Raw genomic sequence first — 110939 nt, forward strand, 5'->3', positions numbered from 1 at the left:
CCGCTGCGTCGTTGACGGGCAGACCGTCGAGCGCCGCGAAATGCGGGTGCGCCCCGTAGAGCGCCTTGCGCAGGCCGGACAGGGAGTCGAAGGGCAGCGTCTTGCCGAGATGGCCCGAAAGCGCACGCAGGATCGCCCAGTCCTCGCGGGCATCGCCCGGCGGGAAGGTAGCGCGATCCGCCATCTGCACGCGGCCTTCGGTGTTCACATAGGTGCCGGACTTCTCGGTATAGGCCGCACCCGGCAGGATGACGTCGGCGCGATGAGCGCCCTTGTCGCCATGCGTGCCCTGGTAGACGACGAAAGCGCCTTCCGGCACCTCGATCTCGTCGGCACCGAGCAGGAAGAGCACGTCGAGCGCACCCGGCTGGACCATGGCGGCGGCATCCAGACCGCCCGATCCATGAGCGTTTTCTTGCGGCACGAAGCCGAGATCGAGCGCACCGGCGCGGGCGGCGGCGGTGTGGATCACGCCGAAGCCGTTCCAGCCTTCGGCAATCGCGCCCAGCGACTGCGCCGCCTTGGCGGCGAGCGAGAGCACGGCCTCGCCGTCGGCGCGGGCAAGAGCCCCCTGCCCGATCAGCACCATCGGCTTGCCGCCGGCGGATGCGGCGGACTTGACGATATCGGCCAGCGTCTCCGGGCCGGCGCCGAGATAGTCGTAGGAATAGGTCAGGTCGGCCTTCTCGCCGATGACGCCGATCTTGAAGTCACCGCGCAGCCAGCGCTTGCGGATGCGGGCATTCAGGATCGGGGCCTCGCGGCGCGGGTTCGAGCCGATGATCAGCAGCGAGGTCGCGTCCTCGATGCCGGCGATGCCGGCGTTGAGGAGGTAGGAGGCGCGGCCGAACTTCGGATGCAGCTTCGTGCCGTCCTGGCGCGCGTCGAGATTGGCTGATCCGAGCGAGGCGATCAGCGCCTTCAGCGCGAACATCTCCTCGACCGCGGCCAGATCGCCAGCGATGGCGCCGATCTTCTCAGGCGCGGCAGCCTTCACCTTGGCGGCGATGGCGGCGAAGGCCTCGTTCCAGCTCGCCGGGCGCAGCCGGCCGTTCTCGCGGATATAAGGCCGGTCGAGGCGCTGGGTCTTGAGACCGTCGGCGACGTGCCGGGTCTTGTCGGAAATCCACTCCTCATTCACCGCCTCGTTGAGGCGGGGCAGGATGCGCATGACTTCCTTGCCGCGCGAGTCGACGCGGATGGCCGAGCCCACCGCGTCCATCACGTCGATGCTCTCGGTCTTGGAGAGCTCCCAGGGGCGGGCCTTGTTCTGGTAGGGCTTCGAGGTCAACGCGCCGACGGGGCAGAGATCGACGATATTGCTCTGCAGCTCCGAGCTCATCGCGTGCTCGAGATAGGTCGTGATCTCCATGTCCTCGCCGCGGCCGATGGCGCCGAGGTCGGAGGCACCGGCGACCTCGGTGGTGAAGCGGACGCAGCGCGTGCACTGGATGCAGCGCGTCATCGTCGTCTTGACCAGCGGCCCGATATACTTGTCCTCGACGGCGCGCTTGTTCTCGGCATAGCGCGACGTGTCCGCGCCATAAGCCATCGCCTGGTCCTGCAGGTCGCATTCGCCACCCTGGTCGCAGATCGGGCAGTCGAGCGGATGGTTGATGAGCAGGAACTCCATCACCCCTTCGCGCGCCTTCTTGACCATCGGCGACTTGGTCGAGACGACCGGCGGCTCGCCGTTCGGGCCAGGGCGCAGGTCGCGCACGCCGATGGCGCAGGAGGCCTGCGGCTTCGGCGGGCCACCCTTCACCTCGACGAGGCACATGCGGCAGTTGCCGGCGATCGAGAGCCGCTCGTGGAAGCAGAAGCGCGGCACCTCGACGCCCGCCGCCTCGCAGGCCTGGAGGACCGTGTATTCGGCGGGTACGTCGACCTCGATGCCGTCGATGAGGAGTTTCGTCATGGTCTCACTCCGCCGCCATCAGACGCACAGGCTCGCTGTGCGGGTTGGCGGCATAGTCGTCGATGCGCTGCTCGATCTCGTGCCGGAAATGCGCGATCAGGCCCTGGATCGGCCAGGCCGCGGCGTCGCCGAGCGCGCAGATGGTGTGGCCCTCGATCTGCTTGGTGACGTCGAGCAGCATGTCGATCTCGCGCTTCTGGGCGCGGCCTTCGGCCATGCGCTCCATGACGCGCCACATCCACCCCGTGCCCTCGCGGCAGGGCGTGCACTGGCCGCAGCTCTCATGCTTGTAGAAATGGCTGATGCGGGCAATGGCGCGGACGATGTCGGTCGACTTGTCCATGACGATCACCGCCGCCGTGCCGAGGCCGGAGCGCAGCTTCGAGAGCGAGTCGAAATCCATCGGCGTGTCGATGATCTGCTCGGCCGGAACCATGCGCACCGAGGAGCCGCCGGGGATGACCGCCTTCAGATTGTCCCAGCCGCCGCGAATGCCACCGCAATGCTTGTCGATCAGCTCGCGGAAGGGGATGCCCATCGCCTCTTCGACGTTGCAGGGCTTGTTCACATGGCCCGAGACGCAGAAGAGCTTGGTGCCGACATTGTTCGGGGTGCCGATCGAGGAGAACCAGCTCGCGCCGCGGCGCAGGATGGTCGGCGCGACCGCGATCGACTCGACGTTGTTCACCGTCGTCGGGCAGCCGTAGAGGCCCATATTGGCGGGGAATGGCGGCTTCAGCCGCGGCATGCCCTTCTTGCCCTCAAGGCTCTCCAGCAGCGCCGTCTCTTCGCCGCAGATATAGGCGCCGGCGCCGTGATGCACATAGAGGTCAAAGGGATAGCCGTGGACGTTGTCCTTGCCGATGAGCTTGGCCTCATAGGCCTCGTCGACAGCGCGCTGCAGCGCTTCGCGCTCACGGACATATTCGCCGCGGATGTAGATATAGGCCGCATGCGCGCCCATGGCGAAGGAGGCGATCAGGCAGCCCTCGACCAGCGTATGCGGGTCGTTGCGCATGATCTCGCGGTCCTTGCAGGTGCCGGGCTCCGACTCGTCGGCGTTGACGACGAGGTAATGCGGACGCCCGTCGCTCTGCTTGGGCATGAACGACCATTTCAGCCCGGTCGGGAAGCCGGCACCGCCGCGCCCGCGCAGGCCGGACTTCTTCATCTCGTCGATGATCCAGTCCCGGCCCTGCTCCAGCAGGAACTTGGTGCCATCCCAGGCGCCACGCTGGATCGCACCCTTCAGGGTACGGTCATGCAGGCCGTAGAGATTGGTGAAGATGCGGTCGCGATCTGCGAGCATGATCTGATCCTCACTCCGCCGGCTTGTCGCCGCTCTTGGCGGTCTTGGCACGCGAGCGGGTCGTCTTCGGCTTGCCGTCGGCGGACGGCGTGTCCTGGGCGGCGCTGCTCGGCTGGGCGGGCTCCGAAGGCTTTGGGCGGCCAGCGGCGGCGGTCTCGCTTGCAGGCTTGCTGGCGACGGCGGCCGGCGTGGCTTCGGCCTTCTTGGCGTCGGCTTCGGCAGTCTTCTTCGCTTCCGCCTCGGCTGCAGCCTTGGCGGCTGCGGCTTCGGCCGTGGCTTTGCGCTGCTCGGCGATGCGCTTCTGCCAGTCGCCGGCGCCGATCATCGAGCCGTCATAGAGGGCCTTGTCGGTCAGGGTCTGCGGACCGCCTTCGGGCTCGGAGCCGGTGCGGCCGTTCTGCGGGCCGGGCTGGGTCGGCCGGCCGTTGCGCAGGTCGTCGAGAAGCTGGCGGAAATTGGCCGGCGTCAGATCCTCGTAGTAATCGACGTTGATCTGCGCCATCGGCGCATTGCAGCAGGCGCCGAGACACTCGACTTCCAGCCACGACAACTTGCCGTCGGCGGTGACGGTCGATTGCGGGCCGATGACGTCTTCGCAGACCTTCTTCAGCGCTTCCGCGCCGCGCAGCGCGCAGGGCGTCGTGCCGCAGAGCTGGACGAAATACTCGCCCACCGGCTGCAGGTTGAACATGGTGTAGAAGGTCGCGACCTCCAGCACGCGCATCGGCGCCATGCCGAGGCGCCGGGCGACGGTCTCGATCACGGCGCGCGAGACCCAGCCCTCCTGCTCCTGCGCCTTCCACAGCAGCGGGATGACGGCCGAGGCCTGGCGGCCCGCCGGGTACTTGGCGATCTGCTGGTCGATCCAGTTCTCGTTCGCCGGGGTGAAGGCGAAGGAGGCCGGTTGGACAGGATCAGGTGCGAGACGACGGACGGACATTCGGCTTTCTCAACCCTGGCAATAGCTTCGATAGTGGGCGGCAGCGCGCGGCAGAGCCGGCGCACAACGCCCATAATTCGGATCCTGGCCGCCGCAACTGCAGCTGAAGACCGGATCCGTACAACGGCGGACATAAATCCAAGAGCACCAGCTCACATAGCCTGGCTGATCCTTGGCAACATAGCGAAACCCGGCCTTCTCGAGCTGCTGATAGGTCGGACGGCCCTGCGCCGACGCGCCGCAAGCGGCGATCGCGCACCCGACCAGACCGATCAAGACAGCGGCCAATCTCACCGATCGACCTCCCCAAACACGATGTCCAGCGAACCGAGAATCGCGGAGACGTCGGCGAGCATGTGCTTGCGGCACATGAAATCCATGGCCTGGAGATGGGCGAAGCCCGGGGCCTTGATCTTGCAGCGATAGGGCTTGTTGGTGCCGTCCGAGACCAGATAGACGCCGAACTCGCCCTTCGGCGCCTCGACGGCGGCATAGACCTCGCCGGCCGGCACCTTGTAGCCCTCGGTGTAGAGCTTGAAGTGGTGGATCAGCGCTTCCATCGAGCGCTTCATCTCGCCACGCTTGGGCGGCACCATCTTGCCGTCGAGCGAGGAGACCGGGCCGCCGCCATCGGCCGCCAGCAGCTTGTCGCAGCACTGCTTCATGATGCGCACCGACTGGCGCATCTCTTCCATGCGGATGTGGTAGCGGTCGAAGCAGTCACCGTTCTTGCCGACGGGGACGTCGAATTCCATCTCCTCGTAGCATTCGTAGGGCTGCGACTTGCGCAGGTCCCAGGGCGCGCCGGAGCCGCGCACCATCACTCCCGAGAAGCCCCATTTCCAGCAGGTCTCGAGGTCGACCACGCCGATATCGACGTTGCGCTGCTTGAAGATGCGGTTGTCGCTGAGCAGCCCTTCGAGGTCGTCGCAGACCTTGAGGAACGGATCGCACCACTCGGCGATGTCGTGGATCAGCGAGACCGGCAAGTCCTGATGCACGCCGCCGGGGCGGACATAGGCCGCATGCATGCGCGCGCCGCAGGCCCGCTCGTAGAAGATCATCAGCTTCTCGCGCTCCTCGAAGCCCCAGAGCGGGGGCGTGAGGGCGCCCACGTCCATCGCCTGCGTGGTGACGTTGAGCAGATGCGAGAGGATGCGGCCGATCTCGGAATAGAGCACGCGGATGAGCTGGCCGCGGCGCGGCACGGTCACGCCGACGAGACGCTCGACCGCCAGCGCAAAGGCATGCTCCTGGTTCATCGGCGCGACATAGTCGAGCCGGTCGAAATAGGGCACGGCCTGGAGATAGGTCTTGGCCTCGATCAGCTTTTCCGTGCCGCGGTGCAGCAGGCCGATATGCGGATCGACGCGCTCGACGACCTCGCCGTCAAGCTCCAGCACGAGGCGCAGCACGCCGTGCGCCGCCGGATGCTGCGGGCCGAAATTGATCGAGAAGTTACGGATGTTGTGCTCGGTCATTGCCGGCCTTCCTGCTGCGCCTGGAAGCGCGCCATCACTTCTGCGCCCGTCAGCCGCGGGCGCTCGCCGGCGAAGTCGTAGAGCGCCGGCTTCTCATCGATGAAGATCTCTTCGAGGAACTTGAACGAGCTGGTGTCGTCAAAGCTCTGGAAAGCCACGGCAACATGGTCCCCGCCCTCGCGCAGCCGCCAGAACAGGCTCGAACCGCAATTGCGACAGAACTGGCGCATGCCCCAGTCGGAGGAGACATAGCTGCCGAGCTGGCTCCCGTCCTCGATCGTGACCTCGCCGCAGGGCACGGCCATGAAGACCCCGCCGCTCCAGCGCCGGCACATGCCGCAATGGCAGACGTCCATCTCGTGCTTCGTCGGCACGGCGCTGAACCGCACCGCGCCGCACAGGCAGCCGCCGGACAGTTTTTGCGCCGCAGCCGCCATCACGCCCCCTTCGCCTTCTCGTCACCCGGCAGCACGTAGTCCGTGCCTTCCCACGGCGAGAGGAAATCGAAGTTGCGGAATTCCTGGTTGAGCTTCACCGGCTCGTAGACGACGCGCTTCTGTTCGTCGTCGTAGCGGACCTCGACGAAGCCGGTCAGCGGGAAGTCCTTGCGCAGCGGGTAACCCTCGAAGCCGTAGTCGGTGAGGATGCGGCGCAGGTCCGGATGGCCGGAGAAGAGGATGCCGTAGAAGTCGTAGGCCTCGCGCTCGAACCAGTTCGCCGCGGGGAAGACATCGATCACGGAGGGAACCGGCGTCGCCTCGTCGGTCTGGACCTTCACGCGGATACGCCGGTTATGGTGCGGCGCCAGCATATGATAGACGACGTCGAAGCGCTTCTCGCGGCCCGGATAGTCCGCGCCGGCGATATCGGTGAAATTGACGAAGCGGAAGCGCGGATCGCTGTAGAGCACCCGCAGCACCTCGACGATCGAAGCCGCCTCGGCATGAACTGTCAGCTCATCGAAGGCGACGACCGCGTCCGTCACCGCGCCGGGCAGCGCGGCCTTGATCTCTTCGCCGAGTTTTACGAGCGCTTCGCTCATCGTCTCACCCTATCGCCTGCAGCATCGACCGACGGAGCGCTCAGCGCTCGATCGTGCCGGTGCGGCGGATCTTCTTCTGCAGCAGCAGCACGCCGTAAAGCAGCGCCTCGGCCGTCGGCGGGCAGCCCGGGACATAGATGTCGATCGGGACGATGCGGTCGCAGCCGCGCACCACCGAGTAGCTGTAGTGGTAGTAGCCGCCGCCATTGGCGCAGGAACCCATCGAGATGACGTAGCGCGGCTCCGGCATCTGGTCGTAGACCTTGCGCAGCGCCGGGGCCATCTTGTTGGTCAGGGTGCCCGCCACGATCATCACGTCCGATTGGCGCGGTGAGGCGCGCGGCGCGAAGCCGAAGCGCTCGACGTCGTAGCGCGGCATCGAGAGCTGCATCATCTCGACGGCGCAGCAGGCCAGGCCGAACGTCATCCACATCAGCGAGCCCGTGCGGGCCCAGTTGATCAGATCGTCGGTGGCGGTGACGAGAAAGCCCTTGTCGGCGAGCTCGTTGTTGATCTCGACGAAGAACGGATCACGCGTGCCGACCGGCTTCCCGTCCGGGCCGAGAAGCCCCCGCGGTGCCTGCGCGACGAGCGGGTCGCCGCGATCGATCGCTGTGATTGCCATAACCTAACCCTCGTGAACCTTTGCCTGCCAGATAGGAAGCGGAACTCCGCCCCGCGATCCGACAGTCAGTCCCACTCCAGCGCGCCCTTGCGCCACTCGTAGACGAACCCCACGGTCAGCACGCCGAGGAAGATCATCATCGACCAGAAGCCATACCAGCCGAGACTGCCGAAGGCGACGGCCCAGGGGAACAGGAACGCGACTTCGAGATCGAAGATGATGAAGAGAATCGCGACCAGATAGAACCGGACATCGAACTTCATGCGGGCGTCGTCGAAGGCGTTGAAGCCGCATTCGTAGGCCGAGAGCTTTTCCGCATCCGGCTTCGAATAGGCGATCGCGAAGGGGGCGATCAGCAGGGCCAGGCCGATGACTGCCGAGACACCGATGAACAGCACCAGCGGCAGGTAGTCGCTCAGGATCGATGACACCGGAAGAGCTTGCATGGTCGAACTCACTTCAGACGGCCGCGGGGCGGCTCGCTGTCCCAGTCGCTTAGACCCTCGATTAGAATGAAGCAAGACTCCGCCGCGCCGCACAATCGCGCGAGCGGGTTGAATGCAGCGCAGGATGGGGCAGAATTCGTCTGCGTCCGCACACCCTCTCCGCCGTTCTGGGCGGAATTCCGTCGGAAACGCGTATTTTCAGCTGCAGGGACGGGCAGAAATCCGTTCACCGTGCCGAATCGTTCCCGGCCGGCAAGCCTGCCACGCCCGAAAGGCCTTCGATGTCTAAGCCGTTTCAGCCCGCCTTCGCGCCGAATCCGGCAATGGTTCCCGCGGCGCGATGAAGCCCGCCTGCCTGCGCGCCGCGGTCGTCCCGGCGCTTGCCCTTCTGCTTTCCACAACATCGGCCATGGCCCAGGAGGGCGAGCGCGTCCGCGCGCCCTTGCCGCCGCAGCGGCCGTTCGATCTCGATCTGGAGGGCACGCCGAAACTGCCGGACATCATCGTGCCGCGGGCCGCTTCCACGACAGCGCCGTCACCCCGCAGCGCCGCTCAGGACACGCCTCCTGCAGCGCCGGGGCCCGAAACACCTGAGAGCACTCCCGCCTCCGTAACCCCGCCCGCCGAAAGTACTCCGCCCGCCCCCGGCGAGCCGGACGACGATGAAGGCGTGGAATGGCCGAAGCTGACGCCGGGCCAGAAGGCCGGCGCCGAGCCCGACTTCGACCCGAACGAGAAGCCCGAGCGGCCGGGAATCTCGACCGATCCCGGCACCTCGATCACCTGCCTGCCCGACCAACTGAAGCAGACCCTCGGCAAGATCGTGGATCGCTATGGCGCGGTGAAGGTGACTTCGACCTGGCGGCCGCCCTGGCGCGCGCGGCGCGGCTCCTATCACAAGGGCTGCCAGGCCATGGACTTCCGCGTCCCGGGCGTGCGCCCGCGCGTCGTCCTCGAATGGGTGCGCAGCCTGCCGGAGGTCGGCGGGCACCATGTCTACTGGAACGGGCTGATCCACATCGACACGGGACCGCGCCGACCCTGGTAGGGAGCGGCGCTCCCGCCATCTTCCCTGTTTGAGCGGCCGCGAACGCGGCCGCTCATTCCTTTCAACCGGGATCAGGGCCCTTCGGCTGCCTCCGAATGGCCCGGCGCATCCAGCCGCAGCGTGACCCGCTTGACCGAAACATCATCGGGGTCGAGCGCAATCTCGAAACCGAGGCTGTGACAGAGAGCGAGCATCGGCCCGTTCTCCGCCAGCACCTGGCTATGCACGCGGCGGATGCCCTCGGCCCTGGCCCAGTCGATCATCAGCATCATCAATGCGCGGCCAAGGCCCATGCCTTTCAGGTCCGAACGCAGCAGGATCGCGTATTCGGCCTCGACATGTCCGGGGTCGGCATGGAGCCGGACCGCTCCGGCAGCGTCGCCGCTGCCGTCCTCTGTGGCGATGAAAGCCATCTCACGCGCGTAGTCGAGCTGGGTCAGGCGCGCGAGGAAGCTGTGGCTGAAGGATTTGAGCGGCGCGAAGAAGCGCAGCCTCAAATCCTCCGGCGTCACCCTGTTCAGCATCGCGCCGATCAGGAGTTCGTCTTCCGGCTTGATCGGGCGGACCGAAAAGCTCCGCTCGCCCAGCTCCAGCCGCCTCGTCCACGCAGCCGGATAGGGGCGGATCGCCGGGCGCCGGCGGCGCGTGGGGTCGGGTTCCAGCGCGATGCGGGCATCGACCGTGACGGCGCCGTTCGCATCGGCCAGGATCGGATTGAGATCGAGTTCGCGGATCTGCGGCAGCTCGGACGCCATCTTCCCCAATGCGACCAGCACCATGGCGATCGCGCGCCGGTCGGCCGCCGGGACATCGCGATAGGCCGCCAGGATACGCGAGACGCGGGTTCGCGAGATCAGGCTCTCGGCCGAAGCGAGATCGAGCGGTGGCAGCGCGACATGCGTATCGGCGATGAGCTCCGCCGCGGTTCCACCCCGGCCGAAAACGATCACGGGACCGAAGCAGGGATCAGTGGCGAATCCGGCGATCAGCTCCCGTGCCTTGGCGCGGTGCGCCATCGGCTGCACCATGAAGCCGGTCAAGCGTGCCTGCGGCCGCTGCCGGCGAAGGCGCTCCGCCATCTGCTCCGCGGCCGCGCGCACCGCGCCTTCGTTGCCAAGGTCGAGTTCGACGCCGCCGACATCCGATTTATGCGGAACGTCGGGGGAGACGATCTTGAGCGCGACAGTTCGTCCTGCCTCGAACTGCGCCCTGGCTGCCGCAACCGCCGCCTCGGCATCGGGGGCGATGACGAGATCGAGCGTCGGGATCCGGAACAAGGCGAGCAAACGCGTCACCTCATCCGGCTCGAGCCAGCTGCGTCCTTCTCCGAGCGCCCGCTCGATGATTGTCTCGGCGGCGGCGACGTCGGGCGGGTCGTCGTCATCGACCGATGGCGGCGTTGCCATCAGCTCCTTGATCAGCCCGGCATGACGGGTGAGGTGCTGGAACCCTACGACCGCCTCTTGCTCCGTAGCGAAAGAGGGAATCCCGGCGGCGGCGAAGATCGCCGCTGCGCTCTCTCCCGCTCCGATCCAGGCAGCGAGCACGGGCTTGGCCCGCGCGTCCCGGCGGGCACGAACGACCGCCCGGGCGCAATCCAGCGGATCAGCTGGCGCGACCGGCGCGTTGAGCGCCAGCACCGCGTCGACCGTTTCCTCCGCCAGCAAGCGCGAGACCGCTTCATAATAGTCCTGCGGGCTACGGACGATCTCAGGCTCCCGGCGCGGCGGCTGGGAGCCTGCCGCCTGCCGCAACCTGCCAGCGGCCAGCGCGGCGAGCCCCTCCCCGTTGCTGACGATGGCAAGCCGGCCGGCATCGGCCGACCGGGCCCGGCCGAGCGTCTCCGCGGCGGCGAAGAGTTCGTCGAGATCGTTCACGCGCAGCAGCCCGGCGCGATGAAAGGCTGCGTCATGCGCGGCATCGCTGGTCACGATCAGCCCGGCGTGGGTCAAGGCCGAGGAGGTGCCATCGGGGCGCGGTGGCTTCAGAACCAGCACGGGCTTGATCCGCGCGGCAGCGCGTGCCGAGGACAGGAAACGCGCGGCATCCGTGACCTCGTCGATAGCCAGCAGAATGGTGCGTGTGTGCGGATCGGCGGCAAAATGATCGAGGCAATCGGCGATATCGACATCCGCCCCCTCGCCTACGACCACGGCTCCTGACAGGCCGATCTCGCGACGCCCCGCCCAGGACAGGATGCCGGCGGCCACCGAGTTGGACTGCGCGGCCAGCGCCAGCGTGCCGGCGGAAAGATGCGTAGGCACTGCGGTCGCATTGAGGCCTAGGCGGGGAGCCGCGATCCCGAGGGACGACGGCCCGACCAATCTCACCCCCGCGGCACGGGCGGCCGCGCACAGCCGGTCGCGATCGGCGGCGTCCCCGTCCGGCACCAGCAGACCGGCGCAGCCGCGCTCCCCTGCCGCGGCCAGCGCCCGTTCCGCAGCCGCGCTGGAGGCGATGACGAGATCGGAAGGCGGCATGGACGGCAGGTCGTCCTCCCCGGAGAGCACGACCAGCTTGCCCCGATAAGCGCCCGCCTGGATTTGCCTTGCCAGCTCATCCGGTTCGGCAGCGCCGGCAATCACGGTGATTGTGGCAGGCTCGAGCAGGCGCTTGATCAGGGCGAGCGTCATCGGTCGGCCATGTCCGTTTGCAGCGGTGCGATCAGAAACGATCCTGGCCGCTCCGGCCAGGTGTCATCGACAGCTTTCACATACGATCGCGCACATCCCGTGACGAGCCTCTCGAACGAGCTGGCACGTCACAGTTCTCCCATGTCCGCGACCAAGACGCGACGGCCTTCCGTTCCCATCATCCGAGAAATGCATCGACCTCGGCGCCGAATTGCTCGGCCTGCTCGATATTCGAGATATGGGCGGCGTCCAGCAGGCACTTGCGGGCGCCCGGTATCGCCACTCGGATAGCCTCGCCATCGGCGGGTGTCGTGGCCGGGTCCTTCGATCCGACGATCACGAGAACCGGATTCCGGATCGACTTGATCGACTCCCGCTGGTCCATGTCGCGGATCGCCATACACGACCCTTGATAGCCGATGACAGGCGTCCGCAGAATCATGGCCCGCATCCGCGCCATGGTCTCGGGTGCCGCAGCGCGGAAGGATTCCGGGAACCAGCGCGCGATCGTCGCCTCGACGAGCGCTTCCATGCCGCCACTTTCGGCTGCCGCGACGCGGCCGTTCCAGAGATCGGCCGGCCCCATATAGGCGGCGGTATTGGCCAGGACCGCCCGCTCGATTCGGTCCGGCGCATGGGTCAGCAGCCACATGCCGACCATGCCACCCATCGAGAGCCCGCAAAAATGTGCGCGTGCGACGCCGAGTGCATCGAGCACGTCGAGCGCGTCCCGCCCCAGTTGCTGCATCGTGTAGGGAGCCGGCGAAACGATGCTGCGGCCATGGCCGCGCTGATCGTAGCGGATCACGCGGAAGCGCTTCGACCAGAGCGGAATCTGGTCGTCCCACATCGACATGTCCGAGCTGAGCGAATTCGAGAGCAACAGCGCAGGCGCCGTATCGCTGCCGTCGATGCGCACTTCGAATTCCTCATGGCCGATCTTGATCCGCATCGCCGTCGCTCCGTCCGTTTCGGTCTCTTTGTGTGCTGGGGATATCATTGTGCGCAACAACAGAAAAAAGAAACATGCATGCTTGTCTGTTTGTTTCACGCCGACTAAGGTCCCCGGATGCCGCCATCAGCCGAGAAGCAGCGCCGGACTCAGGAGGAACGCTCGACGGAAACGCGGGCGCGGCTCGTCGAGGCGACGCTCGACCTCCTGGTCGAACGCGGCTACGCGCTTGCGACGACAGCGGATATTGCGACCCGCGCAGGCGTCACCCGTGGCGCGCTGAACCACCATTTTTCCGGCAAGGACGATCTGATCGTCCAGTCCGTGAGCCATCTGCTCCGGAGCTGGATCGACGAGATCCGCGAGGTCGCCGAACTCGTCAAAGCCGGAAGCCTGTCCCTCTCCGAATTCGTCGATCGGATGTGGGAATTGTTCTCCGGCAAGCTGTTCCTGGTCACGCTCGAGCATGTGACGGCCGCGCGCCACAATCCCTACCTGCGCGAACAGCTGGTTTCGGTGACGCGCGAATTCCATGCGGCGCTCGACGGCACCTGGCAGGATTTCTTCGACGGAACCGGCCTGCAGAAGCCTGAGGTCGAGGCCGCCTTCAACGCCACGCTCTGCCTGATGCGCGGCATGAGCCTGCAGACCATCCTGCGCGACGACCCCGCCTATTACGCGCGCCTTCTCGGCTTCTGGAAGACGGTCCTGGCCGAGCACTCACAGAGCAGCCGCGCAAGCGAAGGCGCCATTTCCGTTCTGACATAGCAAGGCAGACTCCAGTGACACAGGCGATCATCTTCGAGAATGCAAGGCTGCTCGACGGGTCCAGCCCGGAAGGCGAGCATGACCGCTTCGTGCGCATCGAAGGCGGGCTGATCCGCGAGGTCTCGGACCGTCCCATCGCCGACGGCGGCGCGCGGCGCATCGATCTCAAGGGCCGGACCCTGATGCCCGGCCTGATCGACTGCCATGTCCATGTGATCGCCAATTCCGCGAATTTCGGCCAGAACGCGCTCCTCCCGGATGCGCTCGTCGCCTTGCAGGCCGTGAAGCTGATGGGCGAGATGCTGCATCGCGGCTTCACCACGGTCCGTGACGTTGGCGGCGCGACCTATGCCCTCGTGGAGGCGCAGGAGCAGGGCCTCTATGTCGGCCCGCGCCTCGTCATCTGCGGCAAGGCCCTGTCGCAGACCGGCGGACACGCCGATTTCCGCGGCCGCTACGACAACCGCAAGCCCGACTACCAGACCCATCAGCTCGGCTCGCTCGGCCGCATCTGCGACGGCATCGACGCCTGCCGCGCGGCCGCGCGCGACGAGATCCGCCAGGGCGCGCAGTTCGTGAAGATCATGGCCAATGGCGGCATCGCCTCGCCGACCGATCCGATCGCCTTCCTCGGCTTCAGCGATGCCGAGATCGCCGCGATCGTCGAGGAAGCCCACAACGCGCAGACCTATGTCGCCGCGCATCTCTATACCGACGAGGGCATCGCGCGCGCCGTGAAGCTCGGCGTCCGTTCGATCGAGCACGCCAACCTCGTCCAGGCCGCGACCGCGCGCCTCATGCATGAGCGCGGCGCCATCGCTTGCCCGACGCTCGTCACCTATGAGGCGCTGAACAACGAAGGCGCCTCCTACGGCCTGCCCCCCTCCTCCGTCGCCAAGATCGACGACGTTCGCCTGCGTGGCCTGGAATCGCTCGAGATCATGCGCGAGGCCGGCGTGACGATGGCCTACGGCACGGACCTGCTCGGCGCCATGCATCGCCACCAGTCGGAGGAGTTCGTCATCCGCGGACGCGTGCTGCCCGCCATCGAGGTCATCCGCTCGGCAACCGTCAATGCGGCCGAGCTGATCGGCATGACCGGCAAGATCGGCACCATCAAGCCCGACGCCTATGCCGACTTCATCGTGGTCGACGGCGATCCGCTGGTCGACCTCTCGCTCCTGACGGGACAGGGGCGCAACATGCCGGTCATCATGAAGAACGGCGACTTCATCAAGAACGAACTGAACTAACCAAAAAGGGAACAGGCCATGACCACCAACCGTCGTCAGTTCATCGGCACGCTGGGTGCCGCTTCGGCGCTGATCGCAGCGCCTTCCGTCCTGCGCGCACAGTCGCAGGGCGTCTTCCGCATCGGCGCGCTCTGCCCGGTCACCGGCGCCGGCGCGCCTTACGGCTCCGGCATGCAGAAGATGATCATCGCCGCGGCCGAGATCGTCAACGCCGCTGGCGGCGCGGCCGGCCGCAAGATCGAGGTCGTCGCGGAGGACACGCAGACCAGCCCGCAGGCCGGCGTGCTCGCCGCGAAGAAGCTGATCGACGTCAACAAGATTCAGGCGCTGTTGGGGACATGGTCGTCCGGCGTCTCGCTGGCGGTGCTGCCGCTGACCAACGACGCCAACATCATCATGATGAATACCTCCGGCGCGCCGGCCCTGTCCGTGCCTCCCGCCAACGCCAAGGGCCTGGCCTATCGCTTCCAGGCCACCAATGATCGTTTCGGCAGGGCCTTCGCCGAGATCTGCGTGAAGGAGGGCTTCAAGCGCCCGGCCACCATGGCCTTCAACAACGCCTCCGGCATCGGCAATACCGAGGGCTTCCGCAAGGCCTGGGAGGCGAAGGGCAACAAGGTCGTCGAGAACGTCGTCTACGAGCCGAACCAGGCCTCGTACCGTTCCGAGCTGCAGAAGGTGCTGGCCGCCAATCCCGACGTGATCGTGACCGGCTCCTACCTCTCCGATACCACGATCATCATGCGCGAATGGTTCCAGACCGGGCAGCCGGTCAAGTGGATCATCCCCGGCTGGGCCGCCAACCCCGATCTGGTGAAGGCGACCGGCCCCGAGGTCGTCGAGGGCGTGATCTCCGTCGACTCGGTCTCCAACGAGACGGCGCCGTCCTTCAAGGCCTATGAAGAAGCCTATCAGAAGGCGACCGGCCAGTCCGGCCAGTCGAACATCTTCAGCGCCATGACCTGGGACATGGTCCATGCGCTCGCCCTGGCGATCGAGGCGGCCGGCTCCACCGAGACGGCGGCGATCAATGCCAAGATCCGCGAGGTCTGCAACCCCGACGGCACGAAGGTCTACGGCTACGCCGAGGGCAAGGAAGCGCTGAAGAAGGGCAAGATCAACTACGAGGGCGCCTCCTCCGTGCTGGATTTCGACCAGTACGGCGATGTCTCCCCGTCCTTCGGCGTCTTCTTCATCGAAGGCGGCAAGCTCAACCGGCGCTACGTCGTCAACATCTGACGCATCGCCCCTGCAGGCCATCGCCTGCAGGGGCCGCAGGCTCCGGCAGCGGCGATGCCCGACCAGGTTGCTCCATGTTCTATGCTCAGCTTTTCATAAACGGGTTATTCCAGGGCCTCGTCATCGGCCTGGCGGCGCTCTCGATCACCCTCGTCTTCGGGATCGCACGCTTTCCCAACGCTGCGACCGGTGACTCCATGACGCTCGGCGCCTATGCGGCGCTGGCGGCCCACAAGGCCAGCGGCTCCTTCATCGTGGCCGGGCTCGGTGCGGCCGGCGCGACCGGAATCGTCCTGCTCCTCGCCTATTGGAGCGTGTTCCGGAAGCTCGCCAACCGCTCGGTCGTCGCGCTCCTCGTCGCCTCGATCGGCGTCGCCTTCGTGCTGCGGGCGGCGCTGGGCGTCGCCTTCGGCCATGGCCAACAGGTCTTTCAGGTGCCGCTCTCGCGCCCCTACGTCTTCGGCGGGCTGCGCATCCTGCCGCTCGACCTGCAGATGGCGCTGGTAGCGCTCGTCACCCTGATCGCCGTCTTCGGCCTGCTCTACCTCACCGCGATCGGGCGGCAGATGCGTGCCGTCGCCGATAATCGCGACCTCGCCCGCGTCTCCGGCATCCGGCCGGGCCGCGTCATGATCGCGCTCTGGCTGCTTGCCGGCGCCGTCGCCGGCATTGCCGGGATGATGCTCGGCATGAAGACGATCGTGACCCCCGAATTCGGCTGGGAAATGCTGCTGCCTGCCTTCACCGCGGCGATCCTCGGCGGCATCGGCTCGCCGGTCGGCGCAGTCGTCGCCGGGCTCATCCTCGGCGCGATGCAGGAGGTTTCGACCCCCTTCGTCGGCTTCACCTACAAGATCGCCATCGCCTTCCTGATCATGCTCGCCGTCCTGCTGGTCAGGCCGCGCGGATTGTTCGGTCGCGTCGAAGGAGTGCGCTGATGGAAGCCTATCTCGTCGCGATCGGCATCATCGCGCTGATCTATGTCCTGCTCAGCCTCGGGCTGACGCTGCAATACGGGCTCACCGGCCTGATCAATTTCGGCCATGTCGGCTTCTTCGCGATCGGCGCCTATGCCAGCGCACTGCTCGTCATGAACGGCGCGCCGTTCATCGTCGGCTTCGCGGGCGCGGCCCTGTTCGCGGGGGTGGCGGCCTGGCCGATCGGCCTGGTCTCGCTGCGCCTGCGCGACGACTACTTCGCCGTCGTCACGCTGGGCTTCTCGGAGGTCGTGCGCATCGTCCTGACCAGCGAGCGCTGGCTGACCAATGGCGTGCAGGGTATTCCCGGCATTCCGCGGCTCTATTCCGGCCTCGGCGGCGCTGCCGGGCAGCTCGCCACCTTCGCCACCATCCTGGCCGTCACCGTGGTCGCCGCCTGGATGATCCGCCGCATCGCGCGCTCGCCCTTCGGCCGCATCATCGAGGCGATCCGCGACAACGAGGAAGCGGTGCAGGCGCTGGGCAAGGACCCGCCGCGCTTCAAGATCCAGGTGCTCGTGGTCGGCGCGGCGCTCGCCGGCATCGCCGGTGCCTTCTACGCCCACTACATCACCTACATCGTGCCCGAGCAGTACATCCCGCTCGTCACCTTCTATGTCTGGATGGCGATCATCATGGGCGGCGTCGGTCGCGTATCCGGCGCGGTGATCGGCTCGGTTATCCTGATGGCCTTCCTCGAAGGCTCGCGCTTCATCCGCGACATCGTGCCGGGCATCTCCGAGGTCGACATGGCTTCGGTCCGGATCGGCCTCGTCGGCTTGCTGCTGATCCTGTTCATCATCTATCGGCCGCAGGGGCTCATGGGGGATTACACCAAGCGATGAGCCTCGAAATCCGCGACATCACCAAGTCCTTCGGCGGCTTTCAGGCCCTCGACGGCGTGCGCCTCACCATCGAGACCGATGCCCTGTTCGGGATCATCGGCCCGAACGGCGCGGGCAAGTCGACACTGTTCTCGGTCATCTCCGGCTTCGTCCCGGCCGACGCCGGCGAGATCCTGCTGAACGGTGAGCCGATCGACGCCCTCTCCCCGCCGCAGCGCGCCCGCGCCGGCATGGTCAGGACCTTCCAGGTTCCGCGCGAGTTCTCGCATCTGACGGTGCGCGAGAACCTGATGGCCTCCGCCCCCGATCAGACCGGCGAGAGCCTGCTCGGCCTGTTCTTTCGCCCCGGCCAGGTCCGCAAGGAAGAAGCGGCGATCGCCGAGACCGTCGAGCGCACCATTGCCTTCCTCAAGCTCGGCAAGGTCGCCGACGTGCCCTCGGGCAAGCTCTCCGGCGGCCAGAAGAAGCTGCTCGAACTCGGCCGCGCCCTGATGGTCGAGCCGAAGCTCATCCTCCTCGACGAGCCCTTCGCCGGCGTCAATCCGGTGCTGATCGGCGAGATCATGGAGCGGATCGAGGAGCTGAATGCGCGTGGCATCGGCTTTGTCATCATCGAGCACGATCTGCAGGCGCTGACCCGGCTCGTGCCGCGGCTCGCCGTCATGGATCGCGGCAAGGTTCTGGCCGAGGGCGCGCCCGCCGCTGTCCTCGAGGATCCCGTCGTGCGCGAAGCCTATCTCGGAGGCGTGTCGTGACGCTGCTGGAAATCAAGGACGTCCGCGGCGGCTACGGCGAGGTCGACATCCTCAACGGCATCTCGCTGTCGCTGCAGAAGGGCGAGATCCTAACGGTCGCCGGCACCAACGGCGCCGGCAAGTCGACGCTGGCGAAGGCCATCGTCGGCCTGCTGCCGCGCGTCTCCGGCGGCATCCGGTTCGAGGGGCGCGACCTGCTGCCGCTCGCGACCGAGGATCGTATCGCGGCCGGCATCGGCTATGTCCCGCAGGTCGCCAACGTCTTCGGCTCGATGAGCATTCTGGAGAACCTGCAGGTCGTCGTCGGCGTACGCGATCAGGCACAGCGCATCCGCGAGCTCTTCGAAGCGTTCCCGCTGCTCGGCGAACGCAAGCGTGCGCGCGCCGGCTCGCTCTCCGGCGGCGAACGCCAGCAGCTCGCCTTCGCCCGCGCCCTGATGACGCGCCCGCGCCTGATGATCCTCGACGAGCCGACGGCGGCCCTTGCCCCCGCCAAGGTGGCCGAGGCCTTCGCTCTGATCAAACGCCTGCCCGAGCTCGGCGTCTCGGTTCTGGTCGTCGAGCAGCGCGCGCGCCAGTCGCTCGCGATCTCCGACAATGGCTGCATCCTCGACGGCGGCAAGGTCGCGCTCGCTGGCCCCGCCCAAAGCCTGCTCGACGATCCGAAGGCAGCAGAGCTTTATCTCGGCCAGCACTGACGAAGCGGCCGCTGTCCAAACGGCAGCGGCCTGCAAGCCCGGGTCATCCCTGGAGGCGCAAAACGCTAGGTGCCGCAGAAGGTTGCCAGCACGCGCTCATGCACGGCCGGCGGCTGAGCGTAGTCTTCACGGCCCGGTTGCTCATCATAGGGTTTCGCCAAAACGGCGAGCAATTCCACGAACGGGGCCAGATCGTCCCGTTCCACGGCTGCCTGGATCACCGCCTCGACCCGGTGGTTCCGCGGAATGAACAGCGGATTGACGCTTCGCATCGCGCGCTGCCGCTCTTCCGCGGAGGGGCTCTCCTGCTGCAGCCGCTGCTGCCAACGGCCGTACCAATCGTCGAACTCTCCGGGATTGCCGAAGAGCTCGCGGCAGCTCTGCCCGTTGCCCCCGGCATCATCGCTGAGCCGCCGGAAGGTCAGCGTGAAATCCGCCTGTCCGCGCTGCATCGTGTCCAGCAGTCCCTTGATGAGCGGGACGTCATCGGGCTCTTCGGTCGCGAGGCCAAGCTTGCGGCGGAAGCCGGCGATCAGCGCGGCCTGGAACAGTTCATTGAAGCGGTTGACCGCGTCCTGCGCGATCGCGACGGCCTTTTCCTGGTCATCCGCCAGCAGCGGCAGGAGCGCCTCCGCGAGCCGCGTCAGGTTCCACAGCGCGATCGGCGGCTGGTTGCCATAGGCGTAGCGTCCGTGCTCGTCGATCGAGCTGAAGACGGTCGCCGGATCGTAGCTGTCCATGAAGGCGCAGGGGCCGTAATCGATGGTCTCGCCCGCGATCGACATGTTGTCGGTGTTCATCACGCCATGGATGAAGCCGATCAGCATCCAACGCGCAACGAGATCGGCCTGCGCGGCGACGACGGCTTCCAGCAGGGCAAGATACGGCGCTTCGCTCTCCGCCGCCGGCGGGTAGTGCCGCGCGATGACGTGGTCGGCGAGGAGGCGCAGCGCCTCGACATCGCGCCGCGCTGCGAAGAACTGGAACGTCCCGATCCGGATATGGCTGGCGGCAATGCGGGTCAGGATGGCGCCGGGCAGCAGCGTCTCGCGCCGAACCGTCTCGCCAGTCAGCACCGCCGCGAGCGCCCGTGTCGTCGGCACGCCGAGCGCGGCCATGGCTTCGCTGACGATGTATTCGCGCAGCACCGGCCCCAGCGCCGCCCGCCCGTCGCCGCGCCGCGAGAACGGCGTCGGGCCGGCTCCCTTGAGCTGGATGTCGCGGCGCTGGCCGTCACGGTCCACCACTTCGCCAAGGAGGATGGCCCGGCCGTCACCGAGCTGCGGGCTGAAGCCGCCGAACTGATGCCCGGCATAGGCCGTCGCGATCGGGGTCGTGCCCTCGACGAGGCTGTTGCCGGCGAGCAGGGCCAAACCGTCCTGCCCTTTCAGCCAGCCCGGATCGAGGCCAAGCTGCCGCGCCAGCGCCTCGTTCAGCTTGATCAGCCGGGGTGCCGCGACAGCAGTCGGGTTCACCGCGGCATAGAACCGCTCCGGCAGGCGCGCATAGGAGTTGTCGAACGGAATCGCGATCATCATCCGTAGATATGCGCGCCAGCCGGCATGGCAACGTCAACCCTCACGCAGCCACCGGGACGAGGCCCCGCTCGCGCGGCTCGCGCACCGACACGATTGCCACGGCAGCGATGAGGCAGAGCACGCCGGCAATGAAGAAGGCCGGCAGGTAGCTCGCATAGACCGTGCGGCTGAAACCCGCCCCCCAGGCGGCGGTAGCGGCGCCGAGCTGATGGCCGGCGAAGATCCAGCCGAAGACGAGGTTGGCGCGTTCGCCGAAGCGGTCGGCCGCGAGCTTCACCGTCGGCGGCACCGTCGCCACCCAGTCGAGCCCGTAGAACACCGCGAAGATCGAGAGCTCGTAGAAGCTGAAGCTGGTGAAGGGCAGATAGATCAGCGAAAGCCCGCGCAGGCCATAGTACCAGAACAGCAGCTTGCGGCTGTCGAAGCGGTCGGACAGCCAGCCCGAGCCGACCGTGCCGGCGAAGTCGAAGACACCGATGATCGCAAGCATGCCGGCTGCGGCCACCGGCGCCATGCCGAAATCGCCGCAGAGCGAGACGAAATGGGTCTGCACCAGGCCGTTCGTGCTGGCGCCGCAGACGAAGAAGGTGCCGAACAGCGCCCAGAAGATGCCGGAGCGCGAGGCGTCCTTGAGTGCGACAAGCGGCGAGGCCAGCATCGCGCCCAGCGTCGCGGGTGCTGCTGGCGGCGCTGCCGTCGGAGCTGTCGCGCCATAGGGCGCCAGCCCGATATCGGAGGGCCGGTCGCGCATCAGGATCAGCACCGCGACAGCGGCGAGCAGCAGCATGACGAGCACGACGGCGAGCGCGCTGCGCCAACCCACCGTCTCCGTCAGCGAGGCGAGCAGGGGCAGGAAGACGAGTTGGCCCGTCGCCGTGCTGGCCGTGAGCAAGCCGATCACAAGACCGCGCCGTGCCGCGAACCAGCGCGTCGCGACTGTCGCGCCCAGCACCATGGCCGTCAGCCCTGTGCCGAAGCCGACCACGACGCCCAGGAACAGCATCAGCTGCCACAGCGTCGTCATGACGAAGGAGCCGAGCACACCTGCGGCGATCAGCGTCAAGGCGACGGCCGCGACGCGCCGGACGCCGAAGCGGTTCATGAAGGCAGCGGCGAACGGCCCGATCAGCCCGAACAGCACCAGGCGGATCGCGAAGGCGGACGAGATCTCCGATGTCGACCAGCCGAACTCCTGATGCAGCGGGCCGATCAGGACGCCGGGCGCACCGACGGCGCCGGCCGTCACCAGCATGGTCAGGAAGGTGACCGCCGCGACCACCCAGCCATAATGGATGCCGCGGCGGGCGAAGAAGCGGGGTAATGCCGAGTTCTCGGCGGAGACGGCTATCTGCGACATGAGAGCATCCAATTTATGGGTATATACCCGCTTAAGATTAAACGATCAGAGAAGATCGCTCAGCTCGTTGAGAGCCTTGAGACGCTCGGCGCCAAGACGCCCGGTGATATCCTGCTGGCACGTCTCCCAGAGCGGAGATGCCTCCTCCAGAATCGCCTCCCCCTGCGCGCTCAGCGACACGACCAGCTCCCGCTGATCTTCGCCGCGCCCCAGTTGTACGAGGCCCATCTTCTCGACCACGCGGATATTGCGCCCCATGGTCGATCGATCGAGTTCCAGAAGCCGGCCCAGTTCCGTCAGGCTGACTGGCTGATGCCTCCGGACGTTCCTGAGGATCGCGAACTGGGCGATGTTGATCCCCACCGGCGCCAAAGCGGCGTCGTAGAGTCCCGCAATCTTGCGGGTCACGGTCTTGAGGCGTGTGCAGTAACAGGCGATGGACATCGTTGCGGGTATATGCCCGCTTCGCTGCAAAATCAAGCGCGATTCGACGACCGCGCCGCGGCGTATCCAGCGCAGCCGGCCCGCATGGCACCGACCGCAAAAAGGAGATCATTCATCTCTAAAATCGGAAAACAACGATAAGGACATTCCCCATACCGCCCGACTAGATTGCCGACCGAAGAAGGAAATTCTTCGCTTACGCCGCTGCAGGGCGGCAATATATCGGACCGGCCGGATGTCTCTCGATCATGTTCTCGGTGTCGACCATGTCGTCGTCGCCGTTCGCGACCTCGCTCTCTCGGCCAAGGCCTGGGAAGGGCTCGGCTTCACCGTCTCGCCGCGCGGGCTACATTCGCCGCATATGGGCTCGGCCAATCACACGATCATGCTGCAGGAGGATTATCTCGAACTGCTCGGGATCGTCTCCGACACCGACCAGAACAAGCCCACGCGCGATTTCCTGGCGAAGCACGAAGGTGTCGAGCGCATAGCCTTCACCACCGACGACGCCGCGGCCGGAGCAGCCGAGATCACGGCGCGCGGCTTTCCGGCGATCGGACCAGTGCATTTTGGCCGGCCGGTGCCGCTTCCCGGCGGTGGCGAGGCCGATGCCAAGTTCAACGTCTTCCGCTGGCCGCTCGACGAGCAGCCCGGCGGCATCCGCATCTTCGCCTGCCAGCACCTGACGCGCGAGAACGTCTGGATCCCGGTTCTCCAGCAGCACGCCAACGGCGCCGTCGCGCTGCGTCGCATCGAGATCCTGTCGGCCGATCCGCAGGCCGCCGCGGCACATCTCTCGCGGCTGATCGACGAGCCTGCCCGGCAGGAGGGCGCTGCGTGGCGCGTCGCCTCCGGGCGCTCGCGCGCCGACATCCTGTTCTATACCGCCGAGACTTTCGCCGAGCGCTATCCCGGCGCCGTGCGGGAAGGCGCGGCGCCGAAGGGCGTCGCTGCGCTGGTGCTGGCGACGCGCGATCTCGACGCCGCCGCCAAGGCCTCCGGAGCGATCCGCCACGGCGACGCCGCCAGCGTCCCCGCCGCTCGCGCCTCCGGTTCCGTGCTCAGCTTCGTGCCTGCCTGACCGGCACGGCTCCTGCATTCCGTCTTTCAGCCTCCGAGCTCAGATCGTCGAGGATCCCCATGGACTTCACCCGCCGTTCCATCCTGATGACCTCCGCCGCCATCGCGGCCAACGTCGTCAACCCGTTCAAGGCCTTCGCGCAGGAGACGCCGCGTAAGGGCGGCGTCTTCGGCGTTCACTACGGCGCCGAGCAGCGCCAGCTCAACCCGAGCCTGCAGGCCTCGACCGGCGTCTACATCATCGGCGGCAAGATCCAGGAGCCGCTGGTCGATCTCGATGCCAACGGCAACCCGGTCGGCGTCCTCGCCGAGAGCTGGGAGGCGACCCCGGACGGCAAGACCATCACCTTCAAGCTGCGCAAGGGCGTGACCTGGCATGACGGCCAGCCATTCACCTCGGCGGACGTCCAGTTCACCGCGATGGAGATGTGGAAGAAGATCCTGAACTACGGCACCACGCTGCAGCTCTTCCTCACCGCCGTCGACACGCCCGATCCGCACACCGCGATCTTCCGCTACGAGCGGCCGATGCCGCTGAACCTGCTGCTGCGTGCCCTGCCCGATCTCGGCTACGTCTCGCCGCGCCATCTCTACGAGGGCAAGGGCGACATCCGGAACAACCCGGTGAACCTCGCGCCCATCGGCACCGGCCCGTTCAAGTTCGTCTCCTACGAGCGCGGACAGCATGTGATCGCCGACCGCAACCCGAACTACTGGCGCGAGAACGCGCCCTATCTCGACCGCATCATCTGGCGCGTGATCACCGACCGTTCGGCCGCCGCCGCCCAGCTCGAAGCCGGCCAGTTGCACTACAGCCCGTTCTCGGGACTGACGATCTCGGACATGGCCCGCCTGTCGCAGGACAAGCGCTTCATCGTCTCCACCAAGGGCAATGAGGGCAACGCCCGTACCAACACGATCGAGTTCAACTTCCGCCGCAAGGAACTCGCCGATATCCGCGTGCGCCGCGCCATCGCGCACGCACTGGATATCCCGTTCTTCATCGAGAACTTCCTCGGCGACTTCGCCAAGCGCGGCACCGGGCCGATCCCCTCGGTCTCGACCGGCTTCTACCCGGCCGACAACGGCCCGCAATATCCGTTCGACAAGGCGCTGGCGGTCAAGCTGCTCGACGAGGCCGGCTACAAGCCCGGCCCTGGCGGCACGCGCTTCTCGCTCCGGCTGACACCCGCCCCCTGGGGCGAGGACATCTCACTGTTCTCCACCTTCATCCAGCAGTCGCTGGCGCAGGTCGGCATCAAGGTCGACATCGTGCGCGTCGACGGCGGCGGCTTCCTGAAGAGCGTCTACAACGACTGGGATTTCGACCTCGCCACCGGCTGGCACCAGTACCGCAACGATCCGGCCGTCTCGACCACGGTCTGGTATCGCTCCGGCCAGCCAAAGGGCGCGCCCTGGACCAACCAGTGGGACTGGAAGGACGAGGCCGTCGACAAGATCATCGACGACGCGGCGACCGAGGTCGATCCGGCCAGGCGCAAGGCGCTCTATGGCGAGTTCGTGCGCAAGGTGAACACCGAGCTGCCGATCTGGACGCCGATCGAACAGATCTTCGTCACCACGATCAGCGCCAAGGCCCGCAATCACTCGAACACCCCGCGCTGGGGTTCGTCGAGCTGGCACGACCTTTGGTTGGCCGAGTAAGAACTGGAGAGCGGGCCGGCCTCTCGCGCGGCCCGCGACAACACGGCGCGTAGACCATGCGTATTCTCACCCTTGCGGGGCGGCGGCTCGCCGCCTCGATCCCGACGCTGTTGCTGATCCTGATCGGCATCTTCCTGCTGCTGCAGTTCGCACCCGGCGACACTGTCGACGCCATGATGGCGCAGATGGGTGGCGGCGACGCCAAGCTCGCGCAGGAACTGCGCCGCTTCTATGGGCTCGACCTCTCCACCGCCGAGCGGCTCGGCCAGTATCTCTGGCGGCTGGTCCGCTTCGATCTCGGCCATTCCGCCATCTACGGCAAGCCGGTCGCCAGCGTCATCGCCGAGCGCCTTCCCGCGACGCTGCTGCTGATGGTCTCCGCGCTTTCCTTCGCCTTCTTCGCCGGCATCGTATTCGGCGTCCTCGCCGCGCGCGACGTCAATCGCTGGCGGGATACGCTCATCTCGACGCTCGGCCTGATCTTCTACGCCACGCCCTCTTTCTGGTTCGGGCTGATGGCGATCGTGGTGTTCTCCGTGCATCTGCAATGGCTGCCGGCCGGCGATTTCGAGGATATCGGCGCTGGCCTCACGGGTTTCGCCCGCACGCTCGACATCGCGCGCCACCTCGTCCTGCCGACGCTGACGCTCGGGCTGATCTATCTCGCCATCTATCTGCGGCTGATGCGCGGCGCGATGCTGGAGGTCCTCAACCTCGATTTCGTCCGCACCGCCCGCTCGAAGGGCCTCGACGAGACGCGGGTCATCACCCGCCATGTCCTGCGCAACGCGCTGCTGCCGATGGTGACGCTGATCGGCCTGCAGGCCGGCACGATGCTCGGCGGCTCGGTCGTCGTCGAGAGCGTCTTCTCGCTGCCCGGCCTCGGCCGCCTCGCCTATGAATCGGTAATTCAGCGCGATCTCAACACGCTGCTCGGCATCGTCTTCGTCTCGGCGCTGCTGGTGATCGTCGTGAACTTCATCGTTGACCTCCTCTACGCGCGGCTCGATCCGCGCATCGCGCCGGAGGGCTGAGCAATGGACGCCCTCAAGCGCTATTTCCGCAGCCCGCCGGCGGTGATCGGCCTCGTCCTTCTGCTCCTCGTCATCGCGATGGCAGCGAGCGCCGGCTGGCTCTTCCCGCGCGATCCGCTGGCGCTCGCCGGCCGGCCGCTGCAATGGCCGCTCGCCAATCCGCGCTTCCTGCTCGGCACCGACAATTCCGGCCGCGACATCGCCGCCCAGATCTTCTACGGCGCGCGCATCTCGCTGCTGATCGGCATCGTCGCCACGGTCATCGCGGTCGCGATCGGCATCGTCATCGGCGCGCTGGCCGGCTTCTATGGCGGCAAGGTCGACACCGTGCTGATGCGCATCACCGAGGCCTTCCAGACCCTGCCGAACTTCCTGCTGCTTCTGGTGCTCGTCGTCGTCTTCGGCTCGACGCTGCCGACGGTCATGGTCGCGATCGGCATCGTCTCCTGGCCGGCACCGGCCCGCCTCACCCGCGCCGAGTTCCTCTCGCTGCGTAACCGCGAATTCGTGCAGGCCGGGCGCACCATCGGCCTCTCCGATCTCAAGCTGATCTTCGGCGAAATCCTGCCCAACGCGCTGCCGCCGGTCATCGTCTACGCCAGCGTCGTCATGGCGGTCGCTATCCTGCTCGAAAGCTCGCTCGCCTTCCTCAAGCTCTCCGACCCCAACGTCGCCTCATGGGGCAATCTGATCGGGCTCGGCCGCGACGTGCTGCGCGTGCAGTGGTACGTCTCGGCCATCCCCGGCTTCGCGATCGTGCTCACCGTGCTCGGCGTCTCGCTGGTCGGCCAGGGACTGAACGACGCCCTCAACCCGAGGCTCAAGGGACGATGAGCGCGATCCTTACCCTCGACAGACTGACTGTCGGCCTGCCGGAGGGAGCCGACCGGCCCCACGCAATGAAAGACGTCTCGCTGGAGCTGAAGGCGGGCGAGATCGTCTGCGTCGTCGGCGAATCCGGCTCCGGCAAGTCGATGACCGCCAATGCGATCATGCGGCTCCTGCCCACCGGCGTCGCGATCGAGCGCGGCCGGATCCTTTTCGAAGGCCGCGACATCGCCGCGCTGAGCGAGGCCGAGATGCGAAAAATTCGCGGCGCCGGCATCGCCATGATCTTCCAGGAGCCGATGACGGCGCTGAACCCGCTGCGCTCGATCGGCGACCAGATCGGCGAGATGCTCAGCATCCATACCGCTCTCGACAGGCGCGCGATCGCGGCCCGTGTTCAGGACCTCCTGACGGAAGTCCAGATCCCGGAGCCCGAGCGCGCCGCCAAAGCCTATCCGCACGAACTCTCGGGCGGCCAGCGCCAGCGCGCCATGATCGCAATGGCGCTCGCGCTCGACCCGAAGGTACTGATCGCGGACGAGCCGACGACGGCGCTCGACGTCACCACCCAGGCACAGATCCTCAAGCTCATCCGCGAGCTGCAGGCGCGCAAGGGCACCGCCGTGCTCTTCATCACCCACGACTTCGGTGTCGTCGCCGAGATCGCGGACCGCGTCGTGGTGATGCAGCACGGGCTCGTCGTCGAGCAGGGCGAACCCAAGACCGTCCTGAGCCGTCCCAGCCACCCCTATACCCGCCAGCTCATCGCGGCCGTGCCGGCCCTGAAGCCGCCGCCGCCACGTCCGCTTTCGGACGAGCCGATCCTGACGATCGAGAACGTCTCGAAGACCTATCGCACCGGCGGCTTCCTCGGCCGTGGCCAGCGCGTCACCCATGCGGTGAAGAACGTGACGCTCGCCCTGCCGAAGGGCGCGACGCTCGGCATCGTCGGCGAGTCCGGTTCGGGCAAGTCGACGCTGGCGCGCTGCATCATCCGGCTGATCGACCCCGATGCCGGCGCGATCCGCCTGAAGGGCGAGGATCTGACCAAGCTCTCGCGCTCGGAGATGCGCGCGCGCAGCCGACACATCCAGATGGTGTTCCAGGACCCCTTCGCCTCGCTCAATCCCCGCCGCAAGGTCGGTGACCTGGTCGCGCAGGGCCTCGTCGTCAACGGCATGCCGCGCCGGCAGGCTTTGGAGCGCGCCCGCGAGCTCTTCGGCCTCGTCGGGCTCGATCCCGCAGCAGCGGACCGCTATCCGCACGAGTTCTCCGGCGGCCAGCGCCAGCGTATCGGCCTGGCGCGGGCTCTTGCGCTCGAACCCGACGTCCTCGTCGCCGACGAGCCGGTCTCGGCTCTCGACGTCTCCGTACAGGCGCAGGTGCTCAAGCTCCTCGCCGATCTGCGCGAGCGGCTGGGGCTCTCCATCGTCTTCATCACCCATGACCTGCGCGTCGCGTCGCAGGTCTGCGATCTCGTAGCGGTGATGAAGAACGGCGAGGTCGTGGAGGCCGGCACGGTGGCCGAGGTGTTCGGCCAGCGCAAACACCCCTACACGCAGGCGCTGCTCGCCTCGATCCCCGGCCAGGGCTTCGGCACGGCCGAGGCCCTCCGCAAAACGGCGGAGGTTCCATGATGAAGCGCATCGCGACGCCGGTGCCGATCGCCGGCGGCCTTGCTCGGCATGAAGCGCAGGTGAAGCGCGACCTCGCCTTGCTTGGCTTCCCGGCCAAGCCCTGGCTCCATCCGCGGACGATAAATGCGAGCGAGCCGGTTCTCGACGTCGCCATCATCGGCGCCGGCATGAACGGTATCGCCGCGGCTTCGGCACTTCTGGCCAAGGGCATCGTCAACATCCGCGTGTTCGACGCCAACGAGCCGGGGCGCGAAGGCCCGTGGAATCGCTATGCGCGCATGGACACGCTGCGCTCGCCCAAGACGCTGACCGGGCCGGCCCTCGGCATCCCCTCGCTGACCTTCGCCGCCTGGTACATGGCGAGCTTCGGCGAAGCGGCGTGGGAGGCCCTCTACAAGATACCCAATGCCGTCTGGGTCGATTATCTCGGCTGGCTGCAGCGCGTGCTGGATCTGCCGGTGCAGCACCGGACCACGCTGTCGAAGCTGCGGCCGCATGACGGCCTGCTCGCCCTCGATATCGAGACAGCGGAGGGAGCGAAGACCGTCTTCGCGCGCCATGTCGTTCTGGCGACCGGGCGAGGCGGCGCCGGCGGCGATGTCTGGCCAGACATCGTACCGTTGGCGCTGAAGCCGGCCTTCGCAGCCCACAGCAACGACCCGATCGATTTCGACAAGCTGCGCGGCAAGTCGGTCGGCGTCATCGGCGGCAGCGCCTCGGCCTGGGACAATGCCGCAACCGCGCTGGAGCGAGGCGCGGCAAGCGCGGCGATGTATCTGCGCCGGCCGCATCTGCCGCAGATCAACAAGGGGCGGGGCTCGGCCAATCCCGGCTACTTCCACGGTTGGGGTGCCCTGCCGGATGCCGAGCGCTGGGCGCTCGCGGCCTATCTCGACGATAGGCTGGCGCCGCCGCCGCACGAGACCGTGTTGCGCGCCCTGAGATCGGACGGGCTCGACATCCGTTTCCGCCACAGCGTGGCGGCCGTCCGCCGCGAGGGCGAACAGGTCGTGCTCGACATCGACACGCCCGAAGGCCGGATCGAACGCCGCCATGACTTCCTCGTCGTCGCCACCGGCTTCCAGGTCGACGCGGCCAGCATCACGGAACTGGTGGACTTCGCGCCGCATGTCGCGCGCTGGAGCGATCGCTACACACCGCCGACCGGGCTCGCCCGCCCCGCCCTGGCGCGGGCGCCCTATCTCGGCCCGGGCTTCGAGCTCCAGCCGCGCGGCGCCGATGCGCCGGCAGAGCTCTCGCGCATCCATCTCGTCAACCACGGCGCCCTTGTCAGCCATGGCGCAATCGCGAGCGACATTCCCGGCGTCGCCATCGCCGGAGAGCGCGTCGCGCAGGCGCTCGTCGCCCGCTTCTTCCGGCAGGACATCGCCGAGGTCCGGCGCGATCTCGAAGCCTTCGACGAGCCGGAGCTGAAGGATACGCCGTTCTTCAAGCCGGAGGATTTCCCGCATTCCTGACGCGGACGGGGCACGCCATCAGCGCGGGCCGGTTTCGCTGCCCTTCGCCGGTCCCTGCGTGATCAGGCGTGCGCTGCGGTGCCCGCTGACATAGATCCACAGCCAGTTCAGCGCGACGGCGAGGCGGTTGCGCAGGCCGATCAGGAAGAAGATGTGCGCGATGCCCCAGGTCCACCAGGCGATGCGCCCCTTCAGCTTGATCCAGCCGAAATCGACGATGGCCGCACGCTTGCCGATGGTCGCAAGATTGCCGGCATTGCCATAGGCGAAGGGCGGCGGCGCGGCCTTGCCCTTCAGCCGCGCCGTGATCACCCCGGCGACATAGCGCCCCTCCTGCTTGGCCGCAGGCGCGACACCCGGCACCGGCTTGCCGTCCGCTGACACGACATGGGCCGTGTCGCCGACGACGAAGATGTTGGCGTCGCCGGGGACGGTGAGGTCGGGCTCGACCATCACCCGCCCGGCCCGGTCGGCCGGCGCTCCCAGCCATTCCGCCGCCGGCGAGGCTGCAACGCCCGCCGCCCACAGGATCGTCTTCGCCGGCAGGAAGGTGCCTCCAAGCTCGATACCGTCCTCGGTGCAGCGCGACACCGCACGGCCGGTCTTGACCTCGACGCCGAGCCGGGTCAGCGCGCGGTCGGCATAAGCCGAGAGGTCTTCGGTGAAGCCCGCCAGGATGCGCGGGCCCGCCTCGACCAGAACCACCCGCGCGCTGCGGGTATCGAAATTGCGGAAGTCGGTGCGCAGCGTGTCGTGCGCCAGCTCGGCGATCGTGCCGGCGAGCTCGACGCCCGTCGGCCCCGCCCCGATGATGACGAAGGTCAGCAACTCGGCGCGCCGGGCCTCGTCCGTCTCCCACTCCGCCTGCTCGAAGGCCGACAGCACGCGCCGCCGAATCTTCGTCGCATCCTCAAGCGTCTTCAGGCCGGGCGCATAGGGTTCCCATTCGTCATGGCCGAAATAGGCATGGCGCGCCCCGGTCGCGAGGATCAGGCTGTCGAAGGCGAGCGGCGGCTCGCCTTCTATCAGCACGTTCCTTGCGTTCGTATCGACGCCGACGACGCTGCCCAGGAGCGTGGTGACGTTCGGATAGCGGCGCAGCAGCGAGCGGACCGGCCAGGCGATCTCGGAGGTCGGCAAAGACGCCGTCGCGACCTGATAGAGCAGAGGTTGAAAGAGGTGGTGGTTGCGCCGGTCGACGACCGTGATCCTGACCGGCGCGCCGGCAAGGTTGCGCGCTGCTTCCAGCCCGCCGAAGCCGGCCCCGACGATGACGACGTGGTGGGCCGCGGCGGCCGTCATCGGCTATCCGATGTCATCGAGGCTGCGGCGAGAATATCCGGAGATGCGTCTCATGAGGTCTCCCGCTCCAACCAATAAGCCCGTGCGCGCCCGGCGAAAAGCGGAGAGATCAATGCGGGGCGCGACAGCCGTCCCGCATCAGGCGCAACGCGCGTTCTGCCTGCCAGGCGCGGCGGCCCGGCAAACAGCGCTACTGCAGGTCCCGGAAGGCTTCCTGCAGCCGCTCGACGGCCTCGACCACCGTGGCGCGCGGCGTGGCAAGATTGAAGCGCAGGAAGCTGTCGCCACCCGTGCCGAAGCTCGGGCCGTGGTTTACCGCGATCTTCGCCTGCTTCTCGACACGGGCGGTGAATTCCGCACGTTCCATGCCGGTTCCGGCAAGATCCACCCAGGCGAGATAGGTCGCCTCGAGCGGCATCGAGCGCAGGCCGGGGATGGCATTCACCCCGTCGTCGAACAGCTTCCTGTTGCCGTCGATATAGGCCACCAGCCGGTCGACCCAGGCCGCGCCCTCCGGGCTGTAGGCGGCGGTCGCCATCGCCATGCCGAAGGAGTTGGGCGAGATGCCATGCGCGTTCATCCGCGCGCGGAAGCGCTCGCGCAGAGCCTCGTCGGGGATGATGACATTGCCGATATGGGCTCCGGCGATGTTGAAGGTCTTGGTTGTCGCCGTCATCATCACGAGGCGGTCGACGATGTCGGGCGCCGCGAGCGGCATTACTGTGTGCCGATACCCCGGCATGACCAGATCGTGGTGGATCTCGTCGGCGACGAGGATCAGATCGTGGCGCTTGCAGAACGCCGCAATCTCGCGAAGCTCGTCGGCGGTCCAGACGCGCCCACCCGGATTATGCGGCGAGCACAGGATCAGCATCCGCTCGCGGCCGGTCATCTGCGCGTCCCAACCGGGAATGTCGAGGACGTAGCGGCCGTCCTCGACCGGGAGCTGGCACTCGACGACCTGCCGGCCGGCGGAGCGGATGATGCGGGCGAAGGCGTGGTAGACCGGCGTCATCAGCACGACGCCGTCGCCCGGCGCGGTGAAGGCATCGACGCAGAGGGCCGTGCCGTTGACCAGGCCGTGGGTGGTGAAGATCGCCTCCGACGCCACCTCCCAGTCATGGCGGGTCTTCATCCACCAGCGGATGGCGTCACTATTGGTGCGGTCATCGCCGAAATAGCCGTAGACGCCATGGCTAGCCATGCGCTCCACCGCCTGCTGGACGCAAGGAGGCGGCCGGAAATCCATGTCAGCCACCCACATGGCGATGCCGTCGGAAGCCGACACGCCATAGTTCTTCTCCATCGTGTCCCATTTGGCGGAATGGGTTCCGCGGCGGTCGATCAGCTCGTCGAAGTCCGGCATTCTAAACATTGATTATCCCCAGAAGCGGCCGCGAGTGTTTGAATCCGGTCCGCTTCCGCCCGTTTTGCCGCGTCGGATCGCGGGCGTAAACCGGCGAAACCACCACGGCAGCTTTCGAAAATCAGCATGACGACGCGGACGAAGAGCGCGGCGACGGTCGACCTCCCGGCTTGTCCTTGCCGCATGGCCGCTGCGGCGGCAATGGCGAGGCGTTCCGGTTGAGAGGCGCAGGATCACCGCCTAGGCTGGCCGCGCTCCCGCTCGGGAGCCGGCCCGACCTGCGGGCCGCCCTTGATTCACAATCGCAACGTTTTTCCGCAAAGGCCTACAACGCAATGGCTTCCTCCGACGCCTTGGCTCCGGTCTTCGATTATATCGAAGCCAACCGCAGCACCTTCCTCGACCGGCTGATCGACTATCTGCGCCACCCGAGCATCAGCGCCGAGAACATCGGCATCGCCGAGGTCGGGGCTCTCTTGGTCGAGATGCTGACGGAGATCGGGCTCGAGACCAGCCTCGTGCCGACCGAAGGACACCCCATGGTCGTCGCCCGCTGGGAGAAGGCGCCGGGCAAGCCGACGGTGCTGCTCTACGGCCACTACGACGTGCAGCCGCCGGACCCGCTCGACAAGTGGGTTTCCCCGCCCTTCGAGCCCACGATCCGCGACGGCCGCCTCTATGCGCGCGGCGTCGGAGACAATAAGGGCCAGCACTTCGCCCAGATCCTGGCAATCGAATCCCATCTCAAGGTCCATGGCGAACTGCCCTGCAACGTCATCCTGCTGCTGGAGGGCGAGGAGGAGATCGGCAGCCCACGCATCGCCGGCTTCGTGCGCGCCAACCAGGACAAGCTGAAGGCCGATCTCGCCGTCACCGCCGACGGCCCGCGCCATGCCAGCGGCGCGCCGACCATCAAGTTCGGCTCACGCGGCGTCGTCTCCTTCGACCTGCGCTGTCGCCATGCCAGCCGCGACGTCCATTCCGGCAATTTCGGCGGTGTCGTGCCGAACCCGATCTGGACGCTGGTCCACCTGCTCGCCACCATGAAGAACGCCAATGGCGAGATTACCATCGAGGGCCTGCACGACGACGTCCAGCCGCCGACCGCCGAGGATCTGGAGGCGATCGAGCGCCTGCCGCTCGATATCGAGGCGTTCAAGCAGGGCCTCAGCCTCAAGCGCCTCGACGCACCGCTCGACCGGCCCTTCTATGATCGCCTCTGCTTCCAGCCGACGCTGACGATCAACGGCTTCCACGGCGGCTATGGCGGGCCGGGCACCAAGACCGTGCTGCCGAACGAGGCGCTGGTGAAATGCGACATCCGGCTCGTCGAGGCGCAGGACCCTGAGGATATCCTCCGCAAGGTCAGGGCGCATGTCGAAAAGCACGCGCCGGAGGTCGAGTTCATCGTCGAGGAAACCGGCATGCAGCCCTCGAAGACGCAGATCGCCTCGCGCTATACCGCGCCGCTGCGCCGCGCCTTCGTCGCCGCCCATGGCGAGGAGCCGCTGCTGATCCCGGCCGGCTTCGGCAGCCTGCCGAACTACGTCTTCACCAAGATCCTCGGCATCCCCGCCTATGTCACGCCCTATGCCAACCATGACGAGGCCAACCACGCGCCGAATGAGAACATGACGCTGGATTGCTTCCAGAGCGGCATCAGGACGGGCGCGGCGCTCCTGCACGAGTTGGGGCAGTTGCAGAACAAGGACTGATCGCCCACCCAAAACGCCGCCGTCATTCCGGGGCAAGTCCGGAATGACGGCGTGTTCCCGAAGCATGCTGGATGTACGCCGAGTCTACGAGGCCTACATTTCCTCGTCGGCCTTGCCCTTCAGCAGGAAGATGCCGGCACCGGCGCTCATCAGGGCGAGGCAAAACCAGGTCAGCGCATAGACCAGATGCGCGTTGCGGAAATTGACCTGGGTCATGCCGCCCTGAGGCAGCGGCCCAGGCTCGGAGGCCGCATCGGCATCGACGAAATAGGGTGCGACCTCGCCCAGGCCTCGCGCCGAGGCGATCGCGGCAACGTCGCGTGAATACCAGCGCCCCGCGGCAGGATCGTTGGCGCGCAGGAAACCGCCTGTCGGCTCGGTGAGCCGCAACAGCCCGACCACCCTCGCCTGTACGCCGGCCACCTTGCGCCGGTCCTCAGCCCCGCGCCGATCCTCCCGCACGAAGCCGCGATTGACGAGGACAGTGAAGCCTGAATCGGCGCGGAACGGCGCGAGCACCCAGAAGCCTGGACCGCGCTCGGTCACGGCCATCGTCAGCGTCTCCGGCGCATCGAGATAGCGCCCCTGCAGAGCGACACGGCGGTATTCGTCGGCAGCTTGGTTGATCGCAGGCCACTCCGACGGCCCTAGCGCAGCCACGGCCGGCGCATGGATGCGCGCATCGACGCGGGCGATCAGGTCGAGCTTCCAGCTCCGCCGCTGGACCTGCCAGACTCCGAGGCCCGCGGCGACCAGCGCAACCAGTGCGAACGCAAGAACGAAGATGAGGCGGGCGACGCGCGAGCGGCGCCTCGCTCTTGGTACCGGCGGCGGCGTCATCGTGGCGCGTCCAGAGACTGTTTGGCAACTCGCTGTGGGGAGTCGAATGGCGGTGTTTTCGAGAACCGGAGCGGAGCGCGCATCAGTACGTGAGCACCGGAAGCGCAGAAAACGCCATCAATCGACCGCCGCAGCCGACTTGCCAAGCGGGCTCTCACATCTTGTGCAGCTCGGTCGGCATCATGTTGTTGTTGAGGTGGTACATCACCCACAGGGAACCGGAGAGTGCAATCGCCACGATGACGATCGTGAAGATCAGCGCCATCATCGTCCAGCCGCTTTCGGAGCGGCTGTTCATGTGCAGGAAGTAGACCATGTGGACGACGATCTGCACGGCGGCAAAGCCCATGATCACGATCGCGGTCAGCACCGAATTGCTGAGCACATCGTTCATGACCAGCCAGAACGGGATCGCGGTCAGGACAACCGAAAGAAGGAAGCCGGTGATATAGCCGCGCAGGCTGCCATGCGGCTCGCCGTGGCCGCCGTGCCCGTCTTGATGCTCGGCGTGGTTCTGGCCAGCGCTCATTTCAGCACGCCCATCAGGTAGACGAAGGTGAAGACGCCGATCCAGACGACGTCGAGGAAGTGCCAGAACATGCTCAGGCACATTAGCCGGCGCCGATTGGCCTCGATCAGCCCGCGGCGCCTGACCTGGACCATCAGCACCGTCAGCCAGATCAGGCCGAAGGTGACATGCAGCCCATGCGTGCCGACCAGCGTGAAGAACGAGGACAGGAAGGCGCTGCGCATCGGCGTCGCGCCCTCATGAATCATATGCGCGAACTCGTAGAGCTCGATCGCGAGGAAGGCGAGCCCGAAGAGCCCGGTGACCACGAGCCAGGCCTGCATCGCCGCCTGCCGGCCCTTGTCCATAGCGAGCATGGCGAAGCCGTAGGTGATCGAGGAAAGCAGCAGCATGGTCGTGTTGACCGCCACCAGCCTGAGGTCAAACAGGTCAGCGCCCGAAGGCCCCGCCGCATAGTTGCGCCCCAGCACGCCGAAGGTCGCGAAGAGAACTGCAAAAACCAGGCAGTCGCTCATCAGGTAGAGCCAGAAGCCGAGCATGGTCGAGCCGCCGGAGTGCTCGTGCTCGTCTTCCGTCACATAGAAGGCCGGAACACCGTTCGCAGCCTGCACTTCCGCTCTCGCCTTAGCCATCATCGCCCCTCAGGCCCGGCTAAGCTGTTCGGTGCGCGAATCTTCTTCGCGCAGAACGGCTTCGGCCGGGATGTGGAAGTCGCGGTTGTAGTTGAAGGTATGCGCGATCGCCGTCGCCAGGACGCCGACGAAGCTGAGCGCCGCCAGCCACCAGATGTACCAGATCAAGGCGAAGCCGCAGATCGTCGCGAACCCGGCGATGATCAGACCAGCGCTCGTGTTCCGCGGCATGTGGATCGGCCGGAAGCCGCCGAGCGGGCGCTTGTGGCCGCGCTTCTTCATGTCGGCCCAGGCGTCGAGGTCGTGCACGATCGGGGTGAAGGCGAAGTTGTAGGCCGGCGGCGGCGACGAGGTCGACCATTCCAGCGTGCGCCCGTCCCAGGGATCGCCGGTCGTATCGCGCAACTCCTCGCGGCGCAGGATGCTGACGCCGATCTGGATGATGAAGCAGAGGATGCCGAGCGCGATCAGCACCGCTCCTACAGCCGCGAGCACGAACCAGATCTGGAGCGAGGGGTCTTCGAAACGGCTCAGGCGCCGCGTCACGCCCATCAGGCCGAGCACATAGAGCGGCATGAAGGCAACGTAGAAGCCGATCACCCAGAACCAGAAGGAGAGCAGGCCCCAGAACCGGTCGAGCTTGAAGCCGAAGGCTTTCGGGAACCAGTAGGCGATGCCCGCGAAGACGCCGAAGACCACGCCGCCGATGATGACGTTGTGGAAATGGGCGATCAGGAACAGGCTGTTGTGCAGCACGAAATCGGCCGGCGGCACCGCCAGCATGACGCCGGTCATGCCGCCGATGACGAAGGTCAGCATGAACGCGACGAGCCACATCATCGGCAGCTCGAAGCGGATGCGGCCGCGATACATCGTGAACAGCCAGTTGAAGATCTTCGCGCCCGTCGGGATCGAGATGATCATCGTCGTGATGCCGAAGAAGGAGTTCACGCTGGCGCCCGAGCCCATCGTGAAGAAGTGATGCAGCCAGACGAGATACGACAGGATGGTGATGACCACCGTCGCATAGACCATCGAGGCGTAGCCGAAGAGGCGCTTGCCGCAGAAGGTCGAGGCCACCTCCGAATAGACGCCGAAGATCGGCAGGATGAGGATGTAGACCTCGGGATGGCCCCAGATCCAGATCAGGTTCACGTACATCATCGGGTTGCCGCCGAGGTCGTTCGTGAAGAAGTTGGTGCCGACATAGCGGTCGAGCGTCAGCAGCGCGAGCGTCGCCGCCAGGATCGGGAAAGTCGCGACGATCAGCACGTTGGTGCACAGCGCCGTCCAGCTGAAGACCGGCATCTTCATCAAGTCCATGCCGGGCGCGCGCATCTTCACGATGGTCGCGATCAGGTTGACGCCCGACAAGGTGGTGCCGACGCCCGCGATCTGCAGCGCCCACAGGTAATAATCCATGCCGACCCCGGGCGAGTAGGCAGCCCCCGAGAGCGGCGGATAGGCAAGCCAGCCCACCTTGGCGAATTCACCGACGAAGAGCGACATCATCACCAGAACGGCGCCGCCCACCGTCATCCAGAAGCTGAAATTGTTCAGGAAGGGGAAGGCGACGTCGCGGGCGCCGATCTGCAGCGGCATGACATAGTTCATCAGGCCCGTGACGAAGGGCATCGCCACGAAGAAGATCATGATCACGCCATGGGCCGTGAAGATCTGGTCGTAGTGGTGCGGCGGCAGGTAGCCCTCGTTGCCGGCGAAGGCGATCGCCTGCTGGCCGCGCATCATCAGCGCGTCGGCGAAGCCGCGCAGCAGCATGATCACGCCCAGGATCATGTACATGATCCCGATCTTCTTGTGGTCCACGCTGGTGAACCACTCGTGCCAGAGGTAGCCCCAGAGCTTGTAGCGGGTGACGAGCGCGATGAGCGCCAGTCCGCCGAGCGCGACCGCTGCGAAGGTCCCGAGCAGGATCGGCTCGTGATAGGGGATCGCTTCGAGCGTGAAGCGTCCGAACAGCAGCTTCCACCAGTCGGGGTAGGAGGTCATGGTTCCCTCGCTCGCTACGCGCGCAAGCGCTTCAGTTGGCGACGCGGGCGGTGACGCCCGCGGTGCCGTAGACATCGGTCGGCGTGCAGATCGCCGTCACGAAGGGGCGCGGCGGCATCGGCTGCCCGCCCCTGCGCACGCTCTTGTCGTATTCGAGCGATGCGACGATATGGATGCCCTCCTTGCCGCCGCCGCCCTTGGCATCCATCGCCATCATGTCGCGCGTGCACATCTTGGCGCGGTCGACACACATGTTGAGGATGGCGCCGAAGAGATCGGACGGGACGTCACGGAACTGGCGCACCGGCTCGCGCTCGCTGGGCCGCTCCAGCACGAGGTACTCCTCGCGCCCGAGCGGCTTGCCCTTGCCGATCGCGCCCTGCACCCATTCGCCGAAGCCCTTCTCGTCGACGCCCCGGAATCGGAAGCGCATGTCGGAGAAGCCGGCGCCGCTGTAGTTCGCAGAAAAGCCCTCGAAATCGCCGGGATGATTGATCACGGCGTTGAGCTTCGTCTGCATGCCCGGCATCGCGTAGATCTGGCCGGCGAGCGCCGGAATGAAGAGCGAGTTCATCACCGAAGAGGAGGTGATGCGGAACTCGATCGGCTGATCGACCGGCGCCACCACCTCGTTGAGCGAGGCGATGCCCTGCGCCGGGTAGAGGAACAGCCATTTCCAGTCGAGCGCCACGACCTGGATCACCAACGGCTGCTTCCTCGGTCCGTTCCCGCCCGCTTTCGCTTCGACGGCCGGCTTGTTCGCGCTGATGCGGTCGAGCGGCCGGTAGGGATCGAGCAGATGCGTGCCCATCCAGGTCATCGCGCCGATGATGACGATGATCAGCAGCGGCACCGACCAGATCACCACCTCGAGCGGCAGCGAATGGTTCCAGTCCGGGTGATAGGTGGAATTTGCCGAGGCGCGGTAGCGCCAGGCGAAGAAAATCGTCAGCGCCATCACCGGAATGATGATGAGCAGCATCAGCGCCGTGGAGGCGAGCATGAGGTTTCTTTGCTGCATCGCAACATCGCCCGACGGCGACAGCAATACCCACTGGCATCCGCCAAGCAGCGCAAAAACCGGCAAAGCCGCTAAAAATCGAAAGATCCGCAAGAGACTCGTGACCTCCCTCTTCCGGGAACAGCCGTTCTCTATTCCCATTCTTTCGCACCGCACATCGGACAATCTGTCCCATTGCGGCCGTTTGACGGGTGGCTTCTATCCACCGTATCCATTTGTATGAGGTGCGGGCAAGCCCGGTCGTTCCGGTGAGCCCCCCAGCGAGGAATTCGCGGTCATGAGCGCTGACGCGGCGAGCCATTCATCGGGGCATCTGACGGACGAGCACGGACGGGATCACGTGACGCCCGCCGATATCGCGCTCGGCGTCATCATCGGCCGGACGTCGGAGTATTTCGACTTCTTCGTCTTCGGCCTCGGCTGCGTGCTGGTCTTCCCCGAACTGGTCTTCCCCTTCGTCGACCGGCTCACCGGCACGCTCTACGCCTTCGGCATCTTCGCACTCGCCTTCGTGACGCGCCCCTTCGGCTCGGTGCTGTTCTTCGCGATCGACCGGCGCTACGGCCGGGCGACCAAGCTCACCGCGGCGCTGTTTCTCCTCGGCGGCTCGACGGCCGCCATCGCCTTCCTGCCGGGCTACGAGACGATCGGCATCTGGTCGGTCGTCATCCTCGCCGGTTTCCGCCTGCTGCAGGGCATCGCGCTCGGCGGCGCCTGGGACGGGCTGTCCTCGCTGCTCGCCCTCAACGCGCCGCCTAACCGGCGCGGCTGGTATGCGATGCTGCCGCAGCTCGGCGCTCCCTTCGGCTTCATCCTCGCCGCCGGGCTCTTCGCCTATTTCGAGGGCGCCCTCTCGAAGGAGGACTTCCTCGGCTGGGGCTGGCGCTACCCCTTCTTCGTCGCGTTGACGATCAACGTCGTGGCCCTGTTCGCCCGGCTACGCATGGTCGCGACCCATGAATTCGCCGAGTTGATGGAAACGCGCGAGCTGGTGCCGGTGCCGGTGTCCGAACTCATCCGCGCCCATGGCTGGACGCTCGTCATCGGCGCCTTCGTGCCGCTGGCGAGCTTCGCGCTCTTTCACCTCGTCACCATCTTCCCGGTGAGCTGGATCAACCTCTACACCGACCGCTCCGTCTCGGAGTTCCTGCTGGTCCAGGGCGCGGGCGGCGTGGTCGGAGCGGGCGCGATCGTCACCTCCGGCCTGATCGCCGACCAGATCGGCCGTCGCAACACATTGCTCCTGTCCGGCTCGATGATCGCGCTGTTCAGCCTGTCGAGCATCGTCGCACCGCTGCTCTTCGGCGACAGCCTGGCGGGCCAGACGATCTACGTCATCATCGGCTTCGGCCTGCTCGGCCTCTCCTACGGCCAGACGGCCGGCGCGGTCGCCTCGAGCTTCGGCACGCAGTATCGCTACACCGGCGCGGCCCTGACCTCCGACTTCGCCTGGCTCATCGGCGCCGGCTTCGCGCCGCTGGTGGCGCTGACCGTGTCGAGCACCTTCGGCCTCGCCTGGGTCGGCGTCTACCTGCTCTCCGGCGCGCTCTGCACGCTGGCGGCGCTGACGATCGACCGCAGGCTGGAGAGCCGCTACGGCTGAGCGGCCTTCAGCGCGTCATTCTCGGGCGACCGCAGGGAAACCCGAGAATCGTCACGAGGTTGGTGTTCCCGACCGGGCTTGTCCCGAGATGCTCGGGTCGAGCCCGAGCATCTCGGTTATGGCCGCGATCAGCGCCCCGTCCAGTTGGGCGGACGCTTGCCGAGGAAGGCTTCCATGCCCTCGCGGAAATCGGCGCTGGTGTAGCAGAGCGTCACCAGATCGCGGCCGTCGAGCCCCTCCGCGGTCGCGGCCGTCAAACGGCGCATCGCTTCCTTGGTGGCGCGCATGGTCAGCGGCGCATGGCCGGCGATGGTCTGCGCCAGCGCGCCCGCCCGGTCCATCAGCGCAGCGTGGTCCGGCAGCAGCTCGCTGTAGAGACCGATGCGCTGCCCCTCCTCCGCCTCGACAAGCCGCGCGGTGAAGACGATGTCCTTGACCCGCGCCGGGCCGAGCATCGCGTAGAGCCGCGCATAGTTCTCCATCGACAGGCAGTTGCCGAGCGTGCGCGCGATCGGGAAGCCGAAGCGCGCCGTCAGGCTCGCGATCCTGAGATCGCAGGCGAGCGCGATCGCCGCGCCGCCCCCCGTCACCGCGCCGGAAATCGCGGCGAGTGTCGGCACCGCACAGCGCTCGATCGTCCCGATCACGGTCTCGATGCGCTCCTCATAGGCGAGCGCGTCCTCGGCGCTCTCGAAGGCGCGGAACTGGGAAATATCGGTGCCGGCGCCGAACGCCTTGTCGCCGGCCCCGGTCATGATGATCACGCGCGGATCGCCATGATCAGCCGGATCGCGGCAGATCTCGGCGATGCGCTCATACATCGCGAAGGTCAGCGCGTTGCGCGCCTGTGGCCGGTTGAGCGTGATCGTGCCGACCCCATTCTCGACCGCATATAGAATTTCGTCGCTCACTTGAGGGTCTCCGTCAGATCACGCCTTCGGCCCGCAGTCTTGCGAGCCCCGCTTCGTCATAGCCGAGCCCGGCCAGGATCTCGTCATTATGCTGCCCGGCCGTTGGTGTCGGCGTCGCGACATCAGCCGGCGTGCGCGATAGCGTCACGGGCTGGCCGACGAGGCGGATATCGCCGAGCTCGGGGTGGCTCACTGGCCTGGCGATGCCGAGATGGCGCACCTGCGGGTCCTCGAACATCTCGTCGACCGCATAGATCGGCCCGGCCGGAACGCTGTTGCGCTCCATCGCCTCCAGCCAATGAGCGCTGTCGGCCTCGGCGAATATCTCCTCGATCACCTCCCTCAACTCCGGCCGGCGCGCAAAGCGTTTCTCCATGCTGTCGTAGCGAGCATCCGCGCCCCATTCCGGCCGTCCGATCGCGCGGCAGAAGGAACGCCATTGTTCCTCGCCTCCGACGCCGAGATTGATCGCGCCGTCGCGCGTCCGGTAGACGCCCATCGGCGTCTGGTAGGGGTGATCATTGCCGGCCTGCGGCGGAACGGAGCCTTCGACGAGATAGCGCGCCGCCTGGAAATCCATCATCGCGATCTGGGCTTCGAGCAGCGAAGTCTGCACCCACTGGCCCTTTCCGGATGCGGCGCGCTCCTGCAGCGCCACCAGCGCGCCGACAGCGCCGTAGAGTCCTGCCGAGGAATCGGCGAGCGCGATGCCGGCCCGGACCGGCCCCTGTCCCGGCAGGCCGGTCACCGACATCATCCCGCCCATGCCCTGCGCGATCTGATCGAAGCCCGCGCGGGTCCGGTATGGGCCGGACTGGCCGAAGCCGGAGATCGAGACCAGAATCAGCCGCGGATTGCGGGCGTGCAGCGTCTCGAAATCGAGCCCTAGCCGTTCCTTCACATCGGGCCGGAAGTTCTCGACAAGCAGATCGGCGTCGTCGACGAGCTTCATCAGGATCGCCCTGCCCTCCGGCGTCTTCAGATTGAGCGCCAGCGAGCGCTTGTTGCGGTGCAGGTTCTGCATGTCGTAGCCGAGGCGCGGCCCGCTCATGTTCTCGTTTGGATCGACGCCCGGCGGGCTTTCCACCTTGATCACGTCGGCGCCGAAATCGGCGAAGACGCGCACACAGGTCGGCCCCGCCCGCACCCGTGTCAGATCCAGCACGCGGAGGCCCGCAAGGGCTGTCGATGGTCTCGGCTGCGCCATTTTTCGTTCGCTCCTCCCGGTAGCGAACTATCCGGTTCTCTTCCCGAGCCCGTCAATCGCATTGTGCATACTGCATGCAGACGCCGCGTGCATGACAGGAACCGCTTCATTTCCCGCGCTTCGGCTTCGTCATGCCGCCTTGCCCCGACGGGAGGCAGAGCCGAAATTTTCCGCTTGAACCTGAAGTGGCTACAGCTTGTAGAGAAGAGGTCCCGCAGCGAAGCCAGACGGAGACTCAAGATATGGCCGCCCCATCCCCAGCCGAAACCAAGACCCTGTCCTGGAAGGTCGGCGGCATGGATTGCGCGAGCTGCGCGACGAAAATTCGCGGCGCGGTCGAACGCCTTCCCGGCGTCAGCGACGTCAGGCTTTCGGTGATGTCGGAGACTCTGACGCTCTCGCTCGACGCGGACCAGACCACGCCAGAGGCGATCGAGAAGCGCGTCAGCGGCCTTGGCTACACCACCGCGGCGCTGGCGAAGGCTCCGGTGGAAAAGCCGGCCGCGAAGGGCAGCTGCTGCGGCCACGACCATCATGACCATGACCATGGCGGGCACCAGCATGACCATGCCGGGCACGAGCATGGCGACACCTGCCGCCCTGGCCATGCGCACGACCATGACCACCATGACCATGGCCACGATCACGCCGGACACAAGCATGGCCCGAAGGCGGCCAAGGCAGCTGCGGCCAACGACCATGGCCACGGCCTCCCCGGCCATGTCCGTGAAGTGACGCCCGATGGCTCCCGCTGGTACCAGACTGGCAAGGGCCGCCTCGTCATCGGCACCGGCCTGCTTCTCGGCGCCGCCTACGCAGCCCGCCTGCTCTGGGCAGATATCGGTCACTGGGCCTTCATCCTGGCCTGTATCGTCGGTGTCCTGCCGGTCGCGCGGCGTGCCTTGGCAGCCGCCCGCGCCGGCATTCCCTTCACCATCGAGATGCTGATGACGATCGCCGCCATCGGCGCGCTCTTCATCGGCGCAGCCGAGGAAGCGGCACTGGTCGTCTTCCTCTTCGCAGTCGGCGAAGTGCTGGAAGGTGTGGCGGCCGACCGCGCCCGCGCCTCGATCCGGGCGCTGGGCGATCTCGTTCCCAAGACAGCCCTCGTCGAGGAGAACGGCGCAGCCCGGCAGGTTGATGCCGCCAGCCTGAAAATCGGCCAGATCGTGCTCGTCCGCCCGGGCGACCGCATCCCGGCCGACGGCGAGATCACCGACGGCATCTCCGGCATCGACGAGAGCCCGGTCACCGGCGAATCCGTGCCGAAGACCAAGGGCGTCGGCGAGCCCGTCTTCGCCGGCTCGGTCAACCGCGAGGCGGCGCTGCGCGTGCGCGTCGACAAGGCGGCCGAGGACAACACCATCGCCCGCATCATTCGCCTCGTCGAGGAGGCGCAGGAAGCGCGCGCGCCGACCGAGCGCTTCATCGACCGCTTCTCGCGCTGGTACATGCCGGCCATCGTCGGGCTTGCGCTGCTGGTCGCGCTCGTACCGCCGCTCGCGTTCGGGGCTGAATGGTCGGTCTGGATCTACCGGGCTCTGGCTCTGCTGCTGATCGGCTGCCCCTGCGCGCTGGTCATTTCGGTGCCGGCCGCGATCGCCGCCGCGCTTTCGGCCGGCGCCCGCCAGGGCCTGTTGATGAAGGGCGGCGTCGTCATCGAGACCGCCGCCAAGACCGGCCTCGTCGCCTTCGACAAAACCGGAACGCTGACTCAAGGCAAGCCGCGTGTCACCGACGTCGTCGCCCTCGCCGTCAGCGAAACGGAGGTCCTGGCGCTGGCCGCCGCCGTCGAGCACGGTTCCGCCCATCCGCTCGCCGAAGCCGTGCTCGAACGCGCCCGCGCCGACGGCATCGCCTATGCGCCGGCGGCCGAGGCAGCGGCCCTCGCGGGCCAAGGCGTCACGGGCAGCGTCGGCGGCCGTTCGATCTTCGTCGGTGCTCCCCGCCACGCGGAAAAGCGGGCTGCGTTCGACAAACGCGCACGCCTTGCCGCCGAGGAGCTTGAAGCCGCCGGCAAGACCGTCGCTGCCGTGGTGGTCGATGGCGCGCTCGCCGGCTTCATCGCCTTGCGTGACGAGCCACGGGAGGATGCCGCCGCCGCCATCGCCGAGCTCAAGGCGATGGGCATCCGCTCGGCCATGCTCACCGGCGACAATGCCCGCACGGGCGCCGCAATCGCAGGCCAGCTCGGCATGGAGCACAAGGCCGAGTTGATGCCGGACGACAAGGTCACAGCGATCAAGGCTTTCGCTTCGCAAACCCCGGTGATGATGGTCGGTGACGGCATCAACGACGCGCCGGCCCTTGCGGCGGCCAGCATCGGCGTCGCCATGGGCTCAGGGACCGATGTCGCGCTGGAGACTGCCGATGGCGCGGTCTTGAAGAGCCGCGTCCGCGACGTCGCGGCGCTGATCCGGCTGGCGCGCGCGGCGATGGCCAACATCCGCGCCAACATCACGATCGCGCTCGGACTGAAGGCCGTGTTCCTGGTCACCAGCGTGCTGGGCTACACCGGCCTCTGGGTCGCGATCCTCGCCGACACCGGCGCGACCGTCATCGTGACCGCCAACGCGCTGAGGCTGCTGCGCTTCGACGCAGGCAAGACCGGCTGACAACCGAAGCTGGATCGAACCTCGAACAACGGAGCCGGGCAGAAGGCCCGGCTTCACCGCGTCTAGACTCTGATGTCGGCGAAGGCCCCGTTCCGGCGTTCGTTCTTCGCTTCCATCTGCCGGAGCATCTCTTCGCGGACCTTGGCCATCACGTCGGCCTTGGCCTTCGAATCGAGTTTGTTGAACTGCTCCTCGGTCATGCCGAGCTTGTCGAGGATCGCCTTCTGGACCCGCTCTTCCGGCGTCATCCGGGCGATCTTCAGGAACTCGGCCTCGGTCGAGGACGAGGAGGCCGCGGTGGAGGCGGTGGAATCCTGCTTCGAGTCGCCTTCCGCCGTCGGCTTGGTCGCATAGGCAGTGGGTAGATTGATCGGCCAGTTCGAGGTCGAGAACGAGACGGACATCGCGCGCTCCTTTCTGCTGGGCAGGGACACGCAATCTCCGGACCGCCTCTGGAAATCAAGAATTTATCCGCGATTTCAATTCACTACCTGATCAGCAACGAGAAGAAGCGATTGCCGTGCCCAGCGAATCCGGCAATTTCTGCCCGGCAAACATCGCCTCCCGCCTGGATTAGACGGGCGATCGGCAACCGCCTCGGCCGCGCGGGCCGCGGCTCATTTTGCAACGCAAAATTGCCGCACCCGAACGGCGCTCGATTGAGCAAGTGCAATATGCCCACCAGATAGTCAGACGATACGGCGCCTGTCCCAGAATGGCGTCACTGCCCAATTCATAGGCAGAGAATCAACCATATTTCGGCCACAACCCTTACCTGAGCGCAGGTCGACCTCACAAAAATGACCGGAAACTTAATTGGCCATGCGAAAAAAGCATAACAGAGCTGACCAGCAGCCACTGTTAGAGGCAATCGGCCTCCCTTATATGCACTGCACAACGAAATTATCGCTGTGGGCACCGCCCCGCTCCGGAATACGCAAGGAAAACCACCATGTTCGTCACGATGATCGCCGCCAAAATTCGAGCCTACCTCCGCTATCGCGAGACCGTTCGCGAGCTGTCCCGCCTGACCGACCGCGAGCTCGACGATCTCGGCCTGTCGCGCTCGGAGATCACCTTCATCGCCCGCTCGCACGCGTCGGCCTGAAGACCCTGATTTCGAACCGCCGCGCATCGGCGCGGTGCGTTCTGTGTAGTTTCTCCCGGGTTCGGGTTTCCCCTCCCCCCGAACTTGGTCGAAGAGCGAATGCCCGCCTCACGGCGGGCATTTTGCATTTCAGGCCTGCTTCTCGCTTGACCTCGAAGCCTGCTGCGGACACATCGCAGCCATGGAACCAGTACACATCATCGGCGGCGGTCTCGCCGGCTCCGAAGCCGCCTGGCAGATCGCCGAGGCCGGCGTCCCGGTCGTCATCCACGAGATGCGCCCCGTGCGCGGTACCGACGCGCACAAGACCGACGGGCTCGCCGAGCTCGTCTGCTCGAACTCCTTCCGCTCCGACGATTCGTCCAGCAACGCGGTCGGCCAGCTCCATTGGGAGATGCGCCGTCTCGGCTCGCTGATCATGGCCAAGGGCGATGCCCATCAGGTGCCGGCAGGCGGCGCGCTCGCGGTCGACCGCGACGGCTTCTCGCAGGCCGTCACCGCCGCGCTGGAGAGCCATCCGCTCGTCACCATCGACCGCGGCGAGATCGCCGGCCTGCCACCGGCCGAATGGGACAATGTCGTCATCGCCACCGGTCCTCTGACCTCGCCTGCCCTGGCGCAGGGCTTGCAGTCGCTGACCGGCGAAGATTCGCTCGCCTTCTTCGACGCCATCGCGCCGATCGTCCATTTCGATTCGGTCGACATGGACCAGGCCTGGTTCCAGTCACGCTACGACAAGGCGGGGCCGGGAGGCACCGGTGCCGACTACATCAACTGCCCGCTCGACCGCGACCAGTACGAGGCCTTCATCGACGCGCTGCTCGCCGCCGAGAAGACCGAGTTCAAGGAGTGGGAGGGCACGCCCTATTTCGACGGCTGCCTGCCGATCGAGGTGATGGCCGAACGTGGCCGCGAGACCTTGCGCTGGGGCCCGATGAAGCCGGTCGGCCTCACCAACAAGCATAACCCGACCGTCAAGGCCTATGCCGTGGTGCAGTTGCGCCAGGACAATGCGCTCGGCACGCTGTTCAACATGACCGGCTTCCAGACGAAGCTGAAATATGGCGAGCAGGCCGCGATCTTCCGGATGATCCCGGGCCTGCAGAATGCCGAGTTCGCTCGGCTCGGCGGCATCCACCGCAACACCTATCTGAACTCGCCGAAGCTGCTCGACGGGCACCTGCGGCTCAAGGCCGATCAGCGCCTGCGCTTCGCCGGTCAGATCACCGGTTGCGAGGGCTATGTCGAGAGCGCCGCCACCGGGCTCCTCGCCGGACGCATGGCCGCAGCCGAGCGGCTTGGCCGCGAGCTGCCGCTGCCGCCTGCGACGACGGCTCTCGGCGCGCTGGTCAATCACATCACCGGCGGCCATATCGTCACCATCGACGAGGGGCCCCGCTCCTTCCAACCGATGAACATCAATTTCGGGCTGTTCCCGCCGATCGAGGGCGTTGCGACGACCGGCCCCGACGGCAAGCGCCTGAAGGGCCCGGCCAAGAGCGTCGCCCGCAAGCAGGCGCTCACCGCGCGCGCAAAGGTCGAGATGGACGCCTGGACGAGCAGCGTCGAGGCGAAGGCAGCCGAGTAGAACACTCCGTCATTCCGGGACAGGCCGAAGGCCTGAGCCCGGAACCCATGAACACGACGCCGTTCCAGAGGCTCATGCTCGCCCTTGTGACGAGCATCCACGTCTGCTCGAGACAGGCCCGGCCATGGCGGCAAACGGCATGCTCATGGGTTCCGGGCTCTTCGCCGACGCGAAGCCCTGGAACGACGATATGCTTCCGCGTCGCGAGATGCTCGGGTTTCGCCCGAGCGCGACGGCGCTTGCTTCTAAGCTTTCCGCGCCGCCCGCCACAGGATCCACTGTCGGCGCCAGGCCGGCAGGGTGATGATGGTCCGGTAGGGATCGTATCCCCTCGCCTCCATCCGCCGGAGATAGGGCTCCACCAGAGCCACCGGCAGGAAGGCCGGCTTCAGCGTCGGCGGAATCGACTCGCCGAGGCTCGCGAGCTTCTTCAGGTGGTTGCGGGCGATCTCGCGCAGTTCCTTGAGCGTGTAGAGCACGCCCGGGCCGCCCCGCCCGCGCACGATGTCGTCACGCGTGACGCCGTTGCGGGAAAGGATGTCCGCCGGCAGGTAGACCTGCCCTTCGGCCGCATGCCACGGGAAAGCGCGCATCAGCCCGGTCAGCGCATAGGCGACGCCGGCATGGCCGCAGGCCGTCGCCCCGCCCGGATCGCGTCCGCCTGCCAGGATCAGGCAGGCGAGTCGGATCAAGGCGCTGGAGGTTTCGCCGGCATAGCCCTCCAGGTCGCGGAGAGAGGGCATCGGATCGTCGTAAAGGTCGAAGATCCGGGCATCGATCAATGCCGTCAGCGGCGCGATCGGCAGGCGGTAGCGCCGGACCGTGTCGAGCAGGGCCGCGGCCACGGGATGCGCCTGCGTCTCGCCGGCCGGCTGGCCTTCCAGCACGTCGCGCCACCATTGCAGCCTGACCTCGCCCGGCAGCGGCTCGCTGACCAGCGCCCTTACCCGTGCAATCTCGAGGCTGAAGGCATAGAGGGCGTAGAGCGCCGCCCGGCGGTCTTCGGAGGCGTAGAGACCGGCGATATAGCGATCCTGATCCTGCTCGCGCACGAGCGTCGCGCAATGGGCATAAGCCTCCGGCAAGCGCGCCGGCGCGATCTCCCTGCGATCATCAGTCTCGGTCTGCGGCATTGTCCCGCCTCGGCCCGCCATCGTTAGGCCGCCCCTAATGTAGGGCACTCGCCCTGCCCCTGCTACGCGTCGCTCGCATGGCCGGCTTTCCAAACTGCCGGCAGGGTTCCTAGTCGATCGCGATCAACGCAGCGGCGACGCGTCGGTCCTCTGCGACGAGGATATTGTAGGTGCGGGCAGCCGCGCCTGTCGCCATACCCTCGACGGTGATCCCGGCCAGCCTCAGCGGATCACGCAGAACGGGCGGAATGAAGGCAATGTCGGCCCCTGTCCCAATCAACAGGAAGTCGATGCTCTCGGCCTCGTCCAGCACCGGCTGCAGGCTCTCGATCGTCACCTCGGAAAAGCGCGTCACCGGCCAGATGCGGATGCCCGCCGGCGTCGCGATAATCGAGCCCTTGTGGCTCATCTCCGCGAAGCGGAAACCGCCCGCCCCGATCGCGTCGAGCGGGAAACGGCCGGGAACGAAGCCGTCGAAGCGCGGCATGAAGCCGCTCAGGCCTTCGCCTTGGCGGCCGACGAAGCCTTGGCGCGCGCCGCCTCCTGCGCTTCCTCGCGGGCGCCGGCCGAGCGGACATCCATATAGAGCAGCACCGGCGTCGAGATGAACATCGCCGAATAGGTGCAGATCACCACGCCGAAGAGCATCACGAGCGCGAAGCCCTCGATCGCGGTGCCGCCGAACAGCACCAGCGCCAGCAGCGACAGGAAGGTCGTCGTCGCCGTCATCGCCGTGCGCGACAGGGTCGAGTTGACCGACAGGTCGAGAAGCTCGGCAACCGGCATCGTCTTGTAGCGGCGCAGCAGCTCGCGGGTACGGTCGAACACCACGACGGTCTCGTTCAACGAGTAGCCGACGATGGTCAGGATCGCCGCGATCGAGGTCAGATTGAACTCGAGCTGGGTGATCAGGAAGAAGCCGATCGTGAGCACGATATCGTGCAGCGTGCCGAGGATCGCGCCGATCGCCAGCGGCATCTCGAAGCGGAACCAGAGATAGATCAGCACGCCGACGATCGCGAGCACGACGCCGAGCGTTCCCGCCTGCACCAACTCGCCCGAAACACGCGGGCCGACCGTCTCGACGCGGCGGAATTCATAGTTCGAGGCGAAGGCCTCCCGTGCCTTCACCACGACAGCCTGCTGAGCCGTCTCGCCGCCCGGCTGCATGCCGAAGCGCATCGAGACCTCGCCGCCCGTGCCGAATTCCTGCACCTCCGCTTCGCCGAAGCCGAGCCCGTTCGCGGTATGGCGGATCTGGCCGATGTCGACGGCGCCCGCCTTCGACTGCATCTCGATCAGCGTGCCGCCTTTGAAGTCGATGCCGAAATTCAGGCCGACCGTCAGGAACAGCACGATCACGAGGACCGAATAGGCAGCCGACAGCGGATAGCTGAAGCGACGGAACCAGACGAATTTGAAGCGGGTGTTATCGGGAACGATACGAAGCAGGCGCATGCGCATGGCCAATCTCCTGAAGGGTTGGCAGCGTCAGAACGGGAGGTGCTTGGGCTTGGCCCAGCGATACCAGAGCGCGATCAGCATCCGGGTCAGCGTCACCGCCGTGATGACGGTGGTGAGGATGCCCAGGATGAACACGACCGCGAAGCCGCGCACCGGGCCGGAGCCGAGCGAGAACAGCGCCACCGCCGCGATCAGCATGGTGACGTTGGAATCGATGATCGTGGCGAAGGCGCGCTGGAAGCCGGCCTCGAGGGCCGAGACGAGGCTGCGTCCCTGATGTTCCTCCTCGCGCATGCGTTCATAGATCAGAACGTTGGAGTCGACCGCCGTGCCGATGGTCAGCACGATGCCGGCGATGCCGGGCAGCGTCATCGTCGCGCCGAGGAAGGACATCAGCCCGAAGATCAGGCCGACATGGACCAGCAGCGCGATGCTCGCGATCAGGCCGAAGATGCCGTAGGTCGCCAGCATGTAGATCACCACCATCACGGTCGCGATCAGGGTCGCCATCTTGCCGGCGCGGATCGAGTCGGCGCCGAGGCCGGGGCCGACGGTGCGTTCCTCGACAATGGTCATCTTGGCGGGCAGTGCGCCGGCGCGCAGCAGGATCGAGAGGTTGTTGACCTGCTCGACCGTGAAGTTGCCGGAGATCTGGCCCGAGCCACCCGTGATCGGCGACTGGATCACCGGCGAGGAGATCACCTTGTTGTCGAGCACGATCGCCAGCGGGCGGCCGAGATTCTCCGTGGTGATCTGGCCGAAGCGCTGGGCGCCGCGGATGTTGAAGCGGAAGTTCACGATCGGCTGGCCGCTGCGCGAATCGAAGGCCGGCTGCGCGTCGATCAGGTCGGCGCCGTCGACCGATGGCTGGCGCAGCACCGGGACGGTCTGACCGCCGGCATCCTGCGAGGGCAGCATGTCGACTTCGCTGCTGTTGGCGTCGCCGACGAGGCGGAACTCCAGCTTGGCCGTGTCGCCGAGGATCTGCTTCAGGCGCTGCGGATCCTGCAGGCCCGGCACCTGGACCAGGATGCGGTCGAGGCCCTGGCGCTGGATGTTCGGCTCGGTCGTGCCGAGCGCGTCGACGCGCCGGCGCAGAACCTCCATCGCCTGCTCGACGGCGCGGCGGATACGCTCGTTCGAGCCGGCTTCCGTCACCGTCAGCTGGATCAGCCCGTCAGGCTGCTCGGCAATGGCGATCGACTGGTTGCCCGAAGGGCCGAAGGCGCCGAGCGTGCCAATCGGCTGGGCGAGTTCGCGCAGCTTCGGCAGCACGCGGGCGCGCTCGGCCGCGTCCGGGACGCGCACCTGCACACCGCGTGTCGTGGTCTGGATGCCACCTTGAATGCTGATGCGCTCTTCGCGCAGGACGCGGCGGACGTCGTCGCGCAGCTGGGTCACCTGGCTGCGGACCAGCTCGGCCCGGTCGATCTCGAGCAGGACGTGCGAACCGCCCTGCAGGTCGAGGCCGAGCACCACCGCATGGATCGGCAGGAAGATGCGCGGAATCCAGGACGGCGCGTTCTCGGCAATGGACTTGCGCGTCTCCGGGGAGAACAGGTTCGGCACGGCGAGCCCGCAGCCGACGATCAGCACGAGCAGGACGAGAATGACCTTGCGGGCCTGGAGACGAAGCATCTGCGTGAACAGCCTTGTTGTCGTGCCTCAGATCACGTCGCATTCGGACGCTTCCGTCCGAATGCGAAAACGCGATCGATTGTCAAAGTCAGCTTTTGACCGGCTCGCTCTTGGAGCGGACGTCCTGAATCATGCCGCGCACGATGCGCACGCGCACGCCATCGGCAATCTCGGCCTCCAGCTCGCCGTCGTCGACGACCTTCGACACCTTCGCGATCAGGCCGCCCGAGGTCACGATCGTGTCGCCGCGGCGGACGTTCTTGATCATCTCCTGATGGGTCTTCGCCCGCCGCTGCTGCGGCCGGATGATCAGGAACCACATGATAACGAAGATCAGCAGGAACGGCACGAGCTGGATCAGCATGTCGGCGCCGCCACCGGCTCCTGTCGCCTGGGCGAAAGCGGGGGTGATCACTGAAGGACTCCTCTCTAACGACGGCGCAGCAGGCCGCCGGCCGCAAGACGCGGCAATAGCATCGCCCGGCCAAAATCGCGCGGACTATAGCCAGCAACGCCGTGAAATCAATCGGACATGCCCGGTCTCTCGGGCATGGCTCCTCACCTATGGGCTTGCTGCCATTCGCGCAATGCCCCTTGCGCTCGATCCACGACGCGGTTTAGCTAGCCATCGGAACCGTACCGGACGGTACGGTACGGTTCGACAGGATGAAACGAAGGCGCCAGTGCCATGACCACGACCGCGATCACCCCCGACCAGACCCTCGCGACGCTGCTGCGGATCGCCGATGCGCTCGAGCGCATCGCTCCGCCGCGGCACAAGCCGGCCGACCTCAAGGCCGCCGACGCCTTCGTCTGGCAGGCGGCAGGCTCGGAGCTGGTGCCGGTGCCGAAGGTCAACCGCGTGGCGCTTTCGCTGCTGCGCGGCGTCGACCGCGTCCGTGACACGCTGGCCGAGAACACCGAGCGCTTCGCCAAGGGCCTGCCGGCCAACAATGTGCTGCTCTGGGGCGCGCGCGGCATGGGCAAGTCCTCGCTGGTCAAGGCGGTGCATGCCGACACCAACCAGCATCTGCCCAAGGGCGCCCTGCCGCTTAAGCTGATCGAGATCCACCGCGAGGACATCGAGAGCCTCCCTGCCCTGATGAGCCAGCTGCGCAACGATCCGCACCGCGCCATCGTCTTCTGCGACGATCTGTCCTTCGACAGCGACGACACATCCTACAAATCGCTGAAGGCGGTGCTGGACGGCGGCGTCGAGGGCCGGCCGGAGAATGTCGTCTTCTACGCCACCTCGAATCGCCGCCACCTGCTGCCGCGCGACATGATGGACAACGAGCGTGCGACCTCGATCAACCCGGGCGAGGCGATCGAGGAGAAGGTCTCGCTCTCGGACCGCTTCGGCCTCTGGCTCGGCTTCCACAAATGCAGCCAGGACGAGTATCTGGAGATGATCAACGGCTATGCCGGCCATTTCGGGCTAGCGGTCGGCCCCGAGGAGTTGCGCCGCGACGCTCTGGAATGGGCGACGACGCGCGGCTCCCGCTCCGGCCGCACCGCCTGGCAGTACATTCAGGACCTTGCCGGCCGGCTGGGCAAGAAGCTGGAGGGATGAGGATACGTCATTCTCGGGCTTGACCCGGGAATCTCATGACCAGAAGGCACCGGCTTCCGAGATACTCGGTCAAGCGCGAGCAGGACGGCCTGGGGCAAACGAAAACGGGGCGGCCCTTCCTGGGGCCGCCCCGTCCTTTTTTCGATCGGGAGGGTCTCGCGAACCGATCGAAGGCTTAAATCTTGCGCCCGGGCCCGGCTCAGTTGTTGAGGTAGGGCGTCGGGTCGACCGGGCTCGAGCCCTTGCGCAGCTCGAAGTGGAGCTGCGGCGAGGAGACGTTGCCGCTCTGGCCCGAATTCGCCACCACCTGGCCGCGCTTGACGGTGTCGCCGCGCTTCACCTTGAGCTCGCCATTGTGGGCGTAGGCCGAGACATAGCCGTTCGGGTGGCGGATCAGGACGAGGTTGCCGTAGCCCTTCAGCTCGCTGCCGGCATAGGCGACGGTGCCGCCCTCGGCCGCCTTGACCGGCGTGCCTTCCGGAACCGCGATGTTGATGCCCTCGTTGCCGCCCTTGCTGTAGCCGTTGATCACGCGGCCGCGAGCCGGCCAGCGGAAATCAGCCTTGTCACCCGAAGACGCCTCCTCTTCCTGCTTGGGCAGGCTGGCGGTGGTCTTCGGCTCGGATGCAGGCTCGGCCTTCGGGATCGCAGTCGGCTTCGGCACTGCGGTCGGCTTCGGCTCGGCGGCAGGCGCGTTCGCCACCACGACCGGCTTCGCCGGCTGCTGAGCAGGAGCGGCGGCTTTCACCGGCTGCTGGACGGGCGCGGGCTTCGCCTCAGCGGTAGGCTTCGCGGCGGGCACGGCCGCCACGGCGGTGCCGACCTTGCGGGCATCGGCCTTGGCCTTGGCTTCGGCAGCGAAACGGGCACGGGATTCGCGCATGGCCTGAGCGTCTGCTGCGGCCTTCGCCTTGGCTTCCGCGGCAGCGGTCGCCTTGGCATCGGCAGCGGCCTTGGCCTGTGCCTTCGCATCGACAACCGGAGCGGGCTGACGGACCGGAGCCGGGCCGGCGACGAAACGTTGCGAAGGAGCCGGAGCCGGGGCGGCCTGGGGGGCCGGCGCAGCAGCAGCAACCGAAGCGGGGGCGCCGCTCGCGTTATAAACCGGGATCGTGATCCGTGTGCCCGGCGGCACGTTGGCGCTGCTCAGCCCGTTGGCGGACATGAGCGCCGCACGCGGCACGCCGTAGCGCGACGAGATCATGTCGAGGTTTTCGCCCTGCGCGATCACGACCGGCGTGCCGCCCTGCGCCGACCAGCCGGTGGCGCTGCCGGAAACGGCCTGCGGCGGCGCCGAACTCAGCGCAACGGCAGACTGCGGCGGCGGCAGGGGCTGAGCCCGCACGACCGGGGCCGACGGAACCGGCTGCAGCGGCGCGCTGGCAGAGCGCCCGATCGAACCGGTGGTAGCCGGGTCGCGAGCAGGCGCCGGGGCCTGTGCAGTCCTGAAGGGGTTGTCGAAAGGAGTCTCGGTGAAGCGCAGCGCATCCGAGGAGCAGGCGCTGACACCGACGGCAAGCAGGCACACCGTCGAAAGGCGACGGAGAGCGCGATGATTGATCGATCCGGCTTGGCTACGCATGAACAGAGTACTCGCGAACGACGCAACTCGATGACGGTCATTAAACTCCCGTTGAGGTTACGAAAGCGTTTCGCTGGCGAAGCCGTCTTCACTTTTTTGGATTTTCGCCGGCGGCGCTGGCCCCCCTTGCCATGTCACCGCGCGCCGCCGGTTGGTGCGGCCAGGCGTCAGAGCGCGCGCGAAATCCCGGGCACCAGCGGCGGCAGGCGCAGCACCGGCCCGGTCGCATGGTCGAACTGGTCATCGCCGAGGCGCGTGACCACCACCCGCCGTGCCACCCCCTCGATTCGCAGGGCGCCGACCAGCCGCCCGCCATTCGACAGCCGCATCAGCAGCGCCTCGGGCACCGTCTGTGTGACACCGTTGACGAGGATACGGTCGAAGCGGCCGAGCGTGCGATCGGGCTGGAAACCGTCCGCATGGCGCAGATCGATCAGTTGGCCGAAACCGCTGCCGCTGACCCGCTCATGCGCGGCGAGCGCCAGCGAACGATAACGCTCCAGTGAAACCACCTCGCCGCCCAGCGCCGCGAGCAGCGCCGAGACGTAGCCGGAGCCCGTGCCGACTTCGAGGACGCGCGCGCCGATTTGCATATCGAGCGCGCCGAGCAGATTGGCGACGGTATGCGGCGCGGTCATCGTCTGGCCGCAGGGCAGCGGCACCGAGACGTCCTCGCGCGCGAGATCGGCAAAGCGGGACGGCGCGAACCGATCGCGCGGCACCCGCTCCATCGCGCGTAGCAGCGGGAGGTCGCGCACCCCCCGCGCCCTCAGCGACAGCAGGAAGGCGACGGTGCGTTCGCCCTCGCTGGCCGGCGCCTCCTCGCTCATACCCCCTCCCCACCGCCTCTCAGGCGAAGACCTGCGCGAAGCGGGTCAGTGTCGGCTCATGGGTCAGGTCGAGTTCCAGCGGCGTGATCGAGATTCGGTTCTCGGCCATCGCGCGCAGATCGGTGCCGTTCGCCGGCTCCTTGCGGCTGCGCTGGAAGGCGATCCAGTAATACGGATTGCCGCGCCCATCCTTGCGGGGCTCGAGCTGGACCAGTTCCTGATCGCGCCGGCCCTGCACCGTGACGGAGACGCCCTGCACCTCGCCCGGCCCCGCATTGGGGAAGTTGAGGTTGAAGAGCACGCCCTCGGGAATGCCCTCCTCCAGCAGCCGGCGGATGATGCCCGGCGCGTGATGCTCGGCGCAGTCCCAGCGGATATTGGTGCGGTCGCCCGGCGTATAGGCCTGACTGACGGCGATCGACGGGATGCCGAGCAGCGTGCCCTCCATCGCGGCCGCAATGGTGCCGGAATAGGTCACGTCCTCCGCGACGTTGGAGCCGCGGTTGACGCCCGAGAGCACGAGATCGGGCTTGGCCTCGGCCAGGATCGAGCGAACGGCCATTATGACGCAGTCGGTCGGCGTGCCCGCCACGGCAAAGCGCCTCTCGCTGATCTGGCGGAGTCTCAATGGGTTCGACAGCGACAGCGAATGGGCGACGCCGGACTGGTCGCTCTCCGGCGCCACGACCCAGACGTCGTCCGAAAGCTGGCGCGCGATCCGCTCCAGCACCTCGAGCCCTTCGGCATGGATGCCGTCGTCGTTGGTTACCAGAATACGCATGTCAGGCCGCCTTCTCGATCTTCGTCACGCCGCGCATATAGGGCACCAGCACCTCCGGCACGGTGATCGAGCCATCGGCGTTCTGGTAGTTCTCCATCACCGCGATCAGCGCGCGGCCGACGGCCGTGCCCGAGCCGTTGAGCGTGTGCACGAAGAACGGGCCCTTGCCGTCCCTGGTCTTGTAGCGGGCATTCATGCGCCGCGCCTGGAAATCGCCGCAGACCGAGCAGGACGAGATCTCGCGATAGGTCTTCTGCCCGGGCAGCCAGACCTCGATGTCCCAGGTCTTCTGCGAGGCGAAGCCCATATCGCCGGTGCACAGCGTCATCACGCGATAATGCAGGTCGAGCTTCTTCAGCACGTTCTCGGCGCAGGCGAGCATGCGCTCATGCTCCTCGCGCGACTTTTCGGGGGCCGTGATCGAGACGAGCTCGACCTTCTCGAACTGGTGCTGGCGCAGCATGCCGCGCGTGTCGCGGCCGGCAGAGCCGGCCTCGGCCCGGAAGCAAGGCGTGAGCGCGCTGAATCGAAGCGGCAGCTCCTCCTCGGAAAGGATTGATTCCCTTGCCAGATTGGTCAGCGGCACCTCGGCGGTCGGAATCAGCCAATGTCCGCCGCCGAAGGCCTCGCCCCATTGCTCGGCACGGGCCTGCCCATGGCGCGCGACGGCAAGGTCGCGACGCTGCTTCTCGAAGAACGTCGTGATCTGATGGCGTTCTTCCGCAGAGATCTTGTCGTCGTAGAGTGCCTGCATCACCGAGTTGAATGTCGCCTGCTCCAGCTTGCCCTCCTCGGAAGCCCAGCTTTCCGCCAGCGACTCCCAGAGTTCGGCGGCTCGGCCATGGTCCTTCAGATGCTCGGGCATCTCGAAGGCGACGGCACGGAACTGGTCGCCCGCGAATTTCGGCAGCTGCGCGGTGCCGAACATTGCATCGTCGCGCACCAGCAGCGGCGGGTTCACCTCGGTATAGCCGTGCTCCTCCGTATGTGTATCGAGCATGAACTGCCCGATCGCCCGCGAGAGCCGCGCGATCTGCTTCTCCAGCACGACGAAACGCGAGCCCGAGAGCTTCGCGGCCTTCTCGAAATCCATCTGGCCGAGCGCTTCGCCGAGCTCGAAATGCTGCTTCGGATCATTGACACCCTTGAGCAGCCCGCGCTCATCTGGCTTCACGCCATGCATGTGCAGCACGACGTTGTCATGCTCGTCGGCACCATCGGGCACGTCGTCGAAGGGTATATTCGGGATGGCGGCGAGCTTCTCGTCCAGCGCCTCCTTGGCGGCCTTCTCCTCGGCCTCCAGTGCCGGCTGCTCTTCCTTGAGCGCCGCGACCTCGGCCTTCAGCTTCTCGGCGAGCGCGACATCCTTCGCGCCCATCGCCTTGCCGATCTCCTTGGAAAGCGCGTTGCGGCGCTCCTGCACGCCCTGGGCCTTGGCGATGGCGGAGCGACGGACATCATCGAGCGCGAGCAACGACGACGACAGCGGCTCCAGGCCCCGTCGAGTCAAGCCTCCATCGAACGCCGCGGCGTTCTCGCGAATCCATCTGATGTCGTACATCGTCGTCCGGCCGTGCATCGCTGCGGAATGCAGCGCAGGATGCTCTAGACCGGGACGACGCGTGAGGGAACAGGGTTCCTCGCCTCAACGCCCCGTCATTCCGGGCGAAACGCCGGAATGACGGAAGACGTTGCGCAAAAGGCCCTACTCGGCAGCCTCTTCAGCCGCCTCTTGCTTCTTCTCGACGCGGCGGACCGAGAAGATCGAGAGCTCGTAGAGCAGCAGCATCGGCACGGCCAGCATCAGCTGCGAGATCACGTCCGGCGGGGTCAGCACCGCCGCGACGACGAAGACGAAGACGATGGCGTAGCGGCGCTTGTCCTTGAGGAACTGCGAATCGATGATGCCCGCCTGCCCCAGCAGCGTCAGGATCACCGGCAGCTGGAACGCGACGCCGAAGGCGAAGATCAGGGTCATGATCAGCGAGAGATATTCGCTGACCTTGGGCAGGAGCGCAATACCGGCCTGCGTCTCGGTCGCTGCCTGCTGCATGCCGAGCGAGAACTTCATCAGCACCGGCATGGCGAAGAAGAACACCAGCGCCGCGCCAAGCGTGAAGAACACCGGCGTCGCCACGAGATAGGGCGCAAAGGCCGCCTTCTCGTTCTTGTAGAGGCCGGGCGCCACGAATTTGTAGATCTGCGTTGCGATCACCGGGAAGGCGAAGAAGCCCGCACCGAAGGCCGCCACCTTGATGTGCGTGAACAGCAGCTCGAGCGGGCCGGTATAGATCAGTTGCGCATTGGCTGCACTGCCGGCCGCCCAGACATAGGGCAGCACCAGCAGGTTGTAGATTTGCGTCGAGAAACCGAAGCAGATGAAGAACATGATGAGGAAGGCGATCAGCGACTTGATCAGCCGCGAGCGCAACTCGATCAGATGCTCGATGAGCGGCGCGCGCGAGGCCTCGATCTCATCGTCGCCCTCGCGAGGATTGGCGACGCTCATGCGGAAGTCTCCTCACCCTTGGCGGTATCGGCCTTGGGCTTGCGCTTGCGGGTGGGCTTCGGCGTGTCCTGCGTCGCCTCGCTCGAAGTAGCCTCCGGGGCGGGCGCTTCAGGCTCCTCCGGTGCATCCGCCGCGACCTTGGTTCGGCGCGAGCGTGCCGGCTTCGCCTTCTCGGCAGTCTCGCTCACCTCGGCAGCGGGTGCGGCTTCGGCAGCCGGGGCGCTATCGGCCACAGGCTCGTCCTGAGCCTTCGCCTTGCGCGTCCGCTTCGGCTTGGCGGCCGGAACAGGCTCGTCGGCGGGCGTCGGCGTCTCGGCGGCGATGTCGACCGGCGGCAACTCCGGCGTCGGCAGCGCAGCAAGCTTCGCCTCGGCCTCCTTCAGCGCCGCGTCATCGGGCGCAGCGGTCTCGCCCGCGCTCGACGCCGAAAAATCCTTCGGCTCCTCGATCGGCTTATAGTCGCTGTTGAGCGCGCTCGACACCGACCCGCCGACATCCTCGACCTGTTTCTTGAGGTCGGCGAGTTCGGCCTCGCGCATCGCCTCGTTGAACTGCCCCTGGAATTCGGTCGCCATGCGGCGAATACGGCCGACCGTCTGGCCGACCGTGCGCAGGGCTTTGGGCAGATCCTTGGGGCCGATCACCACCAGCGCCACCGCGCCGATCAGCACCATCTCGCTCCAGGCGATGTCGAACATCGACGGCTCGTCCTCCCGGCGCGCCTCCGTTCGGCCGTCAAGGCCGAGGGATCAGAACGCGCGCATCACCAAAACCGCGTCCAGCGGACGCAAGCCGCATCAGCCCTTGTGCTCGGCCTTGGCCTGAGCCTGCGCAGCCGTGTTGCTGGCCTGGGTATGGTCGATCACCTTGGGGTCGACATTCGTCGCGCTCGGCGTCGGCTCATCGTCCTCCGCCATCCCCTTCTTGAACGATTTGATGCCCTTGGCGACATCGCCCATCAACTCGGACACCTTGCCGCGCCCGAACAGCAGCATCACGATGACGCCGACGACGATCCAATGCCAAATGCTCACGCCACCCATGGCGAAACTCCTCCGAAATTGCCTCGACCGGGGGAAATCCCCAACCCAATCCCTGCCCGGTCGATCGCTCGGCGGCGGAACCTATTGATCTGCCGCCGGAAACACAAGGACTTCGTCGGACGGAATCTCAACGCCGACCTCGTCGCCCACCGCGATCTCATCCGACAGCCCCGCCCGCACCGAGAGCGCACGGTCGAACCCCTCCACGGCGATCAGCAGATGATCGACCTCGCCGAGGAAGCGCCGTGTGACGAGCCGCCCGGGCAGGTAGTAGCCCTTCGGCACGATCCGCACCCGATGTGGCCGGATGCAGGCGATCGCCTCGCTTCCCTCCGGCAGCCCCGGCGCCGCGAAGCGCCCCAGCGGCGTATCGATCGCGCCTCCCGAGACGCGACCTTCGACCTCGGTAAAATCGCAGAAAAATCGGGCGGCAAAGAGGCTGGCGGGCTTCCGATAGAGTTCCTCGCCCGTGCCGATCTGGACGATGCGCCCGGCCCGCATCAGCACGATGCGGTCGGCGATCCGCATCGCATCCTCCGGATCATGCGTCACGATGATCGAGGTAGCACCGGTTTCCTCCAGCAGCGCCGCGGTTTCGTCGCGCACCACGTCGCGCAGCCGCCGGTCGAGATTGGAGAAGGGCTCGTCCATCAGGAGCACGCCGGGACGCGGCGCAATGGCACGCGCCAGCGCCACGCGCTGCTGCTCGCCGCCGGAGAGCATATGCGGAAAGGCCCCGTAGAAATCGGCAAGGCCGACGCGCGCGAGCGCCCTGAGCGCGGTCGCCTCCGCCGATGCGGCGCTCTGCCCGCGCAGGCCGAAGCAGACATTCTCGCCGACGGTCAGATGCGGGAACAGCGCGTAGTCCTGGAAGACGAAGCCGACACCGCGATGCTCCGGCTCGACGAACCGGCCGGGCGCCGAAACGTCGCGCCCCTCCAGCAGCACCCGTCCGGCGCTCGGCCGTTCGACACCCGCGGCGAGCCTCAGCAGCGTCGTCTTGCCGCAGCCCGATTGGCCGAGCAGCGCAACGATCTCGCCCGGATTGACCGCCAGCGAGAGATCGGACAGCGCCGTCACCTCCCCGAAACGCTGCGTGACGCCCTCGAAGCCGAGCGCCATCGGAATCGCCGCGCCGGCTGTCCCGCGCCGGCCCCAGCCGAGCCAACCCGCCTTGATCTCGCTGCGTGCCAACCTCGTCTCACCTCTTCACCAACTCGCCGTCATCCCGGACAAGCCTCGAAGCGGCACCGATCCGGGATCCATGCCAGAGCGTTTCCGGCATGAGGTTCAGGCATGGATCCCGGGTCTCCGCTTCGCTCCGCCCGGGATGACGCGGGGCAATCGCCGCGCGAATAGCTGCCCTCACCCCTGTTGCGGCCCGCCCTCGCCGTCGTCAAGCGGGCTGAACAAGTCGCCGAGCGGGTCCTCGTCGTCGCGCAGGCCCGGATCATCGTCGGGAACCGGCACCTGCAGGTCGCGTGTCAGGCGCCCCTCGATGAAGCCGGTTCCCTTCAACTCCTCCAGGCCCGGCAGGTCGTCGATCCGGTCGAGGCCGAAATGGTCGAGGAAGCCGGGCGTCGTGCCGTAGGTCACAGGACGCCCCGGCGAGCGCCGCCGCCCGCGCAGGCGGACCCAGCCGGCCTCCAGCAGAATGTCGAGCGTGCCCTTGGCGGTGGCGACGCCGCGGATCTCCTCGATCTCGGCCCGCGTCACCGGCTGGTGATAGGCGATGATCGAGAGAACCTCGAGCGCGGCGCGCGACAATTTGCGCGGCGGCTCGGCCTCCGCCGCGAGCAGATATCCGAGGTCCGGCGCCGTTCGGAAGGCCCAGCCGCCCGCGACCTGGCGCAGGTTGACGCCGCGCGTGGCATAGCTCTCCACAAGCCGGGCCAGCACCTGCTCGACCGCGATGCCGGCCGGGATCGCACGGCCCAGTGCTTCTGCCGACAAGGGCACGGCCGAAGCGAAGAGCAGCGCCTCCACAATGCGCTGTGCCTGGGCGAAAGCTTCGACGCCGCCGCCATCCTCGGCGTCCAGGGTGTCGACCGGCGCGGCGGTCATGACGCATCCTTGCCGGCGAAGGGCAAAATCCGCGGGCGCGCCGAACGACGGCGCAGCTCGATCGGCGCGAAAGCCTCATCCTGCCGCAGGTCGAGGACCCCTTCCCTGACCATTTCGAGCATGGCCGACAGGGCCGAGGCCCTGACCGTCGCCTGCATCTCCCGCGCCGGCAGGCCATGAGACGTCATGTACTGCGTCAGATAGCTGTCCAGTTCGGTCCAGTCACCGGCCTCGCCGACCAGTCGCTGCAAGGCCTCGCGGGCCTCGACCAGCGACCAGACGACGCGATGGCCGACCGAGATATGCCCCTGCACCCGCTTCTGCCGCTGCTGCGCATAGGCCGCGAGCAGATCGTAGAGCTCGGCTTCCCAGACAGGCCGGGCGCCTGCGACGATCTCCTCCGGTGCGCCGCGAGCGAAGACGTCCTGGCCCAGCCGCTCGCGCGCGGCGAGCTTGCGCGCTGCCGCGCGGATCGCTTCCAGCCGGCGCAGGCGGAGCGCCAGCGCCGTGGCGAGATCGGCCGCGCTCGGCTCCTCGCCCTTGGGCGGTTCGGGCAGCAGCAGCCGCGATTTCAGATAGGCGAGCCAAGCCGCCATCACGAGATAATCGGCCGCGAGTTCCAGCCTGAGCGCCCGCGCCTGCTCGACAAAGGTGAGATACTGCTCGGCGAGCGCCAGGATCGAGATGCGATGCAGATCGACCTTCTGGCGGCGTGCGAGATCGAGCAACAGGTCGAGAGGCCCCTCATAGCCGTCGACATCGACGACGAGCGACGGCTCGCCTTCACGGCGCGCGGCGTCCTCCTCGAATGGCAACTCGGCCGTCATCTGAGGCCCTGCCCCGCTGTCATCCCCGAGGTGCAGATTTGGCTGTTCAGGCGCTCAAAGCAAGCGCGGCCGCCAATTCCGCGCGCGCAGCCCCGAGATCGATCGGCTCCGGCTCGTGCCGGATGCGGCCGAGCGCAGCCGCGGCGCGGCGGGCGCGGGCCCCGGTCATCTCCGGCACCGTGCCGGCGATGGCGACCATCTCTTCCATGATGCCGTGGCAGTGCAGGATCAGGTCGACGCCCGCGCGAATCGCGGCGCGGGCCTTGGCCTCGAAGGAGCCGGAGAGCGCTTTCATCGAAATATCATCGGTCATGATGAGCCCGTCGAAGCCGATCTCGCCGCGCATGATCTCGCGCACGATCTTCCGCGAGACCGTCGCCGGATGCTTCGGATCGAGCGCCGTGAACACGACATGTGCCGTCATCGCGAGCGGCATGTCGGCGAGATGCCGGAACGGGCGGAAATCATGCGCCCGCAGTTCGTCGAGCGATGCGTCGACGACGGGCAGGTTGTGATGGCTGTCGGCCCGCGCCCGGCCATGGCCGGGCATATGCTTGACGACCGGAAGCACGCCGCCGGCGATCAGCCCTTCCGCCGCGGCCCGGCCGAGCCGCGCCACCTGATCGGGATCATGGGCATAGGCGCGGTCGCCGATCACATCGTGACTGCCGGCGACCGGCACGTCGAGCACCGGCAGGCAGTCGACATCGATGCCGACGCTCTTCAGGTCATGCGCCATCAGCCGCGCCGAGAGCCGGACGATCTCGCGCTGGCGGACGGAATCGTTGATGGCGAGGAAAGCGCGCGCCGAGGGATATTTCGGCCAGTTCGGCGGCCCCATGCGCTGGACGCGCCCTCCCTCCTGATCGATCAGGATCGGCGCATGCCAGCCGACGGTCTCGCGCATCTCGGCCGTCAACGCGGCGACCTGCTCTGGCGTCTGCGTGTTGCGCTTGAAGAGAATGAAGCCCCAGGGGCGGGCATCCCGGAAGAAGGCCCGCTCATCCGCGGTGAGACTCGTGCCGAGGCAGCCGGCTATGAAGGCGCGCGATGTCATGGCACCGGGTTACGGCATCGGCCCGAAAAGTGGAATGCGGTTTTCGGGCAATGCCGATGCGAGAATGCAGAAAGCGGCGCGGGCGCGGTCAAGAACGATCCGCGCCCGCGTGCAAACTCACTTCACCTGCTGGTAGTTCTGCGCGTTGAACGCGTCGAACGGCAGCTCGGCGATGCGGAACCAGAGCTGCTCCTTCTTCCAGTACGGCAGGAAGGAATCGTAGAAGGTCTTGAAGTTGGGATTGCTGGCGGCGAGTTCGCCATACATGGCGAAGGCCTCCTTGAACGCGGCCGCCATCACCTCCTGCGGGAAGGGCCGCAGCTCGGCGCCGGTACCGGCGAGGCGAATCAGCGCATCGGGATTGTTGTGGTCGTACTTCGCGACGCAGAGCGCATTGGCCTCGGCGCAGGCCGCTTCCACGATCGCCTTGTAGGACGCCGGCAGTTCGTTCCACTTGTCCTGGTTGGCGAGGAAGCTGACATTGGCGTTCCCCTCCCAGAACCCCGGATAGTAGTAGTATTTGGCGACCTTCACGAAGCCGAGCTTCTCGTCGTCATAGGGGCCGGAGAACTCGACGGCATCGAGTGTGCCGCGCTCCAGCGCCGGGTAGATGTCAGCGCCGCCGATCGTCTGCGGCACGACGCCGAGGCGCGCCATGATGCGTCCGCCAAGGCCGGCGATGCGGAACTTCAGCCCCTTCAGATCCTCCAGCGACTTGATCTCCTTGCGGAACCAGCCGCCCATCTGCGCGCCGGTGTTGCCGGACGGGATGGTGTAGATGTTGTAGTTCTTCATGAAGGCGCGGCAGAGCTCCAGGCCGCCGCCCTGATAGAGCCAGGCATTCTGCTGGCGGGTGTTGAAGCCGAAGGGCAGCGAGGTCTCGAAAGCGAAGGCGGGATCCTTGCCGATATAAAAGCTCGCCAGCGTGTGGCTGCACTCGACGGTGCCGTTCTGCACGGCGTCGAGAGCCTGCAGGGCCGGCACGATCTCGCCGGGCGCAAAGACCTGAATCTGGAAATTGTTGTCGGTCGCCTCGGCGACGCGCTTCGCGACATGGGTCGAGATACCGTAGAGCGTATCCAGGCTCTTCGGATAGCTCGAGGTCAGCCGCCAGTTGATCTTGGGCTGCGACTGCGCGATGGCCGGCGCGGCTATGGCCGCGCTGCCGGCAGCGCCCGCGCCTGCGACCTTGACGAAATGACGGCGATCCATGGGGTAACCTCCAGCTAGCAACGGCCGCCGTGATGGTCGAGGCAGCCTTCTGTTGTTGGCAGGCTACTCGCACGGTCGCAGCAGCGAAACAAGCGCACCCCTCCCCCCGCCATGCGCCGGTCTCAAAGCAGAACGGCGGCACCCTGCCGGATGCCGCCGCCCGATTTTCAACCTGTTCTGCGCGCGCTCAGTTCTTCGAGATGAAGCACTGCCCGCCAGCCGCCTGGAGCGCCGAGCACATCGTCGACGCATCCTCGCGGGAATAGGGTCCGACGCGCAGGCGATAGACGGTCTTTCCGCCCGCCAGCTCCGTCTTGCGGACGATCGGCGACTGACCGCCGAGCTGCTGCGGATATTTGCGCTGCAGAGCGGCGAAGGTGGCGCGGGCCTCGGACTCGCTGCCCGGTGCGCCGAGCTGCACCACGAAATCGCCGGTGCCGGCGCGTACCGCGGCCGTTGCCGGAGCGGCGTCGGGGGCGGCCGACGCTGGAGCGCTGGCGAGACGGGTCGGAGCCGCCGGCGTGGTCGCGGCAGGCGGGGTCGTCGCGCGCTCCTGAACCTTGGGAGCGGCAGGAGCGGGAGCCGCAGCCGACCGCTGCGGCGAGGGCTGGGCGCTCGCCGTGGCAGTGCCGAGCGAGCGGCTCGGGGCCGAGCCCGTCGCGATCGGCTGATTGCCGTCGATGCCGGCCGGAACCGGCGTTCCGTCGGGACGAATCGCAACCGTACGGACCTTGCGCGGCTCGCCGAGCCCCGGCACAGGCGGCATCGGGGTCAGGCCAGGCTCGGCCGGCGTGATGCTGCGTTCCGCTGCGCTCGGCGCGGCAGCCAAGGCCGACCCGGCACCGGGCCCCGGCATGACGACGCGGGGCGGCAGCGAGCGGGCAGCCTGCTGCACGTCGACCGGCTGCTCCTCGTTGTTGACCAGCTTGCTCTGGCCCTGCGGAGCCTCGGCATTGCGCTCGTAGATCTGCTTGTTCTGGTTCGGGATCTCGGCGCCGCCCGGATTGGCGGGCTCGACCTTGACCGGGCCGCGATCGGCCGTGATCATCGGCGGCTGGCCGTCCTTGGTCGCAGGGCCGCCGCGCAGAGCGAAGGTCGCGCCGACGCCGATGAGGCCGACGGCAATGACCGCTGCGGCCGCCCAGAGCCCTTTGCGCGAGCGGCGCGGCTCCAGATCCGGCAAATCGTCTTCGGCATATTCGTGGACCGGAGCGCCGTGCTGGGCTTGGCCATAGGAATGCTGGGCCTGCGCGTAGGAATATTGCGCAGGCTCCTCATCATAGGCCGCCGGCATCGCATGGGTACCGACCTCCTCGTCGAGATCGCGGGCCGGCACGCCTCCCCGCACCGGCGCGGGCTGGGTGTAGGGCAGCGGCTCGGGCAGGTCGTAATCGTGGTGCTGAGGCTCGGCGCGGACCTGCTGCGGCACGACCGGAGCTACGGGAGCCGGCGCCTGCCGCCTCGGCTCGGCCTGCCGCAACAGCGCCTCGAATTCATCGAGCGCGCCACGCAGTTCCGCCGGCGGCGCAGCCTGCACGGGCACGGCTGGCGCGGGAGCCGGCGGCACCACCTCGAAGCTCGGCTCCTGCCGGGAACCCGGCCGCGGGGCCGGCGCGCGGCGCTCGGCAAAGATATCCTTCAGCGGATCGTCCTGCCCGACGATGCGGGTCAGCTCCGCCAGCGGATCAGGCGCATGGCCGGCGCGCGGCGCCTGCCCCGCCCCGCGAAGCTGGCGCTCGAGATCTTCAAGATCGAGCGCGAAACGATTCCTAGCGGGCTCACTCATGGTACGATCCATTGCAGCACAAGCTGCCTCCCCCTATGGAAAAGGCGATACCCCGTGCGGTCAACTTGACCTCGTGCGCGCTGCCGGAAAACGACCGTCAGCGCATCTCTTCCGGCGCCGCAACTCCGGCGACAGCCAGACCGGAAGCAAGGACGCTGCGCACCGAGTGCACGAACGCCAATCTTGCCAAGGTCGACTTTCGGTCAGTTTGATTAACGAATCGTAATTGCGGCGAGTCTTTGCCCTTGTTCCACAAAGAGTGGAAGGCGCTCGCCAGTTCGTGGACGAAGAATGCCACGCGATGCGGCTCATGAGCCGCCGCTGCTCCTTCGATGATTCGCGGATAGGCCGCGATCGCCTTGATGATCCCGACCTCGGCCTCATCGGTCAGGATTGAGAGATCGGCTCCGGCCAGCGCCTCCGACGAGAGATCGAGATCGGGGAAAACCTCGCGCGCCTGACGGAAGATCGAGGCGCAGCGCGCATGCGCGTACTGGACGTAGAAAACGGGATTGTCCTTCGATTGCTCGACCACCTTGGCGAGGTCGAAGTCGAGCGTCGCGTCGTTCTTGCGGAAGATCATCATGAAGCGCACCGCGTCGCGGCCGACCTCGTCGATGACCTCTCGCAGCGTGACGAAATCGCCGGAGCGCTTCGACATCCGCACCTGCTCGCCATTGCGCAGCAGGCGCACGAGTTGGCAGAGCTTGACGTCGAGCGAGCCCTGCCCGCCCGTCACTGCCTTAACGGCCGCCTGCATGCGCTTGACATAGCCGCCATGGTCGGCGCCCCAGACGTCGATCATCTCGGAGAAGCCGCGGACGAACTTGGAGCGGTGATAGGCGATGTCGTTGGCGAAATAGGTGTAGCTGCCATCCGACTTCAGCAGCGGCCGGTCGACGTCGTCGCCGAACTGCGTGGCGCGGAACAGCGTCTGCTCGCGATCCTCCCAGTCCTCGTCCTTCTGGCCCTTCGGCGGCGGCAGCCGGCCTTCGTAGACAAGGTCGCGCGAGCGCAGATCCTCGATCGTCTCAGCGACGGCGTCCTTGTTCCCGTCGACATTCTGGAGCGAGCGCTCCGAGAAGAAGATCTCGTGGACGACGCCGAGCGCCGCAAGGTCGTCGCGGATCATCGCCATCATGCCGTCGATCGCCGCCTTGCGGACGAGCGGGAGCCATTCGGCCTCGGGCTTGTCCTTCAGCCCCGCGCCATGCGCTTTCGCCAGCGCCTCGCCGACCGACTTCAGATAGTCTCCGGGATAGAGCCCCTCCGGGATCGCCCCGATATCCTCGCCCAGCGCCTCGCGGTAGCGCAGGAAGGCGGAGCGGGCGAGCACGTCGACCTGTGCGCCAGCATCGTTGATGTAGTACTCGCGGGTGACGTTGTGCCCGGCGAAGGCGAGCAGGCTCGCCAGCGCGTCGCCGAAGACGGCGCCGCGGCCATGGCCGACATGCATCGGCCCGGTCGGATTGGCCGAGACGTATTCGACATTGACCCGGGGCTCGGATCTCGGCTTGCCGCGCCCATAGTCCATGCCGGCTTCGATCGCGGCCTTGAGGACCGCGGTGAACACAGCCGGCTGCAGCGTCAGGTTGATGAAGCCGGGGCCGGCGATCTCCGCCTTGACGATCTCCGGATCCTTCGACAGCTCCTCGACCAGCAGCGCGGCCAGCGCGCGCGGATTGGTGCCGGCATCCTTGGCCAGCACCATCGCGGCGTTGGTGGCGAGGTCGCCATGGGCCGGATCCTTGGTCGGCTCGACCACGACGCGCGCGAGGTTGAGCCCGGCGGGAAGCGCGCCTCGCTCGGCAAGAGCCGAGAGCGCGGCATGGAGGCGGGCGGAAAAGATCTCGAACAGGTTCATCGTGGTCACATCTTGTCCGTTGAAAGCCTCTGAGCCCTCATCCCGAGGAGCAGCCCAGGCCGCGTCTCGAAGGATGCTCCAGGTGATTCCGGAGCCTCCCGGAGCATCTTTCGAGATGCGCTTGGACGAAGCGCTCCCCAGGGATGAGGGCTCATCCAGGCTCGAACATATTTGTACAGGCGCCCGGCCCTATCGCAGCGAGGGGGTGACGTCAAACAGGCGGCGGTGCTCGTCGAGCGCGTACCAATCCGTCATGCCGGCGATATAGTCGGCGATGCGGCGCATCCGGCGGTGATCGTCGAGCCCGTCGCAGCCGGCCGCCCACTCCTCCGGCATCGCAGCCGGATCGGAGCTGAAGCGGGCGAACAGCTCGCGCACCACCTGCGCCGCCTGCTCCCTGATCGGCGCGATCCGCGGGTGCCGGTACATGTTGGGGTAGAGGAATCCCTTGATGTCGCGGTCGGCATCCTCGATCGCAGGCGAGAAGGCGACGACCGGCGCATCCGCGCGCCGGATCGCATCGGCGTCGGCAGGTGCCAGCACCGCCAGTCGCGCCTGCGCCTCCCGGATCACGTCCTCGACGAATCGGGTGATCACCCGGCGGACGAGCTCATTGGTCAGGCGCGGCCGCTCCAGCCCGGGATGCAGCCGCTCGATCTCGTCCAGCAGCTCCGCCAGGAACGGCACGGCTCTGAGTTCGGCATGGCCGAACAGCCCGGCCCGCAGGCCGTCGTCGATGTCGTGGGCGTTGTAGGCGATGTCATCGGCCAGCGCCGCCGCCTGCGCCTCGGCCGACGCATAGCTGTCGAGCCAGAGATCCTGACGCTGCTGGTAGTCGACGATCGCGACCGGGATGCCGGCCTTGGCATAACGCGCAGTCGGCCTGCCCTCTCGGTCGAGCAACGGACCGTTGTGCTTGACCAGCCCCTCCAGCGTCTCCCAACTCAGATTGAGCCCGTCGAAATCGGCATAGCGCCGCTCCAGCCGCGTCACGATCCTCAGCGTCTGGGCGTTGTGGTCGAAGCCGCCGAAGGCCGCCATGCACTCTTCCAGCGCGTCCTCGCCGGTATGGCCGAAAGGCGTGTGGCCGAGGTCATGTGCCAGCGCCAGCGCCTCGGCCAGATCCTCGTCGAGGCCGAGCGCACGTGCCAAGGCGCGAGCGATCTGCGCCACCTCGATCGTGTGGGTCAGTCGCGTGCGATAGTGATCGCCTTCGTGCGAGACGAAGACCTGCGTCTTGTGCTTCAGGCGGCGAAAGGCGGTCGAATGGATGATGCGGTCTCGGTCGCGCTGGAACTCGCCGCGCGTCGCCGAGGCGGGCTCACCGATAAGGCGCCCGCGGCTGGTGCTGGAGCGGCAGGCATAAGGCGCGCGCCAGCGCTCTCCCGGCTCGATGCCGGGCGGCGAGGAGAAGCCGGAAGGCGGGCTCTGTGGATGCGGCATGGCTGCCCCGTCACGGCCCCGTGCTTGTAGAGGCGCTGCCGGGCCATTACCTTTCCCGGCAACCAAGGTGCAAGGAGCATCTGACCATGTCGACCGATCTTGCGGTCAATCCGCGCGGCATTGCGGTGACTGCAAACGCAGCGAAACGAATTCTCTCGGTAATGGCAAACGAGCCGCCGGGCTCGATGCTGCGCGTCAGTGTCGCCGGCGGCGGCTGTTCGGGCTTTCAGTACATCTTCGATGTCGGCCGGGAGAAGGCGCCCGACGATCTCGTCATCGAGCGCGACGGCGCCACCGTCCTGATCGACGAAACATCGCTCGATCTGCTGGAGGGCTGCACCATCGATTTCGTCGACGACCTGATCGGCCAGTCCTTCCGCATCACCAACCCGAACGCAACGAGCTCCTGCGGCTGCGGGACGTCCTTCGCCGTCTAGCGCACTAGCCGACCCCCCCGGAGCGACGTGTGGGTGCCGTGCGCGTCTCGACACGCCGCCCGAGCCGCGCGGTGGATGCCGCGACGATCACCTCTCCAAAGACGCGGACCAGATCCAGGTCGAGCTTGCTCTCCATGCCGATGAGGATGGCATAGGCCTCCTCGGGCGGCATCGGCGCTCTGTAAGGTCGCCGTTCGATAAGCGCCGCGTAGATGTCGCAGATCGTGATCACGCGGACAGGATCGGAGATCTGTTTTCCGCTCAAGCCCTGCGGATAGCCTGATCCGTCGAGGTATTCGTGGTGAGAGAGCACCGCGGCGAGAACCGTCGGTGCGAACCCGCCCTGAGCCACGAGCATGTCGTATCCGATCTGCGGATGTTGCCAGATGATCTTGCGCTCTTGCGCCGTCAGTTTGCCGGGCTTGCGCAGGATATCGAGCGGAATCCGTGCCTTGCCGATATCGTGCAGCACGGCCGCGCCGGTGATCAGCCGCCGATCGGCTTCGCCGAATCCGAGACGGTGAGCGAAGGCGGCCACCAGCCCCGAGACGAGCAGGCAATGCTGATAGGTGGCGTCATCGTGCTGCCAGACGAGATCGAGCCACGCGTCGAGATCCCCGCCTTCGGCCGCCCGGTTGAGAGCCTCGACACTGCCGTTGATCGCCGCAATCGGTATATGCCCATCGCTCGCGGCCGCGTCGAGCAGATCGCCGAGCGCTGCCGAGGCTGCGATGAAACGGCGCTGAATCCCGGCGCCGGCGCTCGTCGGAGCAGCCGACCCCAGCAAATTGCCGACCTTGTCCAGCAGAACGGACCGAGGCGTATCGACGGGCAGGACCTCGCGCGCGCCGAGTGCATGGGCCTGCGTCTGGGAACGCGGCGACATGTCTCTCAGCAAGAAAAGGCAGGGCGCTCCCGCGTGTCGATAGGGCGCCAGCACAGTGCGCGCCGTCTCGATGGCGCCCCGGCCCGACAGATCGAGATCGACGACGAGCAGCCGTCCGCGCTCCCTGGCGGAGCTAACCTCGTCCGGACCGGTTGCCGAACATGCCCCCCAAAGCGAGAGCGTGCGCTGTAGCGACTGGCGCCGGCCTTCGTGATCGCTGACGAGAACGAGAATGGGGAGGCCTCCCGAGAAGGCCTCATCATAACCGTGCCGATTGAGGAAGCGTAAAAGCGGACTGCCGGCTTAAGCCGATAGCCGGGGAAGTCCCCAGCAACAGGTCGGCGACACCCCCGGTTGCGCTGTCATGCTTAGCGGTTCGTCAATGGGAAACGGCAGCGCCGCCCTGCTCCAGCCGGACCTCGGCGGCCATCAGCCCCTTCGGTCCGGGTCCGTAGCGCACCAGTACGGTCTGCCCCGGGATCAGCTCGACGAGGCCATAGCGCCGCAGCGTCTCCATATGCACGAAGATGTCAGGCGCGCCTTCGCCCTTCGAGACGAAGCCAAAGCCGCGCAACCGGTTGAACCATTTCACCACCATGCGCTCGAGTCCGCTGGTCGGCGTCACGGCGACGTTGGTGCGCGCCATCGGCATCTCGGAGGGATGGCGCCCGGAGGAGGTGTCGATCGAAAGAACCCGCACAGCCTGGCGACCACGGTTCTTCTCGACCGCTTCGAGCACAATGCGAGCGCCCTCCGCTATCGTATTGAAACCATCGCGCTTCAGAATGGTGACGTGCAGGAGGATATCGGTACCGCCCGCCTCGGGAACGACGAAGCCGTAACCCTTCGAGACATCGAACCATTTGACGTAGCCGGCGATCTCGACCGGAACCTCGGAAGCGTGACCGCTTGGTCCATCGAGCCGCATGACGCGGTTGAGTGACTGGATGGGACCCATCGGTGGCCGCCCGCTCTCACCGAATTCGTCGGACATGTGCCGCTCACCCCCACGCACAACGCTTGATTCGTGTTGCCACGATAGCATCGCTGCGGATTCGGTATACAGCCCGCAAATGGTCGTCCACATCATCCGCGGGCTCCGGTGTTGCCGAAATAGCCCGCTCATGCTCGCGCGGCTGTCGGGCCGGCCTCCGACCGCACGGGTCACACCCCTTCGACTCAGGAGGCGAGCCGCCGCAACGCAACTCCGCTCTCCGCGCGGATGACGAGATCGGCGATCGGGTCGAGCTCCGTCGGCTCGCGGTTGAGGATGACGAGCTTGGCGCCCTGCCGCTTCGCGATCACCGGCAGCGTTGCCGCCGGGTAGACGACCAGCGACGACCCCACGACGAGGAAGAGGTCGCATTCCAGCGCGAGCGCCTGCGCCCGCATCATCGCCTCCTGCGGCATCGCCTGGCCGAACGAGATCGTCGCCGACTTCACCGGCCCCGTGCACATCATGCAACTCGGCGGCTCGCCGCTCGCCTCGAAGGCCGGGCGGATCGCCGCCAGTTCATGCCGCCAGCCGCAGGTGAGGCAGGTGGCGTAGGTGCCGTTGCCGTGCAGCTCGATCACCTGATCGGCCGGCACGCCGGAGGCCTGGTGCAGCCCGTCGATATTCTGCGTCACGATGGCCGGGGAGCGCCGGTCCGCCACCAGCCGCGCCAGTGCCCTGTGGCCGACATTGGGCCTAGCCTCGCGATAATGGTCGTCCATCGCGAATTTGCGGCGCCAGGCCTCGATGCGCGCTTCGCGGCTCTGCACGAAGGCCTCGAACGGAATCGGCTTGTTGACCATCCAGGGCGAACCGGGCGAGCGGAAATCCGGCACGCCCGACTCCGTCGAAATTCCCGCGCCGGTGAAGCTGAGAATGCTGTCCGCCCGGTCGAGCATGGCATGGAGCTCGGCGATCGCGTCCTCGGTCTCGTCCTGCATGGGGCCGCCCGCTCGGTTAAATGGAAGCCTTGCAGATATGGACCGCGCTTGCGACGCTTCCAAGGCGATTGACGGAACGGGGCGCACGCCCCAAACCAGTCGGATCATGCCGACGACCGCACCCGCCTCGTTCAATCCCGATCTCATCGACACCGGGCCCCCGCCAATCCCTGAGGCGCAGGGTTGGGCGCGGGCTTATGACGGACGCTTCGGCCCGCTGATCGACCTGTCGCAGGCAGTTCCCGGCTCGCCGCCGCCTCAGGCGCTGCTCGACAAGCTTGCCGAAGCCGCCGCCGATCCTGCCGCCACGCGCTATGGCGGTATTACCGGCGACTCCGGGCTGCGCGAAACCTATGCGGCGGAGATTTCGCGCGTCTACGGCGCGTCCTTCGCCCCCGGCGAAATCGCCGTCACCTCGGGCTGCAACCAGGCCTATGTCGTCACCATGATGGCGCTCGCCCGCGCGGGCGACAACGTGCTGCTGCCGACGCCCTGGTACTTCAACCACGAGATGACGCTGACCATGCTCGGCGTCGAGGCGCGCCCGCTACCCTGCGCGCCGGAGGCCGGATTCGTGCCGGACGCTGCGACGGCCGACGCACTGATCGACGATCGCACCCGCGCGATCGTACTGGTCACACCCAACAACCCCACCGGCGCGGTCTACCCGCCCGAGACGATCGCCGCCTTCGCCGCGCTCTGCGCCCGGCGCGGCATCTGGCTCGTGCTCGACGAGACCTATCGCGACTTCCTGCCGGCGACAGTTGCCAAGCCGCATGAGGTCTTCGCCACAAGCGGCTGGCAGGATTCCGTGATCGGCCTCTACAGCTTCTCCAAGGCCTATGCCGTTCCTGGCTGGCGGCTCGGCGCCATCACAGCCGGCGACGCCGCCCTCGCCCAGATCAGCAAGGTGCTCGACTGCGTCCAGATCAGCCCGGTTCGGGCCGGACAGACTGCCATCACCTGGGGCATCGACGGTATCCGCGACTGGCGCGAGCGCAACCGGGCCGAGATCAACGACCGCGCCGCACTGTTCCGTCAGGCGATGGCGCCGCTGAACGACTGGCGCGTGCTCTCGGCAGGCGCCTATTTCGCCTATGTCGCCCACCCCTTCGAAGGCACCCCGGCGGCCGATGTGGTGCGCCGGCTGGTCGAGGAGCGCGGCGTGCTCGCCCTGCCCGGCCCCTATTTCGGCCCCGGGCAGGAGAACCATCTGCGCATCGCCATCGCCAATGTCGCGGCCGAGCGGATCGGCCTGCTCGGCGACCGGCTCAAGGGTTTCTCGATCTGAGAGGTTTTCCGAGAGCGTCGCTGAACCGTCATGCTCGCCCTCGTGGCGAGCATCCACGTCTTGGATACCGCCATTGACGATTGAAGACGTGGATGGTCGGGGCAAGCCCGACCATGACGCGAGAGTCGGCCGGAGCCTCCGGACAGGAAGTCGCTTCTACCGGAAGAGCGCCCGAAAGCGGTCGCGATAGGCGAAGACAAGCAGCAGTCCCAGCACCGTCATGATGAGCGCGACGGGGATGCCCTGCGGGTTTAGCACGAGGTGGAAGAACACGATCACCGTCATGATAGGTGCAAGCAGCACGAGGCCGAAAGCCGGCGCCAGGTTGAGCAGCAGGCTCAGCCCCCCGGCGAGGTTCACCACCTTGACCATCGGCCAGATGAAGCCCGAGTTCTGAAGCGCCGACTCGAAGGCAAGCCCGCGTTCGCTCGTCGGCGGATGAATGAGATTGGTCCCGGTCGCCAGCCACCAGAAGCCGTCGACGGCGCTGACGAGGAAAAGCAGCCCGAGCAGAACACGCGGGATCGTAACGAGAAACACGGTCTTCATGATGTCCCCAACCGATGACAGAGAAGCCGGCACGCCTCGACGGCCGCGCCGGCCCGGTTCTTGGTCGCGGTCGGGACCGATCCGGTTCAAAGCGCGGCGAGAATTGGGAGCGTAGGCCTTCCGTCCCCAAGACTAACCTGAAAACGAGACTTGCCCGAAAACGAGGCCTCCCCGACGGCGTGACTTGCCCGAAAACCGGCCCGGCGACATCCGCCCACGCGCTTGTGAGGTGCACGCCGCCAGATTTCATGGCCTTGAAGCGCATCCAGCCACTGCGCAAAGCCTCCCAACGATGAACAGCCCCCTCGCCCGCCGCACCTTGCTTCAACTCGCCGGAGCCTCGTCGCTCACAGCCGCCGCCTCCTTCGCCGCCCGGGCCGAGGGCGGGCCGGTCTCAGCGCCGGCAGCGGGGCCTGGCTTCGCCAGCAAGACGCCGATCCGGGTGGGCGCCGCGGCGCTCAAGGTGCGCGATGTCGAGCGTGTAGCCAGCTACTACCGCGACGTCATCGGCCTGTCCGTGCTGGCGCGCGGCGCCGCCTCCGTCACCCTCGGCACCGGCGAAGGCGCCCTGCTCACGCTGGAGCCGCGGCCGGACGCGGCGCTGGAGCCTCCCACCTCCGCCGGGCTATTCCACATCGCTTTCCTGATGCCGAGCCGGCGGGATCTGGCGCGCTGGCTCGTCCATGTCGCGCGCAATCGCACGCCGCTGACGGGCTTCGCCGACCATAGCGTCAGCGAGGCCGTCTACCTCAACGATCCCGAAGGCAACGGCATCGAGGTCTATGCCGACCGCTCTGCCGAAGGCTGGCGTTGGGACAACGGTCGCATCGTCATGGGCACGCATCGGCTCGACGTCGACGACATCCTGTCGCTGACCGACACGAGCGCGAGCGACTACACCAGGGCGCCGGAGGGGCTGCGCATCGGGCACATCCACCTGCGCGTCGGCGATGTCGATGCGGGCGACCGCTTCTATCGCGATCTGCTCGGTCTGGCGCCGACGAGCCGGCGCGATACCGCGAGCTTCCTGTCCTCGGGCGGCTACCACCATCATCTGGCGCTGAACACCTGGAACAGCGCCGGCGCCGGACGGCGCGACGACGGCAGAACCGGTCTCGCCTGGTTCTCGCTGATGACGGAAAAGCCGGAGCTTATGGCCGCTCAGGCCGACCGCTTCGCGGCGGCCGGCATCGCGACGACGCCGCTGTCCGGCGGGTTCGAGAGCCTCGACCCCTGGGGCACGCGCGTCAGGCTGCTGCAGGGCTGAGCGAGCCCCGCCCGGCCCTCACATCGTCGCGCCGATCTGCCAGGGCACGAACTCGGCATCGCCATAACCGAGCTGTTCGGACTTGGTCTTCTCGCCCGAGGCGACCTTGAGCAGCTTCTCGAAGATCTCGCGGCCCTTCTGCTCAAGCGAGACGCCGTCGAGCACATCGCCGCAATTGATGTCCATGTCGTCGATCATCTTCTCGTAGATCGGCGTGTTGGTCGCGAGCTTCATCGAGGGCGTCGGCTTGCAGCCATAGGCCGATCCGCGGCCGGTGGTGAAGGCGAGGATGTTGGCGCCGCCGGCCACCTGCCCCGTGGCTGCGACGGGATCGTAGCCGGGCGTGTCCATGTAGACGAAGCCCTTCTCCGTCACCGGCTCGGCATAGTGATAGACCGCCGAGAGCGTCCTGGTGCCGCCCTTGGCGGCCGCGCCCAGCGACTTCTCCAGGATGGTGGTGAGCCCGCCCGCCTTGTTCCCCGGCGAGGGGTTGTTGTTCATGCTCATGCGGGCGCGCTCGGTATAATCCTCCCACCACTTGATGATCCCGACGAGCTTTTCGCCGACTTCGCGCGTCGCGGCACGGCGCGTCAGCAGATGCTCGGCGCCATAGATCTCGGGAGTCTCGGAGAGGATCGCCGTGCCGCCATGCTCGACGAGAATATCGACGGCGGCCCCAAGCGCCGGATTGGCGGTGATGCCGGAATAACCGTCCGAGCCGCCGCACTGCAGCGCAAGCATCAGTTCGGAGGCCGGCACCGTCTCGCGCACCGCCCTGTTGGCGATCGGCAGCATCGTCTTCAGCGCGTCGATGCCGGCGGCGACGGCCTTCTTCGTCCCGCCCGTCTCCTGGATCGTCAGCGTGCGGAAGACGTCGCTTTCGCTGATGCCATAGGCTTCCTTCATGCGGCTGATCTGGAAGCCCTCGCAGCCGAGGCCGACGACCAGCACCGCCGCCATGTTCGGGTTGCAGGCATAGCCCCAGGTGGTGCGCTTCAACACCTCGAAGCTCTCGCCATTATAGTCGATGCCGCAGCCCGTGCCGTGGGTGAGCGCGATCACGCCGTCGACATTCGGATAGTCGTCGAGCAGGCCGGAACGCTTCACTTCCTCGGCCATGAAGCGCGCCGCCGAGGCCGAGCAATTCACCGAGGTCAGGATGCCGACATAGTTGCGCGTGCCGGCCTTGCCGTTGGCGCGACGGAAGCCCTGGAAGGTCGCCTGTTGCTCGATCGGTAGCACGAATTCGGGCTTCGCCTCCGCAGCGAAGGCGTAGTCGCGATCGAAGGCGTGGAAGCCGGTATTGTGCTCGTGCACCCATTCGCCGGGCACGATATCGGCCGTTGCGAAGCCGATGATCTGGCCGAACTTGCGGATCGGCTGGTCCTTGGCGATCGGGGCGATCGCCATCTTGTGCCCACGCGGAATGCGCTTCAGCGCCTCAACGCCCGCCGCCGTCACGCCGGCATCGACCGGGTCGACGGCGACGACGACGTTGTCGGCAGCGTTGAGCTTGAGCGTGCGGGGCGGCACTGATTTGTCGAGCATGGCGAGAACCGAAACCTCCGGCACCGCGACGGCGGCGCGCGCTCCTAGAAATGCGCCCAACCGGCCGCGTTTTCAATCGGTTCAAAAGAGGAAACGGCCATGCGCAGCCGTGATGATGCGAAAAGCTGTCGGCTTAGCCGTGTAGGTCGGCTTTCGACCCCTAAGAGACGTCGTAAGCAAGGCAGCGAACGAGTTTCTACGGCTTATCATCTCAGAGCTCTCTGCTCGTCCAAGCAGGCCTCATAGTGCCAGCGCCAGTCCCATGTTCGTGATGCAGAATTTTCGGCGACAGCACGGGTCGCGTTTTCAGCGCATAGTCGAGCGTCGTCCGTTTTCCGCAAGAAAATCTCGCGGTTAATCTGCCCGTAAAGGGACAAGCTGATCAGAGTAGTCGCAGGTAACGACAGAAGCAGCGCACAAAGCCACGCTATCCCCGCAGGACGAGACATTCGCGAGCGTCGTTGATGCGGAAGCAGTCGCCATATGGCGGCTACGGAAATCAAGGCGCCGATCAACAAGCCGATGGCCAGCCCGATGGCGAGGGAGATAGTCATGTAGGCTGTAGTGGCACCACCCACGTCCGCTGTCGACCCAACTGAGACATTCGTCATGTCGGGCGGCTTGACACCTATAGCCCAATATAGAACCACACCGAATTTAAGAGCTGCCGACTGGGGATTGGAAATGAATGTTGGCCTGATTGGATGCTTTGCGAGTGCTCTGGCATTGGCTGGATGCCTGTCGGCTGAGGATCTCCGCAAAAGGACCTCCCTGCCAGCGCCGGAGCGTCATTCCACCGTAAAAATCCGAAAACAGGTCGCGTTGTCAGCACTTCGCGTTGGGGGATTCAGTCCAGAGACTGTGCTCGAAAACGTGAAGGCGCCGAAGTTCAGCGCCTTCCATGTTGAGGCAACCAGCTCAGGTGGAAAAGCCTATACGGAGTTCTGCATCGACGAGCCGCTCGGAACGCCTTCGGGGATCATCACATATGTCAAGCACTTCAAGGTCAAAGTCACTCTGTTCGAGGAGGCGGATGGGACGTTGACGGTACTTTCTGCCAGGAACAACAACTGCTTCAAGGAGCCTAACCAGCCATTTCCTGAGCTTCTGGAGATGTCACGCGCTGTCATCGATTACGAAAAGCGCCGCCCCGCCCCGTCAATACCTGAGAACAATCGCTAAGTGGCGGAGGCCCTGCGAAGTCGGCCTCCTTGGCATGGAAGCCATTGCCGCGAAGACAGCCCCTATTATCACGCGCTTCATGATGAGATCCGGGGTCATGCTCGTCAAACAACGAGCACTTAACGGCGAAGTTCTTCACGGCCGCAGGCAAGGGCGCTGGCAGGTGTCCGGATTAACACACCCCGGCGGCCGAAACACGAGAATGTCAGCTATCGACCCTCAACGGACATTCGGACACGAGGAGCCACACGACCCAAAGAAAAACCCCAGCCTTGGGGGCCGGGGCTCTCAAACGCACTCGAACTCTCTCGAGATCAGGCTGCCTTGCGGCAGCCTGCCGGCATCACGCCTTCGGAGCGGTCGGGACAGCCTTCGCAACGATGCCCTCGAACGGCTTGTAGGCGTCCTTGGCGAGAGCGGTGTAGAGCTCGCCCATCTTGGTGAGCTGGGCGACCGCGCCCTCGAAAGAGGTCTTGATGTAGTCGGCCTGGATCTCCAGGGCCTTGTCGAAGGTCTTCACGCCGGCGAGCTTCTCGAGCGTGGCGGTGCCAGCCTCGAAGGACTTCTTGGCGTAATCAGTCGCCTCGACGGCGATCGTCTGGACGCTCTTGGAGGTAACACCGAAAGCCTTCAGGGCCGCATCGACGTTCTCTTTGGAGGCCTTCTGGATGGTCTCAAACTGCTGGATCATGGGTCGTCTCTCCTGGCACCCCGGGTGCCGCCTCAGAGTGAATGGGCCAGAGCGGCCGTCGTGTCGCCCCAAGGTCGTATGAAGAGTTCACCACCGGGACTGCCTGCATATTGTGCATTGCAACATGAAAGTCAATAGGACGCTGCAATGCACCAAACGCAGATCGTTCCGGTCGCAACCGTTCAAGTTTTAACGGCTCCGTAACCGCATCCTCCTAATCTCGCCCTACTGTGTCCTGCGTGCCACGAAAAATGAGCGCGGGACGGGAACGACAGTGAGTTCGAGGCGAGTTCATGGTTCTGGGTTGCGTTGTGTTTCAGCGGCCGCGTCTGCGGGCCGTTGTCGGGCTGATCGGCATCGCCGCAGTCGCGGCCACGATGGCCTCCTCCCCGGCCGAGGCGCGCAAGCGCCGGCATCATGCTGCAGGCGGCGGCTACACGCCGCCCTACGCGGCGATGGTCGTCGATGCCAGGACCGGCCGCACGCTGCACGCGGTCAACGAGGATGCCGCGCGCATCCCGGCCTCGCTGACCAAGGTCATGACGCTCTACATGCTGTTCGAGCAGATGGAGCGCGGCCGCTTCTCGATGGATTCCGAGCTCAAGGTCTCGTCCTATGCCGCCTCGCAGCCGCCGACCAAGCTCGGCCTGCGCCCCGGCTCGACCATCGCGGTCGAGGACGTCATCAAGAGCATGATCACGCTCTCGGCCAACGACTCCTCCGTCGTCGTCGCCGAGAACATCGCCGGCTCCGAGGAAGCTTTCGCCGAGCAGATGACGCGCAAGGCCCGTTCGCTGGGCATGAACTCGACGCGGTTCTACAACCCCCACGGCCTGCCGCATTCGCCGCCGAACCTGACGACCGCGCGCGACCTCACCATCCTCGCTCGCGCCATCCAGGAGCGCTTCCCGAAATACTACCCGCTGTTCTCGACGCGGGCCTTCCAGTACGGCAGCCGCACCATCCGCGGCCATAACCGCCTGCTCGGCAAGGTCGAGGGCGTCGACGGCATCAAGACCGGCTATACCCGCGCATCCGGTTTCAACCTGATGACCTCGGCCAAGTCGGACGGCCGGCACGTCGTCTCCGTCGTGCTCGGCGGCCGCTCCGGCGCCTCACGCGACAAGATCATGACCGATCTCGTGCTGGCCAACCTGCCGCGCGCCGCGACCAGCGGCCGCTCCTCGGTGATGGTCGCCGAGGCGCCCGAGCCCGAGGAGCGTCCGCGCTTCGAGGAGCGCCCGCGCGCCGCGGCCGTCCAGCAGGTCGCCGCCGAGCCGGCGCCGATCCCGGTTCCGCGCCCGCGGCAGCAGACCGAAGAACAGCAGCCGCTGCCGGCTGCAGCCCGCGCCTATGCCCCGATGCCGACGACGACGCCGATCGCCCCGCCGCGCCCGGTCGCCATGGGCGCCCAGCCGGTGCAGCTCTCCGGCATGCGCCCGGTCACCGCGACCACGACGCCGTCCGCCATGCGCTGGTCGATCGGCGCCCAGCCGGCCGACGCCAAGGTTCTGCGCCCGCCGGCGAATGTCGACGTCACCTCTTCGATCACCAAGGCGCCGGAGCCCGTCGCCGAGCCGGTGGAGGTCGCCGAGGCCAAGGCCGAGATGCCTGCCGCCAGCGTGGCCCGCAAGGCAGACGCTGTTCCGGCGAAAGCGCAGGCTCCCGAGCCCGCCCCCGCCATGTCACACCAGGCGGCCGTCGTCGCCTCCGGCAAATGGGTGATCCAGCTCGGTGCGACCGATGACGAGGGCAAGGCCAAGGAGATCCTGGCCCGCGCCCGTGCCAAGGCTTCCGGCTCGCTCGCCAGCGCCTCGCCCTTCACCGAGAAGGTCGAGAAGGGCGGCTCCACCCTCTTCCGCGCCCGCTTCGCCGGCTTCGACGATCCCAAGGACGCGCAGAACGCATGCGCGCAGCTGAAGCGCGGCGGCTTCTCCTGCTTCGCCACCCGCAGCTGAGCATCGGACTCAAAAGTGGAATCCGGTTTTCGGGAGAATCCGATGCGCAATCGCAAAGACAGATCGCCGAACCTGCGTCCGTCAGGACGCAAGGCGAGCTGACCGGCCAGGGAAAGGAGTTCACGCCATGTCGCAGACGCACTCCCCTCACCCCTCGCTATCGCTGCTTCACAAGGACGTCCTTGGCCTGGTTGACGCGAGCGGCAAGGCCGCTGGTGCCCCCGGCATCCGGGTGGATGCGCTTCATCAAAGCCCGGTGGGCTTCGCGGACCGCCTCCTCGCTCGCCCCCGGCTGAAGCCCCAGGATCTCGTAGGCCTCCTGCTGCGTCATCGCGCCCGCGCCCGGCGCGCCGCGCTGCCCCGCGTCGCGATCACGCTGAGCGTCTTCACGCCAGCCGGGCGACCGGCGGTCGAGATATGCCTCTAGCAGGCGTGCTCCATCGGGATCGCGCGCCAGGCATTCACGCATCAGCGCGCTGAGTTCGCTCATCGTCAGGCCGTCGAGCGCGCGCCCCGCATAGGTGCCCGCCCTGACGCTGCCGGTCATCGCGCCGCTGTCGTGGTCGAGCTCCATCTCCAGCAGGGTCGAGCCGACCTTCGATGTCGTGCCCGCCGTCGGCCCGGACCTGTCGGCCCAGGGAAAGCGGATGCCGCCCGGCCCGGTCGCGCTCCAGCCGAGCAGCCAGGCGCCGACGCCGCCCAGGAATATCGCCATGTCCATCCGGCCGCGCACGATCAGCAGCCCGGCTACGCCGAGCGAGGCGACGCCGCCGACCGTCTTCATCACCCGCGCCAGCGCCTTCGGATTGGTCCCGGCGAAGAGCTTCGCCAGCCACCAGACCAGGATCAGGACGGCGACGCCGTAGAGCAAACCCACTAGCGCCCTCCGTCCATGGCGGCGATCAGCCCCTTCACCGCCGGGCTCGATCCGGCGAGCCGCAACATCGCCTCCCGGCCGCCGGCAGCATAAGCAGCCGCACCGCGCAGGAGTTCCAGCAGCGAGGCCGGCGCGTTGACGTCAAAACGCGCATGCGCCCCGCCAGTCAGCCGCGCGATCGTCGCGAAGGCCGCGCTCGCGGCGGGATCGAACCCCTCCTGGAAAACGAAGCCGCGGATGCCGCGCAGGCCGAGCTCTCCTGCCAGCGTCGCCAGCGCATCGACATCCTCTTCCATTGCGTCGCCGACAAAGACGAAAGCGCGCACCGGCACCTTTGCAGCCTCGTCACGGACATGGCGCAGAACGCGGGCGATCTGTGTCTGTCCGCCCTCGCAAGCAATCCTGCGCATCAACCCGGTCAGCCGCTCGGGCTCGCCGACCCATCCCGATGCCCGGCATTCGCCGATGCCCCGGAAATAGACGAGCTGGACGGCCAGCCCGCCGCTCTGTCCGGTGACCTCGAACATCCGCGCCTGCAGCGAACAGGCGAGATCCCAACTCGGCTGGCGGCTCATCGTGGCGTCGAGCGCGAAGACCAGCCGTCCGGCCTGGCCCGTTGCCAGCGGCGCCAGCCGCTTCGCCGCTCCGAGGAAGCGGTCGATTTCCCCTGGCTGCGAATGCCCTGTCGGCGTGGTCGCGGCGGCCTTGCCGACAGCGCGATCGTTCTTCTCGTTCATCAACCCATCGATCCGACGGAATCGTTCCGTTCGTTCTGATATTGGCCATCGCCACCGCATTTGCTACCCGTCCCGGACGGAGGTCGGCCTGTTCCTCTCAGCCCTCATCCTGAGGAGCGGACGAAGTCCGCGTCTCGAAGGATGCTTCAGATGGTTCCGGAACCTCCTGGAGCATCCTTCGAGACGCCGCGACGCGGCTCCTCAGGATGAGGGCTGCGAAGATCGACGCAGACGAGAAAGAGAAGTCCATGGCTGGGATCACGGTATTCGAGACGGTCGCCGCGATGCGCGAAGCCGTCGCCGGCTGGCACACGGCCGGCGAAAAGGTCGCGCTGGTGCCGACCATGGGCGCGCTGCATGAGGGCCACATCGCGCTGGTCACCGAAGGCCAGCGGCACGCAAGGCGGGTCATCGTCTCGATCTTCGTCAACCCGACTCAGTTCGCGCCGCACGAGGATTTCAAGAAGTACCCGCGCACCTTCGACGACGACTGCGCCAAGCTCCTCGCGGCCGGCGCGGATGCCGTCTTCTTCCCTTCGGTCGACGAGATGTATCCGGCGGGCTTAGCCACCCGGGTGCTGTTGCTGGGTCCGGCCGCCGTCGGCCTCGAAGACCGCTTCCGCCCGACGCATTTCGAGGGCGTTGCAACGGTCTGCTGCAAGCTCTTCACCCAGTCGCGCGCAGATTGCGCGATCTTCGGCGAGAAGGACTATCAGCAGCTCAAGGTCGTCACCCGCATGGCTGTTGATCTCGACCTCGGCATTGCCGTCGTGCCGCTGGCGACGATCCGCGAGGCGGACGGCCTCGCCATGTCCTCGCGCAACCGCTACCTCTCGGCCGAACATCGGGCGCTTGCGCCGGTCCTCCACCGCGTGATGCAGGACCTCGCCACCCGCATCCGCAACCGCGACGAACTGTTCAAGGCGGTCGCCGACGCGCAGAACGCGATCATCACCGCCGGCTTCGAGCTCGATTATCTGGAAGCACGCCACGCCGAGACACTCGCGCCGATCACCTCGCTCGCCGATGGCCCGATCCGCCTGCTGCTCGCCGCCCGTATCGGCAGCACGCGCCTGATCGACAACATCCCGGTCTGAACGCCGCCGCGACCATGATTGCGGCGTCAAACGGAAACGCTACGCTGGCAGGGCTCGGGAAGCCGTCGGGCCAGCCGTCGGCATCCTGAAAACGCCCGAGCCAGAGGAGAGCGGTGGATGATCCATGCATCGGGGAGCGCGGCGCGCGGCCGAACCACTTTCCTGTGCCGGGGCGCCGCCATCGTTCTCGCCTGCGCGCTGCTCGCCGACACGGCTGCCCAGGCCTGCACCCGCTTCGTCTATTTCGGAGCGAATGGCAGCGTCGTTACTGCGCGCTCGATGGACTGGAAGAGCGACATCGCCACCAATCTCTGGATTCTGCCGCGCGGCGTCGAGCGTACCGGCGAGACTGGCGCGAACACCGCGCGCTGGACGGCGAAGTACGGCAGCGTGATCGCCTCGGCTTACGACATCTCCAGCAGCGACGGCGTCAACGAGGCCGGGCTCTCGGCCAATCTGCTTTGGCTGGTCGAGTCCGAATATCCCAAGTTCGAAGCCGGCTCAAAGCCGGGGCTGAGCATTTCCCTCTGGGCGCAATATGTCCTCGACAACTTCGCCACGGTGAGCGAGGCCGTCGCCGCACTGCGTGAGGAGCCCTTCACCATCATCACGGACGCGATGCCGGGCGAGGACCGCCTCGCCACCGTGCATCTTTCGCTTTCCGATTCGAGCGGTGACAGCGCCATCATCGAATATGTCGGCGGCAAGCAGGTCATCCATCATGACCGCGCCTATCAGGTGATGACCAACTCACCGATCTTCGAGAAGCAGCTCGCGCTCGCCGAGTACTGGAAGCAGATCGGCGGCACCGTGATGCTGCCGGGCACCAACCGTGCTTCCGACCGCTTCGTCCGCGCCGCCTTCTATGCCAACGCCATCCCGAAGGACCCCGACCCGAACCGGGCCGTCGCCAGCGTTTTCAGCGTCATCCGCAATGTCTCGGTGCCCTACGGGCTGACGACGCCCGACCAGCCGAACATTTCGTCGACGCGCTGGCGCACCGTCTTCGACCATGCCCGCAAGCTGTATTTCTTCGAGTCCGCGCTGACGCCGAACACCTTCTGGGTGGACCTCAAGAAGATCGACTTCTCCACTGCGGGCGGCACCCGCAAGCTCGATCTCGGCAAGGATCAGGACCACACCTATTCCGGCGATGCGACCGGCAGCTTCGTCCCGGCCAAGCCCTTCGCCTTCCTCGGCCTGAAGGGTTGAGCCCGTCGCTTACAGAAGCCCGAGCCCAGCGAGCTCTCGCCGCAGCTCCTCCGGCATCTCGCCGAGATCGCCGCCATGCTCGGAAAGATCGCGCGGCGCGTCCTTGGCCTGGAGATAGCGCCAGCCCTGGAAGGGGCGGAACGGGCGCGGCTCGACCGGAACCACCGCCGGTTCCATCACGAGATGGCAGCGGCCGATGCCGTCCGCATCGGTGAAGGGGCGTATGTCGGTCAGGCGCTGGCGCGCCGAGATCTGCCCCTTGATCACCCAGTAGAGCGAGCCGCCATCGAGGATCTCCTCGATCTTCTTCGGCACCATGCGCGTCGTATGAAGCTGCTCGATCGGTTCGCCGCGCGCCTGGCGCTGGGCCACGCGCTGCTCGATCCATTCCTCGAGATCGCCGATCGATTCCGCGCCGACGCAGAGCTTGAGCAGGTGCAGGGACATGGTCGCTAAAATAGGCTTCGGAGAGCCGGCCGGCCAGCCTCTCCGGCCTTTCTCCACAGATCGCCTCAGGCGCGATGCGCCAGCACATTGACGAGCCGCCCGAACGGGTCGCGCAGGAAGAAGCGCCTGACACCCCAGGGCTCGTCAACCGGCCCGTACTCAATCGGCAAGCCAGCCGCCTCGACCCTGGCGAGCACCGCATCGAGATCATCGACCTCGATCGACAGGTCCGGCACCGGCGCGCCCGAGCCGCCCTCGCTGGCGAAGCCGAGCTGTGGCCGGGCCGCGTCGCCATCGGCCGCATAAGTCTGGATCCAGCCGTGGTCCATGACGGGGTGCATGTCAAAAATGCCCCCGTAGAAGGGTTTTGCCAGCCCCGGTTCGGCGGCTAGCATGTTCGCCACGATACGCTTCACCGTCATGCTCTTTCCCTCGACAGGCTACGGACGATCATCATGCGCGGACTCACAGGCAAGGCCATCCTCGTCACCGGCTCCTCAACCGGCATAGGCTATGCCATGGCCGAGCGCCTGATCGCCGAAGGCGCGAAGGTGCTGATCCACGGCCGCGACCGGGCCGATGTCGACGCGGCGGTCGCCCGTCTCGGCACTGCCGCCAGCGGCATCACCGGCGACCTCGCCGAGCCTGCCACGGCACAGGCCATCGTCGATGCCACGGTCGGCGCCTTCGGCCGCATCGACGGGCTCGTCAACAATGCGGGCATCTATCCGCGCGGCATCCTCGGCGAGACCACCGCCGCCTTCTTCGACCATATGTTCGCGATCAACACCCGTGCGCCGCTGCTCTGCGCCGAGGCGGCGATCGGCGCCTTCCGGGCCCAGAAATCGCCGGGCGCCATCGTCACCGTCGGCTCGATCAACGCCTATTGCGGACTGTCGAACCTGACCGTCTATTCGATGTCGAAGGGAGCGCTGATGACGATGACGCGCAACCTCGCCAACACGCTCGGCCCCGAGCGAATCCGCGCCAACCAACTCAATGTCGGCTGGACCTGGACCGCCAACGAGGACGCGACGCAGCAGCGCGAAGGCCAGCCGCTAGGCTGGCAGAACCATGTCCCGCTCCGCCATGCGCCGACCGGCCGCATCATGCAGCCGGAGGAGATCGCCGCGCACACCGCCTTCTGGCTCTCCGACGACAGCGCGCCCGTTTCCGGCCAGATCTACGAGGCCGAGCAGTTCCCGATCATCGGCCGCGGATGAACGAGATTTCTCCAAGGCCGTTCGAGCCCTGGCTCTCGCGCTGGAGCCTTGTCCCGGACGGCGCGCCGATCGCAACGCGCGCCAGCCGCCTTCTGCCCGTCCTGCGGCACGGCGCGCCCGCCATGCTCAAGCTGCCCGAGGCCGAGGACGAGCGGCGCGGCTACCTGCCGCTGGTATACTGGAACGGCGACGGCGCCGCCCGCCTGCTCGCCCGCAGCGAGAATGGTGAGGCGATGCTGATCGAGCGTGCCACCGGTCGGCGTTCGCTGGCCGCCATGGCCCGCAGCGGCGCGCAAGGCGACGACGAGGCGACGGCCATCCTCTGCGACGCGATCGCCGCCCTGCAGAAGCCGCGCGGCCCGGCCCCCTGCGGGCTGATCCCGCTCGAAACCTGGTTCAAGGATCTCTTTCCGATGGCGGACGAACGCGGAGGCCTCCTCGCCCGCTCGGCCGCGGTTGCGAACGAACTCCTCGCCGCCCAGCGCGAGGTCATGCCGCTGCACGCCGACCTGCATCATGACAACGTCCTCGATTTCGAGGGACGCGGCTGGCGCGCCATCGACCCGAAATCCGTGATCGGCGACCGTGCCTTCGAATACACCATCCTGTTCTGCGACCCAGACCTTGCCGATCCACAGCCGCCCGTCGCGGTCGCGCCGGGCGCCTTCGAGCGGCGGCTGGAGATCGTGCTGGCGAAATCCGGACTGGAGCGAGGGCGCCTGCTGAAATGGATCGTCGCCTGGTGCGGCCTCTCGGCCGCCTGGTTCATGGGCGACGACGATCCGCTGGCGGAGGTCAATTTGACCATCTTGGAGAAGGCGGCCGCAGCGCTCGCCAATTAGCGCTCCCTTTAGTCCAATCCTCGTCATCCCGGACGCAGCGAAGCGGAGATCCGGGATCCATGCATGAACCGTTCCGGAACGGATCCCGGATCGGCGCGGCTGCGCCGCTTGTCCGGGATGACATAGGGGGGGACGGCAGAGCCCTGAATCAAAACCTCAGCGATCGCCCACAAGCGATTCCATCGATTCGGCTATTCGCCGATCACGACCACCTTCGCACCCTCGGCCACCTGAGCTCCCGGCTCGCCCACGACCTCGCTGACCGTGCCGTCGCGTGGGGCTGTCAGCACATGCTCCATCTTCATCGCCTCGACGATGGCGAGGCGCTGGCCCTTGGTCACCGCCTCGCCGGCTGCGACGAAGAGAGCGACGAGCTTGCCGTGCATCGGCGCCTTGACCACGCCGCCGGAGCCGGCAGCCGCGTCGAGATCGACCTTGAAGGAATCGAACAGGGACACCGCCGTCTGGCGGCCGCGATGCAGGGCGAACCAGATGCCGCCTTCGCCCTCGGCCAGTGCGATCTCGTGCTCGCCCTCCCCGATCTCGTGACCGGGCAGGCTGACGCGCGCATCCTCGCCATGCCATTCGATCTGCGCCTCGATGCGCTCGCCATCGACCAGCAGCGGCAACCCGAGTGGCTGGCGCGGCATCAGCGAGAAGGAGTCGGGGTCGAGCCAGGGCGAGCGCGCCTCTCCTTCGGCCCGGCCGGCCGCCTCGATCATGCCGTCGGCCTGCCGCTCCTCTTCGAGCTGCAGGGCCGCCGCCGCCACGGCTGCTGCGTCGAGCGGCTGCGACTCGGCCCCGAGCGCGCTCATGTTGCGGTCGATGAAGCCGGTATCGAACGGCCCGGTCCGGAAGCCCTGGGCCTCGGTCAGCTTCTTCAGGAAGGCGAGATTGGTGCGCGGCCCGGCGACGACCGTTTCTCCCAACGCCGCACCCAACCGGTCGAGCGCCTCGTCGCGCGTCGCGCCATGGGCGATCACCTTGGCGATCATCGGATCGTAGAACGGCGTCACGGTATCGCCGGCTTCGACACCGGTATCGACGCGGATGCCCTCGCCCTCCGGGAATTGCAGCGCCCAGAGCTTGCCGGTCGAAGGCAGGAAGCCCTTCTCCGGGTCCTCGGCATAGAGCCGCGCCTCGACCGCATGGCCCGACGCCTTGACGTCGCCTTGCGTGAAGCCGAGCGGCTCGCCCGCCGCGACCTTGAGCTGCAGCTCGACGAGGTCGAGCCCGGTGATCGCCTCCGTCACGGGATGCTCGACCTGGAGACGCGTATTCATCTCCATGAAGTAGAAGCGGTCGGCCCGCAGGCCGTCACGGCCATCGGCGATGAACTCCACCGTGCCGGCCCCGACATAGCCGACAGCCTTCGCCGCTTCCGTCGCCGCCTTGCCCATGGCGGCGCGCACTTCGGCCGTCATGCCCGGCGCCGGCGCCTCCTCGATGACCTTCTGGTGGCGCCGCTGCAGCGAGCAGTCGCGCTCGTAGAGGTGGACGACATTGCCATGGCTGTCGCCGAAGACCTGGATTTCGACATGGCGCGGCGAGAGCACGTATTTCTCGACCAGCACGCGGGCATCGCCGAACGCATTCTGCGCCTCGCGCTGGGCGCTGGTCAGGGCATCGGTGAAGTCCTCGGCCCGCTCGACCTTCTTCATGCCCTTGCCGCCGCCGCCAGCGACCGCCTTGATCAGCACGGGATAGCCGATCCGCTCAGCTTCTTCAGCCAGGAAGCCGGCATCCTGCTCGGCGCCGTGATAGCCCGGCACCACCGGCACATCGGCCTTCTCGACCAGCGCCTTGGCGGCGTCCTTCAGCCCCATCGCCCGGATCGCGGAAGCCGGGGGGCCAACGAAGACGATGCCAGCCGTAGCGCATGCGTCAGCGAACTCGGCATTCTCGGAGAGGAAGCCGTAGCCGGGATGGATGCAGGCTGCTCCAGCCTCCTTCGCCACGGCGAGAATCGTGGCAGCGTCGAGATAGCTCTCGCGGGCCGGTGCCGGGCCGATATGGTAGGCCTCATCAGCCATCTGCACGAACAGTGCCTCGGCATCGGCGTCCGAATAGACGGCGATGGTGTGCAGGCCCAGCCGCTTCGCGGTGCGAATGACCCGGCAGGCGATCTCGCCGCGATTGGCGATCAGGATGGAGGGCAGCTTGGCGGCGATCGTCATGGCGGCGGCATCCTCGAAAGACGTGCCGCCTTTATAGCCCGCCCGCCGCTTCTGTCTGCGCCTTGTTGCGCAAACCCGGTTGGGACGCTTCCGAATCCGCGCCCCGTCGCAGCGAGCGCCAGATCGCCCAAGTCGCCTGGAAGCAGAGCCCGGCGACGAAGAGATCGAACAGATATTCCGGCCAGCGCACCGGCGCGACACGCGCGGCAAGCCCGACCAGCGCGAAGCCCGTCGTCGAGATCGCATCGTTGCGGCTCGACAGCCAGGTCGCTTTGATCACTGGGTTATCCTCGCGCCGGAAGCGCCAGAGCGCGGCGATGACAAGCAGCGCGATGACGATGGCGCTCGCGGCGGCGAAGCCCAGCGTCCAGATCTCGATCGGTCGCGGGCGGAGGATCTTGTCCCAAAGGTCGTAGAGCGTGTGCAAACCGGCGACGGCCATGACGGCGCCGATCGCAACCGCCGCCAGCCGCTCGGCCCGCGCATCGCGGCCGAACACGACCGCCGCGATGCCGTAGAGCGCGACGTCGTAGACCCAGTCGACGGCGTCCTTGAACAGCTGGGCGTTGCCGATGGCGAGCGCCCAGGCGACGGTCGCCACCGCCTGCACGAGGATGCCGAGCGCGATGCCCCAGATCGTCAGCGTGTAGGCGCGGGCGAGCGCGGGGCTCGATGCCGAGCTTCCCGCGCCATCCTCATGGCCGGGCTCGTCCCGGCCATCCATGTCTTGCGTCCCTTCGACCACCCTCGCCCCTGTCATCCCGGACAAGCCGCGTAGCGGCGCCGATCCGGGATCCATGCCGGAGCGCGAGTCGGCAAGGCTCAGGAATGGATCCCGGGTCCACGCTGCGCTCCGCCCGGGATGACTGGCAAGGGCGGAGTTAACCGCGCCCGACGAGCGGGGCCTTCGTCGCCATCACCGTGACGAAGAGGATGTTCGCGTCGAGCGGCAGCCCGGCCATGTGCAGCACGGTGGTGGCGACGTGGTCGACATCCATCACCGGTTCGACCTTCACCGAGCCGTCGGCCTGCGGCACGCCGGTCGTCATCTTCTTCGCCATGTCGGTCAGGGCGTTGCCGATATCGACCTGGCCGACGGCGATGTCGTATTTGCGCCCGTCGAGCGAGGCGGTCTTGGTCAGGCCGGAGATCGCGTGCTTGGTCGCGGTGTAGGCCACCGAGTTCGGCCGCGGCACCTGTGCCGAGATCGAGCCGTTGTTGATGATGCGGCCGCCGCGCGGCTCCTGGTCCTTCATCGCCTTGAAGGCGGCCTGGGTGCAGAGGAAGGGCCCGGTCAGGTTGGTGTCGACGACCTTCTGCCAGTCCTCAAGCGAGAGGTCCTCGAGCAGCACGCCGCCCGGCGCGTTGACGCCGGCATTGTTGAAGAGCACGTCGACCCGGCCAAAGGCCTCCCTGGTCTTCGCGAAGAGGTTCTCGACCGAGGCCTTGTCGGTCACATCGGTCGAAACCGCGAGCGCCCGGCCCTTGTCGACGCCGGAGAGCGCGATCGTCTCCTCCAGCGCATCCGCCCGGCGCCCGGCCAGCACGGTGCGGTAGCCATCCTTCAGGAAGGCGATGGCGACCGACCGCCCCACGCCCGAGCCGGCACCGGTGATGATCGCGACCTTATTATGCCCAGACATGCGTTTCCTCGTGTTTCCCTAGGCCTAAATCGTTTGAGATGGCGAACGACCATAACGGCCGGAACCGCTCGGGGGAACTGTGCGGCGGCCCGCGCTCCATGCACTTGCCGCCCGCCAGCCCTGCCTTATCGTTGTAGTCGGGAGGACGACGCGATGACCAGCCTGAACCGCCGCCATCTGCTCGCTGCCGGCGCCGCTGCGCTCGCCGGCCCGGCGCTGGCCCAGCAGCCGGGCCACGAGCATCACGGCCCGCAATACGAGCGGCTCGCCCAGCCGGGGCGGATCGAGAAGCCCGCGCTTGCCGCGACGCAGAACGTCTTCGATTCGCCCGCGCCGAAAGCCACCGCGCCCGGCCGCTGGACCCCGAAGGCGCCGCTGCCGCTGCCGCGCTCCGAAATGGCCTGGGCAACGGCCTTCGAGGACAGGATGCATGTCGTCGGCGGCTATGGCGAGCAGCGCACGGACCGGGCCTATCACCATGTCTACGATCCCAAGGCCGACAAGTGGCAGGACGGCGCGCCCCTGCCCCAAGGCGCCAACCATGTCGGCGTCGCCTTCCTCGATGGCAGGCTCTACGCCATCGGCGGCTTCCTCGAGCAGAACCGCAAGCCGCATCCGCGTTGCTTCACCTATGACCCCAAGGCCGATCGCTGGGCGGAGATCGCGTCCCTGCCCCGCGCCGCCGGCTCCACCGCGGTCGTCGGGCTAGGCGGTGTGCTGCATGTCATCGGCGGCGCGATCGGCGAGACCACCGAGACCAAGCGCTCGATCGACTGGCATCTGGTCTATGACCCCACGGCCGACCGCTGGAGCGAACGCACGCCCCTGCCCACCGCCCGCGACCACACCGGCACGCTCGCCATCGGCAACCTGATCCATGTCATCGGTGGCCGGGTCGATTCCTTCCATACCAACTCGAACCTCCACCATTCCTACGATCCGGCCGCGGATAAATGGACGATGCGCACGCCCGCGCCGACGGGCCGCTCCGGCCATGGCGCCGTGCTCTATCGCAGCAAGGTCTTCGTCATGGGCGGGGAAGGCACCAATCGCGTCTTCGGCCAGATGGAGGCCTATGACCCTGCCGCCGACGCCTGGGAGCAATACGCGCCGATGCTGACGCCGCGCCACGGGCTTGGCGCCGCGCTGGTCGGCGATGCGATCCATGTCGCCGGCGGCGGCCCGATCATGGGCGGCGGCGTGCAGAGCGCGGTCCACGAGGCGTTTTCGCTGGGGTGACACCGGAACCCGGCCTGCGCAACCGCCCGAAACGGCTCCGGGAGCTCTTTGGCGAAGCAGAACCCAGCGGCGCCTCCGCTCTCCGAGTGCAGTTGTGTTAAGATAACCTTGGAACGGCCACGGGATTTCGAGGAGCAACCGGACGACCAACGTATCCAAAATCATGGACGACGATGGGAGGACCAACGATGGGCACAGGATGCGTTACGCTTGCCGCAGCCCTCGGGCTGCTGGCGCTGGCCGGCGGTGTGGCTAAAGCCCAGACGGCAGAGATGAGCTTTTTCGTCACCAGTGCCGGCTCCGGCAAGGGCGCGGACCTCGGTGGCCTCGAGGGAGCAGATGGGATTTGCCAGCGTCTCGCCCAGGCGGTTGGCGCCGGCAGCAAGACCTGGCGAGCCTATTTGTCGACGCAAGCAACTGGTGACGCGCCAGCGGTCAATGCGCGTGATCGTATCGGCGCCGGTCCTTGGCGTAACGTCAAGGGAGTGGTGATCGCCGCCAGCGTCGCAGATCTGCATGGCGCTGCAGCGAATCTCACCAAGCAGACCGCGCTGACAGAGAAAGGCGAGACCGTAAACGGCATCGGCGACAAGCCCAACGAGCACGATATGCTGACGGGCTCGCAGATCGACGGCACAGCATTCGGTCCGGGTGAGGACCGTACCTGCGGCAACTATACCAAGAGCGGCACGGAGGGGGCTGTGATGATGGGCCACCATGACCGCACGGGGCTCGATCAATCGCCGCCCGCGAAATCCTGGAACATGTCGCACCTCTCGCGAGGCGGCTGCAGCCAGGATGCTCTGAAAAGCACAGGCGGCGCCGGCCGCTTCTACTGCTTCGCTACCAACTGACGCGATTTCGCGCGGCGGCCGCCGAAGGTCACAACCGACGATCGGCGCCGTTCGCGCGGACGACGCCGCGGATTTGCGCGCCTTCCTAACCGCGATCCATCCGGTCGCCCTACGTCGGAGGCTGTGGAGCCGCCCGAGATTCTCGGGTCTCTCTGCCGTCGCCCGCGAATGACGGAGGCGGCGCGCGGCGGATCACATCCGGAACACGCCGAACTTCGTCTCCGGGACCTCGGCGTTGAGCGTGGCTGAGAAGGCCAGAGCCAGCACGCGGCGGGTCTCGGACGGCAGGATGATGCCGTCGTCCCAGAGCCGCGCCGTCGCGAAATAGGGCGAGCCCTCCTCCTCGTATCTGCTGCGGATCGGCGCCTTGAAGGCTTCCTCGTCCGCCGCCGGCCAACTCTTGCCCTCGGCCTCGATATTGTCGCGGCGGACGGTCGCGAGCACGCTCGCCGCCTGCTCACCGCCCATCACCGATATCCGCGAATTCGGCCAGGTGAACAGGAAGCGTGGGCTGTAGGCGCGGCCGCACATGCCGTAATTGCCGGCACCGAAGGATCCGCCGACCAGCACGGTGATCTTCGGCACTCGCGCCGAAGCCACCGCCGTGACGAGCTTGGCGCCGTCCTTGGCGATGCCGCGGGTCTCGACGTCGCGGCCGACCATGAAGCCGGTGATGTTCTGCAGGAAGAGCAGCGGAATGCGCCGCTGGCAGCACAGTTCGATGAAATGCGCGCCCTTCAGCGCACTCTCCGAGAACAGGATGCCGTTATTGGCGATGATGCCGACCGGGATGCCGTGGATGCGCGCGAAACCCGTCACCAGCGTCGTGCCGTAGAGCTTCTTGAACTCGTCGAACTCCGAACCGTCGACCAGCCGCGCGATCACCTCTCGGATATCGTACTGCTTCTTGAGATCGGTCGGGACGACGGCTTCCAGCTCGGCCGGGTCATAGAGCGGCTCGACCGGCTCGGCGATGTCGATATCCGGCCGCTTCACGCTGTTGAGATTGCCGGCGATGCGCCGGGCGATGGCGAGCGCATGGGTATCATCGCCGGCATAATGATCCGCGACACCCGAGAGCCGGGCATGGACGTCGGCGCCGCCGAGATCCTCGGCCGAGACCACTTCGCCGGTCGCAGCCTTCACCAGCGGCGGGCCGCCGAGGAAGATCGTGCCCTGCTTCCTGACGATGACCGTCTCGTCCGACATCGCCGGCACATAGGCGCCGCCGGCGGTGCAGGAGCCCATCACCACCGCGACCTGCGGGATGCCTTCGGCCGAAAGCGTCGCCTGATTGTAGAAGATGCGGCCGAAATGCTCGCGGTCGGGGAAGACCTCGGTCTGGTGCGGCAGGTTCGCGCCGCCGGAATCGACGAGGTAGATGCAGGGGAGACGGTTCTCGCGCGCGATCTCCTGGGCGCGCAGATGCTTCTTCACCGTCATCGGATAGTAGGTGCCGCCTTTGATCGTCGCGTCGTTGCAGATGATCATGCACTCGCGGCCGGCGACACGCCCGATTCCCGCGATCATGCCAGCGGCATGGACGTCGCCCTCATACATGCCGAAGGCAGCGAGCGAGCCGATCTCGAGGAAGGCCGAACCAGGATCCGTCAGACGCAGCACGCGCTCGCGGGGCAGCAACTTGCCGCGGGCCGTATGACGCTCGCGGGACTTGGCATTGCCGCCGAGCGCGGCAGTGGCGCGGTGCTGCTGCAATTCATCGCGCAGGGTTGCCCAGGCTTCGGCATTGGCGCGCGTTTCGGCCGAACTCAGATCGACCTTGCTTTCGATGACCGGCACAGCGCGCTCCCTCGACGACAATCCTTGCCCGAGGTTATGGCGCGCCACGTCTCAAACGCCAACCGGCACGGACGCCCGGACGCATCCCGGCAAATCCGCGCCGGGCGCTGCCGCTCATTCTCTCATCTTGTTGATCGAGCCGGTCACGGACGGCGCAGCGATTGCCCAGCCCCCCGGCCGAGGACGGGGTTAGGCATGGCTAACGAAGAGCATCAGGCCGGAGCCGTCGGCCCGAAGACGCGCTCGAAGGCCTCGCGCAACACCGAATCGGCCTCCGGCATCGTCACCGGCAGACCGAGATCGACGAGCGAGGTCACGCCATGCTGGCTGACGCCGCAGGGCACGATGCCGCCGAAATGCGAGAGATCGGGATCGACATTGAACGAGATGCCGTGGAACGACACCCAGCGGCGGACGCGGATACCGATCGCGGCGATCTTGTCCTCGACGGCTGCACCCTTCTCCGGCCGCCTAACCCAGACGCCGACCCTGTCCTCGCGGCGCTCGCCACGGATGTTGAAATCGTCGAGTGCACCGATCAGCCAGCCTTCGAGCGCAGCGACGAAGCGGCGCAGATCGGGCTGGCGCCGCTTCAGGTCGAGCATGACATAGGCCACGCGCTGGCCGGGGCCGTGATAGGTGAACTGCCCGCCCCGCCCCGACCGGAAGACCGGGAATCGCTCCGGCGCGATCAGATCCTCGTCGCGTGCCGAGGTGCCGGCCGTGTAGAGCGGCGGGTGTTCGACCAGCCAGACGCGCTCGCGCGCCTTGCCGTCGGCAATCAGGCCGGCGCGCAGCTCCATCTCGGCGACGGCCTCGTCATAGCCGGTCAGCCCCTCGGCCACGACCCATTCGACAGGCTCGGAGACCCCCTCCGGCAGGAAGGAGACGGCCAGTTCCTCACGCATCTTCACCATGGCTTAACCATGTTCCGTTCAATCTTTCCCAGCCGGACACCCGGCGCGACCATCGGCAAGCCTGATGCGCCGAAAACCGGCAGGCAGGCAAGTTTCGCTGGTCCAATTCTGAAGTAGGGTTCCGGAGGCAGGACTTGAAGGCCGATCTCGATCTCGTTCCTGTCGAGCTCACTGTCGTGCTGGGGCAGACCCAGATGCCGATCTACAAGCTGCTCCGACTCGGCCGCGGCGCCATCATCGAGCTCAACGCCAGCGAGACCGACGAAGTCCAGATTCTCGCGAACAACCACCCCTTTGCCAAGGGAATCGTCGTCGTCAGCGGCGCGAAGATCTCCGTCGAGATCACCCAGATGCTGAAGCGCCCGACGATCTACACGCTGCAGAGCGTCGCCGAGGCCGCCTGAACCGGCCCATTCTGGGGAAAATTCGATATCGTTCGTTTTTCCACAGTGACACCCTTGTGGCGGCGGATTCGATTTGCTAGATCGGCGCCGCTCCCTGGTTGCACCGCCCGCAACCGGAAACGAGCTGCGGTCGTGGCGGAATTGGTAGACGCACTACCTTGAGGTGGTAGCGGGGAGACCCGTGGAGGTTCGAGTCCTCTCGACCGCACCAAATTCGGATGATGTCCAGCGAAAGGCGACCCTCGGGTCGCCTTTCGTGTTTCCGGCGACATCGCGAGGCGTTGCGACGAAAGCTTTGCGGTCGACCGCAACACCGAATCGCGTCCTTGGGGCGGAATCACGGGGCTGCCGCGGATTGGGCTGACAGGCGGCAGAACTTTGGTAACGTAAACCGGCCGTCAAGCATTCTCCGCAATTCTCCGCGAGATGAACTCCCACCGCATGCAGCGCTCCCGCCTCCTGCCCTTTCTGGCTGCCGCCGCTTTCGCGGCCCTCGGCGGCTGCGTGGCGCTCGACAACTATCCGTCGAAGGGCGATGCCCGGCCTCATCCCGGCGTTGCGGCCGCCCATAGCTACCCGATTCACGGCATCGACATCTCGCGCTGGCAGGGCGATATCGACTGGGCTTCGGTCAAGGCGGCCGGCACCCGTTTCGTCTACATGAAGGCCACCGAGGGCGGCGACCATGTTGATCCTGCCTTCCAGCGCAACTGGGAGGGCGCGCGTCGCGCCGGCATCCCGCGCGGCGCCTACCACTTCGTCTACTGGTGCCGTCCGGCGCACGAGCAGGCAGTCTGGTTCAAGCAGCAGATCCCCAACGACGCCGATGCGCTGCCGCCGGTGCTCGACGTCGAATGGAACGGCCACTCCCGCACCTGCCCGCAGAAGATCGACCGTGAGCTGGCGCGCGAGAAGATCCAGCTCATGCTGAGGGAGCTGGAGCAGCTCACCGGCAAGAAGCCGGTGATCTACACGGACATCACATTCCACCGCGAGGTCCTGGAAGGGCAGTTCAACGAGTATCCCTACTGGATCCGCTCGACGGCAGCCCTGCCGGAAACGCGCTACAACAACCGCACCTGGGGCTTCTGGCAGTTCACCACCACCGGCCGCGTGCCCGGCATCAAGGGCGACGTCGACCGCAACGCGTTCTTCGGCACGGAAAGCCAATTCGCCGGCTGGCTGCGCGGCGAATACGACATCGGCACGCGCATTTGGGACAAGCGGGAGGCTGCTCCGCAACCGGCAACGGCTCCTGCGCCTCAGCAAGCCCCCGCGCCGGCTCCTGCTCCCGGCCCGGCACCGCTGCCGGCGCCGGAAGTACCGAGCGATGTGCCGGTCGCGCGCATCCCGGGCAGCGCTCCCTCCGTCGCTTCGGCCTTCCAGTCGAGCCGCATGGCCGCGAAGGCGGCTCAGGAGTCCGACCTCGACGATTGAGCAGGCCGCCAGCCCGGCGGTTAACCAAGGCTGAAACTCTTCGTTAGACTGCGCTGCAATTCTAACCGCTGCTTAACCACGCTCCCGCCATCTGGAGATGTGATGCGGGAGGAACACATGCCAGCGGGCAAGCTGACCAGCGGACGGACCGGGCTTGCAGCCCTTGCCCTTGCGGCGCTTCTGACCTGTTTTGCCGAGCCGGCACTGGCGCTCTATCCAAAGAAGGGCGACAGCGCCCCGCATCACGGCGTCCGCGATGCGCGGCGCAAGGTCATCCAGGGCATCGACGTCTCGCGTTGGCAGGGCGAAATCGACTGGGCGAGGGTCAAGGACGCCGGCACCCGCTTCGCCTTCATCAAGGCGACTGAAGGGGGCGACCACCTCGATCCGAACTTCAGGCGCAACTGGGCGGAAGCGAAGAAGCACGGCATCCCGCGCAGCGCCTATCACTTCGTCTGGTGGTGCCGTTCCGCGAAGGATCAGGTGCGCTGGATCAAGAAGCACATCCCGCGCGACCCCGATGCACTGCCGCCCGTCCTCGACGTCGAATGGCAGAACGATTCGCAATGCACCCGCAAGATCTCGCGCGAACTGGCGCTCGCCAAGATCGCCGAAATGCTGAAGGGTCTGCGCGAGCACACCGGCAAGAAGCCGATCATCTATACCGACATCAATTTCCACGAGGACGTGCTGGAGGGCGAACTCAAGGATCACCCCTTCTGGCTGCGCTCGACCGCCGCGCCACTGGCCAAGCGCTATGACAGGGATCGCTGGGAGTTCTGGCAGTTCACGACCACAGGGCGCGTGCCCGGCATCTCCGGAGATGTCGATCGCAACGCCTTCTTCGGCAGCGAGCGCGAGTTCGAAGCCTGGCGCCAGGGCCGCTTCGACATCGGCTCGCGCAAATGGCATGGCGGTGAGCCGAAAGTCGCCGAACACAAACCACTGCCGACGCCGGCGGGCGCCCGCGCGCCGAAGGCTGCGGGCGGGACGCAGCTCAAATTCGTCCCGCCGGGGCGCATCCCACCCGCGCGCACGGCCGCGAACCGCAACTGAGCTTCAGGCGACAACTGTCACGTCGCTGTCACATATGCGGCGCCCTTAGGCGCGCCGCCGACCAGCCTGCGGCGGTAGCGGAAGCAGACCATGCCCGGCGACGTGCAATCCCAATCCGGTATCATCTGGGCCTATCGCTTCGATGAGAACGGACAGCCGAGCAGGATTCCCCGCGAAGCGCTGCCGAGTCTTGCTCCGACGGAAGGCTTCGTCTGGCTGCATCTCGACCTCGTCCACACCCGCGCGCAGGCGTGGATTGCCGAGCAGGCCCTGCCGGACGCAACGCAGGAAGCTTTCCTTTCCCACGAGCAGCACCAGCGGCTCGACCATTCCGCCAACCTCGCCTGGGGCGTCTCGCACGATCTGATCCGCGACATCGCCGACAAGTCGGAGGATGTCGGCGCGCTACGCTGGATCATCAGCGACAAGTTCCTGCTGACCGGCCGCCGCGAGGCGCTGCATTCGATCCGCATGACGGCGGAAGCGCTCGACCGTGGCGAGCCGGCTGCGAGCCCGGCCGGGCTGTTCGAGCAGATCATCGAATACATCATCGACGACATCACAGATGCCGTCGTCCGTCTCGTCGAAGAAACCGACAGCGTCGAGGACCATATCCTGCTCGACAGGCTCCATGACGGGCCGCAGCGCGTCGGCGCCGTGCGCCGGACAGCCGTGCGCCTGCATCGCCAGCTCAGTGGACTGCATGTGCTGTTCCGCCGCTTCGCCGAGACCCAGTCCGGCCGCAGCGCCCCGGACGCGGTCAAGGCGGCGGCATTGCGGCTGCTCCAGCGCATCGACGGCCTGCACCATGATGTCCAGTCTGTACAAGATCGTGCTCGGCTGCTGCAGGACGAGATCGCCGCCCGCTCGGCCAGCCGCACCAACCGACAGCTTTATGTCCTCTCGCTGCTCACGGCGCTGTTCCTGCCCGCAACCTTCATCACCGGCCTGTTCGGCATCAATGTGAAGGGACTGCCCTGGGTCGAGTCGGATTTCGGCGCCGGCTTCGTGACCATGTCCTGCATCTGCGCCGCGCTGTTCACGCTGATCCTGCTGCGCCGCCGCGGCGTGATCGGCGACTGAGCCCCTGGAGCACCCGCCGATCAGGTTGCTCCAACCTGATCGGCGCGGCTCTGGGTCATGGACCCGCGAGAGCTGCTGCCGGCCGCTCCGTGATGCGGATCACGTCAAGCACCCCACCTTCGACCACCGGCAGAACCCGGTTCGCCGCGAGCCCGGTCTGGCTCTCCGGTTCCAGCATCACCGGCAGCAGCGCCGCCAGGGGCTGGTCGAGGCCGATATAGACGTCGCCGGGCTCGAGCTGAATCGAAGCCTGCTCGAGTGCGTAGCTGCCCTTCACGATCTGCCCGGCACCGGTGTCGTCACCGCGTCCATCCTCCTTGGCGCCGAGCTCGACCTTGACGACGCGGTAGCGCTCGCCCGCCACCGTCTCCGCCCTGGCGACGGTCTGCGTCGTAAGGCCGAGCCTGCGTAGCGCTTCGATCGCATCGCCATCCTTCGCGGGCAGGACGTAGCCGGCCGGCCGCGGACGCGTCAGCGTGGTTTCCATGTCGAGGGAGGAAAGCCATTTCACCTCGACCACCCGATCCTGCCCCGTTACCGGATCGATGAAGGTCAGCTTGCGCTGCTCCGGCTGCTGCCGCGCCGTGACGATGAAGGGCGTGCCGGGCCTGATCGCGACAACCTCGGCCTCCGCCCGGCGTGTCGCCGCCAGGATGTCTCCGGGCTGCCGGGCCGCAAGCGTCAGCATCGCCTCGGCAGCGACGACATGGGAATGGACCCGCCGCGCCAGATGTGCCCGGCCAAGCCCGACACCGCGCGTCTCCAGCAAAAGGCTCACCGCATTGCGCAATCCGGCAACGTTGCGCCCGGTATCGGCCCCGATGCTGCCCATCGCCACCGGCGAGGCCGGATTGGCGCCATCGGTCGTGTGATACCAGTCATAGGTGACGCCGGCCGCGTCGAAGGCGGTGCGGAGCGACGGCAGCACGACCTCGTCCTGGATCTGCTTCAGCGCCGGCGCGAGGTTCGGCACCGTCGCGGCCTGGATCATCCCGTCGATCCGCACCAGCCCGCCGGTCTTCTCGACCCAGCGCCCGCCGACAGTGAACTCGTGACAGTCGAGGAGGATGTCCGGGCGATAACGCGTGAACAATGCGGCGATCGCCCGGATCTCGGGGGTGCGCAACTGGGTGTGGTCGCGGTTGGGATCGACTCCATCTGCCAGGGCGCGGCGAAAGCGGTCAGCTCCATCGGGATTGCCGCGCGGCACGATCACGACATCGACCGCATCGAGCAGCGGCGTGAGATCACCAGCGCCGAGCCGCTCGGCCAGCACCAACATCGCCTCGCCGCCGGCCGGCTCGTTGCCGTGCTGCTGGCCGATCAGCATCACCACCGGCCTCTGGCCCTTGCCGACCGTATCGACGCCATGGCGCGTGAACACCAGGGCGGGCATGTCGCGTCCCTCCTGGCTCTTGGCCACGATCGACAGCGTCATCAGCGGCGCGCGGGCAGCGAGCCCGGTCAGGAACGCCATCATCTCGCTTTGGCTGGTAAAGTCAGCCTTGCCGGACGCGAAGGCCGGGGTGGTGTAGATGACAGGCGGATCGGGATAGCGCTCCGCCGCGGCCGCACTCTCGCGATAGGCGGATTCGGGCTTGAACTGGGCCTGGGCCATGCCGCCCAGCGCGACGATCAGACAAGCCGCGAGGATGTTCCGACCGCTCATGGCGCCCTCCCGGCCCGGTGCATCGGCGGCCATCCTAGACGTCGAGCCGCGCGCCCCGCAATGTCCGCGGGAGGTCCCGCAGAGATACGAAGACGGGTGCCTTCACGCAGCGGCAGGATGCGTGTTCACCTCGACCGTGACATGCGAGAGCGTGGGCAGATCGGCGAGCAGCGCCTTGTAGGCTGCGGGGGGCTTGGGTTGGCCGGTGACGATCGAGACGATCGCGCTGCGATGCCCCGGCCCGACCTGCCAGAGATGCAGGTCGGCGATCTCGGCTCCCTCGGCGGCGAGCCTCTCGCCGATGCGCGTTGCCAGCGCCTCGTCGGGCACCGTATCGAGCAGCACGGCGCCGGAAGCGCGCAGCAGCCCGATCGACCAATGCGCGATGACGCAGGCGCCGACGATGCCTATCACCGGATCGAGCCAGACCCAGCCATAGAAGCGGCCGCCGAGCAGCGCCGCGATCGCCAGGATCGAGGTGAAGGCATCCGCGAGCACATGCATGTAGGCGGCGCGCAGATTGGTATCCGCGCCATGGCCGCCATGGGCGTGGTGATGGCCATGATGGAGATGATCGTGATCATGGCCGTGATGCCCACTGCCGCCATGACTGTGACCATGATCATGGTCATGCCCGTCGCTCAGCAGCCAGGCGCTCACGAGATTGACCAGAAGACCCAGCACGGCAATCACCGTCGCCTGGGTAAAGTCTATCGCGATCGGCGAGTAGAGCCGCAGCGCCGACTCCCAGGCGACGGCAAGTGCGATGAACATCAGCAGCAAAGCGCTGGCGAAGGCGGCGAGATCCCCAAGCTTGCCCGTTCCGAAGCTGAAGCGGCGGTCGCGCGAATGCTGCCGCGCGAAGCGATAGGCGAAGGCCGCGATGCCGAGCGCCGCCGCATGAGTCGACATGTGCCAGCCATCGGCCACCAGCGCCATCGAGCCGAAGACCGTGCCGGCCACGATCTCGACAACCATGGTGACGGCCGTCAGGCCGACGACAAGCCAGGTCCGCCGTTCGTGGCGATCATGCGCACTGCCGAGGAAGACATGCTCGTGCTGGGCGGGAAAGCTGTTGGCATCCGACATCGGTTCGTTCCGCTGCGTCAGAGATATTTGGTGAGGGCCTTGAGCTCGTCGAGCGACTTGCGCGCCTCAGGCGTCGAGACGTGGGCGTGGTCGAACAGGTGATGCTCGATATGGTCGAAGATCAGCAGCGACTTGACCTTCTCCAGCGCCTTCTCGACCGCCTGGAGCTGCTGCACCACCTCGGGGACGGCCCTGCCCGTCTCAACCATCCCGACAACGGTGCCCAGATGGCCCTGCGCGCGGCGCAGGCGGTTGATGATGTCGGGGTCCATCGCGTGGCTCATGCTTGTATCCTATCCCCCTGGATAGGATATGCAACACCGAACCTCCGTGGCTGGATCGGTGTATTGCCGGTGCCGGCCGCGAGGCCCGGCTACGGCATCGACGCCAAACTGCGCCGGGCGCGCCTGCGCACTGACGCACCGCCGCCGACGCGGCTATAACGAGCGCAAGGGAGCCCCGCTCCCACCGATCTTCCGGGAGGTTCCGCCATGCTTGCCAACGCGCCGCGCCCGTTCAATTTCGACCTCGGCGAGACCGCCGACGCCATCCGCGACACCGTCCACGCCTTCGCGCAGGAGAAGATCGCCCCGCGGGCCGAGGAGATCGACCGCACCAACCAGTTCCCGCGCGATCTCTGGCCGCAGATGGGGGCTCTCGGCCTGCACGGCATCACGGTCGAGGAAGATTATGGCGGCTCAGGCCTCGGCTATCTCGAGCATTGCGTCGCGGTCGAGGAAGTCAGCCGCGCCTCGGCCTCGGTCGGCCTTTCCTACGGCGCCCACTCGAACCTCTGCGTCAACCAGATCCGCCGCAACGGCAACGAGGCGCAGAAGCGCAAATACCTGCCCAAGCTGATCTCCGGCGAGCATGTCGGCGCGCTCGCCATGTCCGAGCCCGGCTCGGGCTCCGACGTCGTCTCGATGCGCACCCGCGCCGAGAAGAAGGGCGACGCTTATGTCCTCAACGGCAACAAGATGTGGATCACCAACGGCCCGATCGCCGAGACGCTGGTGGTCTACGCCAAGACCGACCCGGAAGCCGGCTCGCGCGGCATCACCGCCTTCCTGATCGAGAAGGGCATGAAAGGCTTCTCGACGCACCAGAAGCTCGACAAGCTGGGCATGCGCGGCTCCGACACCTGCGAGCTCGTCTTCCAGGATTGCGAGGTGCCGGAGGAGAACGTGCTCGGCCAGGTCGGCCGCGGCGTCAACGTGCTGATGAGCGGGCTCGACTACGAGCGCGTGGTGCTGGCGGCCGGCCCGCTCGGCATCATGCAGGCGGCGCTCGACGTGGTCATGCCCTATGTCCACGAGCGCAAGCAATTCGGCCAGTCGATCGGCGAATTCCAGCTCGTCCAGGGCAAGGTCGCCGATATGTATGTCGCGATGAATTCCTGCCGCGCCTATGTCTATTCGGTCGCCAAGGCCTGCGATCGCGGCGAGACGACCCGAGAGGACGCTGCCGGCGCCATCCTCATCGCGGCCGAGAAGGCGACGCAGGTCGCGCTCGACGCGATCCAGTTGCTCGGCGGCAACGGCTATATCAACGACTACCCGACCGGCCGCTTGCTGCGCGACGCCAAGCTCTACGAAATCGGCGCCGGCACCAGCGAGATCCGCCGCATGCTGATCGGCCGGGAGCTGTTCAACAAGACGAAGTGAGGGTCAAAGGTGCCGTCATGCTCGGGCTTGACCCGAGCATCTCAGGACGAGATGCCTCAACAGACAGGGCGGCAACGCGTCCCGAGATTCTCGGGTCTGCGCTGCGCGCCGCCCGAGAATGACGCGAGGCCCCAATGCCCCTCTATTTCGCCTACGGCCTCAACATGGACCCGGCCGGGATGGCACAGCGCTGCCCGAACTCGCGCGCGCTCGGCCCCGCTCGCCTGCCGCGCCATCGCTTCATCGTCACCCGCGACGGCTATGCCTCGGCGATCCGCGATCCGCGCGACGAAGTGCACGGCGTACTCTGGGATTGCTCGCTCGGCGACACGCGCGCACTCGACAAGTTCGAGGACATCGCCAGCGGCCTGTATGTGAAGATCAGCCAGCCGGTGATCGTGCCGGGCGGCGCCAAGCGCGCACTGATCTATATCGGCCGCTCAGCCGATCCGGGAAAGCCGAAGCCCGGCTACATGGAGACGGTCATCGCTGGAGCAAAACAGTTCGGCCTGCCAGAGACTTACATCGCCAACCTGAATCGTTTTCTGACCAAACCGACTCTCGATCTGAAGCCGTTGAATCAGGATATGAACGCGCCGCTGCCGCCCGGCCCGGTGAAGGGTGTCAGGCCCCGCGCGCTCGCGCCGAAGTGACGGCCGAAACGCCGTCATGCTCGGGCTTGACCCGAGCATCTCGTAACGACAAAGCGGCTGGTGTGGCACGAGATTCCCGGGTCCGCGCCGAGCGCGGCCCGAGAATGACGTCTTGTGTTACACCGCCAGCCCCTTCGCCAGCTCGCTGACCTGCTTCTCGAACAGCGCGCGATAGGCGCCGTCCTCGCGGGTCAGAAGGTCCTCGTGCGGCCCCTCCTCGACCACCCGGCCGCGATCGAAGACCAGGATGCGGTCCATGGCCCTGACCGTCGAGAGCCGGTGGGCGATCACGATCGTGGTACGGCCTTCCATCAGGCGCTCGATCGCCTGCTGGATCAGCGCCTCCGATTCCGAATCGAGGCTCGAGGTTGCCTCGTCCAGGATCAGGATCGGCGCATCGGCCAGGAAGGCGCGGGCCAGCGCGACACGCTGGCGCTCGCCGCCCGAGAGCTTGATGCCGCGCTCGCCGACGAGCGTGGCGTAGCCCTTGGGCAGGCGCATGATGAACTCATGCGCGTTGGCGAGCCGTGCCGCCTGCTCGATCTGCGCCTGGCTGGCGCCGGGCCGGCCGTAGGCGATGTTCTCGGCCAGCGAGCGGTGGAACAGCACCGGTTCCTGCTGCACGATCGCGATCTGCCTGCGCAGGCTGTCCTGCGTGACATCGGCGATGTCCTGCCCGTCGATCGCGATGCAGCCTGAGGTCACGTCGTAGAGCCGCTGCACCAGCTTGACGAAGGTCGTCTTGCCGGAGCCGGAGCGGCCGACGAGACCGACCTTCTCGCCGCCGCGGATGGTCAGCGAGAAGTCGCGATAAAGCGGATCGTGATGGCCGCCATAGTGGAAGGTCACGTTCTCGAAGGCGATCTCGCCCGCCGTCACGCCCATCTCCACAGCGCCCTTCCGGTCCGGCACGCCATAGGGAAGATCGTGCATCCAGACGAGTTCCTCCATGTCGTTGACCGAGCGCTGCAGATTGTGGACGTGCTGCCCGACATCGCGCAAATAGCCATGGACCACCGCATAGGCCGTCAGCACGAAGGCGACATCGCCCGCACTCGCCTGCCCATTCATCCATAGCCAGATCACGAGGCCGATCACCGCGGCCCGCAGGAACAGCAGCACGACGAGCTGACCGGTGCCCGACCAAGTGCCGCGCACCCAGGCGCGCTCCGTCCTGAGGCTCCATTTCGCCATCACGTTCGCGAGGCGCAGATCCTCGCGCGCTTCCGCGCCATAGGCCTTCACCACCGGGTTGCAGGTGATGGCGTCGGCCAGCGCACCGCCGAGGCGGGTGTCCCAGGCATTGCCCAGCCGCGCCGCCGGCGCCACGAAGCGCAGCGAGAGCGCCAGCGTCAGCCCGATATAGGCCAGCGCACCAAGCGCAACGACGAGCCCCATCACCGGCCAGTGCCAGGCCAGCAGCGCGGTCATGCCGAGCAGGATGACGAGCGACGGCAGGAGCGCGATCAGGATCGTGTCGCTGAGCAGGTCGAGCGCCCACATGCCGCGGGTGATCTTGCGCACAGTCGAGCCGGCAAAGTTGTTGGCATGCCAGTCGGTCGAGAAGCGCTGCAGGCGCGCGAACGCCTCCTGCGCCACGTCGCGCATCGTGCGCAGCGTCATGGTGGTGATGCCGATATAGGCGAAATGCCGCCCGAACACGGTGATCGCGGCGAGCACCATCATCGCGCCGAGCGCCCACAGCGCCGCATCCACGGCGTCGACACCGCTCGCCACCGCATCGACGAGGCGGCCGGCATAGACCGGCGTGAACAGCTCGGCCAGCGTGGCGACAATGGTGACGCCCGCAACCCAGGTGACCTGCCCCGGCTGGCGCGCCCAATGGCGGAAGGTGAAGCCGAGAACGGCCCGGAACGGCTCCCGCCGCCCGGTTTGAGTATCAAGAGACATAGCGTCATTCGGCACCGAAACGGCACCGACTCCGGATCAGGCAGAGACGACGACGCGCGCCGCCTCCGGCAATGAATGAAAATGGTCTGGAAAAGGCTCAGGAGACCGCCGGTTGGCGGGCCTCGTGCGAAACCGACCTAGTGTCGAGGTGGTCGCAAGGGAGTGACAGCGGTGGTGACGATTACCATTCAGCCCTCCCTTTCTTGAGTTGGAGCCAGACCGTGAAGATGCCTGATTTGTAGGCACGGCGCAAGCCGTCCGCCCATGCACCGGCCGCACAGGACACTTTCGCCCGATTCAAATCGGGCGACGGGCGGTCACCAGAACAGCGCGAGGAGCCGGGCTGCGATCACCAGAAGAAAAGCGGCGATGATCGTCGCCAGCACCTGCTGGCGCTTGGCGCGATTCGGGAATTGTCGCGCGAGCAGCTTTCCGAGCGGCTTGCGGAAGATGAAAGCCGCAACCAGCAGAACGATGACGATATGGGACAAGGCTCGAGACTCAGCCCTTCCGCTCGGCGGCAGAGGTCTCGACCGGCGCACCCGCCTTCTTCCAGGCAGTGAAACCGCCGGCGACATGGGCGACCGGCTTCAGCCCCATCTCCTGCGCCGTCTTTGCCGCCAGCGCCGAACGCCAGCCGCCACCGCAGAAGAAGACGAAGCGCTTGTCCTCCTGAAAGACCGGCTTAGCATACGGGCTTTCCGGGTCGATCCAGAATTCGAGCATGCCGCGCGGGCAATGGAAGGCACCGGGCATGCGCCCTTCCCGCTCCAGCTCGCGAGGATCGCGTAGATCGACGAAAACCACGTCGTCGCGGCCGTGGAGCGCCTGCGCCGCCTCGATCGACAGCGTCGCGACCTCGCTCTCCGCTTCTGCGACCAGGGCCTTGTAGCCCTTGGTGATGGTCTGCGGCATCGCTGCGCCCTCCCGATTCCGCGCGCACCGTGGCGGCTTGCCGCCGCAGCGTCAATGCCGTGCCGCTTGTCGGCAGCGCGGCCTCCGCACAAGCTGCTTGCCTGGTCGGCGGGTGAAGTGGCAGAGCGACAGCATGCTCGGTTTCAGCAATCTGGACGTCATCGCCCTGGTGTTCTTCGCCGCCTCCTGGGTGGGATACCACTATGCCGTCGAACTCGGCCCCCACGCGGCCAAGACGCTGAACATGCGGATGAACTTGCGCCGCGCCCGCTGGATCAACGAATCGATGGGGCGCGACAACCGCATTGTCGACACTCAGGTGATGAACGGCCTGCAGAACGGCACGGCCTTCTTCGCCTCGACCTCGCTGATCGCGATCGGCGGCACGCTCGCCCTGCTGCAGTCGACCGACCGTGTCGTCGCGATCTTTTCCGATCTGCCCTTCGTGCCGGTGACGCAGCGCGCGGTCTGGGAAATGAAGGTGATCGGGCTTGCGGGCGTCTTCGGCTACGCCTTCTTCAAATTCGCCTGGGCCTACCGGCTGTTCAACTACTGCGTCATCCTGCTCGGCGCTCTGCCGCCAAAGGACGAGCCCAACAAGATCGCGAAGGCTCATGCCGTGCATGAGACGATCGAGATGAACATCGCCGCCGGCCGCCACTTCAACCGCGGTCAGCGCGCCTTCTTCTTCGCGCTCGCCTATCTCGGCTGGTTCCTTGGACCGGTCACCTTCCTCGTTTTCACAGGGGCCGTATTGGTCGCGATGTATCGCCGCCAGTTCGCCTCCGACGCCGCCCGCGTCTTCAACTATCCGAGCCAGTCATGAGCATCGACCCCGAGGCAATCGAGACCGCGATCCTCTCACTGCTGGCGCAGCAGGGGGGCGGCCGGACGGTTTCCCCGATGGATGTCGCCCGCGCACTCGGCAGCGACCACCCGGACGATTGGGGGCCGCTGATGCAGCCGGTGCGCCGCGCGGCGGTGAAGCTGATGAAGGAAGGCCGGA

The 110939-nt window shown here is 66.8% G+C and carries 102 protein-coding genes, 1 tRNA gene and 1 pseudogene (2 of these 104 cut by a window edge); 40 read left to right on the forward strand and 64 right to left on the reverse strand.

Annotation, left to right across the window (positions count from 1 at the left end; genetic code table 11):
- The 8 genes from nuoG to AB4Z10_RS11990 all read right to left on the reverse strand — a co-directional run.
- Positions 1–1918: the 5' portion of an NADH-quinone oxidoreductase subunit NuoG gene (gene nuoG, locus AB4Z10_RS11955; protein WP_441470620.1), read on the reverse strand. 161 nt of this gene lie to the left of the window's left edge; only the first 1918 of its 2079 coding nucleotides appear in the window; it begins with the start codon at positions 1916–1918; the stop codon falls past the left edge of the window.
- Positions 1919–1922: 4 nt separating this feature from the next.
- Positions 1923–3227 (reverse strand): NADH-quinone oxidoreductase subunit NuoF, encoded by a 1305-nt coding sequence (gene nuoF, locus AB4Z10_RS11960; protein ID WP_441470621.1) that lies wholly within the window; start codon positions 3225–3227, stop codon positions 1923–1925.
- A gap of 10 nt (positions 3228–3237) precedes the next feature.
- A complete protein-coding gene (gene nuoE / locus AB4Z10_RS11965) occupies positions 3238–4167 on the reverse strand; it encodes an NADH-quinone oxidoreductase subunit NuoE (protein ID WP_441470622.1) in 930 nt (309 codons plus the stop codon).
- Between the two features lie 290 nt (positions 4168–4457).
- Positions 4458–5648: an NADH-quinone oxidoreductase subunit D gene (locus AB4Z10_RS11970; protein WP_441470623.1), complete on the reverse strand. Its 1191-nt coding sequence runs from the start codon at positions 5646–5648 to the stop codon at positions 4458–4460.
- Positions 5645–6085, reverse strand: coding sequence for a GFA family protein (locus tag AB4Z10_RS11975; protein ID WP_441470624.1), 441 nt, complete (start codon positions 6083–6085; stop codon positions 5645–5647). The genes AB4Z10_RS11970 and AB4Z10_RS11975 overlap by 4 nt, the downstream gene beginning before the upstream one ends.
- Positions 6085–6690, reverse strand: a complete 606-nt coding sequence (locus tag AB4Z10_RS11980) for an NADH-quinone oxidoreductase subunit C (protein ID WP_441470625.1) — start codon at positions 6688–6690, stop codon at positions 6085–6087. Before AB4Z10_RS11980 ends, AB4Z10_RS11975 begins: the two co-directional genes overlap by 1 nt.
- Positions 6691–6730: 40 nt before the next feature.
- Positions 6731–7315 carry a NuoB/complex I 20 kDa subunit family protein gene (locus AB4Z10_RS11985; RefSeq protein ID WP_441470626.1) on the reverse strand — a complete coding sequence of 195 codons (585 nt, stop codon included), beginning with the start codon at positions 7313–7315 and terminating at the stop codon, positions 6731–6733.
- Positions 7316–7380: 65 nt separating this feature from the next.
- Positions 7381–7761: an NADH-quinone oxidoreductase subunit A gene (locus tag AB4Z10_RS11990; RefSeq protein WP_400510278.1), complete on the reverse strand. Its 381-nt coding sequence runs from the start codon at positions 7759–7761 to the stop codon at positions 7381–7383.
- A 340-nt stretch (positions 7762–8101) separates the two neighbouring features.
- Here AB4Z10_RS11990 and AB4Z10_RS11995 point away from each other — a divergent pair, with 340 nt between their 5' ends.
- A complete protein-coding gene (locus AB4Z10_RS11995) occupies positions 8102–8809 on the forward strand; it encodes a YcbK family protein (protein ID WP_441470627.1) in 708 nt (235 codons plus the stop codon).
- Positions 8810–8880: 71 nt separating this feature from the next.
- Here the strand turns inward: AB4Z10_RS11995 and AB4Z10_RS12000 are convergent, their stop codons facing one another.
- Both AB4Z10_RS12000 and pcaD read right to left on the reverse strand, forming a co-directional pair.
- A complete protein-coding gene (locus AB4Z10_RS12000) occupies positions 8881–11442 on the reverse strand; it encodes a bifunctional acetate--CoA ligase family protein/GNAT family N-acetyltransferase (protein ID WP_441470628.1) in 2562 nt (853 codons plus the stop codon).
- 178 nt (positions 11443–11620) lie between these two features.
- Entirely contained in the window at positions 11621–12394 is a 774-nt protein-coding gene (pcaD, locus tag AB4Z10_RS12005; RefSeq protein WP_441470629.1) for a 3-oxoadipate enol-lactonase, read from the reverse strand.
- Positions 12395–12511: 117 nt separating this feature from the next.
- Between pcaD and AB4Z10_RS12010 the strand changes: the two genes are divergently transcribed.
- The 7 genes from AB4Z10_RS12010 to AB4Z10_RS12040 all read left to right on the forward strand — a co-directional run bounded on the left by AB4Z10_RS12010 (position 12512) and on the right by AB4Z10_RS12040 (position 18929).
- Positions 12512–13162 carry a TetR/AcrR family transcriptional regulator gene (locus tag AB4Z10_RS12010; RefSeq protein ID WP_441470630.1) on the forward strand — a complete coding sequence of 217 codons (651 nt, stop codon included), beginning with the start codon at positions 12512–12514 and terminating at the stop codon, positions 13160–13162.
- 14 nt (positions 13163–13176) lie between these two features.
- Positions 13177–14415, forward strand: coding sequence for a metal-dependent hydrolase family protein (locus tag AB4Z10_RS12015; protein ID WP_441470631.1), 1239 nt, complete (start codon positions 13177–13179; stop codon positions 14413–14415).
- A gap of 18 nt (positions 14416–14433) precedes the next feature.
- Positions 14434–15654, forward strand: coding sequence for an ABC transporter substrate-binding protein (locus AB4Z10_RS12020; RefSeq protein WP_441470632.1), 1221 nt, complete (start codon positions 14434–14436; stop codon positions 15652–15654).
- Between the two features lie 74 nt (positions 15655–15728).
- Positions 15729–16592 (forward strand): branched-chain amino acid ABC transporter permease, encoded by an 864-nt coding sequence (locus AB4Z10_RS12025; protein WP_441470633.1) that lies wholly within the window; start codon positions 15729–15731, stop codon positions 16590–16592.
- Positions 16592–17476, forward strand: a complete 885-nt coding sequence (locus AB4Z10_RS12030; RefSeq protein WP_441470634.1) for a branched-chain amino acid ABC transporter permease — start codon at positions 16592–16594, stop codon at positions 17474–17476. Before AB4Z10_RS12025 ends, AB4Z10_RS12030 begins: the two co-directional genes overlap by 1 nt.
- Entirely contained in the window at positions 17473–18231 is a 759-nt protein-coding gene (locus AB4Z10_RS12035; protein WP_441470635.1) for an ABC transporter ATP-binding protein, read from the forward strand. The genes AB4Z10_RS12030 and AB4Z10_RS12035 overlap by 4 nt, the downstream gene beginning before the upstream one ends.
- Positions 18228–18929, forward strand: a complete 702-nt coding sequence (locus AB4Z10_RS12040) for an ABC transporter ATP-binding protein (protein WP_441470636.1) — start codon at positions 18228–18230, stop codon at positions 18927–18929. Before AB4Z10_RS12035 ends, AB4Z10_RS12040 begins: the two co-directional genes overlap by 4 nt.
- Positions 18930–18994: 65 nt before the next feature.
- On the opposite strand, the gene AB4Z10_RS12045 is transcribed toward AB4Z10_RS12040, so the two are convergent.
- Genes AB4Z10_RS12045 through AB4Z10_RS12055 form a run of 3 tightly spaced genes read right to left on the reverse strand, consistent with a single transcriptional unit; the run spans position 18995 to position 22268 of the window.
- Positions 18995–20467 carry a protein adenylyltransferase SelO gene (locus AB4Z10_RS12045; RefSeq protein WP_441470637.1) on the reverse strand — a complete coding sequence of 491 codons (1473 nt, stop codon included), beginning with the start codon at positions 20465–20467 and terminating at the stop codon, positions 18995–18997.
- Between the two features lie 40 nt (positions 20468–20507).
- Positions 20508–21824 (reverse strand): MFS transporter, encoded by a 1317-nt coding sequence (locus tag AB4Z10_RS12050; RefSeq protein WP_441470638.1) that lies wholly within the window; start codon positions 21822–21824, stop codon positions 20508–20510.
- 45 nt (positions 21825–21869) lie between these two features.
- Positions 21870–22268, reverse strand: coding sequence for a MarR family winged helix-turn-helix transcriptional regulator (locus AB4Z10_RS12055; protein ID WP_441470639.1), 399 nt, complete (start codon positions 22266–22268; stop codon positions 21870–21872).
- Between the two features lie 235 nt (positions 22269–22503).
- On the opposite strand from AB4Z10_RS12055, the gene AB4Z10_RS12060 reads away from it, so the two are divergent.
- The 6 genes from AB4Z10_RS12060 to AB4Z10_RS12085 are packed head-to-tail and all read left to right on the forward strand — an operon-like array spanning position 22504 to position 29990.
- Positions 22504–23349, forward strand: a complete 846-nt coding sequence (locus tag AB4Z10_RS12060; RefSeq protein WP_441470640.1) for a VOC family protein — start codon at positions 22504–22506, stop codon at positions 23347–23349.
- Between the two features lie 59 nt (positions 23350–23408).
- The gene (locus AB4Z10_RS12065) at positions 23409–25013 is read left to right on the forward strand and encodes an ABC transporter substrate-binding protein (protein WP_441470641.1); all 1605 of its coding nucleotides are present in this window, start codon (positions 23409–23411) and stop codon (positions 25011–25013) included.
- A 56-nt stretch (positions 25014–25069) separates the two neighbouring features.
- Entirely contained in the window at positions 25070–26047 is a 978-nt protein-coding gene (locus tag AB4Z10_RS12070) for an ABC transporter permease (protein ID WP_441470642.1), read from the forward strand.
- Between the two features lie 3 nt (positions 26048–26050).
- On the forward strand, positions 26051–26881 hold the full coding sequence (locus AB4Z10_RS12075; protein ID WP_441470643.1) for an ABC transporter permease: 831 nt from the start codon (positions 26051–26053) through the stop codon (positions 26879–26881).
- Positions 26878–28512, forward strand: coding sequence for an ABC transporter ATP-binding protein (locus tag AB4Z10_RS12080; RefSeq protein WP_441470644.1), 1635 nt, complete (start codon positions 26878–26880; stop codon positions 28510–28512). Before AB4Z10_RS12075 ends, AB4Z10_RS12080 begins: the two co-directional genes overlap by 4 nt.
- Positions 28509–29990, forward strand: coding sequence for an NAD(P)-binding domain-containing protein (locus AB4Z10_RS12085; protein ID WP_441470645.1), 1482 nt, complete (start codon positions 28509–28511; stop codon positions 29988–29990). The genes AB4Z10_RS12080 and AB4Z10_RS12085 overlap by 4 nt, the downstream gene beginning before the upstream one ends.
- 18 nt (positions 29991–30008) lie before the next feature.
- Here AB4Z10_RS12085 and AB4Z10_RS12090 read toward each other — a convergent pair whose 3' ends face one another.
- Positions 30009–31292 (reverse strand): NAD(P)/FAD-dependent oxidoreductase, encoded by a 1284-nt coding sequence (locus AB4Z10_RS12090; RefSeq protein ID WP_441470646.1) that lies wholly within the window; start codon positions 31290–31292, stop codon positions 30009–30011.
- A 190-nt stretch (positions 31293–31482) separates the two neighbouring features.
- On the reverse strand, positions 31483–32667 hold the full coding sequence (locus AB4Z10_RS12095; RefSeq protein ID WP_441470647.1) for a MalY/PatB family protein: 1185 nt from the start codon (positions 32665–32667) through the stop codon (positions 31483–31485).
- A gap of 326 nt (positions 32668–32993) precedes the next feature.
- Here AB4Z10_RS12095 and AB4Z10_RS12100 point away from each other — a divergent pair, with 326 nt between their 5' ends.
- A complete protein-coding gene (locus tag AB4Z10_RS12100; RefSeq protein WP_441470648.1) occupies positions 32994–34373 on the forward strand; it encodes a M20/M25/M40 family metallo-hydrolase in 1380 nt (459 codons plus the stop codon).
- 93 nt (positions 34374–34466) lie between these two features.
- Here AB4Z10_RS12100 and AB4Z10_RS12105 read toward each other — a convergent pair whose 3' ends face one another.
- The 5 genes from AB4Z10_RS12105 to cyoA all read right to left on the reverse strand — a co-directional run bounded on the left by AB4Z10_RS12105 (position 34467) and on the right by cyoA (position 39546).
- Entirely contained in the window at positions 34467–35213 is a 747-nt protein-coding gene (locus tag AB4Z10_RS12105; protein WP_441470649.1) for an SURF1 family protein, read from the reverse strand.
- Positions 35214–35367: 154 nt separating this feature from the next.
- Positions 35368–35742, reverse strand: a complete 375-nt coding sequence (gene cyoD, locus AB4Z10_RS12110) for a cytochrome o ubiquinol oxidase subunit IV (RefSeq protein WP_441470650.1) — start codon at positions 35740–35742, stop codon at positions 35368–35370.
- Complete coding sequence (gene cyoC, locus AB4Z10_RS12115) at positions 35739–36374, reverse strand: cytochrome o ubiquinol oxidase subunit III (protein ID WP_441470651.1); 636 nt, start codon at positions 36372–36374, stop codon at positions 35739–35741. The genes cyoD and cyoC overlap by 4 nt, the downstream gene beginning before the upstream one ends.
- 9 nt (positions 36375–36383) lie before the next feature.
- Complete coding sequence (gene cyoB, locus AB4Z10_RS12120) at positions 36384–38384, reverse strand: cytochrome o ubiquinol oxidase subunit I (protein ID WP_441470652.1); 2001 nt, start codon at positions 38382–38384, stop codon at positions 36384–36386.
- 31 nt (positions 38385–38415) lie between these two features.
- A complete protein-coding gene (gene cyoA, locus AB4Z10_RS12125; protein WP_441470653.1) occupies positions 38416–39546 on the reverse strand; it encodes a ubiquinol oxidase subunit II in 1131 nt (376 codons plus the stop codon).
- Between the two features lie 136 nt (positions 39547–39682).
- On the opposite strand from cyoA, the gene AB4Z10_RS12130 reads away from it, so the two are divergent.
- Positions 39683–41008, forward strand: coding sequence for an MFS transporter (locus tag AB4Z10_RS12130; protein WP_441470654.1), 1326 nt, complete (start codon positions 39683–39685; stop codon positions 41006–41008).
- Positions 41009–41136: 128 nt separating this feature from the next.
- On the opposite strand, the gene AB4Z10_RS12135 is transcribed toward AB4Z10_RS12130, so the two are convergent.
- Both AB4Z10_RS12135 and AB4Z10_RS12140 read right to left on the reverse strand, forming a co-directional pair.
- Positions 41137–41919, reverse strand: a complete 783-nt coding sequence (locus AB4Z10_RS12135) for an enoyl-CoA hydratase/isomerase family protein (RefSeq protein ID WP_441470655.1) — start codon at positions 41917–41919, stop codon at positions 41137–41139.
- 13 nt (positions 41920–41932) lie between these two features.
- Positions 41933–43126 (reverse strand): CaiB/BaiF CoA transferase family protein, encoded by a 1194-nt coding sequence (locus AB4Z10_RS12140; protein WP_441470656.1) that lies wholly within the window; start codon positions 43124–43126, stop codon positions 41933–41935.
- 242 nt (positions 43127–43368) lie between these two features.
- On the opposite strand from AB4Z10_RS12140, the gene AB4Z10_RS12145 reads away from it, so the two are divergent.
- Positions 43369–45741: a heavy metal translocating P-type ATPase gene (locus AB4Z10_RS12145; RefSeq protein ID WP_441470657.1), complete on the forward strand. Its 2373-nt coding sequence runs from the start codon at positions 43369–43371 to the stop codon at positions 45739–45741.
- Between the two features lie 62 nt (positions 45742–45803).
- Here the strand turns inward: AB4Z10_RS12145 and AB4Z10_RS12150 are convergent, their stop codons facing one another.
- Complete coding sequence (locus AB4Z10_RS12150; RefSeq protein WP_441470658.1) at positions 45804–46145, reverse strand: hypothetical protein; 342 nt, start codon at positions 46143–46145, stop codon at positions 45804–45806.
- A 548-nt stretch (positions 46146–46693) separates the two neighbouring features.
- Here AB4Z10_RS12150 and AB4Z10_RS12155 point away from each other — a divergent pair.
- Both AB4Z10_RS12155 and trmFO read left to right on the forward strand, forming a co-directional pair.
- Positions 46694–46849 (forward strand): DUF1127 domain-containing protein, encoded by a 156-nt coding sequence (locus tag AB4Z10_RS12155; protein ID WP_441470659.1) that lies wholly within the window; start codon positions 46694–46696, stop codon positions 46847–46849.
- Between the two features lie 181 nt (positions 46850–47030).
- The gene (gene trmFO / locus AB4Z10_RS12160) at positions 47031–48437 is read left to right on the forward strand and encodes a methylenetetrahydrofolate--tRNA-(uracil(54)-C(5))-methyltransferase (FADH(2)-oxidizing) TrmFO (protein WP_441470660.1); all 1407 of its coding nucleotides are present in this window, start codon (positions 47031–47033) and stop codon (positions 48435–48437) included.
- 245 nt (positions 48438–48682) lie between these two features.
- Here trmFO and AB4Z10_RS12165 read toward each other — a convergent pair whose 3' ends face one another.
- The 5 genes from AB4Z10_RS12165 to yajC form a co-directional block, all read right to left on the reverse strand.
- A complete protein-coding gene (locus AB4Z10_RS12165; RefSeq protein WP_441470661.1) occupies positions 48683–49570 on the reverse strand; it encodes a phytoene/squalene synthase family protein in 888 nt (295 codons plus the stop codon).
- Between the two features lie 109 nt (positions 49571–49679).
- Complete coding sequence (locus tag AB4Z10_RS12170) at positions 49680–50057, reverse strand: Mth938-like domain-containing protein (protein WP_441470662.1); 378 nt, start codon at positions 50055–50057, stop codon at positions 49680–49682.
- 8 nt (positions 50058–50065) lie between these two features.
- Complete coding sequence (secF, locus tag AB4Z10_RS12175) at positions 50066–51028, reverse strand: protein translocase subunit SecF (RefSeq protein ID WP_441470747.1); 963 nt, start codon at positions 51026–51028, stop codon at positions 50066–50068.
- Positions 51029–51061: 33 nt separating this feature from the next.
- Complete coding sequence (gene secD / locus AB4Z10_RS12180) at positions 51062–52672, reverse strand: protein translocase subunit SecD (RefSeq protein ID WP_441470663.1); 1611 nt, start codon at positions 52670–52672, stop codon at positions 51062–51064.
- An 88-nt stretch (positions 52673–52760) separates the two neighbouring features.
- Positions 52761–53036: a preprotein translocase subunit YajC gene (gene yajC, locus AB4Z10_RS12185; RefSeq protein WP_441470748.1), complete on the reverse strand. Its 276-nt coding sequence runs from the start codon at positions 53034–53036 to the stop codon at positions 52761–52763.
- Positions 53037–53360: 324 nt separating this feature from the next.
- Here yajC and AB4Z10_RS12190 point away from each other — a divergent pair, with 324 nt between their 5' ends.
- Entirely contained in the window at positions 53361–54245 is an 885-nt protein-coding gene (locus AB4Z10_RS12190; protein WP_441470664.1) for an ATP-binding protein, read from the forward strand.
- 199 nt (positions 54246–54444) lie between these two features.
- On the opposite strand, the gene AB4Z10_RS12195 is transcribed toward AB4Z10_RS12190, so the two are convergent.
- The 15 genes from AB4Z10_RS12195 to AB4Z10_RS12265 all read right to left on the reverse strand — a co-directional run bounded on the left by AB4Z10_RS12195 (position 54445) and on the right by AB4Z10_RS12265 (position 71243).
- On the reverse strand, positions 54445–55827 hold the full coding sequence (locus AB4Z10_RS12195) for a peptidoglycan DD-metalloendopeptidase family protein (RefSeq protein WP_441470665.1): 1383 nt from the start codon (positions 55825–55827) through the stop codon (positions 54445–54447).
- 167 nt (positions 55828–55994) lie between these two features.
- A complete protein-coding gene (locus AB4Z10_RS12200; RefSeq protein ID WP_441470666.1) occupies positions 55995–56657 on the reverse strand; it encodes a protein-L-isoaspartate O-methyltransferase family protein in 663 nt (220 codons plus the stop codon).
- A gap of 19 nt (positions 56658–56676) precedes the next feature.
- A complete protein-coding gene (gene surE, locus AB4Z10_RS12205; RefSeq protein WP_441470667.1) occupies positions 56677–57438 on the reverse strand; it encodes a 5'/3'-nucleotidase SurE in 762 nt (253 codons plus the stop codon).
- A 1-nt stretch (position 57439) separates the two neighbouring features.
- Positions 57440–58999 (reverse strand): serine--tRNA ligase, encoded by a 1560-nt coding sequence (gene serS / locus AB4Z10_RS12210; RefSeq protein WP_441470668.1) that lies wholly within the window; start codon positions 58997–58999, stop codon positions 57440–57442.
- A 144-nt stretch (positions 59000–59143) separates the two neighbouring features.
- Positions 59144–59947, reverse strand: coding sequence for a twin-arginine translocase subunit TatC (gene tatC / locus AB4Z10_RS12215; RefSeq protein WP_441470669.1), 804 nt, complete (start codon positions 59945–59947; stop codon positions 59144–59146).
- A complete protein-coding gene (gene tatB / locus AB4Z10_RS12220; RefSeq protein WP_441470670.1) occupies positions 59944–60645 on the reverse strand; it encodes a Sec-independent protein translocase protein TatB in 702 nt (233 codons plus the stop codon). Before tatB ends, tatC begins: the two co-directional genes overlap by 4 nt.
- A gap of 99 nt (positions 60646–60744) precedes the next feature.
- On the reverse strand, positions 60745–60990 hold the full coding sequence (locus AB4Z10_RS12225) for a twin-arginine translocase TatA/TatE family subunit (protein ID WP_441470671.1): 246 nt from the start codon (positions 60988–60990) through the stop codon (positions 60745–60747).
- Positions 60991–61071: 81 nt separating this feature from the next.
- Positions 61072–62112 carry an ABC transporter ATP-binding protein gene (locus tag AB4Z10_RS12230; protein ID WP_441470749.1) on the reverse strand — a complete coding sequence of 347 codons (1041 nt, stop codon included), beginning with the start codon at positions 62110–62112 and terminating at the stop codon, positions 61072–61074.
- A gap of 243 nt (positions 62113–62355) precedes the next feature.
- The gene (scpB, locus tag AB4Z10_RS12235) at positions 62356–63054 is read right to left on the reverse strand and encodes an SMC-Scp complex subunit ScpB (RefSeq protein WP_441470672.1); all 699 of its coding nucleotides are present in this window, start codon (positions 63052–63054) and stop codon (positions 62356–62358) included.
- Complete coding sequence (locus AB4Z10_RS12240) at positions 63051–63881, reverse strand: segregation and condensation protein A (protein ID WP_441470673.1); 831 nt, start codon at positions 63879–63881, stop codon at positions 63051–63053. Before AB4Z10_RS12240 ends, scpB begins: the two co-directional genes overlap by 4 nt.
- A gap of 46 nt (positions 63882–63927) precedes the next feature.
- Positions 63928–64938 carry a beta-N-acetylhexosaminidase gene (gene nagZ, locus AB4Z10_RS12245; RefSeq protein WP_441470674.1) on the reverse strand — a complete coding sequence of 337 codons (1011 nt, stop codon included), beginning with the start codon at positions 64936–64938 and terminating at the stop codon, positions 63928–63930.
- Positions 64939–65055: 117 nt separating this feature from the next.
- Positions 65056–66150, reverse strand: coding sequence for a TRAP transporter substrate-binding protein (locus AB4Z10_RS12250; protein ID WP_441470675.1), 1095 nt, complete (start codon positions 66148–66150; stop codon positions 65056–65058).
- Positions 66151–66337: 187 nt separating this feature from the next.
- Entirely contained in the window at positions 66338–67936 is a 1599-nt protein-coding gene (locus AB4Z10_RS12255; RefSeq protein ID WP_441470676.1) for an SPOR domain-containing protein, read from the reverse strand.
- A gap of 97 nt (positions 67937–68033) precedes the next feature.
- Positions 68034–69800: an arginine--tRNA ligase gene (gene argS, locus AB4Z10_RS12260; protein WP_441470750.1), complete on the reverse strand. Its 1767-nt coding sequence runs from the start codon at positions 69798–69800 to the stop codon at positions 68034–68036.
- A 189-nt stretch (positions 69801–69989) separates the two neighbouring features.
- Positions 69990–71243, reverse strand: coding sequence for a deoxyguanosinetriphosphate triphosphohydrolase (locus tag AB4Z10_RS12265; protein ID WP_441470677.1), 1254 nt, complete (start codon positions 71241–71243; stop codon positions 69990–69992).
- A gap of 86 nt (positions 71244–71329) precedes the next feature.
- Between AB4Z10_RS12265 and AB4Z10_RS12270 the strand changes: the two genes are divergently transcribed.
- Positions 71330–71680, forward strand: a complete 351-nt coding sequence (locus AB4Z10_RS12270; protein WP_441470678.1) for a HesB/IscA family protein — start codon at positions 71330–71332, stop codon at positions 71678–71680.
- Between the two features lie 4 nt (positions 71681–71684).
- On the opposite strand, the gene AB4Z10_RS12275 is transcribed toward AB4Z10_RS12270, so the two are convergent.
- The 3 genes from AB4Z10_RS12275 to AB4Z10_RS12285 form a co-directional block, all read right to left on the reverse strand.
- On the reverse strand, positions 71685–72566 hold the full coding sequence (locus tag AB4Z10_RS12275; RefSeq protein ID WP_441470679.1) for an HD-GYP domain-containing protein: 882 nt from the start codon (positions 72564–72566) through the stop codon (positions 71685–71687).
- A gap of 379 nt (positions 72567–72945) precedes the next feature.
- Positions 72946–73560, reverse strand: a complete 615-nt coding sequence (locus AB4Z10_RS12280; protein ID WP_441470680.1) for a cold-shock protein — start codon at positions 73558–73560, stop codon at positions 72946–72948.
- 185 nt (positions 73561–73745) lie between these two features.
- Positions 73746–74501 (reverse strand): SIR2 family NAD-dependent protein deacylase, encoded by a 756-nt coding sequence (locus AB4Z10_RS12285; RefSeq protein WP_441470681.1) that lies wholly within the window; start codon positions 74499–74501, stop codon positions 73746–73748.
- Positions 74502–74607: 106 nt separating this feature from the next.
- On the opposite strand from AB4Z10_RS12285, the gene AB4Z10_RS12290 reads away from it, so the two are divergent.
- The gene (locus AB4Z10_RS12290; RefSeq protein WP_441470682.1) at positions 74608–75792 is read left to right on the forward strand and encodes an aminotransferase; all 1185 of its coding nucleotides are present in this window, start codon (positions 74608–74610) and stop codon (positions 75790–75792) included.
- Between the two features lie 156 nt (positions 75793–75948).
- Here AB4Z10_RS12290 and AB4Z10_RS12295 read toward each other — a convergent pair whose 3' ends face one another.
- Positions 75949–76341, reverse strand: a complete 393-nt coding sequence (locus AB4Z10_RS12295) for a hypothetical protein (RefSeq protein ID WP_441470683.1) — start codon at positions 76339–76341, stop codon at positions 75949–75951.
- Positions 76342–76633: 292 nt separating this feature from the next.
- Here AB4Z10_RS12295 and AB4Z10_RS12300 point away from each other — a divergent pair, with 292 nt between their 5' ends.
- Complete coding sequence (locus tag AB4Z10_RS12300) at positions 76634–77608, forward strand: VOC family protein (protein WP_441470684.1); 975 nt, start codon at positions 76634–76636, stop codon at positions 77606–77608.
- Between the two features lie 18 nt (positions 77609–77626).
- Here AB4Z10_RS12300 and AB4Z10_RS12305 read toward each other — a convergent pair whose 3' ends face one another.
- A complete protein-coding gene (locus AB4Z10_RS12305; RefSeq protein WP_441470685.1) occupies positions 77627–79156 on the reverse strand; it encodes a UxaA family hydrolase in 1530 nt (509 codons plus the stop codon).
- Positions 79157–79765: 609 nt separating this feature from the next.
- Here AB4Z10_RS12305 and AB4Z10_RS12310 point away from each other — a divergent pair.
- Positions 79766–80338 (forward strand): hypothetical protein, encoded by a 573-nt coding sequence (locus AB4Z10_RS12310; protein ID WP_441470686.1) that lies wholly within the window; start codon positions 79766–79768, stop codon positions 80336–80338.
- 343 nt (positions 80339–80681) lie between these two features.
- On the opposite strand, the gene AB4Z10_RS12315 is transcribed toward AB4Z10_RS12310, so the two are convergent.
- Entirely contained in the window at positions 80682–81029 is a 348-nt protein-coding gene (locus AB4Z10_RS12315) for a phasin family protein (RefSeq protein ID WP_441470687.1), read from the reverse strand.
- A 293-nt stretch (positions 81030–81322) separates the two neighbouring features.
- Here AB4Z10_RS12315 and AB4Z10_RS12320 point away from each other — a divergent pair, with 293 nt between their 5' ends.
- Positions 81323–82987, forward strand: a complete 1665-nt coding sequence (locus tag AB4Z10_RS12320; protein ID WP_441470688.1) for an SPOR domain-containing protein — start codon at positions 81323–81325, stop codon at positions 82985–82987.
- Between the two features lie 157 nt (positions 82988–83144).
- Here the strand turns inward: AB4Z10_RS12320 and AB4Z10_RS12325 are convergent, their stop codons facing one another.
- Both AB4Z10_RS12325 and AB4Z10_RS12330 read right to left on the reverse strand, forming a co-directional pair.
- Complete coding sequence (locus tag AB4Z10_RS12325) at positions 83145–83864, reverse strand: DnaJ domain-containing protein (protein WP_441470689.1); 720 nt, start codon at positions 83862–83864, stop codon at positions 83145–83147.
- Positions 83864–84601, reverse strand: coding sequence for a VWA domain-containing protein (locus tag AB4Z10_RS12330; protein ID WP_441470690.1), 738 nt, complete (start codon positions 84599–84601; stop codon positions 83864–83866). Before AB4Z10_RS12330 ends, AB4Z10_RS12325 begins: the two co-directional genes overlap by 1 nt.
- Before the next feature lie 248 nt (positions 84602–84849).
- Between AB4Z10_RS12330 and panC the strand changes: the two genes are divergently transcribed.
- Together panC and AB4Z10_RS12340 are read left to right on the forward strand one after the other, a co-directional pair.
- Positions 84850–85698 (forward strand): pantoate--beta-alanine ligase, encoded by an 849-nt coding sequence (gene panC, locus AB4Z10_RS12335; protein WP_441470691.1) that lies wholly within the window; start codon positions 84850–84852, stop codon positions 85696–85698.
- 117 nt (positions 85699–85815) lie between these two features.
- Positions 85816–86910, forward strand: a complete 1095-nt coding sequence (locus tag AB4Z10_RS12340; RefSeq protein WP_441470692.1) for a linear amide C-N hydrolase — start codon at positions 85816–85818, stop codon at positions 86908–86910.
- A 9-nt stretch (positions 86911–86919) separates the two neighbouring features.
- Here AB4Z10_RS12340 and AB4Z10_RS12345 read toward each other — a convergent pair whose 3' ends face one another.
- Together AB4Z10_RS12345 and AB4Z10_RS12350 are read right to left on the reverse strand one after the other, a co-directional pair.
- Positions 86920–87357 carry a DUF1489 family protein gene (locus AB4Z10_RS12345; protein WP_441470693.1) on the reverse strand — a complete coding sequence of 146 codons (438 nt, stop codon included), beginning with the start codon at positions 87355–87357 and terminating at the stop codon, positions 86920–86922.
- Between the two features lie 65 nt (positions 87358–87422).
- Positions 87423–87779, reverse strand: a complete 357-nt coding sequence (locus AB4Z10_RS12350; RefSeq protein WP_441470694.1) for a VOC family protein — start codon at positions 87777–87779, stop codon at positions 87423–87425.
- A 33-nt stretch (positions 87780–87812) separates the two neighbouring features.
- Here AB4Z10_RS12350 and AB4Z10_RS12355 point away from each other — a divergent pair, with 33 nt between their 5' ends.
- Positions 87813–88580 carry an SDR family NAD(P)-dependent oxidoreductase gene (locus AB4Z10_RS12355; protein WP_441470695.1) on the forward strand — a complete coding sequence of 256 codons (768 nt, stop codon included), beginning with the start codon at positions 87813–87815 and terminating at the stop codon, positions 88578–88580.
- Positions 88577–89422, forward strand: coding sequence for an aminoglycoside phosphotransferase family protein (locus AB4Z10_RS12360; RefSeq protein WP_441470696.1), 846 nt, complete (start codon positions 88577–88579; stop codon positions 89420–89422). Before AB4Z10_RS12355 ends, AB4Z10_RS12360 begins: the two co-directional genes overlap by 4 nt.
- A gap of 191 nt (positions 89423–89613) precedes the next feature.
- Here AB4Z10_RS12360 and AB4Z10_RS12365 read toward each other — a convergent pair whose 3' ends face one another.
- From AB4Z10_RS12365 to AB4Z10_RS12375, 3 genes are all read right to left on the reverse strand, one after another.
- Positions 89614–91599, reverse strand: a complete 1986-nt coding sequence (locus AB4Z10_RS12365) for an acetyl/propionyl/methylcrotonyl-CoA carboxylase subunit alpha (protein WP_441470697.1) — start codon at positions 91597–91599, stop codon at positions 89614–89616.
- A 31-nt stretch (positions 91600–91630) separates the two neighbouring features.
- On the reverse strand, positions 91631–92323 hold the full coding sequence (locus AB4Z10_RS12370) for a cation efflux transmembrane domain-containing protein (protein WP_441470698.1): 693 nt from the start codon (positions 92321–92323) through the stop codon (positions 91631–91633).
- Positions 92324–92480: 157 nt separating this feature from the next.
- Positions 92481–93242: an SDR family oxidoreductase gene (locus tag AB4Z10_RS12375; RefSeq protein WP_441470699.1), complete on the reverse strand. Its 762-nt coding sequence runs from the start codon at positions 93240–93242 to the stop codon at positions 92481–92483.
- A gap of 153 nt (positions 93243–93395) precedes the next feature.
- Here AB4Z10_RS12375 and AB4Z10_RS12380 point away from each other — a divergent pair, with 153 nt between their 5' ends.
- Complete coding sequence (locus AB4Z10_RS12380) at positions 93396–94481, forward strand: Kelch repeat-containing protein (protein ID WP_441470700.1); 1086 nt, start codon at positions 93396–93398, stop codon at positions 94479–94481.
- Positions 94482–94669: 188 nt separating this feature from the next.
- Positions 94670–95335, forward strand: a complete 666-nt coding sequence (locus tag AB4Z10_RS12385) for a hypothetical protein (protein ID WP_441470701.1) — start codon at positions 94670–94672, stop codon at positions 95333–95335.
- Between the two features lie 192 nt (positions 95336–95527).
- On the opposite strand, the gene AB4Z10_RS12390 is transcribed toward AB4Z10_RS12385, so the two are convergent.
- Positions 95528–97135 (reverse strand): carboxyl transferase domain-containing protein, encoded by a 1608-nt coding sequence (locus AB4Z10_RS12390; RefSeq protein ID WP_441470702.1) that lies wholly within the window; start codon positions 97133–97135, stop codon positions 95528–95530.
- Positions 97136–97347: 212 nt separating this feature from the next.
- Positions 97348–98052, reverse strand: coding sequence for a lipoyl(octanoyl) transferase LipB (gene lipB / locus AB4Z10_RS12395; RefSeq protein ID WP_441470703.1), 705 nt, complete (start codon positions 98050–98052; stop codon positions 97348–97350).
- A 134-nt stretch (positions 98053–98186) separates the two neighbouring features.
- Between lipB and AB4Z10_RS12400 the strand changes: the two genes are divergently transcribed.
- From AB4Z10_RS12400 to AB4Z10_RS12420, 5 genes and pseudogenes are all read left to right on the forward strand, one after another.
- A complete protein-coding gene (locus AB4Z10_RS12400) occupies positions 98187–98456 on the forward strand; it encodes a FliM/FliN family flagellar motor switch protein (RefSeq protein WP_441470704.1) in 270 nt (89 codons plus the stop codon).
- A 126-nt stretch (positions 98457–98582) separates the two neighbouring features.
- Positions 98583–98667, forward strand: a tRNA-Leu gene (locus AB4Z10_RS12405).
- A 215-nt stretch (positions 98668–98882) separates the two neighbouring features.
- Positions 98883–99656: pseudogene (locus tag AB4Z10_RS12410) on the forward strand (glycoside hydrolase family 25 protein); the annotation flags it as partial.
- Positions 99657–100010: 354 nt separating this feature from the next.
- On the forward strand, positions 100011–100949 hold the full coding sequence (locus AB4Z10_RS12415; protein ID WP_441470705.1) for a glycoside hydrolase family 25 protein: 939 nt from the start codon (positions 100011–100013) through the stop codon (positions 100947–100949).
- A gap of 90 nt (positions 100950–101039) precedes the next feature.
- Positions 101040–102032 carry a CorA family divalent cation transporter gene (locus tag AB4Z10_RS12420; RefSeq protein WP_441470706.1) on the forward strand — a complete coding sequence of 331 codons (993 nt, stop codon included), beginning with the start codon at positions 101040–101042 and terminating at the stop codon, positions 102030–102032.
- Between the two features lie 55 nt (positions 102033–102087).
- On the opposite strand, the gene AB4Z10_RS12425 is transcribed toward AB4Z10_RS12420, so the two are convergent.
- The 3 genes from AB4Z10_RS12425 to AB4Z10_RS12435 form a co-directional block, all read right to left on the reverse strand.
- The gene (locus AB4Z10_RS12425) at positions 102088–103701 is read right to left on the reverse strand and encodes a M14 family metallopeptidase (RefSeq protein WP_441470707.1); all 1614 of its coding nucleotides are present in this window, start codon (positions 103699–103701) and stop codon (positions 102088–102090) included.
- 102 nt (positions 103702–103803) lie between these two features.
- Entirely contained in the window at positions 103804–104790 is a 987-nt protein-coding gene (gene dmeF, locus AB4Z10_RS12430) for a CDF family Co(II)/Ni(II) efflux transporter DmeF (protein ID WP_441470708.1), read from the reverse strand.
- Positions 104791–104807: 17 nt separating this feature from the next.
- On the reverse strand, positions 104808–105074 hold the full coding sequence (locus AB4Z10_RS12435; protein WP_441470709.1) for a metal-sensing transcriptional repressor: 267 nt from the start codon (positions 105072–105074) through the stop codon (positions 104808–104810).
- 207 nt (positions 105075–105281) lie between these two features.
- Between AB4Z10_RS12435 and AB4Z10_RS12440 the strand changes: the two genes are divergently transcribed.
- Positions 105282–106454: an isovaleryl-CoA dehydrogenase gene (locus AB4Z10_RS12440; protein ID WP_441470710.1), complete on the forward strand. Its 1173-nt coding sequence runs from the start codon at positions 105282–105284 to the stop codon at positions 106452–106454.
- A gap of 134 nt (positions 106455–106588) precedes the next feature.
- A complete protein-coding gene (locus AB4Z10_RS12445; RefSeq protein WP_441470711.1) occupies positions 106589–107107 on the forward strand; it encodes a gamma-glutamylcyclotransferase family protein in 519 nt (172 codons plus the stop codon).
- Between the two features lie 117 nt (positions 107108–107224).
- Here AB4Z10_RS12445 and AB4Z10_RS12450 read toward each other — a convergent pair whose 3' ends face one another.
- From AB4Z10_RS12450 to AB4Z10_RS12460, 3 genes are all read right to left on the reverse strand, one after another.
- Positions 107225–109018: an ABC transporter ATP-binding protein gene (locus tag AB4Z10_RS12450; protein WP_441470712.1), complete on the reverse strand. Its 1794-nt coding sequence runs from the start codon at positions 109016–109018 to the stop codon at positions 107225–107227.
- A 317-nt stretch (positions 109019–109335) separates the two neighbouring features.
- Positions 109336–109509, reverse strand: coding sequence for a hypothetical protein (locus AB4Z10_RS12455; protein WP_441470713.1), 174 nt, complete (start codon positions 109507–109509; stop codon positions 109336–109338).
- Positions 109510–109519: 10 nt separating this feature from the next.
- Positions 109520–109933, reverse strand: a complete 414-nt coding sequence (locus tag AB4Z10_RS12460) for a rhodanese-like domain-containing protein (protein WP_441470714.1) — start codon at positions 109931–109933, stop codon at positions 109520–109522.
- A gap of 133 nt (positions 109934–110066) precedes the next feature.
- On the opposite strand from AB4Z10_RS12460, the gene AB4Z10_RS12465 reads away from it, so the two are divergent.
- Positions 110067–110759: a DUF599 domain-containing protein gene (locus AB4Z10_RS12465; RefSeq protein ID WP_441470715.1), complete on the forward strand. Its 693-nt coding sequence runs from the start codon at positions 110067–110069 to the stop codon at positions 110757–110759.
- Positions 110756–110939, forward strand: partial view of a DUF3253 domain-containing protein gene (locus tag AB4Z10_RS12470; RefSeq protein WP_441470716.1) — the 5' portion only. 86 nt of this gene lie beyond the right edge of the window; 184 of the gene's 270 nt are visible here — the first part of the coding sequence; it begins with the start codon at positions 110756–110758; its stop codon lies off the right edge, out of view. Before AB4Z10_RS12465 ends, AB4Z10_RS12470 begins: the two co-directional genes overlap by 4 nt.

It is taken from the genome of Allobosea sp. RAF48, assembly GCF_052114025.1.
GTDB lineage: Bacteria > Pseudomonadota > Alphaproteobacteria > Rhizobiales > Beijerinckiaceae > Allobosea.

Bases quoted from the DNA above. Each gene is read 5' to 3' on its own strand.
- AB4Z10_RS12050 (WP_441470638.1), bottom strand. From the start codon at position 21,824: ATGTCGCAGATAGCCGTCTCCGCCGAGAACTCGGCATTACCCCGCTTC.
- AB4Z10_RS12345 (WP_441470693.1), bottom strand. From the start codon at position 87,357: ATGTCCCTGCACCTGCTCAAGCTCTGCGTCGGCGCGGAATCGATCGGC.
- cyoC (WP_441470651.1), bottom strand. From the start codon at position 36,374: ATGGCTAAGGCGAGAGCGGAAGTGCAGGCTGCGAACGGTGTTCCGGCC.
- AB4Z10_RS12055 (WP_441470639.1), bottom strand. From the start codon at position 22,268: ATGTCCATCGCCTGTTACTGCACACGCCTCAAGACCGTGACCCGCAAG.
- secD (WP_441470663.1), bottom strand. From the start codon at position 52,672: ATGCTTCGTCTCCAGGCCCGCAAGGTCATTCTCGTCCTGCTCGTGCTG.
- AB4Z10_RS12270 (WP_441470678.1), top strand. From the start codon at position 71,330: ATGTCGACCGATCTTGCGGTCAATCCGCGCGGCATTGCGGTGACTGCA.
- AB4Z10_RS11990 (WP_400510278.1), bottom strand. From the start codon at position 7,761: ATGCAAGCTCTTCCGGTGTCATCGATCCTGAGCGACTACCTGCCGCTG.
- AB4Z10_RS12310 (WP_441470686.1), top strand. From the start codon at position 79,766: ATGTCGGGCGGCTTGACACCTATAGCCCAATATAGAACCACACCGAAT.
- surE (WP_441470667.1), bottom strand. From the start codon at position 57,438: ATGCGTATTCTGGTAACCAACGACGACGGCATCCATGCCGAAGGGCTC.
- AB4Z10_RS12315 (WP_441470687.1), bottom strand. From the start codon at position 81,029: ATGATCCAGCAGTTTGAGACCATCCAGAAGGCCTCCAAAGAGAACGTC.
- AB4Z10_RS12060 (WP_441470640.1), top strand. From the start codon at position 22,504: ATGTCTCTCGATCATGTTCTCGGTGTCGACCATGTCGTCGTCGCCGTT.
- AB4Z10_RS12170 (WP_441470662.1), bottom strand. From the start codon at position 50,057: ATGCCGCGCTTCGACGGCTTCGTTCCCGGCCGTTTCCCGCTCGACGCG.
- AB4Z10_RS12155 (WP_441470659.1), top strand. From the start codon at position 46,694: ATGTTCGTCACGATGATCGCCGCCAAAATTCGAGCCTACCTCCGCTAT.
- AB4Z10_RS12030 (WP_441470634.1), top strand. From the start codon at position 16,592: ATGGAAGCCTATCTCGTCGCGATCGGCATCATCGCGCTGATCTATGTC.
- dmeF (WP_441470708.1), bottom strand. From the start codon at position 104,790: ATGTCGGATGCCAACAGCTTTCCCGCCCAGCACGAGCATGTCTTCCTC.
- AB4Z10_RS12275 (WP_441470679.1), bottom strand. From the start codon at position 72,566: ATGTCGCCGCGTTCCCAGACGCAGGCCCATGCACTCGGCGCGCGCGAG.
- AB4Z10_RS12045 (WP_441470637.1), bottom strand. From the start codon at position 20,467: ATGATGATCGCGATTCCGTTCGACAACTCCTATGCGCGCCTGCCGGAG.
- AB4Z10_RS12445 (WP_441470711.1), top strand. From the start codon at position 106,589: ATGCCCCTCTATTTCGCCTACGGCCTCAACATGGACCCGGCCGGGATG.
- AB4Z10_RS12010 (WP_441470630.1), top strand. From the start codon at position 12,512: ATGCCGCCATCAGCCGAGAAGCAGCGCCGGACTCAGGAGGAACGCTCG.
- AB4Z10_RS12330 (WP_441470690.1), bottom strand. From the start codon at position 84,601: ATGAACGAGAAGAACGATCGCGCTGTCGGCAAGGCCGCCGCGACCACG.
- lipB (WP_441470703.1), bottom strand. From the start codon at position 98,052: ATGGTGAAGATGCGTGAGGAACTGGCCGTCTCCTTCCTGCCGGAGGGG.
- tatB (WP_441470670.1), bottom strand. From the start codon at position 60,645: ATGTTCGACATCGCCTGGAGCGAGATGGTGCTGATCGGCGCGGTGGCG.
- cyoA (WP_441470653.1), bottom strand. From the start codon at position 39,546: ATGGGAATAGAGAACGGCTGTTCCCGGAAGAGGGAGGTCACGAGTCTC.
- AB4Z10_RS12285 (WP_441470681.1), bottom strand. From the start codon at position 74,501: ATGCAGGACGAGACCGAGGACGCGATCGCCGAGCTCCATGCCATGCTC.
- AB4Z10_RS12370 (WP_441470698.1), bottom strand. From the start codon at position 92,323: ATGGATGGCCGGGACGAGCCCGGCCATGAGGATGGCGCGGGAAGCTCG.
- AB4Z10_RS12250 (WP_441470675.1), bottom strand. From the start codon at position 66,150: ATGGATCGCCGTCATTTCGTCAAGGTCGCAGGCGCGGGCGCTGCCGGC.
- AB4Z10_RS12465 (WP_441470715.1), top strand. From the start codon at position 110,067: ATGCTCGGTTTCAGCAATCTGGACGTCATCGCCCTGGTGTTCTTCGCC.
- AB4Z10_RS12255 (WP_441470676.1), bottom strand. From the start codon at position 67,936: ATGAGTGAGCCCGCTAGGAATCGTTTCGCGCTCGATCTTGAAGATCTC.
- AB4Z10_RS11985 (WP_441470626.1), bottom strand. From the start codon at position 7,315: ATGGCAATCACAGCGATCGATCGCGGCGACCCGCTCGTCGCGCAGGCA.
- nagZ (WP_441470674.1), bottom strand. From the start codon at position 64,938: ATGACATCGCGCGCCTTCATAGCCGGCTGCCTCGGCACGAGTCTCACC.
- panC (WP_441470691.1), top strand. From the start codon at position 84,850: ATGGCTGGGATCACGGTATTCGAGACGGTCGCCGCGATGCGCGAAGCC.
- AB4Z10_RS12165 (WP_441470661.1), bottom strand. From the start codon at position 49,570: ATGCCGCAGACCGAGACTGATGATCGCAGGGAGATCGCGCCGGCGCGC.
- AB4Z10_RS11975 (WP_441470624.1), bottom strand. From the start codon at position 6,085: ATGGCGGCTGCGGCGCAAAAACTGTCCGGCGGCTGCCTGTGCGGCGCG.
- AB4Z10_RS12190 (WP_441470664.1), top strand. From the start codon at position 53,361: ATGACCACGACCGCGATCACCCCCGACCAGACCCTCGCGACGCTGCTG.
- AB4Z10_RS12105 (WP_441470649.1), bottom strand. From the start codon at position 35,213: ATGACGCCGCCGCCGGTACCAAGAGCGAGGCGCCGCTCGCGCGTCGCC.
- AB4Z10_RS12200 (WP_441470666.1), bottom strand. From the start codon at position 56,657: ATGAGCGAGGAGGCGCCGGCCAGCGAGGGCGAACGCACCGTCGCCTTC.
- AB4Z10_RS12435 (WP_441470709.1), bottom strand. From the start codon at position 105,074: ATGAGCCACGCGATGGACCCCGACATCATCAACCGCCTGCGCCGCGCG.
- AB4Z10_RS12265 (WP_441470677.1), bottom strand. From the start codon at position 71,243: ATGCCGCATCCACAGAGCCCGCCTTCCGGCTTCTCCTCGCCGCCCGGC.
- AB4Z10_RS12080 (WP_441470644.1), top strand. From the start codon at position 26,878: ATGAGCGCGATCCTTACCCTCGACAGACTGACTGTCGGCCTGCCGGAG.
- AB4Z10_RS12230 (WP_441470749.1), bottom strand. From the start codon at position 62,112: ATGGCGCTCGGCTTCGAGGGCGTCACGCAGCGTTTCGGGGAGGTGACG.
- tatC (WP_441470669.1), bottom strand. From the start codon at position 59,947: ATGAGCGTCGCCAATCCTCGCGAGGGCGACGATGAGATCGAGGCCTCG.
- AB4Z10_RS12075 (WP_441470643.1), top strand. From the start codon at position 26,051: ATGGACGCCCTCAAGCGCTATTTCCGCAGCCCGCCGGCGGTGATCGGC.
- AB4Z10_RS12300 (WP_441470684.1), top strand. From the start codon at position 76,634: ATGAACAGCCCCCTCGCCCGCCGCACCTTGCTTCAACTCGCCGGAGCC.
- AB4Z10_RS12425 (WP_441470707.1), bottom strand. From the start codon at position 103,701: ATGAGCGGTCGGAACATCCTCGCGGCTTGTCTGATCGTCGCGCTGGGC.
- AB4Z10_RS12360 (WP_441470696.1), top strand. From the start codon at position 88,577: ATGAACGAGATTTCTCCAAGGCCGTTCGAGCCCTGGCTCTCGCGCTGG.
- cyoD (WP_441470650.1), bottom strand. From the start codon at position 35,742: ATGAGCGCTGGCCAGAACCACGCCGAGCATCAAGACGGGCACGGCGGC.
- cyoB (WP_441470652.1), bottom strand. From the start codon at position 38,384: ATGACCTCCTACCCCGACTGGTGGAAGCTGCTGTTCGGACGCTTCACG.
- yajC (WP_441470748.1), bottom strand. From the start codon at position 53,036: ATGCTGATCCAGCTCGTGCCGTTCCTGCTGATCTTCGTTATCATGTGG.
- nuoE (WP_441470622.1), bottom strand. From the start codon at position 4,167: ATGTCCGTCCGTCGTCTCGCACCTGATCCTGTCCAACCGGCCTCCTTC.
- AB4Z10_RS12035 (WP_441470635.1), top strand. From the start codon at position 17,473: ATGAGCCTCGAAATCCGCGACATCACCAAGTCCTTCGGCGGCTTTCAG.
- AB4Z10_RS12420 (WP_441470706.1), top strand. From the start codon at position 101,040: ATGCCCGGCGACGTGCAATCCCAATCCGGTATCATCTGGGCCTATCGC.
- AB4Z10_RS12025 (WP_441470633.1), top strand. From the start codon at position 15,729: ATGTTCTATGCTCAGCTTTTCATAAACGGGTTATTCCAGGGCCTCGTC.
- AB4Z10_RS12095 (WP_441470647.1), bottom strand. From the start codon at position 32,667: ATGTTTAGAATGCCGGACTTCGACGAGCTGATCGACCGCCGCGGAACC.
- AB4Z10_RS12150 (WP_441470658.1), bottom strand. From the start codon at position 46,145: ATGTCCGTCTCGTTCTCGACCTCGAACTGGCCGATCAATCTACCCACT.
- AB4Z10_RS12085 (WP_441470645.1), top strand. From the start codon at position 28,509: ATGATGAAGCGCATCGCGACGCCGGTGCCGATCGCCGGCGGCCTTGCT.
- AB4Z10_RS12375 (WP_441470699.1), bottom strand. From the start codon at position 93,242: ATGTCTGGGCATAATAAGGTCGCGATCATCACCGGTGCCGGCTCGGGC.
- AB4Z10_RS12305 (WP_441470685.1), bottom strand. From the start codon at position 79,156: ATGCTCGACAAATCAGTGCCGCCCCGCACGCTCAAGCTCAACGCTGCC.
- AB4Z10_RS12020 (WP_441470632.1), top strand. From the start codon at position 14,434: ATGACCACCAACCGTCGTCAGTTCATCGGCACGCTGGGTGCCGCTTCG.
- AB4Z10_RS12280 (WP_441470680.1), bottom strand. From the start codon at position 73,560: ATGTCCGACGAATTCGGTGAGAGCGGGCGGCCACCGATGGGTCCCATC.
- AB4Z10_RS12320 (WP_441470688.1), top strand. From the start codon at position 81,323: ATGGTTCTGGGTTGCGTTGTGTTTCAGCGGCCGCGTCTGCGGGCCGTT.
- argS (WP_441470750.1), bottom strand. From the start codon at position 69,800: ATGAACCTGTTCGAGATCTTTTCCGCCCGCCTCCATGCCGCGCTCTCG.
- AB4Z10_RS12365 (WP_441470697.1), bottom strand. From the start codon at position 91,599: ATGACGATCGCCGCCAAGCTGCCCTCCATCCTGATCGCCAATCGCGGC.
- AB4Z10_RS12225 (WP_441470671.1), bottom strand. From the start codon at position 60,990: ATGGGTGGCGTGAGCATTTGGCATTGGATCGTCGTCGGCGTCATCGTG.
- AB4Z10_RS11970 (WP_441470623.1), bottom strand. From the start codon at position 5,648: ATGACCGAGCACAACATCCGTAACTTCTCGATCAATTTCGGCCCGCAG.
- AB4Z10_RS11980 (WP_441470625.1), bottom strand. From the start codon at position 6,690: ATGAGCGAAGCGCTCGTAAAACTCGGCGAAGAGATCAAGGCCGCGCTG.
- secF (WP_441470747.1), bottom strand. From the start codon at position 51,028: ATGCGCCTGCTTCGTATCGTTCCCGATAACACCCGCTTCAAATTCGTC.
- AB4Z10_RS12350 (WP_441470694.1), bottom strand. From the start codon at position 87,779: ATGACGGTGAAGCGTATCGTGGCGAACATGCTAGCCGCCGAACCGGGG.
- AB4Z10_RS12295 (WP_441470683.1), bottom strand. From the start codon at position 76,341: ATGAAGACCGTGTTTCTCGTTACGATCCCGCGTGTTCTGCTCGGGCTG.
- pcaD (WP_441470629.1), bottom strand. From the start codon at position 12,394: ATGCGGATCAAGATCGGCCATGAGGAATTCGAAGTGCGCATCGACGGC.
- trmFO (WP_441470660.1), top strand. From the start codon at position 47,031: ATGGAACCAGTACACATCATCGGCGGCGGTCTCGCCGGCTCCGAAGCC.
- AB4Z10_RS12355 (WP_441470695.1), top strand. From the start codon at position 87,813: ATGCGCGGACTCACAGGCAAGGCCATCCTCGTCACCGGCTCCTCAACC.
- AB4Z10_RS12070 (WP_441470642.1), top strand. From the start codon at position 25,070: ATGCGTATTCTCACCCTTGCGGGGCGGCGGCTCGCCGCCTCGATCCCG.
- AB4Z10_RS12145 (WP_441470657.1), top strand. From the start codon at position 43,369: ATGGCCGCCCCATCCCCAGCCGAAACCAAGACCCTGTCCTGGAAGGTC.
- AB4Z10_RS12385 (WP_441470701.1), top strand. From the start codon at position 94,670: ATGGGCACAGGATGCGTTACGCTTGCCGCAGCCCTCGGGCTGCTGGCG.
- AB4Z10_RS12240 (WP_441470673.1), bottom strand. From the start codon at position 63,881: ATGACGGCCGAGTTGCCATTCGAGGAGGACGCCGCGCGCCGTGAAGGC.
- scpB (WP_441470672.1), bottom strand. From the start codon at position 63,054: ATGACCGCCGCGCCGGTCGACACCCTGGACGCCGAGGATGGCGGCGGC.
- AB4Z10_RS12380 (WP_441470700.1), top strand. From the start codon at position 93,396: ATGACCAGCCTGAACCGCCGCCATCTGCTCGCTGCCGGCGCCGCTGCG.
- AB4Z10_RS12195 (WP_441470665.1), bottom strand. From the start codon at position 55,827: ATGCGTAGCCAAGCCGGATCGATCAATCATCGCGCTCTCCGTCGCCTT.
- AB4Z10_RS12090 (WP_441470646.1), bottom strand. From the start codon at position 31,292: ATGACGGCCGCCGCGGCCCACCACGTCGTCATCGTCGGGGCCGGCTTC.
- AB4Z10_RS12100 (WP_441470648.1), top strand. From the start codon at position 32,994: ATGGCTTCCTCCGACGCCTTGGCTCCGGTCTTCGATTATATCGAAGCC.
- AB4Z10_RS12450 (WP_441470712.1), bottom strand. From the start codon at position 109,018: ATGTCTCTTGATACTCAAACCGGGCGGCGGGAGCCGTTCCGGGCCGTT.
- AB4Z10_RS11995 (WP_441470627.1), top strand. From the start codon at position 8,102: ATGAAGCCCGCCTGCCTGCGCGCCGCGGTCGTCCCGGCGCTTGCCCTT.
- AB4Z10_RS12340 (WP_441470692.1), top strand. From the start codon at position 85,816: ATGATCCATGCATCGGGGAGCGCGGCGCGCGGCCGAACCACTTTCCTG.
- AB4Z10_RS12290 (WP_441470682.1), top strand. From the start codon at position 74,608: ATGCCGACGACCGCACCCGCCTCGTTCAATCCCGATCTCATCGACACC.
- AB4Z10_RS12140 (WP_441470656.1), bottom strand. From the start codon at position 43,126: ATGGCGCAGCCGAGACCATCGACAGCCCTTGCGGGCCTCCGCGTGCTG.
- serS (WP_441470668.1), bottom strand. From the start codon at position 58,999: ATGTACGACATCAGATGGATTCGCGAGAACGCCGCGGCGTTCGATGGA.
- AB4Z10_RS12440 (WP_441470710.1), top strand. From the start codon at position 105,282: ATGCTTGCCAACGCGCCGCGCCCGTTCAATTTCGACCTCGGCGAGACC.
- nuoF (WP_441470621.1), bottom strand. From the start codon at position 3,227: ATGCTCGCAGATCGCGACCGCATCTTCACCAATCTCTACGGCCTGCAT.
- AB4Z10_RS12000 (WP_441470628.1), bottom strand. From the start codon at position 11,442: ATGACGCTCGCCCTGATCAAGCGCCTGCTCGAGCCTGCCACAATCACC.
- AB4Z10_RS12130 (WP_441470654.1), top strand. From the start codon at position 39,683: ATGAGCGCTGACGCGGCGAGCCATTCATCGGGGCATCTGACGGACGAG.
- AB4Z10_RS12460 (WP_441470714.1), bottom strand. From the start codon at position 109,933: ATGCCGCAGACCATCACCAAGGGCTACAAGGCCCTGGTCGCAGAAGCG.
- AB4Z10_RS12065 (WP_441470641.1), top strand. From the start codon at position 23,409: ATGGACTTCACCCGCCGTTCCATCCTGATGACCTCCGCCGCCATCGCG.
- AB4Z10_RS12415 (WP_441470705.1), top strand. From the start codon at position 100,011: ATGCCAGCGGGCAAGCTGACCAGCGGACGGACCGGGCTTGCAGCCCTT.